At 70.2% G+C, this 115343-nt stretch carries 92 protein-coding genes, 2 pseudogenes and 2 riboswitches (1 of these 96 running past the window's edge); of the genes and pseudogenes, 54 read left to right on the top strand and 40 right to left on the bottom strand.

Annotated features, from left to right (window positions below; translation table 11 throughout):
• From ACFVKT_RS29455 to tsaE, 5 genes are all read left to right on the top strand, one after another.
• Nucleotides 1-335, top strand: the 3' portion of a protein-coding gene (locus tag ACFVKT_RS29455; RefSeq protein WP_385737111.1) for an NAD(P)H-hydrate dehydratase. Its footprint begins 1096 nt before the window's first position; the window shows 335 of its 1431 coding nt (coding positions 1097-1431); the start codon falls outside the window, past its left edge; it ends in the stop codon at nucleotides 333-335.
• A gap of 435 nt (nucleotides 336-770) precedes the next feature.
• Complete coding sequence (locus ACFVKT_RS29450) at nucleotides 771-1658, top strand: L,D-transpeptidase family protein (RefSeq protein WP_385737108.1); 888 nt, start codon at nucleotides 771-773, stop codon at nucleotides 1656-1658.
• Between the two features lie 52 nt (nucleotides 1659-1710).
• Nucleotides 1711-2868: an alanine racemase gene (alr, locus tag ACFVKT_RS29445; protein ID WP_385737105.1), complete on the top strand. Its 1158-nt coding sequence runs from the start codon at nucleotides 1711-1713 to the stop codon at nucleotides 2866-2868.
• An 87-nt stretch (nucleotides 2869-2955) separates the two neighbouring features.
• Nucleotides 2956-4194 (top strand): alpha/beta fold hydrolase, encoded by a 1239-nt coding sequence (locus ACFVKT_RS29440; protein ID WP_385737102.1) that lies wholly within the window; start codon nucleotides 2956-2958, stop codon nucleotides 4192-4194.
• Nucleotides 4160-4702 carry a tRNA (adenosine(37)-N6)-threonylcarbamoyltransferase complex ATPase subunit type 1 TsaE gene (gene tsaE, locus ACFVKT_RS29435; protein WP_385737099.1) on the top strand — a complete coding sequence of 181 codons (543 nt, stop codon included), beginning with the start codon at nucleotides 4160-4162 and terminating at the stop codon, nucleotides 4700-4702. Before ACFVKT_RS29440 ends, tsaE begins: the two co-directional genes overlap by 35 nt.
• A gap of 492 nt (nucleotides 4703-5194) precedes the next feature.
• On the opposite strand, the gene ACFVKT_RS29430 is transcribed toward tsaE, so the two are convergent.
• Entirely contained in the window at nucleotides 5195-5749 is a 555-nt protein-coding gene (locus ACFVKT_RS29430) for a hypothetical protein (RefSeq protein ID WP_385737096.1), read from the bottom strand.
• Between the two features lie 122 nt (nucleotides 5750-5871).
• Here ACFVKT_RS29430 and tsaB point away from each other — a divergent pair, with 122 nt between their 5' ends.
• From tsaB to ACFVKT_RS29395, 7 genes are all read left to right on the top strand, one after another.
• Nucleotides 5872-6519, top strand: a complete 648-nt coding sequence (tsaB, locus tag ACFVKT_RS29425; protein WP_385737093.1) for a tRNA (adenosine(37)-N6)-threonylcarbamoyltransferase complex dimerization subunit type 1 TsaB — start codon at nucleotides 5872-5874, stop codon at nucleotides 6517-6519.
• A gap of 17 nt (nucleotides 6520-6536) precedes the next feature.
• Complete coding sequence (gene rimI, locus ACFVKT_RS29420) at nucleotides 6537-7019, top strand: ribosomal protein S18-alanine N-acetyltransferase (protein ID WP_385737340.1); 483 nt, start codon at nucleotides 6537-6539, stop codon at nucleotides 7017-7019.
• A gap of 18 nt (nucleotides 7020-7037) precedes the next feature.
• Nucleotides 7038-8156, top strand: coding sequence for a tRNA (adenosine(37)-N6)-threonylcarbamoyltransferase complex transferase subunit TsaD (gene tsaD / locus ACFVKT_RS29415; protein ID WP_385737090.1), 1119 nt, complete (start codon nucleotides 7038-7040; stop codon nucleotides 8154-8156).
• Nucleotides 8153-8404, top strand: a complete 252-nt coding sequence (locus tag ACFVKT_RS29410) for a hypothetical protein (protein WP_385737087.1) — start codon at nucleotides 8153-8155, stop codon at nucleotides 8402-8404. Before tsaD ends, ACFVKT_RS29410 begins: the two co-directional genes overlap by 4 nt.
• A 104-nt stretch (nucleotides 8405-8508) precedes the next feature.
• Nucleotides 8509-9603 carry an LCP family protein gene (locus ACFVKT_RS29405; protein WP_385737084.1) on the top strand — a complete coding sequence of 365 codons (1095 nt, stop codon included), beginning with the start codon at nucleotides 8509-8511 and terminating at the stop codon, nucleotides 9601-9603.
• A gap of 152 nt (nucleotides 9604-9755) precedes the next feature.
• Nucleotides 9756-10112, top strand: a complete 357-nt coding sequence (locus ACFVKT_RS29400; RefSeq protein WP_385737081.1) for a YciI family protein — start codon at nucleotides 9756-9758, stop codon at nucleotides 10110-10112.
• 132 nt (nucleotides 10113-10244) lie between these two features.
• Complete coding sequence (locus ACFVKT_RS29395; RefSeq protein WP_385737078.1) at nucleotides 10245-11558, top strand: RNA polymerase sigma factor; 1314 nt, start codon at nucleotides 10245-10247, stop codon at nucleotides 11556-11558.
• A gap of 90 nt (nucleotides 11559-11648) precedes the next feature.
• Here the strand turns inward: ACFVKT_RS29395 and ACFVKT_RS29390 are convergent, their stop codons facing one another.
• A complete protein-coding gene (locus ACFVKT_RS29390; RefSeq protein WP_385737075.1) occupies nucleotides 11649-12848 on the bottom strand; it encodes an SAM-dependent methyltransferase in 1200 nt (399 codons plus the stop codon).
• A 123-nt stretch (nucleotides 12849-12971) separates the two neighbouring features.
• On the opposite strand from ACFVKT_RS29390, the gene ACFVKT_RS29385 reads away from it, so the two are divergent.
• From ACFVKT_RS29385 to groL, 4 genes are all read left to right on the top strand, one after another.
• Complete coding sequence (locus tag ACFVKT_RS29385; RefSeq protein WP_385737072.1) at nucleotides 12972-13835, top strand: polysaccharide deacetylase family protein; 864 nt, start codon at nucleotides 12972-12974, stop codon at nucleotides 13833-13835.
• Nucleotides 13832-14608 (top strand): polysaccharide deacetylase family protein, encoded by a 777-nt coding sequence (locus ACFVKT_RS29380; RefSeq protein WP_385737069.1) that lies wholly within the window; start codon nucleotides 13832-13834, stop codon nucleotides 14606-14608. Before ACFVKT_RS29385 ends, ACFVKT_RS29380 begins: the two co-directional genes overlap by 4 nt.
• Nucleotides 14609-14821: 213 nt before the next feature.
• Nucleotides 14822-15130, top strand: a complete 309-nt coding sequence (groES, locus tag ACFVKT_RS29375) for a co-chaperone GroES (protein WP_266455850.1) — start codon at nucleotides 14822-14824, stop codon at nucleotides 15128-15130.
• A gap of 133 nt (nucleotides 15131-15263) precedes the next feature.
• A complete protein-coding gene (gene groL / locus ACFVKT_RS29370) occupies nucleotides 15264-16892 on the top strand; it encodes a chaperonin GroEL (RefSeq protein ID WP_385737066.1) in 1629 nt (542 codons plus the stop codon).
• Nucleotides 16893-16990: 98 nt separating this feature from the next.
• Here groL and ACFVKT_RS29365 read toward each other — a convergent pair whose 3' ends face one another.
• The 3 genes from ACFVKT_RS29365 to ACFVKT_RS29355 all read right to left on the bottom strand — a co-directional run bounded on the left by ACFVKT_RS29365 (nucleotide 16991) and on the right by ACFVKT_RS29355 (nucleotide 19337).
• A complete protein-coding gene (locus ACFVKT_RS29365) occupies nucleotides 16991-17698 on the bottom strand; it encodes an ester cyclase (protein ID WP_385737063.1) in 708 nt (235 codons plus the stop codon).
• Nucleotides 17699-17776: 78 nt separating this feature from the next.
• On the bottom strand, nucleotides 17777-18550 hold the full coding sequence (locus ACFVKT_RS29360) for an SDR family NAD(P)-dependent oxidoreductase (RefSeq protein ID WP_385737060.1): 774 nt from the start codon (nucleotides 18548-18550) through the stop codon (nucleotides 17777-17779).
• A 118-nt stretch (nucleotides 18551-18668) separates the two neighbouring features.
• Nucleotides 18669-19337, bottom strand: coding sequence for an MOSC domain-containing protein (locus ACFVKT_RS29355; RefSeq protein WP_385737057.1), 669 nt, complete (start codon nucleotides 19335-19337; stop codon nucleotides 18669-18671).
• An 81-nt stretch (nucleotides 19338-19418) separates the two neighbouring features.
• Between ACFVKT_RS29355 and ACFVKT_RS29350 the strand changes: the two genes are divergently transcribed.
• The gene (locus ACFVKT_RS29350; RefSeq protein WP_385737054.1) at nucleotides 19419-20324 is read left to right on the top strand and encodes a LysR family transcriptional regulator; all 906 of its coding nucleotides are present in this window, start codon (nucleotides 19419-19421) and stop codon (nucleotides 20322-20324) included.
• A 164-nt stretch (nucleotides 20325-20488) separates the two neighbouring features.
• Here the strand turns inward: ACFVKT_RS29350 and ACFVKT_RS29345 are convergent, their stop codons facing one another.
• On the bottom strand, nucleotides 20489-20818 hold the full coding sequence (locus ACFVKT_RS29345; RefSeq protein ID WP_365436969.1) for a WhiB family transcriptional regulator: 330 nt from the start codon (nucleotides 20816-20818) through the stop codon (nucleotides 20489-20491).
• A 390-nt stretch (nucleotides 20819-21208) separates the two neighbouring features.
• Here ACFVKT_RS29345 and ACFVKT_RS29340 point away from each other — a divergent pair, with 390 nt between their 5' ends.
• The 4 genes from ACFVKT_RS29340 to ACFVKT_RS29325 all read left to right on the top strand — a co-directional run bounded on the left by ACFVKT_RS29340 (nucleotide 21209) and on the right by ACFVKT_RS29325 (nucleotide 26013).
• Entirely contained in the window at nucleotides 21209-21820 is a 612-nt protein-coding gene (locus tag ACFVKT_RS29340) for a response regulator transcription factor (protein WP_003948568.1), read from the top strand.
• Nucleotides 21821-22088: 268 nt separating this feature from the next.
• The gene (locus ACFVKT_RS29335) at nucleotides 22089-22664 is read left to right on the top strand and encodes a sigma-70 family RNA polymerase sigma factor (RefSeq protein ID WP_266455832.1); all 576 of its coding nucleotides are present in this window, start codon (nucleotides 22089-22091) and stop codon (nucleotides 22662-22664) included.
• Between the two features lie 604 nt (nucleotides 22665-23268).
• Complete coding sequence (gene guaB / locus ACFVKT_RS29330; RefSeq protein WP_385737050.1) at nucleotides 23269-24774, top strand: IMP dehydrogenase; 1506 nt, start codon at nucleotides 23269-23271, stop codon at nucleotides 24772-24774.
• Between the two features lie 114 nt (nucleotides 24775-24888).
• Complete coding sequence (locus ACFVKT_RS29325) at nucleotides 24889-26013, top strand: GuaB3 family IMP dehydrogenase-related protein (RefSeq protein WP_384380563.1); 1125 nt, start codon at nucleotides 24889-24891, stop codon at nucleotides 26011-26013.
• 91 nt (nucleotides 26014-26104) lie between these two features.
• Here ACFVKT_RS29325 and ACFVKT_RS29320 read toward each other — a convergent pair whose 3' ends face one another.
• Together ACFVKT_RS29320 and ACFVKT_RS29315 are read right to left on the bottom strand one after the other, a co-directional pair.
• Nucleotides 26105-26707, bottom strand: a complete 603-nt coding sequence (locus ACFVKT_RS29320) for a hypothetical protein (protein WP_385737047.1) — start codon at nucleotides 26705-26707, stop codon at nucleotides 26105-26107.
• A gap of 131 nt (nucleotides 26708-26838) precedes the next feature.
• Nucleotides 26839-28047 carry a nucleotide sugar dehydrogenase gene (locus ACFVKT_RS29315; RefSeq protein WP_385737044.1) on the bottom strand — a complete coding sequence of 403 codons (1209 nt, stop codon included), beginning with the start codon at nucleotides 28045-28047 and terminating at the stop codon, nucleotides 26839-26841.
• A gap of 261 nt (nucleotides 28048-28308) precedes the next feature.
• On the opposite strand from ACFVKT_RS29315, the gene ACFVKT_RS29310 reads away from it, so the two are divergent.
• On the top strand, nucleotides 28309-30015 hold the full coding sequence (locus tag ACFVKT_RS29310) for a glycerol-3-phosphate dehydrogenase/oxidase (protein WP_385737041.1): 1707 nt from the start codon (nucleotides 28309-28311) through the stop codon (nucleotides 30013-30015).
• 186 nt (nucleotides 30016-30201) lie between these two features.
• Here ACFVKT_RS29310 and ACFVKT_RS29305 read toward each other — a convergent pair whose 3' ends face one another.
• Nucleotides 30202-31464, bottom strand: coding sequence for a serine hydrolase domain-containing protein (locus tag ACFVKT_RS29305; protein WP_385737039.1), 1263 nt, complete (start codon nucleotides 31462-31464; stop codon nucleotides 30202-30204).
• A 149-nt stretch (nucleotides 31465-31613) separates the two neighbouring features.
• On the opposite strand from ACFVKT_RS29305, the gene ACFVKT_RS29300 reads away from it, so the two are divergent.
• The 5 genes from ACFVKT_RS29300 (at nucleotide 31614) to ACFVKT_RS29280 (ending at nucleotide 42983) form a co-directional block, all read left to right on the top strand.
• Entirely contained in the window at nucleotides 31614-33806 is a 2193-nt protein-coding gene (locus ACFVKT_RS29300; protein WP_385737036.1) for a protein kinase, read from the top strand.
• A 170-nt stretch (nucleotides 33807-33976) separates the two neighbouring features.
• The gene (locus ACFVKT_RS29295) at nucleotides 33977-37267 is read left to right on the top strand and encodes a protein kinase (protein ID WP_385737033.1); all 3291 of its coding nucleotides are present in this window, start codon (nucleotides 33977-33979) and stop codon (nucleotides 37265-37267) included.
• A 209-nt stretch (nucleotides 37268-37476) separates the two neighbouring features.
• Nucleotides 37477-39309: a serine/threonine-protein kinase gene (locus ACFVKT_RS29290; protein ID WP_385737338.1), complete on the top strand. Its 1833-nt coding sequence runs from the start codon at nucleotides 37477-37479 to the stop codon at nucleotides 39307-39309.
• A 113-nt stretch (nucleotides 39310-39422) separates the two neighbouring features.
• Nucleotides 39423-41090: a serine/threonine-protein kinase gene (locus tag ACFVKT_RS29285; RefSeq protein WP_385737030.1), complete on the top strand. Its 1668-nt coding sequence runs from the start codon at nucleotides 39423-39425 to the stop codon at nucleotides 41088-41090.
• Nucleotides 41091-41261: 171 nt separating this feature from the next.
• Nucleotides 41262-42983 (top strand): serine/threonine-protein kinase, encoded by a 1722-nt coding sequence (locus tag ACFVKT_RS29280; RefSeq protein ID WP_385737027.1) that lies wholly within the window; start codon nucleotides 41262-41264, stop codon nucleotides 42981-42983.
• A gap of 30 nt (nucleotides 42984-43013) precedes the next feature.
• On the opposite strand, the gene ACFVKT_RS29275 is transcribed toward ACFVKT_RS29280, so the two are convergent.
• The 3 genes from ACFVKT_RS29275 to ACFVKT_RS29265 all read right to left on the bottom strand — a co-directional run bounded on the left by ACFVKT_RS29275 (nucleotide 43014) and on the right by ACFVKT_RS29265 (nucleotide 44901).
• Nucleotides 43014-43850 carry a hypothetical protein gene (locus tag ACFVKT_RS29275; RefSeq protein WP_385737024.1) on the bottom strand — a complete coding sequence of 279 codons (837 nt, stop codon included), beginning with the start codon at nucleotides 43848-43850 and terminating at the stop codon, nucleotides 43014-43016.
• A gap of 196 nt (nucleotides 43851-44046) precedes the next feature.
• Complete coding sequence (locus tag ACFVKT_RS29270) at nucleotides 44047-44559, bottom strand: hypothetical protein (RefSeq protein WP_385737021.1); 513 nt, start codon at nucleotides 44557-44559, stop codon at nucleotides 44047-44049.
• A 108-nt stretch (nucleotides 44560-44667) separates the two neighbouring features.
• Nucleotides 44668-44901: a hypothetical protein gene (locus ACFVKT_RS29265; RefSeq protein WP_385737018.1), complete on the bottom strand. Its 234-nt coding sequence runs from the start codon at nucleotides 44899-44901 to the stop codon at nucleotides 44668-44670.
• A gap of 379 nt (nucleotides 44902-45280) precedes the next feature.
• Here ACFVKT_RS29265 and ACFVKT_RS29260 point away from each other — a divergent pair, with 379 nt between their 5' ends.
• Both ACFVKT_RS29260 and ACFVKT_RS29255 read left to right on the top strand, forming a co-directional pair.
• Entirely contained in the window at nucleotides 45281-46957 is a 1677-nt protein-coding gene (locus tag ACFVKT_RS29260; RefSeq protein WP_385737015.1) for a succinic semialdehyde dehydrogenase, read from the top strand.
• Between the two features lie 48 nt (nucleotides 46958-47005).
• Complete coding sequence (locus tag ACFVKT_RS29255) at nucleotides 47006-48847, top strand: GMC oxidoreductase (RefSeq protein ID WP_385737012.1); 1842 nt, start codon at nucleotides 47006-47008, stop codon at nucleotides 48845-48847.
• Between the two features lie 89 nt (nucleotides 48848-48936).
• Here ACFVKT_RS29255 and ACFVKT_RS29250 read toward each other — a convergent pair whose 3' ends face one another.
• Together ACFVKT_RS29250 and ACFVKT_RS29245 are read right to left on the bottom strand one after the other, a co-directional pair.
• On the bottom strand, nucleotides 48937-49971 hold the full coding sequence (locus ACFVKT_RS29250) for an LPXTG cell wall anchor domain-containing protein (RefSeq protein WP_385737009.1): 1035 nt from the start codon (nucleotides 49969-49971) through the stop codon (nucleotides 48937-48939).
• 981 nt (nucleotides 49972-50952) lie between these two features.
• Nucleotides 50953-51264: pseudogene (locus tag ACFVKT_RS29245) on the bottom strand (chorismate mutase); the annotation flags it as partial.
• Between the two features lie 411 nt (nucleotides 51265-51675).
• Here ACFVKT_RS29245 and guaA point away from each other — a divergent pair.
• Nucleotides 51676-53256 (top strand): glutamine-hydrolyzing GMP synthase, encoded by a 1581-nt coding sequence (gene guaA / locus ACFVKT_RS29240; protein ID WP_385737006.1) that lies wholly within the window; start codon nucleotides 51676-51678, stop codon nucleotides 53254-53256.
• A gap of 12 nt (nucleotides 53257-53268) precedes the next feature.
• Here the strand turns inward: guaA and ACFVKT_RS29235 are convergent, their stop codons facing one another.
• Nucleotides 53269-53769 carry a pyridoxamine 5'-phosphate oxidase family protein gene (locus ACFVKT_RS29235; RefSeq protein ID WP_385737003.1) on the bottom strand — a complete coding sequence of 167 codons (501 nt, stop codon included), beginning with the start codon at nucleotides 53767-53769 and terminating at the stop codon, nucleotides 53269-53271.
• Nucleotides 53770-53976: 207 nt separating this feature from the next.
• Here ACFVKT_RS29235 and ACFVKT_RS29230 point away from each other — a divergent pair, with 207 nt between their 5' ends.
• Complete coding sequence (locus ACFVKT_RS29230; protein WP_385737001.1) at nucleotides 53977-54771, top strand: class II aldolase/adducin family protein; 795 nt, start codon at nucleotides 53977-53979, stop codon at nucleotides 54769-54771.
• 61 nt (nucleotides 54772-54832) lie between these two features.
• Here the strand turns inward: ACFVKT_RS29230 and ACFVKT_RS29225 are convergent, their stop codons facing one another.
• Nucleotides 54833-55714 carry a DUF4429 domain-containing protein gene (locus tag ACFVKT_RS29225; RefSeq protein WP_385736998.1) on the bottom strand — a complete coding sequence of 294 codons (882 nt, stop codon included), beginning with the start codon at nucleotides 55712-55714 and terminating at the stop codon, nucleotides 54833-54835.
• Nucleotides 55715-55912: 198 nt separating this feature from the next.
• Between ACFVKT_RS29225 and ACFVKT_RS29220 the strand changes: the two genes are divergently transcribed.
• Together ACFVKT_RS29220 and ACFVKT_RS29215 are read left to right on the top strand one after the other, a co-directional pair.
• Entirely contained in the window at nucleotides 55913-57262 is a 1350-nt protein-coding gene (locus tag ACFVKT_RS29220) for a hypothetical protein (RefSeq protein WP_385736995.1), read from the top strand.
• 550 nt (nucleotides 57263-57812) lie between these two features.
• A complete protein-coding gene (locus ACFVKT_RS29215; protein ID WP_385736992.1) occupies nucleotides 57813-58349 on the top strand; it encodes a DoxX family protein in 537 nt (178 codons plus the stop codon).
• 1 nt (nucleotide 58350) lies between these two features.
• Here the strand turns inward: ACFVKT_RS29215 and ACFVKT_RS29210 are convergent, their stop codons facing one another.
• From ACFVKT_RS29210 to ACFVKT_RS29180, 7 genes are all read right to left on the bottom strand, one after another.
• Nucleotides 58351-58941, bottom strand: coding sequence for a recombinase family protein (locus ACFVKT_RS29210; protein WP_385736990.1), 591 nt, complete (start codon nucleotides 58939-58941; stop codon nucleotides 58351-58353).
• Nucleotides 58942-59633: 692 nt separating this feature from the next.
• Nucleotides 59634-60464, bottom strand: a complete 831-nt coding sequence (locus ACFVKT_RS29205; RefSeq protein ID WP_385736987.1) for a helix-turn-helix domain-containing protein — start codon at nucleotides 60462-60464, stop codon at nucleotides 59634-59636.
• Entirely contained in the window at nucleotides 60461-60988 is a 528-nt protein-coding gene (locus ACFVKT_RS29200; protein ID WP_385736984.1) for a DUF6879 family protein, read from the bottom strand. The genes ACFVKT_RS29205 and ACFVKT_RS29200 overlap by 4 nt, the downstream gene beginning before the upstream one ends.
• Nucleotides 60972-61181, bottom strand: coding sequence for a hypothetical protein (locus tag ACFVKT_RS29195; protein ID WP_385736981.1), 210 nt, complete (start codon nucleotides 61179-61181; stop codon nucleotides 60972-60974). The genes ACFVKT_RS29200 and ACFVKT_RS29195 overlap by 17 nt, the downstream gene beginning before the upstream one ends.
• A 329-nt stretch (nucleotides 61182-61510) precedes the next feature.
• The gene (locus ACFVKT_RS29190) at nucleotides 61511-63058 is read right to left on the bottom strand and encodes a recombinase family protein (protein ID WP_385736978.1); all 1548 of its coding nucleotides are present in this window, start codon (nucleotides 63056-63058) and stop codon (nucleotides 61511-61513) included.
• Nucleotides 63059-63238: 180 nt separating this feature from the next.
• Nucleotides 63239-63475, bottom strand: a complete 237-nt coding sequence (locus ACFVKT_RS29185; RefSeq protein ID WP_385736975.1) for a hypothetical protein — start codon at nucleotides 63473-63475, stop codon at nucleotides 63239-63241.
• Nucleotides 63462-64883 (bottom strand): PspC domain-containing protein, encoded by a 1422-nt coding sequence (locus ACFVKT_RS29180; protein ID WP_385736972.1) that lies wholly within the window; start codon nucleotides 64881-64883, stop codon nucleotides 63462-63464. Before ACFVKT_RS29180 ends, ACFVKT_RS29185 begins: the two co-directional genes overlap by 14 nt.
• A gap of 175 nt (nucleotides 64884-65058) precedes the next feature.
• Between ACFVKT_RS29180 and ACFVKT_RS29175 the strand changes: the two genes are divergently transcribed.
• Together ACFVKT_RS29175 and ACFVKT_RS29170 are read left to right on the top strand one after the other, a co-directional pair.
• Nucleotides 65059-66390: a PspC domain-containing protein gene (locus tag ACFVKT_RS29175; RefSeq protein WP_385736969.1), complete on the top strand. Its 1332-nt coding sequence runs from the start codon at nucleotides 65059-65061 to the stop codon at nucleotides 66388-66390.
• Nucleotides 66387-67169 carry a LuxR C-terminal-related transcriptional regulator gene (locus tag ACFVKT_RS29170; protein ID WP_385736966.1) on the top strand — a complete coding sequence of 261 codons (783 nt, stop codon included), beginning with the start codon at nucleotides 66387-66389 and terminating at the stop codon, nucleotides 67167-67169. The genes ACFVKT_RS29175 and ACFVKT_RS29170 overlap by 4 nt, the downstream gene beginning before the upstream one ends.
• A 33-nt stretch (nucleotides 67170-67202) precedes the next feature.
• Here the strand turns inward: ACFVKT_RS29170 and ACFVKT_RS29165 are convergent, their stop codons facing one another.
• The gene (locus ACFVKT_RS29165; protein WP_385736963.1) at nucleotides 67203-68270 is read right to left on the bottom strand and encodes an NlpC/P60 family protein; all 1068 of its coding nucleotides are present in this window, start codon (nucleotides 68268-68270) and stop codon (nucleotides 67203-67205) included.
• Between the two features lie 402 nt (nucleotides 68271-68672).
• Between ACFVKT_RS29165 and ACFVKT_RS29160 the strand changes: the two genes are divergently transcribed.
• A complete protein-coding gene (locus tag ACFVKT_RS29160; RefSeq protein ID WP_385736960.1) occupies nucleotides 68673-69026 on the top strand; it encodes a hypothetical protein in 354 nt (117 codons plus the stop codon).
• 225 nt (nucleotides 69027-69251) lie between these two features.
• On the opposite strand, the gene ACFVKT_RS29155 is transcribed toward ACFVKT_RS29160, so the two are convergent.
• A complete protein-coding gene (locus tag ACFVKT_RS29155; protein ID WP_385736957.1) occupies nucleotides 69252-70238 on the bottom strand; it encodes a tellurite resistance/C4-dicarboxylate transporter family protein in 987 nt (328 codons plus the stop codon).
• Between the two features lie 142 nt (nucleotides 70239-70380).
• Entirely contained in the window at nucleotides 70381-71538 is a 1158-nt protein-coding gene (locus ACFVKT_RS29150) for an NlpC/P60 family protein (protein ID WP_385736954.1), read from the bottom strand.
• A gap of 7 nt (nucleotides 71539-71545) precedes the next feature.
• Nucleotides 71546-71717, bottom strand: a riboswitch (cyclic di-AMP (ydaO/yuaA leader).
• Between the two features lie 480 nt (nucleotides 71718-72197).
• Between ACFVKT_RS29150 and pcrA the strand changes: the two genes are divergently transcribed.
• Nucleotides 72198-74693: a DNA helicase PcrA gene (gene pcrA / locus ACFVKT_RS29145; RefSeq protein WP_385736951.1), complete on the top strand. Its 2496-nt coding sequence runs from the start codon at nucleotides 72198-72200 to the stop codon at nucleotides 74691-74693.
• Between the two features lie 107 nt (nucleotides 74694-74800).
• On the opposite strand, the gene ACFVKT_RS29140 is transcribed toward pcrA, so the two are convergent.
• Together ACFVKT_RS29140 and ACFVKT_RS29135 are read right to left on the bottom strand one after the other, a co-directional pair.
• On the bottom strand, nucleotides 74801-76372 hold the full coding sequence (locus ACFVKT_RS29140) for a peptidoglycan DD-metalloendopeptidase family protein (RefSeq protein WP_385736948.1): 1572 nt from the start codon (nucleotides 76370-76372) through the stop codon (nucleotides 74801-74803).
• Between the two features lie 298 nt (nucleotides 76373-76670).
• Nucleotides 76671-77534: an esterase/lipase family protein gene (locus ACFVKT_RS29135; protein ID WP_385736946.1), complete on the bottom strand. Its 864-nt coding sequence runs from the start codon at nucleotides 77532-77534 to the stop codon at nucleotides 76671-76673.
• A gap of 799 nt (nucleotides 77535-78333) precedes the next feature.
• Here ACFVKT_RS29135 and ACFVKT_RS29130 point away from each other — a divergent pair.
• Nucleotides 78334-78750, top strand: a complete 417-nt coding sequence (locus ACFVKT_RS29130) for a cobalamin B12-binding domain-containing protein (RefSeq protein WP_385736943.1) — start codon at nucleotides 78334-78336, stop codon at nucleotides 78748-78750.
• A 430-nt stretch (nucleotides 78751-79180) separates the two neighbouring features.
• Here the strand turns inward: ACFVKT_RS29130 and ACFVKT_RS29125 are convergent, their stop codons facing one another.
• Entirely contained in the window at nucleotides 79181-80848 is a 1668-nt protein-coding gene (locus ACFVKT_RS29125; protein ID WP_385736940.1) for a DUF5691 domain-containing protein, read from the bottom strand.
• Nucleotides 80849-80879: 31 nt separating this feature from the next.
• Entirely contained in the window at nucleotides 80880-82256 is a 1377-nt protein-coding gene (locus tag ACFVKT_RS29120) for an SWIM zinc finger family protein (RefSeq protein WP_385736937.1), read from the bottom strand.
• A gap of 158 nt (nucleotides 82257-82414) precedes the next feature.
• On the opposite strand from ACFVKT_RS29120, the gene ACFVKT_RS29115 reads away from it, so the two are divergent.
• From ACFVKT_RS29115 to sucD, 5 genes are all read left to right on the top strand, one after another.
• Complete coding sequence (locus ACFVKT_RS29115) at nucleotides 82415-83566, top strand: AAA family ATPase (protein WP_385736934.1); 1152 nt, start codon at nucleotides 82415-82417, stop codon at nucleotides 83564-83566.
• A complete protein-coding gene (locus ACFVKT_RS29110) occupies nucleotides 83563-86400 on the top strand; it encodes a DUF5682 family protein (RefSeq protein ID WP_385736931.1) in 2838 nt (945 codons plus the stop codon). Before ACFVKT_RS29115 ends, ACFVKT_RS29110 begins: the two co-directional genes overlap by 4 nt.
• Nucleotides 86397-87602: a VWA domain-containing protein gene (locus tag ACFVKT_RS29105; protein WP_385736928.1), complete on the top strand. Its 1206-nt coding sequence runs from the start codon at nucleotides 86397-86399 to the stop codon at nucleotides 87600-87602. Before ACFVKT_RS29110 ends, ACFVKT_RS29105 begins: the two co-directional genes overlap by 4 nt.
• Nucleotides 87603-88009: 407 nt before the next feature.
• Entirely contained in the window at nucleotides 88010-89188 is a 1179-nt protein-coding gene (sucC, locus tag ACFVKT_RS29100; RefSeq protein WP_365437097.1) for an ADP-forming succinate--CoA ligase subunit beta, read from the top strand.
• A 21-nt stretch (nucleotides 89189-89209) separates the two neighbouring features.
• Entirely contained in the window at nucleotides 89210-90094 is an 885-nt protein-coding gene (gene sucD / locus ACFVKT_RS29095; protein WP_385736925.1) for a succinate--CoA ligase subunit alpha, read from the top strand.
• 110 nt (nucleotides 90095-90204) lie between these two features.
• Here the strand turns inward: sucD and ACFVKT_RS29090 are convergent, their stop codons facing one another.
• Nucleotides 90205-91377, bottom strand: coding sequence for a helix-turn-helix domain-containing protein (locus ACFVKT_RS29090; RefSeq protein ID WP_385737336.1), 1173 nt, complete (start codon nucleotides 91375-91377; stop codon nucleotides 90205-90207).
• A gap of 108 nt (nucleotides 91378-91485) precedes the next feature.
• Between ACFVKT_RS29090 and ACFVKT_RS29085 the strand changes: the two genes are divergently transcribed.
• Complete coding sequence (locus tag ACFVKT_RS29085) at nucleotides 91486-93141, top strand: DUF6350 family protein (RefSeq protein ID WP_385736923.1); 1656 nt, start codon at nucleotides 91486-91488, stop codon at nucleotides 93139-93141.
• Nucleotides 93142-93322: 181 nt separating this feature from the next.
• Here ACFVKT_RS29085 and ACFVKT_RS29080 read toward each other — a convergent pair whose 3' ends face one another.
• Nucleotides 93323-94351, bottom strand: coding sequence for a hypothetical protein (locus tag ACFVKT_RS29080; protein ID WP_385736920.1), 1029 nt, complete (start codon nucleotides 94349-94351; stop codon nucleotides 93323-93325).
• A 441-nt stretch (nucleotides 94352-94792) separates the two neighbouring features.
• Between ACFVKT_RS29080 and purN the strand changes: the two genes are divergently transcribed.
• The 3 genes from purN to ACFVKT_RS29065 all read left to right on the top strand — a co-directional run bounded on the left by purN (nucleotide 94793) and on the right by ACFVKT_RS29065 (nucleotide 97680).
• Nucleotides 94793-95422 (top strand): phosphoribosylglycinamide formyltransferase, encoded by a 630-nt coding sequence (gene purN / locus ACFVKT_RS29075; protein WP_385736917.1) that lies wholly within the window; start codon nucleotides 94793-94795, stop codon nucleotides 95420-95422.
• Nucleotides 95419-96987: a bifunctional phosphoribosylaminoimidazolecarboxamide formyltransferase/IMP cyclohydrolase gene (purH, locus tag ACFVKT_RS29070; protein WP_385736914.1), complete on the top strand. Its 1569-nt coding sequence runs from the start codon at nucleotides 95419-95421 to the stop codon at nucleotides 96985-96987. Before purN ends, purH begins: the two co-directional genes overlap by 4 nt.
• Nucleotides 96988-97317: 330 nt before the next feature.
• The gene (locus ACFVKT_RS29065) at nucleotides 97318-97680 is read left to right on the top strand and encodes a hypothetical protein (protein ID WP_385736911.1); all 363 of its coding nucleotides are present in this window, start codon (nucleotides 97318-97320) and stop codon (nucleotides 97678-97680) included.
• A gap of 224 nt (nucleotides 97681-97904) precedes the next feature.
• Here ACFVKT_RS29065 and ACFVKT_RS29060 read toward each other — a convergent pair whose 3' ends face one another.
• On the bottom strand, nucleotides 97905-98516 hold the full coding sequence (locus tag ACFVKT_RS29060; RefSeq protein WP_385736908.1) for an RDD family protein: 612 nt from the start codon (nucleotides 98514-98516) through the stop codon (nucleotides 97905-97907).
• 242 nt (nucleotides 98517-98758) lie between these two features.
• Between ACFVKT_RS29060 and ACFVKT_RS29055 the strand changes: the two genes are divergently transcribed.
• From ACFVKT_RS29055 to ACFVKT_RS29040, 4 genes are all read left to right on the top strand, one after another.
• Nucleotides 98759-99613: a bifunctional methylenetetrahydrofolate dehydrogenase/methenyltetrahydrofolate cyclohydrolase gene (locus tag ACFVKT_RS29055; RefSeq protein ID WP_385736905.1), complete on the top strand. Its 855-nt coding sequence runs from the start codon at nucleotides 98759-98761 to the stop codon at nucleotides 99611-99613.
• Nucleotides 99614-99791: 178 nt separating this feature from the next.
• Complete coding sequence (locus ACFVKT_RS29050; protein WP_385737334.1) at nucleotides 99792-100361, top strand: DUF3017 domain-containing protein; 570 nt, start codon at nucleotides 99792-99794, stop codon at nucleotides 100359-100361.
• Between the two features lie 664 nt (nucleotides 100362-101025).
• Nucleotides 101026-102327 carry an XRE family transcriptional regulator gene (locus tag ACFVKT_RS29045; RefSeq protein WP_385736902.1) on the top strand — a complete coding sequence of 434 codons (1302 nt, stop codon included), beginning with the start codon at nucleotides 101026-101028 and terminating at the stop codon, nucleotides 102325-102327.
• 580 nt (nucleotides 102328-102907) lie between these two features.
• Nucleotides 102908-103897 (top strand): malate dehydrogenase, encoded by a 990-nt coding sequence (locus tag ACFVKT_RS29040; protein WP_385736899.1) that lies wholly within the window; start codon nucleotides 102908-102910, stop codon nucleotides 103895-103897.
• Nucleotides 103898-104008: 111 nt separating this feature from the next.
• Here ACFVKT_RS29040 and ACFVKT_RS29035 read toward each other — a convergent pair whose 3' ends face one another.
• Nucleotides 104009-104698, bottom strand: a complete 690-nt coding sequence (locus ACFVKT_RS29035) for a siderophore-interacting protein (protein ID WP_385736896.1) — start codon at nucleotides 104696-104698, stop codon at nucleotides 104009-104011.
• Nucleotides 104699-104740: 42 nt separating this feature from the next.
• Nucleotides 104741-106144, bottom strand: a complete 1404-nt coding sequence (locus ACFVKT_RS29030) for an MFS transporter (protein WP_385736893.1) — start codon at nucleotides 106142-106144, stop codon at nucleotides 104741-104743.
• A 94-nt stretch (nucleotides 106145-106238) separates the two neighbouring features.
• On the opposite strand from ACFVKT_RS29030, the gene ACFVKT_RS29025 reads away from it, so the two are divergent.
• Entirely contained in the window at nucleotides 106239-107186 is a 948-nt protein-coding gene (locus ACFVKT_RS29025; RefSeq protein WP_385736890.1) for a LysR family transcriptional regulator, read from the top strand.
• Here ACFVKT_RS29025 and ACFVKT_RS29020 read toward each other — a convergent pair.
• Entirely contained in the window at nucleotides 107169-108080 is a 912-nt protein-coding gene (locus tag ACFVKT_RS29020; RefSeq protein ID WP_385736887.1) for a GNAT family N-acetyltransferase, read from the bottom strand. The genes ACFVKT_RS29025 and ACFVKT_RS29020 overlap by 18 nt on opposite strands.
• Nucleotides 108081-108217: 137 nt before the next feature.
• Nucleotides 108218-108706 (bottom strand): carboxymuconolactone decarboxylase family protein, encoded by a 489-nt coding sequence (locus tag ACFVKT_RS29015; protein ID WP_385737333.1) that lies wholly within the window; start codon nucleotides 108704-108706, stop codon nucleotides 108218-108220.
• A 95-nt stretch (nucleotides 108707-108801) separates the two neighbouring features.
• On the opposite strand from ACFVKT_RS29015, the gene ACFVKT_RS29010 reads away from it, so the two are divergent.
• A complete protein-coding gene (locus ACFVKT_RS29010) occupies nucleotides 108802-110220 on the top strand; it encodes a PLP-dependent aminotransferase family protein (protein WP_385736884.1) in 1419 nt (472 codons plus the stop codon).
• A 221-nt stretch (nucleotides 110221-110441) separates the two neighbouring features.
• Here the strand turns inward: ACFVKT_RS29010 and ACFVKT_RS29005 are convergent, their stop codons facing one another.
• The 3 genes and pseudogenes from ACFVKT_RS29005 to rocD form a co-directional block, all read right to left on the bottom strand.
• The gene (locus ACFVKT_RS29005; protein WP_385737331.1) at nucleotides 110442-111302 is read right to left on the bottom strand and encodes a hypothetical protein; all 861 of its coding nucleotides are present in this window, start codon (nucleotides 111300-111302) and stop codon (nucleotides 110442-110444) included.
• A gap of 47 nt (nucleotides 111303-111349) precedes the next feature.
• Nucleotides 111350-112162: pseudogene (locus ACFVKT_RS29000) on the bottom strand (alpha/beta hydrolase); the annotation flags it as partial.
• A gap of 96 nt (nucleotides 112163-112258) precedes the next feature.
• On the bottom strand, nucleotides 112259-113479 hold the full coding sequence (gene rocD, locus ACFVKT_RS28995) for an ornithine--oxo-acid transaminase (protein WP_385736881.1): 1221 nt from the start codon (nucleotides 113477-113479) through the stop codon (nucleotides 112259-112261).
• Between the two features lie 128 nt (nucleotides 113480-113607).
• A riboswitch (ZMP/ZTP riboswitch) is annotated at nucleotides 113608-113694 on the top strand.
• A gap of 41 nt (nucleotides 113695-113735) precedes the next feature.
• Here rocD and ACFVKT_RS28990 point away from each other — a divergent pair.
• The gene (locus ACFVKT_RS28990; RefSeq protein WP_385736878.1) at nucleotides 113736-115184 is read left to right on the top strand and encodes a glycine hydroxymethyltransferase; all 1449 of its coding nucleotides are present in this window, start codon (nucleotides 113736-113738) and stop codon (nucleotides 115182-115184) included.
• The last annotated feature ends 159 nt before the right edge of the window (nucleotides 115185-115343 follow it).

Here is a 115343-nt window from a genome sequence, read left to right as displayed (position 1 = left end):
AGGGGGGTCGGCTGGCTGCGGTGCGGGAGCTTGCGGGGTTGTACGGGGCGACTGTGCTGCTCAAGGGGTCGACGACGGTGGTGGCCTCTGCGGGGGGTGGGGTTGTGCGGGTGAATTCCACCGGGACGGGGTGGCTGGCCACGGCGGGGAGCGGTGACGTGTTGTCGGGGCTTTCCGGGTCGTTGTTGGCGGCTGGGTTGTCCGCGCTGGACGCGGGGAGTGTTGCTGCGTATTTGCATGGGCTTGCGGGGCGGGTTGCTGCGGATGGGGCGCCTGTGGGGGCGCATGACGTGGCCGCGGCGATTCCGGATGCCTGGCGGGATGTGTGTGGCTGAGGTGAGGGTTTTTCGCCCCCTCCGCCCCTTCCCGTCCCTTGTTCCTGGGGGCTGCCGCCCCCAGACCCCCGCTTCGGCCTGAACGGCCTCGTCCTCAAACGCCGGACGGGCTGAAACCTCGCCCCCGTGGGTGGGCGGGGGTTGGGGATGGCACCACCTCGGCCGCGAGCGCCGGACGGGCTGAAATACCTACCCGAGGCTGAAACCTCGCCCCCACGGGTGGGTGGGGGATGGGGATGGCACCACCTCGGCCGCGAGCGCCGGACGGGCTGAAAATACCTACCCGAGGCTGAAACCTCGCCCCCACGGGTGGGTGGGGGATGGGGACGGCACCGCTGAGACCCTCCCGGCCTGGGTTGAAAGCCCCCGCCTAACGGGCGACCCCCTCCGCGCGGCTCACCCGCCCCCGGCCCTCCATTGCGTATGGCTGATCGCATGATCAGCAGACGAATGGCGTGTCGTGGGATTGCGGTGGTGCTTGCCGCGGTGGTGGTGCTGCCTGGTGGGGTGGCGTATGGGGAGCCCGTTCCGCCGGCTTCTGGGCCGGAGGCGGAACTCGTGCCCGGCGTGGCGCCGGGGCCGTATCAGCCGTGGCAGATTGATACGCCCGACCAGGTTCTCGCGCCGAAGGTGTACGCGCCGACCGCCTCGGAGGACGCTGTCGAGCCGCGGGACGCGATGGAGGGGACGTACGCGCTCGTCGAGTACGTGCCGCTCGGGGACGCCGCCGCGAAGGTGGCGTGCAGCAAGCAGACCGGGCCCTACCAGCGCCAGGTCGAGCGGTGGCTGAAGCTGAAGGTGGACGGGAAGCAGTCCGGCGCCGACTGTCTCGCCATCCGTGGCTTCCAGACGAAGCACAAGATCAAGCCGAGCATCGGTTTCGCCGGGCCCGTCACCTGGGCCCAGATGCAGTTGCTGTCGGCTAAGAAGAACCCGAACGCGGCCAAGAAGTGTCCTGTGCGGTCGTACCGCGTCGCCTGTGTGGATCTCACCCGGCAGCTCACCTGGGTGCAGAAGGGGAAGAAGGTCGTGTACGGGCCGGTGCCGATGCGCAGCGGGCGGGCCGGGTACGGGACGCGGACCGGGTGGAAGAAGATCTACTGGAAGCACAAGAACCACTGGTCGACGCTCTACAACACCTCCATGCCGTACAGCCAGTTCTTCGACGGCGGACAGGCCTTCCATGCCGTCTACGGCAGCATCTACACCACCGTCGGCTCCTGGGGTTGTGTCAATTTGCGGCTCGCCGATGCCCGGAAGTTGTGGGGTGTGCTCAAGAAGGGCGACCGGGTTTACGTGTGGGGTCGCAGGGTCGGTTCCTGACAGCCACCGGTGACCGGGTGCTGTCAGACGCCTCTGAGACACTGGAGGCGCTATGAACGAGACAGCACCCCTGCGCGCCCGCGCCGAGATCGACCTGGCCGCCCTCCGGGCCAATGTGCGGACCCTGCGCGCCCATGCGCCGTCCGCGGCCGTGATGGCCGTGGTCAAGTCCGACGCGTACGGCCATGGGGCGGTCCCCTGCGCCCGCGCGGCGCGCGAGGCGGGTGCCACCTGGCTCGGCACGGCCACCCCCGAGGAGGCCCTCGCGCTGCGGGCGGCCGGACTGCCGGGGCGCATCATGTGCTGGCTCTGGACGCCCGGCGGCCCCTGGGCCGAGGCCATCGAGGCCGACCTCGATGTGGCGGTGAGCGGGCTGTGGGCGCTGGAAGAAGTCATCGGGGCGGCGAGGGACGTCGGCAGGGCCGCCCGCGTCCAGCTCAAGGCCGACACCGGGCTCGGGCGCAACGGCGCTCAGCCCGCCGACTGGCCCGAACTCGTCGCGCAGGCCCTGCGCGCCGAGGCCGACGGGCTGATCACCGTCACCGGCCTCTGGTCGCACTTCGCCTGCGCCGACGAACCCGGCCACCCCTCCATCCAGGCCCAACTCACCCGGTTCCGCGAACTGGTGACGTACGCCGAGGAGCGGGGCGTCCGCCCCGAGGTGCGGCACATCGCCAACTCGCCCGCCACGCTGACCCTTCCCGAGAGCCACTTCGACCTCGTACGCACGGGAATCGCGGTCTACGGCATCTCGCCCAGCCCCGAGATCGGCACACCGGCCGACTTCGGGCTGCGCCCCGTGATGACACTGAGTGCGTCGATCGCGCTGGTGAAGCAGGTGGAAGGGGGGCACGGCGTCAGTTATGGACATCACTACGTCACCCCCGGCGCCACGACCCTCGGCCTCGTGCCCGTCGGCTACGCGGACGGCATCCCGCGGCACGCCTCCGGCACCGGACCCGTGCTGGTCGGCGGCAAGCTGCGGACGGTCGCCGGACGGATCGCGATGGACCAGTTCGTCGTCGACCTCGGCGGGGACGAGCCGGAAGTCGGCGCGGAAGCGGTGCTGTTCGGGCCCGGCGACCGGGGCGAGCCGACCGCCGAGGACTGGGCTCGGGCCGCGGGAACCATCGCGTACGAAATCGTCACCCGGATCGGAACCCGCGTACCTCGTGTGTACGTGAAGGTGAATGACGAACAAAACGGGTAACAGCGAAGAGGTGTGCGGCGACGTGGTGTGCGGCGCGGGCATGCCAGGTCAGCGAAGAGTGCAGCAACCGGCGAAGAGGAGCGGGAAGTGAGCGAGAGCAGCGCGGAGGCCGTCGCGAGTGCGGCCTCGGCGGTCGCCGCCTCCGCCGGGAACTGGCGCAAGGCGACCGGCATCGCGGGTGTCGCCATAGGCGTGGTCGCGGCGGGTGCCGCCGCCGGGGTCGCCATAGAGCGGCTCACGGTCGGCCGCGGCATGCGGCAGAAGGCCCGGCTCGCCCTCGACTCGGCGGGACCCTACGGCGCGCTGCGCGGCACACCCGGCAAGGCGTACGCCTCCGACGGCACGGAGCTGTACTACGAGGTCGACGACGCCGAGCCCGAGGCACCGCTCAACGGCCGTCGGCGGCGGCTCTTCGGCCGTAAGGCCCCGGTCCCCGTCACCGTCGTCTTCAGTCACGGCTACTGCCTCAACCAGGACTCCTGGCACTTCCAGCGGGCCGCGCTGCGCGGAGTGGTGCGCATGGTGCACTGGGACCAGCGCAGCCACGGGCGGTCCGGCCGGGGCGTCGCCCAGGTCGAGGAGCACAAGCCGGTCACCATCGACCAGCTCGGCCAGGACCTCAAGGCCGTCATCGACGCGGCCGTGCCCGAGGGGCCGATCGTGCTGGTCGGGCACTCCATGGGCGGTATGACGGTGATGGCGCTGGCCGACCAGTACCCCGACCTCATCCGCGACCGGGTCGTCGCCGCCGCACTCGTCGGTACGTCGGCGGGGCGGCTCGGCGAGGTCAACTTCGGGTTGCCCGTCGCGGGCGTCAACGCGGTGCGCTGGGCGCTGCCGAGTGTGCTGAAGGCGCTCGGTCAGCAGGCCGCCCTGGTGGAGCGGGGGCGGCGGGTCACCGCCGATCTGTTCGCCGGGATCATCAAGCGGTACTCGTTCGCGGGCAAGGACGTCGACCCTGCGGTCGAGCGGTTCGCCGAGCGGATGATCGAGAGCACGCCGATCGACGTGGTCGCCGAGTTCTATCCGGCGTTCACCGAGCACGACAAGACCGCGGCGCTCGTGCACTTCGCGGACATGCCCGTGCTCGTCCTCGCCGGTGTCAAGGACCTGGTGACCCCGAGCGAGCACAGCGAGGCGATCGCGGACCTGCTGCCGGACGCCGAGCTGGTGCTCGTACCGGACGCCGGACACCTCGTGATGCTGGAGCACCCCGAGGTCGTCACCGACCGCTTCGCCGACCTCCTGATGCGCGCGGGAGCCGTCCCGGCAGGGGCTACGGTTGGTGGCTATGGAACGACCAGCAGCACCGCACAACCCGGCTGAGCCCACCGCGGGGGGCGTCGGCGTCCAGATCACCGTCAACTCCCCGGAACAGATGAGTGAGTTGGGTCTCCGCCTGGCCGGGCTGGTGCGCGCGGGCGACCTCGTGATGCTGAACGGCGAGCTCGGCGCGGGCAAGACGACCCTGACGCGCGGCCTCGGTGAGGGCCTCGGCGTACGCGGCGCGGTCACCTCGCCGACCTTCGTCATCGCACGCGTGCACCCCTCCCTCGGCGAGGGCCCGCCGCTCGTCCACGTGGACGCGTACCGCCTCGGTGGCGGGCTCGACGAGATGGAGGACCTCGATCTCGACGTCTCGCTGTCGGACTCGGTGATCGTCGTGGAGTGGGGCGAGGGCAAGGTCGAGGAGCTGACCGACGACCGGCTGCACGTCGTGATCCACCGGGCGGTCGGGGACACCACGGACGAGGTACGGCACGTCACGCTGACGGGGCTCGGCGGGCGCTGGGCCGCGGCCGATCTGAGCGGGCTCTCGGCGCTCTCGGCCTGAGCACCCGCGTGCGCTCCGCCTGGGAGCAGGGGGCGGGTCTGTTTCTTCGTACGGAGGGAGGCTTCTTCGTACGTTCGAATAACGTTCCGACAAGACGTCGGCAACATGTTGCGCTTCGCGTCCTGGGCGTGGTCACATGGACATCAGTTCGTGGTTAGGTCTACCTAACCACGGTGGCCCCCGAAGCTCCAGGAGGCGTCCATGTCCGCTTCAGAACGGTCGGCTTCAGAACAGTCGGCTTCGGAACGTGATGTGCCGGCGCAGCAGTCGCGGGTGGCTGCCGGGGTGTCTATGCGGGATCTGCTGGCGTCATGCGTTCTTGCGGAAGTGGTTTCGCGTGCGCCGGTGCCTGAGCCCGCGGATGCTGAACAGCCCCGTCGGGCCGCGTAGTCCTTGTGTGCGGGTCCGGTGGGGGGTGGTCGCGCCCACGCGGCGGAGCCGCATATGTCACAGCCCCGCGCCCCTGAGGGTGCTGCCCCCTGACGGGGCGCTCTACTGGACGACGACGACCTTCACGCCCACCGTCGCGAAGTTCCACATCGCGTCGCCGTCCGCGCGGGACTCGCGGATGCCGCCGAGCTTCTTGGCGGGGTCCGGGGCGGTGGTCGAGCCGTTGAGGGCGGCGCTGAAGCCGATCGCGATGCCGTCGACCGAGGTGAACCGGACGACGTGCTCGATCTGCACACCGTCCGAACCGGTGACCGCGTTGGCGCGGGTCGTGACGGCGTAGGTGCCGGCGGTCGGGTCCACCGTCCCGGGGGTGACCTCGAAGGTGCGCTGCACCTTGTTGCTAGCGGTGACCAGCCAGACGCGGTCGTCGCCGGTCGCGTAGACGACGCGCTCACCGGTGCCGGACGCGGTGGGCAGCGCGTTCGGGTTCGCCGTGCTCCCCGGGGTCTTCGAGGCGGAGGCCTTGGGCGTCGCACTCGTGTCCGCTTTGCCCAGGCCGTCCGGCACGCTCGCGGACGCCTGGTAGGCGAGGAAGCCGACTGCGGCGATCGCCGCCACCGTGAGCCCGGCCACGATTCCCGAGCTGCTCCTAGCCACCTTCTGCGCCCACCTCTCGAACCACGTTCTTACCCTGTACGTCGCTTGTGGTGACGGTAGCAGGAGGGGAACGTCAGACCGGGTCGGCCGTACGTCCGGCTCGGGCGCCGTACGCTGTTTGCGTGCTCTTGCTCGCTCTGGATACCGCCACCCCCGCCGTGACCGTCGCCCTGCACGACGGCACATCCGTCATCGCCGCGTCGAGCCAGGTGGACGCACGTCGGCACGGGGAGCTGCTGCTGCCGGCCGTCGACCGGGTGCTCGCCGAGGCCGGACTGCGCCTCGACGCCGTCACCGGCATCGTGGTCGGCGTCGGCCCCGGCCCCTACACCGGACTGCGCGTCGGCCTGATGACCGCCGACACCTTCGCTCTCGCGCTCGGCGTGCCCGCGTACGGCCTGTGCACCCTCGACGGGCTCGCCTACGCGGCCGACATCGAGGGCCCCTTCGTCGTGGCGACCGACGCGCGGCGCAAGGAGGTCTACTGGGCGCGGTACGCCGATCCCCGGACCCGCGTGTCGGAGCCCGCCGTGGACCGGCCCGCGGACCTGGACCTCGACGGTCTGCCCGCCGTCGGGGCGGGCGCGCTGCTCTACCCCGACACCTTCCCGGACGCCCGCGCGCCCGAGCACGTCTCGGCGGCCGCGCTGGCCTCCCTGGCCGCGGAGAAGCTCGCGGCGGGCGAGGAACTGGCGGCCCCCCGGCCGCTCTACCTGCGGCGCCCGGACGCCCAGGTGCCCAAGAACTACAAGGTGGTCACGCCCAAGTGACCGCCGTGCTGCGCGAGATGCGCTGGTGGGACATCGATCCCGTACTGGAGCTGGAGAAGGACCTCTTCCCCGAGGACGCCTGGTCCCGGGGGATGTTCTGGTCCGAGCTGGCCCATTCGCGCGGGCCCGAGGCGACGCGCCGCTATGTCGTGGCCGAGGAGGACGGGCGCCTCTTCGGGTACGCGGGACTCGCGGCCTCCGGCGATCTGGGCGACGTACAGACGATCGCCGTACGCCGCGAGCAGTGGGGCACCGGACTCGGCGCACAGCTGCTGGCCGAACTGCTGCGGGCCGCGACCGCGTTCGAGTGCGCCGAGGTGCTGCTCGAGTGCCGGGTGGACAACGTCCGCGCGCAGAAGCTGTACGAGCGCTTCGGCTTCGAGGCCATCGGGTTCCGCCGCGGCTACTACCAGCCGGGGAACATCGACGCCCTCGTGATGCGCCTCAACGACCCTTCCACCTCAGTAAACGGCGTACAAGGAACCGAGATCAATGGTTGAGAGCAATGGTTGAGATCAATGGCTGACGAACCGCTCGTCCTCGGCATCGAGACCTCCTGCGACGAGACCGGCGTCGGCATCGTCCGCGGCACCACGCTGCTCGCCGACGCCATCGCGTCGAGCGTCGACGAACACGCGCGTTTCGGCGGTGTGGTGCCCGAGGTCGCCTCGCGGGCGCACCTCGAAGCCATGGTGCCGACGATCGAGCGCGCGCTGAAGGAGGCGGGGATCGCCGCCTCGGACCTGGACGGGATCGCGGTGACCGCCGGACCCGGGCTCGCGGGTGCGCTGCTCGTCGGGGTCTCGGCGGCGAAGGCCTACGCCTACGCGCTGGGCAAGCCGCTGTACGGCGTGAACCATCTCGCCTCGCACATCTGCGTGGACCAGCTCGAACACGGCCCGCTGCCCGAGCCGACCATGGCGCTGCTCGTCTCCGGCGGCCACTCGTCGCTGCTCCTTTCGAGTGACATCACCTCCGACGTACGGCCGATGGGCGCGACCATCGACGACGCGGCCGGCGAGGCCTTCGACAAGATCGCGCGGGTGCTGAACCTCGGCTTCCCCGGCGGCCCGGTCATCGACCGGTACGCGAAGGAGGGCGACCCGAAGGCGATCGCGTTCCCGCGCGGGCTCACCGGGCCGCGCGACGCGGCGTACGACTTCTCCTTCTCCGGTCTGAAGACCTCCGTGGCCCGCTGGATCGAGGCCAAGCGGGCGGCGGGGGAGGAGGTGCCGGTGCGCGATGTGGCCGCGTCCTTCCAGGAGGCGGTCGTCGACGTGCTGACGCGCAAGGCCGTACGGGCCTGCAAGGACCAGGGCGTCGACCACCTCATGATCGGCGGCGGGGTGGCCGCCAACTCCCGGCTGCGGGTGCTCGCCCAGGAGCGGTGTGAGGCCGCCGGGATCCGGCTGCGGGTGCCGCGGCCGAAGCTGTGCACGGACAACGGAGCGATGGTGGCCGCGCTCGGCGCCGAGATGGTGGCGCGGAACCGGGCCCCCTCCGACTGGGATCTGTCGGCGGACTCGTCGTTGCCGGTGACCGACACGCATGTGCCCGGGCACGGGCATGCGGACGGCCATGGTTCGGCCTCGCATGACCATGTGCATGAGGTCAGCAAGGAGAACCTGTACTCGTGAGCGTCGCGCTGATGTGGGAGGCGCGGGCTGTCCCAGGGCGGGGCGAGGAGTTGCTCGACTGGGTGCGGCAGCAGGAGCTGACGGCCCCGCCGCTGCGTCAGGAGATCTTCCGGGCGCCTCAGGACCGGGTGCTGGTCATTACGTGGTGGGACGCGCCGTACGACGCCGAGCTGCCCGAACTGCCGGAGCCGGACGGGGAGTTGGTCGGACGGGCCGTCCATCGGTGGCGGTTCGAGTCGGTGTCCTGACACTGGGTCGATGTTGTGGCGTTCAGACCTTAGCCACGCCTGAGAAGTCTGAGATTTTCCGAAGGAAACCACAGAAGAGTTCCTGCTCGTAATAATTCGGACTTATGTTCCTGCGCGTGACTGCTGAATACGAGCGCGGGGACGACTACGTGGGCGTCGGGAGACGTGGGGGTCGGCGGCGGGGCCTGCTGAAAGCCGCCGGCATCGTGTTCGCCGGCGCTCTCGTGCTCTCCGTCGCGGGGGCGGGCTGGGCGTACTGGCACCTGAACCAGAACATCAAGAGCGTCGACATCAACAGCGCGCTCGGCGACGACCGCCCGCCGAAGGTCGTGTCGACCCCCTCGGCGGCCGCCTCCGCCTCGGCCTCGGCCTCCGCGACCCCGCTCCCCAGCGGGGCGCTCAACATCCTGGTCCTCGGCTCCGACTCCCGCAGCGGTGAGGCGAACGCGGACCTGGGCGGCGGAAGCACCACCTCGGGCGCCCGCTCGGACACGGCGATGGTCGTCCACATAGACGAGGGCCGTACGGCGGCCACGGTGGTCAGCATCCCGCGCGACACCCTGGTCACCCGCCCGTCGTGCCCCACCTCGTCCGGCGGGACGACCTCGGTGGCGTACAACTCGATGTTCAACAGCGCGTACTCGGTGGGCGGCCCGGTCTGCGCGGTGAAGACGGTCGAGTCCATCACCAACGTTCGCATGGACCACTTCATCGAGATCGACTTCTCCGGCTTCGCGGACCTCGTGGACGCGCTCGGCGGTGTCACCGTCACCACGGACGAGGACATCGACGACGACGACAGCCACCTGCACCTGAAGGCGGGTACCCACCATCTCGACGGCACCCAGGCGCTGGCGCTCGCGCGCACCCGGCATGGCATAGGCGACGGCAGCGACCTGGGCCGCATAGGCCTCCAGCAGACCTTGGTGAAGGCCCTGTTGGAGCAGATCCGGACGACCGATCTGCTCACCGACCCCGCGAAGCTCTACAAGGTCGCCGACGCGGTCACCGGCAGCCTCACGACCGACACCGGTCTCGATTCACTGACCGAACTGATGAGCCTCGGCCAGAGCCTGCAGTCACTGCCCGCGGACGCGCTCACCACGGTCACCATGCCCGTGGTGACGGCGCCCTCGGACCCGAACAGGGTGGTGGCGAACGAGCCGGAGGCGAGCGATCTGTGGGCGTCGCTCAGGTGACGACCTGGCCCTCTTCGGCGGTGACCTGCGGAAACGCTCCCTGGGGAAGAAATCTCGAAAGTTTCCGGAGACAGTGTCGAGACAGGCGTCTCCCGTTCGACGCATGAGTGAGAGGCAGGGACTGTCCCCGCCCCGCTGCTGAAGGAGTCACCATGCCGCGCTACCTGTCGATGGTCCGGATCGACGAGGCCAATGCCCCCGCCGAGGGCCCCAGCCCCGAGCTGATGCAGCGGATGGGCGAGCTGATCGAGGAGATGACCAAGGCGGGCGTGATGCTGGACACCGCCGGGCTCACGCCCACCTCGCAGGGCACCCGGGTCCGCTGGGAGAAGGGTGAACTGACCGTCACCGACGGCCCGTTCACCGAGTCCAAGGAGGTCGTCGGCGGCTACGCGATCATCCAGGCCAAGGACAAGGCCGAGGCGATCGAGTGGACCAAGCGCTTCCTCAAGATCCACGAGGAGCACTGGACGGTCACGTCCGAGGTGCGGGAGATCGCGGAGAGCTGAGTGATCGGGCGGGCGGTTCCTTGGCGTAGGGCTGCCTCGGGTGTCTGAGCGGTTCCGTGGCCTACATGGCCGCCGTGGGTGTCTGATGCGGTTCCTTGGCTCACGGCCGTCGTGGGTGTCTGATGGGGGGCTGTGGAACAGCAGCCCTCCAGCACCTCCGCCCAGGCAGCCGCCGCCCCCTCTGGCACCGCCTCCGACGCCGTGGCAACCGTGGAGACGATCTTCCGGATCGAGTCCCCGCGCGTCATCGCCGGCGTCACCCGCATCGTCCGCGACGTCGGCATCGCCGAGGAGCTGGCGCAGGACGCGCTGGTCGCGGCGCTGGAGCAGTGGCCGCGGGACGGGGTGCCGGACAACCCCGGTGCCTGGCTCACGGCCACGGCCAAGCACCGCGCGATCGATCTCGTACGCCGCCGGGAACGGTACGCCTCCAAGCTGGCGGAGATCGGGCGTGACCTGGACACGACCACGCCCTTCGAGGAGCCCGCCGACCCGGACGACATCGACGACGACCTGCTGAGGCTCGTCTTCACCACCTGCCACCCGGTCCTCTCCGCAGAGGCCCGTATCGCGCTCACCCTGCGGCTGCTCGGCGGTCTGACCACCCCCGAGATCGCCCGCGCCTTCCTCGTCCCGGAGCCGACGATCGCCCAGCGCATCGTGCGGGCCAAACGGAAACTGGCGACGAAGGGCGTCGCCTTCGAGGTGCCGTACGGCCCGGAGCGCGAGGCGCGCCTCGGGTCCGTCCTGGAGGTCATCTACCTGATCTTCAACGAGGGGTACGCGGCCACCGCGGGCGAGGACTGGCTGCGCCCCGCCCTGTGCGAGGATGCCCTGCGACTGGCCCGCGTACTGGCCGAGTTGATGCCCAAGGAACCCGAAGTGCACGGGCTGGCGGCGCTGTTGGAGCTTCAGACGTCCCGGGCGACCGCTCGCATCGGCCCGTCGGGCGAGCCTGTGCTGCTCAAGGACCAGAACCGCCGCCGCTGGAACCGCATGCTGATCCGCCGAGGCTTCGCCGCCCTGGGCCGCGCGAACGCCGTCACCACCACGGGCCCCGGCCCCTACGCCCTCCAGGCCGCCATCGCCGCGTCCCACGCCCAGGCGTACGCGTACGAGGACACGGACTGGGGGCAGATCGCCGCCCTGTACGGCCTCTTGACCGCCCGATCCCCGTCCCCCGTGGTGGAGTTGAACCGCGCGGTCGCCGTCTCGATGGTGGACGGCCCGGCGCCCGCGCTGGACATCATCGACGCCCTCACCGCCGAACCCGCCCTCCGCGACTACCACTTGCTGCCCAGCGTCCGCGGGGATCTGCTTGCCCGGCTCGGGCGTACGGCGGAGGCGCGAGCGGAGTTCGAACGGGCGATCACGCTGACCCGCAACGAACAGGAGAGGGAGCTGCTGCGGGCGCGGGTGCGTGAACTGGGCCTGCCGCGGTCCTGACGGCCCGGTCTCGCCATCTCGGGACCGGCGCAGTCCTGACGGTCCGGCCTCGCCGCCTTGGGGCCCGCCGCAACCCTGAGACGGCGACGGTCAGAGCCCCAGCGGCTGCCCCACCAGCATCGTCGGCGCCCCCGCCACCCGGGTCAGGAACACCGTCGCCGAATGCGGACCCTGCGCCTTCGGCAGCACCTTGCGCCGCAGCTCCTCCGGCTCGACGGCCGACCCGCGCTTCTTCACCGTCAGCACCCCCACCCCCCGCTCCCTCAGCAGCGCCTTCAACTTCTTCACGCCGAAGGGGAGTTGGTCGGTGATCTCGTACCCGGCGGCGTACGGGGTCGCCCGCGCCTCGTCCGCCGTGATGTACGCGATCGTCTCGTCGACCAGCCCGCCGTTCAGCTCCTCGGCCACCTCCGCGACCAGATGGGCGCGGATGACGGCGCCGTCGGGCTCGTACAGATACCGCCCGACCGGCCGCACCGCCGGATCCGGCAGCCCGCGCCCCCGCACCTCGCGCGGACCCGGCAGCAGCGTGGCCCGCACAAGCCCCGGCTCGGTGCCGAACCAGAGCACCGCCTCCTTCACGTCGCCGCCGTCCGAGATCCACTCGGCCTCCGCCTCGGCGGGAATCGCCTCGTGCGGGATACCGGGAGCGATCTTCAGAGCGGCGAGGGGTGCCTTCGAGGCGGTGCCGACCGCCCAGGACAGGGGCGGTGAGTAGGCCTCCGGGTCGAAGATCCGGCCGCGGCCGCCCCGGCGCCCGGGGTCCACGAAGACGGCCTCGTACGCCGACACGTCCACCTCCGTGACATCCGCCTCGCGCACCTCGATCAGGTCCGCAAGGCCGAGCGCGTCGGCGTTCGCGCGCGCCACCGCCACCGTCAGCGGGTCCCGGTCGACGGCGAGGACCCGGATCCCGGCGCGGGCGAGCGCGATCGCGTCACCGCCGATGCCGGAGCAGAGGTCGGCGACCGAGCGCACACCGAGGGCGCGCAGGCGCTGCGCGCGGTGCGTCGCGACGGTCGTACGGGTCGACTGCTCGACGCCGTTGGGGGTGAAGAACATCCGCTCGGCGTCCGCGGCCCCGAACTTCGCCGCCGCCCGCTGCCGCAGCCGTGCCTGCCCGAGGGCCGCCGAGACCAGCGCGGCGGGGTGTTCGCGGCGCAGCCGGGTGGCGACGGCCAGTTCCTGCGCCGGATCGGTGCCGCGCACCTCGTCGAGCAGGGCGCGGCCCTCGGGTGTGAGCAGGGTGGCGAAAGAGGCGAGGGGGGACGGCGGATCGAGGTCGTTCACCGGGCCATTGTGGGCCAGTCGGTGGACGGTGCGCGTCCGGCCGCGGTGTCGTGCCCTCGTGGCGGCTGTGGCCTGCGAGGATCCGGCGCCATGCGATCAGTAAGACAAAATTACAAAAACGGGATGAAATTGACGGCCGCCCGCACCGGCATCGCCGCTCTCGCCCTGGCTGCCCTCGTGTCCGGCTGCACCTCGGGCGCCGACCCCAAGTCCGTGAAACCGGCGCCGGCGCCGCCCGCCCTCGACGCCGCCGCCAAGCTCCGTGTCGCGCAGGCCGCAAGAGCTGCCGCGGCCAAGCGCTGGGGCCTGGCCAAGACGCCGCTGACCGCGCCCGCGCCCCCGGCCAAGAAGCCGGTCATCGAGTTCCGCGACGGCTTCGAGGTCGAGGACGGGGAGGATCTGCCGCCCGTCTTCACCACCATCCCCACCAAGCACAAGGTCGTCTTCCTCACCATCGACGACGGCGCCGAGAAGGACCCCGCCTTCCTGCGGATGATGAGCGACCTGAAGATCCCGTACACCGCCTTCCTCAGCGACTACCTGGTCAAGGAGGACTACGGGTACTTCCGCAAGATGCGCGACCGTGGCGTCGTACTCAACAACCACACCCTCCATCACCCCTACCTGCCCGGACTTTCCTACGCGCAGCAGAAGCGCGAGATCTGCGGCATGCAGGACGTGATGAAGAAGCAGTTCGGCAAGCGCCCGACGCTCTTCCGGCCGCCGTACGGCAACTACAACGAGGACACCCTGCGCGCCGCCAAGTCCTGCGGCATCAAGGCCGCCCCGCTGTGGAACGAGGAGATCTTCGTCGACCACTGGGACTACCGCGAGTGGGACCGCGATCTGCACCCCGGCGACATCGTCCTCACCCACTTCCGCGGCAAGGAGGACTGGAAGGGCACGATGCCCGACATGGTCCGCCGCTTCATGAAGATGGTGACCGACAAGGGGTACGCGGTGGCCCGCCTCGAGGACTACTTGTGAGACTCCGGCCCCGCGGGCTCGTCGCCGGGCTGCTCGCCTCCGTGCTGCTGTCCGGCTGCGCCCAGGCCGTCGACCCGATCGAACGGCTGGGAAAGAAGGCGGCGCACGAGGTGAGCAAGGCGCGCTCGCAGGGGCCCACCCTGGCGACGTACCGCCGCTGGGGCCTGTCCGCGCCGCTCGCCCCCGCGCCGAAACCGTCCGCCCGGGCCACCGCTCCCGCCGCGGGCCCGGGCCTCGCGCCGGTCGTGGACCGCGTGCCCACCCGCGACAAGGTGGTCTTCCTGACGTACGACGACGGTGCCGAGCGGGATCCGCGGTTCGTGGACATGGTCCGTGAACTGCGGCTGCCGGTCAGCATGTTCCTCACGGACAGCGTGGTCGGGCCGGGGTACGGGCACTTCGCGCGGCTGCGCGCGGTCGGCGCGACCGTGCAGAACCACACCCTCGACCACCCCTCCCTGCGCGGCCTGCCGTACGCCGGCCAGCGCGCCGAGATCTGCGGCCAGCAGGACAAGCTCAAGCAGCGCTTCGGCATCCGCCCCCGCTTCCTGCGGCCCCCGTACGGGACGTACGACACCACCACACTGCGCGCCGCCGCGGACTGCGGGATCGCGGCCGTCGTACGGGGGCGGGACACCGGCGACGGCCCGCTGCGGACCGGCGACATCCTGTCCGGCTTCGACTCCCCGAATCTCACGGAGGGGACGCTCGCCCTGCTGCGCCGGGTGCAGGCGGAGGGGTTCACGGCGGCCCGGCTTGAGGACTACCTCTGACACTTCGCACGCCCCCGATTTCACGGGCTCATGGGCGCCGCGTTGGCACTCCGCTTGACCGAGTGCTAATCGCGGTCATAGTCTCGGGTCTGGCACTCCCCCCTGGAGAGTGCCAATGACGACAGGTAGATCCGGCTCCCGCGACGACGGGTCCACCTGGTCGCCACCTCAGACAGTTAACCCCGTGAGATCTCCGAAGGGGGAGGTCGGATCGTGACGACCACCAGCTCCAAGGTTGCCATCAAGCCGCTCGAGGACCGCATTGTGGTCCAGCCGCTCGAAGCCGAGCAGACCACGGCCTCTGGCCTGGTCATCCCGGACACCGCGAAGGAGAAGCCCCAGGAGGGCGTCGTCCTTGCCGTGGGCCCGGGCCGTTTCGAGGACGGTAACCGTCTTCCGCTCGACGTCGCCGTCGGCGACATCGTGCTGTACAGCAAGTACGGCGGCACCGAGGTGAAGTACAACGGCGAGGAGTACCTCGTCCTCTCGGCTCGCGACGTGCTCGCGATCATCGAGAAGTAATTCACCCCGGTACCCAACCGGTTCTGCAGTGAACTGCGCCCCTGGCCCCCCGCGACCACAAGTAGCCGGGCGTCGGGGGCGCCGTTCGTTCTCCCCAGATTTTCCAGAGTTTCGAGAGGGCTGAATCGCTCCCATGGCGAAGATCCTGAAGTTCGACGAGGACGCCCGTCGCGCCCTCGAGCGCGGCGTCAACAAGCTTGCCGACACGGTCAAGGTGACGATCGGCCCCAAGGGCCGCAACGTCGTCATCGACAAGAAGTTCGGCGCTCCCACCATCACCAACGACGGCGTCACCATCGCGCGCGAGGTCGAGCTCGACGACCCGTACGAGAACCTCGGTGCCCAGCTGGTGAAGGAGGTGGCGACCAAGACCAACGACATCGCGGGTGACGGTACGACCACCGCCACCGTGCTCGCCCAGGCACTCGTCCGCGAGGGCCTCAAGAACGTCGCCGCCGGCGCGTCCCCCGCCCTCCTCAAGAAGGGCATCGACGCCGCCGTCAAGGCTGTGTCCGAGGAGCTCCTCGCGACCGCCCGTCCGATCGAGGACAAGGCCGACATCGCGGCCGTCGCCGGTCTGTCCGCCCAGGACAGCCAGGTCGGCGAGCTCATCGCCGAGGCGATGGACAAGGTCGGCAAGGACGGTGTCATCACCGTCGAGGAGTCCAACACCTTCGGTCTGGAGCTGGACTTCACCGAGGGCATGGCTTTCGACAAGGGCTACCTGTCGCCGTACTTCGTGACGGACCAGGAGCGCATGGAGGCCGTCCTCGAGGACCCGTACATCCTCATCCACCAGGGCAAGATCTCCTCCATCCAGGACCTCCTGCCGCTGCTGGAGAAGGTCATCCAGGCCAACGCCTCGAAGCCGCTGCTGATCATCGCCGAGGACGTCGAGGGCGAGGCCCTGTCGACCCTGGTCGTGAACAAGATCCGCGGCACCTTCAACGCCGTCGCGGTGAAGGCTCCGGGCTTCGGTGACCGCCGCAAGGCCATGCTGGGCGACCTCGCCACCCTCACCGGCGGTCAGGTCGTCGCCGAGGAGGTCGGCCTCAAGCTCGACCAGATCGGCCTGGACGTGCTGGGCACCGCCCGCCGTGTCACGGTCACCAAGGACGACACGACCGTCGTCGACGGTGGCGGCGACTCCTCCGAGGTCGTCGGCCGCGTCAACCAGATCAAGGCCGAGATCGAGAACACCGACTCCGACTGGGACCGCGAGAAGCTCCAGGAGCGCCTCGCGAAGCTGGCCGGCGGCGTGTGCGTGATCAAGGTCGGCGCCGCCACCGAGGTGGAGCTCAAGGAGAAGAAGCACCGTCTGGAGGACGCCATCTCCGCGACCCGCGCCGCGGTCGAGGAGGGCATCGTCTCCGGTGGCGGCTCCGCGCTCGTCCACGCCGTCAAGGTCCTTGAGGGCAACCTCGGCAAGACCGGCGACGAGGCCACGGGTGTCGCGGTCGTCCGCAAGGCCGCCGTCGAGCCGCTGCGCTGGATCGCCGAGAACGCCGGCCTGGAGGGTTACGTCATCACCTCCAAGGTCGCCGAGCTCGACAAGGGCCAGGGCTTCAACGCCGCCACCGGCGAGTACGGCGACCTGGTGAAGGCCGGCGTCATCGACCCGGTCAAGGTCACGCGCTCCGCCCTGGAGAACGCCGCCTCCATCGCCTCCCTGCTCCTCACGACCGAGACCCTGGTCGTCGAGAAGCCGGCCGAGGAAGAGGGCGACGCGGGCCACGGCCACGGTCACGGCCACTCGCACTGAGGCACCAGCCACTGAGGCACCAGCTTCCGAGAAAGCCCTCGTTCCCGCCGGGAACGGGGGCCTTTCCCGTGCACTGCCGGCTACGGCTACGGCTACGGCTACTGCTCCAGCGAATCCAGCGCCCCGAGCTGCGCCATCAGCCCCAGCCTGTCGTACTGCCACCAGCCCTCGGCGATCCTGCCGTCATCGGTGCACCGGTGGATGGTCGTGCCGGTCATGGTGACCTGCTTGCCGCTGGCCGGGATTCCCATGAAGTCGCCCGTGTGGGTGCCGTTCCAGGTCCAGCGCGTACAGACCCGGTCGCCGTCGGCGAGCTGGTCCTCGATGGTGAACGTGAAGTCGAAGCCGGACCGCCACATCTCCACCTCGCGGCGCACCGCGTCCAGGCCGATCACGTCCTGCTCGTTGGACGGATCGTGGTCGTGGTAGTTCTCCGCGATGACCTCGTCCCACGAGGGCAACCTGCCCTTGCCGGCGGCCAGCCCGTAGAAATTGCGGACGCTGGCCTTGTAGAGCCACTCGTCGCGCACCACATCGAGATCCGTGAACGTCGGCATCTCGTCGCAGAGCGCCACCATCTCCCGGAAGATCTTGTCCGTCTCGGGAAGATTCGAGTTCGCCATCGCTTCCTCGTACGACGGGAACTCCACGATCTCGATGAAGTGCCTGGCGTCGGACCGGTCCTTGCCGACGACGCTGTGCGTCGCGGTCCGCTTGCCCTTGGTCTGCTCGACCCATGTGTCCATGAGCCGGTTCATCTCGTCGAATCGACTGGTCTTGCAGTCGATGAGCTGCACAAATGTCATGACGCCGCCTCCCGGCCCCCCTGGGTCCGGTTGATACCTCCATCGTCCCACTGGGACGGCGGCGCCACCGCCTCTGGCCTACTGCGGCCCGTACTTCCGCCCGGTCTTGGACGTGACCCCGCCCAGCAACGCCTGCGGTGTCACCTTCACCAGGCCCATCAGCGCCTTGTAGCGCGGGTCGGGAATCGACAGGGTCTTGCCGCGGGACAGATCCGTGAGCGCCGCGGCGACCAGCTTGTCGGCGTCCAGCCACATCCAGTTGGGGATGTTGTCCGTGCTCACGCCGGCGCGCTGGTGGAACTCCGTGCGCACGAATCCGGGGCACAGCGCCATCAGCCGTACACCGCTGCCGGCCAGGTCGCTCGCCGCGCCCTGCGTGAACTGCACGACCCAGGCCTTGGACGCCCCGTACGTCCCCCGGGGCACGAAGGCGGCCACCGACGAGACGTTGACGACCCCGCCCCGGCCGCGCTCCCGCATCGCCTCGGTCGCCGCCGAGGTCAGCCGCAGCACCGCCTCGCAGTGCACCTTGAGCATCGTCAGCTCGTCGGCCATCGACACTTCGAGATAGCGGCCCTTGTTGCCGAAACCGGCGTTGTTGACCAGCAGATCGACCGGGTTCCTGCGGTCGCTCAGCCGCTTGGCGACCGCCTCGATGCCGTCGTCCGTCGCCAGATCCGCGGTCAGCACCTCCGCCTCGATGCCGTGCCGGTCGTGCAGCTCGGTCGCCTGCTCGCCCAGCCGCTTGGTGTCACGCGCCACCAGCACGAGGTTGTGCCCGTCAGCCGCCAGACGCCGCGCGAAGGCGGCGCCGATACCCGCGGTCGATCCAGTAATCAGAGCCGTTGTCATGGCGCAAGGTTAATGACCTGGACTGTGGTCCGGCGCCCGGCGCCCAACACCCGCGCGCGCCGCACGACTTGCCCGCAGGGTGTGTGACCGTCCGCGTATCCGCTGCCCGGACAGGTCCTCAGGCGCCGAGCGTCGCCACGTAGTTCTCGGCGATCTCGCGCGACTCCGGATGCAGCGAGTCGCCCGCGTCCAGCAGTCGCGGCAGCAGCTCCCGTGCGGTGGTGACCGCACGGAACTGGAGGGCGACCGTGACGTCGTGGTCCGGCCTGTGCACGATCTCGATCGGGTCACCGGAGCGGATCTCGCCGGGCTCGACGACCCGCAGGTACGCGCCGGGCGCCGCCTTCTGGGTGAAGCGCTTCATCCAGCCCTTCTCACCGAGGTGTTCCTGGAAGGTCCGGCAGGGGATGCGCCCGCAGGTGACCTCGAGGACCACCTCGGGCCCGATGCGCCAGCGCTCGCCGATCCGTGCCCCGGACACGTCGACTCCCAGCGTCGTGAGGTTCTCGCCGAAGGAGCCGGCGGCCAGCGTCCGGCCCAGCTCGCGCTCCCAGTCGTCGAGATCCTCGCGCGCGACCGCGTACACGGCCTGGTGCTCCCCGCCGTGGTGCCGCTTGTGGCACACCGCGTCGCCGACGAGGCCGCTCCCGCCGATCCCCTTGGGCCCGGGCGACGCGACCCGCACCGGCCCAGGCACCGGCTGTTTGTCGATGCCGGTCAGCCCCTCGGGCTGGCTCGTGTACGCGACGGCCTTCGCCCGGCCCACATTCAGCGACAGCAGCTTCATGGCGACCACGCTAGGCGATGGAGGGCCAAAGCTGCGACGCAATATTCGCTTCTGCACCCAAGAAACCCTTATGCTAAAAATGTGATCGAGGCCCGTCATCTCCGTGTCCTGCGCGCCGTCGCCGCCACCGGCTCCTTCTCGGCGGCAGGACGTGAACTGGGCTGCACCCAGCCCGCCGTCAGCCAGCAGATGAAGGCACTCGAAGCGTCCGTCGGCACACCGCTGCTCATCCGGACGGGGCGCGAGATGCGTCTGACGCAGGCGGGCGACGCGCTCGTCCGGCACGCGGCCGGCATCATCGCGGGTCTGACGGCCGCCGAGGAGGAGGTCGCCGCCATCGCGGGCCTGCGCGCGGGCCGCGTCCGGCTCGTCTCCTTTCCCAGCGGCAGTTCCACACTCGTCCCCACGGCCCTCGCCGCCCTGCGCGCCGCGCACCCCGGCACCCGGGTCTCGTTGGAGGAGGCCGAACCACCGCGCTCCGTCGAGATGCTCCGCGACGGCGACTGCGACATCGCACTCGCGTTCCGGTACGAGGGGGTGACGGGCGTCGAGGAGGTCGAGGAGTGGGACGACCTGGTCGTACGACCCCTGCTGCTCGACCGTCTCGTCGGGCTGGTTCCCGAGAACCACCCCCTCGCCGGATCCGGGTCGGTCGCGATCGGCGAACTCGCCGGGGACCCCTGGATCGCGGGCTGCCCGCGCTGCCGCCGACAGTTGGTCGAGGTCTGCCGCGGCGCGGGCTTCGAACCCCGTATCGACTTCGCCACCGACGACTACCCGGCCGTGGTCGGCCTGGTGGGCGCCGGTCTCGGGGTCGCGGTTCTTCCGGAGCTCGCCATCGAGTCCGTACGGCCCAAGGGCGCGCGCACGGTGACGGTCGAGCCCCCGTTGCGGCGGGAGATCGTCGCGCTCACGCTGCCGGATCTCGCCCAGGTGCCCGCGGTGGCGGCGACGCTGGACCGGCTGGCGCGAGCCGCGCGGCGGTAGCACCCCGGTAGCACCCGGCGCGGGGCACAGAGGGGTTCGGGCGGTCGGGCGCGGGCAAGTCGAGCGCCGGTAGTCGAGCGCCGGTAGTCGGGCGCCGGTAGTCGAGCGCGGGATCGGAAAAGTGGGGGCACGCGTGCGCGTGCCCGGTCGGCAGAAACGTTCCTTCAGTTGTTCGAAGGAGGACTGCTTCCAGTGGCCGACGCCGAGACCAGCCGGTTGCGTGCCCGTCCCATGAGCTCTTCGCGCTCGTCCTCGGTCAGCCCGCCCCACACGCCGTACGGTTCGCGCACCGCCAGCGCGTGTGCCGCGCACTCCGCGCGTACCGGGCATCGCATGCAGACCTCTTTGGCCGAGTTCTCGCGAGCGCTCCGTGCCGCACCGCGCTCGCCCTCCGGGTGGAAGAAGAGCGAGCTGTCGACCCCGCGGCAAGCCGCGAGGAGCTGCCAGTCCCAGAGGTCCGCGTTCGGACCGGGAAGGCGGGAGAAATCTGCCATTGCGTGTCCCCTTGTTGCCGTTCTGGGCTGCTATGTGCCCACCGACCGTACATCTACGATCTAAGGAGATGAAAATATGACTCATTGCGAATCTAGCCACAGACACCAGCAAAAGGGAAGAAATCGGGCTAAATGGGGCATGGGTTGTGATGAAAGGTTGTGGGTCCGCCGCGCATGTCTGCACCGTGTCCGCACCCTCACGTACAGTGCCGAAGACGAGCGGCTGCCCCGTAACTCTTTCGAGTGACCATCGTTGAGATTGCCGAGGCGGTCGAAGGAACAAGCGCTCGGGCAGACGGCAGTTTCCGTCGGCGAGTGTCGACCGCATCGGTGACGATTCGTACCAGCCTGGAGGCTCAAGGTGACGCGCATCAGCTGCGGAGGACGGCCATGACATCCGTCCTCGTCTGCGACGACTCCCCGCTTGCCCGAGAGGCGCTACGCCGTGCGGTGGCGACCGTGCCCGGCGTCGAGCGTGTCACGACGGCGGCCAACGGCGAGGAAGTACTCCGCCGCTGGGGTGCCGACCGTTCGGACCTGATTCTGATGGACGTACGCATGCCCGGTCTGGGCGGCGTCGAGACTGTTCGGCGGCTGTTGTCCGCCGACCCCGGTGCGCGCATCATCATGCTCACCGTTGCCGAGGACCTGGACGGCGTGGCGCTCGCCGTCGCCGCCGGTGCCCGCGGCTATCTGCACAAGGACGCCTCGCGTGCCGAACTGCGCGCGACGGTGACCCAGGCGCTCGCCGACCCCACCTGGCGGCTCGCCCCGCGCAGACTGCGGTCGGCCGAGATGGGCGCCGCGCCCACGCTCACCGCGCGGGAGATCCAGGTCCTGGAGGGCATGAGCCACGGCCGCTCCAACGCGGAGATCGGCCGTGAGCTGTTCCTCTCCGAGGACACGGTGAAGACGCACGCCAGGCGGCTCTTCAAGAAGCTCGGTGCCTCGGACCGTGCGCACGCCGTGGCGCTCGGCTTCCGGTGGGGCCTGGTTCGCTAAGTGAGCCGCCGTGGGGGTACAACGGCAGTAGTCCCTGCCCGTCTTGCGGCGGGCGGGGCCGGGCCCTCGGAGAGAGCCTCTTCGATGCCCGATCCCCGTTTCCCGGCGGATGCCGCATCCTTGAGGTGTGGAGTTCCTTGGGGACGATTCGGTCGAGCGGAAGGGGAGGGCGCAGGAGATGAGTTCCGGCGCACCTGCTCATAACGCTTCGGTGCACAACTATGGACGCGGTGCCACGGATCGAACGACACCGAGGCACCATGGACCGATGCGCGACGACGAGACGACGGTGATCGGTGCGCTCGTCCATCGCGCGGTCGACGGCGACGAGCAGGCAACGCACGATCTGCTGGCCCATGTTCACCCTCTCGCACTGCGCTACTGCCGTACGCGGCTGTCCCGGCTTCCCGGTGACGCGCGGCACTTCGTGGAGGACCTGGCGCAGGAAGTCTGCGTCGCGGTGCTTCTCGCGCTGCCGCGCTACAAGGACACGGGGCGCCCCTTCGAAGCGTTCGTCTTCGCCATCGCCGGGCACAAGGTCGCCGACCTGCAGCGTGCGGCGATGCGGCACCCCGGGTCCACCGCCGTCCCCTCGGACGAGATGCCCGAGCGGCCCGACGACTCCCTCGGCCCCGAAGAGCGCGCCCTGCTCAGCAGCGACGCCGAATGGGCCAAGAAACTCCTCGCCAACCTCCCCGACAACCAACGCGAGCTCCTCCTGTTGCGGATCGCGGTGGGCCTCACGGCCGAGGAGACCGGCCAGATGTTGGGAATGTCACCCGGAGCGGTGCGGGTGGCTCAACACCGGGCGTTGAGCCGGTTGCGGGCGTTGGCGGAGCAGTAGTTCGGGCCTTTGTTCGGGGGCCGGGTTCCTGGGGTTCTCCGCCGGGACGGCGATTCTTTCCGCCGTATGGCAGGGAGCAGGACGGCGGTGTCCGGCTGCGCCATGTGCGTCCTGGGCGGGGCGGTGGGTTTCCGGGTTTCCTGCGCCGGGCCGGCGATTCTTTTTCCGCCGCGGCGGCGAGGAGCTGGACGGTGGTGTCCGGCGGTGCCGGGCACAGCCCGGGCGGGGGCGCGGGATTCCGGGTTTCGTTCGCCGGGCCGGCGATTCTTTTTCCGCCGCGGCGGCGAGGAGCTGGGCGGCGGTGTCCGGCGGTGCCGGGCACAGCCCAGCGGGGATGGTGGGGTTCTTCTCCCACCGCGACAGCGGGGGACGGCCCTGCGTCGAGCGAGCCGGGGTCCGCCGAGGCCGGGCTTGGGGCTGGGACTGGGGCCGGGGTGGGTGCTCGGGGCCCAGGACCGGGCTTCCGGCGCCGGATGAACGGCGATGCCTCCAGTCCCGTACGAAAGTACGAAGCCCCCGGCCGACACAGGCCATGGAATGAGAGACCCTTGCTTCCCGTTAGCATGGACATCCGCACCGATCAAGGCCATTTGGGGAAGGTGTCATGACTGCCAACGTCGACGGAGTGCCCGCTAAATTCGCGACACTCGGGCTGACCTACGACGACGTGCTGTTGCTGCCGGGCGCTTCGGAAGTGCTGCCCAACGCGGTCGACACCTCGTCCCGTATCTCGCGCAACGTACGTGTGAACATCCCGCTGCTCTCGGCGGCGATGGACAAGGTGACCGAGTCGCGCATGGCGATCGCCATGGCACGGCAGGGCGGCGTGGGCGTGCTGCACCGGAACCTCTCCATCGAGGACCAGGTCAACCAGGTCGACCTCGTGAAGCGCTCCGAGTCCGGCATGGTCACCGACCCGATCACGGTGCACCCGGACGCGACGCTGGGTGAGGCCGACGCGCTGTGCGCCAAGTTCCGCATCAGCGGCGTCCCCGTCACCGACGGCAACGGCAAGCTGCTCGGCATCGTCACCAACCGCGACATGGCCTTCGAGACCGACCGCTCGCGCCAGGTGCGCGAGGTCATGACGCCGATGCCGCTCGTTACCGGCAAGGTCGGCATCTCGGGCAACGACGCTATGCAGCTGCTGCGCCGCCACAAGATCGAGAAGCTTCCGCTCGTCGACGACGCGGGTGTCCTCAAGGGCCTCATCACGGTCAAGGACTTCGTGAAGGCCGAGAAGTACCCGAACGCCGCGAAGGACGCCGAGGGCCGCCTGCTGGTCGGTGCGGCCGTCGGCGCCAGCCCCGAGGCGCTGGAGCGGGCCCAGGCGCTGGCCGAGGCCGGTGTGGACTTCCTGATCGTCGACACCTCGCACGGACACAACAGCAACGCCCTCAACTGGATGGCGAAGATCAAGTCGAGCGTCGGCGTCGACGTGATCGGCGGCAACGTAGCCACCCGTGACGGCGCCCAGGCCCTGATCGACGCCGGTGTCGACGGCGTCAAGGTGGGCGTGGGCCCCGGCTCGATCTGTACCACCCGGGTGGTCGCCGGCATCGGCGTCCCCCAGGTCACCGCCATCTACGAAGCCGCCCTCGCGGCGCGCGCCGCCGGTGTCCCGGTGATCGGCGACGGCGGCCTCCAGTACTCCGGCGACATCGGCAAGGCCCTCGCCGCCGGCGCCGACACCGTGATGCTCGGCAGCCTCCTCGCGGGCTGCGAGGAGTCGCCCGGCGAGCTGCTCTTCATCAACGGCAAGCAGTTCAAGTCGTACCGCGGAATGGGCTCCCTCGGCGCCATGCAGTCCCGGGGCCAGGGCCGGTCGTACTCGAAGGACCGCTACTTCCAGGCCGACGTCGCCTCCGACGACAAGCTCGTCCCCGAAGGCATCGAGGGCCAGGTGCCCTACCGCGGCCCGCTGGGCAACGTACTGCACCAGCTCGTCGGCGGTCTGCGCCAGACCATGGGGTACGTGGGCGCCGCCTCCATCGACGAGATGGAGACCAAGGGCCGCTTCGTCCGAATCACCTCGGCGGGCCTCAAGGAGAGCCACCCGCACGACATCCAGATGACGGTCGAGGCGCCGAACTACAGCCGCAACCAGTAGTCGTCAGCAGCAGCCGTACGGCTTGAGGGCGGTCCCGGGGGTTCCCGGGGCCGCCCTTGTCGTGGGCGTCGGCGATACTGGGAGACGCAGAAGCGAAGAGGGAAAGGCCACAACGTGACTGAGATCGAGATCGGGCGCGGCAAGCGCGGCCGCCGGGCGTACGCCTTCGACGACATCGCCGTCGTCCCGAGCCGCCGTACCCGGGACCCGAAGGAGGTCTCGATCGCCTGGCAGATCGACGCCTACCGCTTCGAGCTGCCCTTCCTGGCCGCCCCGATGGACTCGGTCGTCTCCCCGGCCACCGCGATCCGCATCGGTGAGCTGGGCGGTCTGGGCGTGCTCAACCTCGAAGGGCTGTGGACGCGGTACGAGGACCCGCAGCCGCTGCTCGACGAGATCGCGGAGCTGGACTCGGACACCGCGACCCGTCGCCTCCAGGAGATCTACGCCGCTCCCATCAAGGAGGAGCTGATCGGGCAGCGCATCAAGGAGGTGCGCGACTCCGGGGTCGTCACCGCCGCGGCCCTGTCCCCGCAGCGCACGGCGCAGTTCTCCAAGGCTGTCGTGGACGCGGGTGTGGACATCTTCGTCATCCGCGGTACGACGGTGTCGGCGGAGCACGTCTCCGGTGCGGCCGAGCCGCTGAACCTCAAGCAGTTCATCTACGAGCTCGACGTCCCCGTGATCGTCGGCGGCTGTGCCACGTACACCGCGGCCCTGCACCTGATGCGCACAGGCGCGGCCGGTGTCCTCGTCGGCTTCGGTGGCGGCGCCGCGCACACCACGCGCAACGTACTGGGCATCCAGGTCCCCATGGCCACCGCGGTTGCGGACGTCGCTGCGGCTCGTCGCGACTACATGGACGAGTCCGGCGGCCGGTACGTGCACGTCATCGCCGACGGTGGTGTCGGCTGGTCCGGCGACCTTTCCAAGGCCATCGCCTGCGGCGCCGACTCCGTGATGATGGGCTCCCCGCTGGCCCGCGCCACCGACGCGCCGGGCAAAGGCCATCACTGGGGCATGGAGGCCGTCAACGAGGAGCTGCCGCGCGGCAAGAAGGTCGACCTCGGCACCGTGGGCACCATCGAGGAGATCCTCGCCGGTCCCTCACACATTCCGGACGGCTCCATGAACTTCTTCGGCGCGCTGCGTCGGGCGATGGCCACCACCGGCTACAGCGAGCTCAAGGAGTTCCAGCGGGTCGAGGTCACGGTGGCGGATTCGCAGCACAAGCGGTAGGTCGTACGGGAGCTGGTACGGCGGTTCGTACGACGTGAAGGGGCCCGGTCACCTGGGGGTGATGCGGGCCCTTCGTCGTGCGTTAACCGGGTTACGCGGCCGCCTTCTTGGTTCCCGAGAAGGCCGCGAAGGCGCCGATCGCGAAGAACACGTAGGTCATGACGTCGGCCGTTTCCTTCCAGGCCGCGCTCACCAGGTCGAAGTGGTCGGTGAGGAGCGTGGTCGCGGAGATACCGGACTCATCGGCTCCGATCATCGCGAACCCGATGAGCTGGCCCATGTAGACGGCGCCCAGGGAGAGGACGGCGCTCACGACCGGCAGTACGGGGTTGCTGCCGCCGATCTTGCCCGCGGCGAGGCCTATGACGAAGCCGACGCCGACCGCGGCGTAGCCGATCTCGTACCCCGAGGCGCCGATGATTGCGCCGTAGATGCCCGCGGTGACCAGGGCCGCGACGACTGCCGCCACGATGCCCAGGGCGACGTTGCCCTGGCGCGGCGCGGGCGCTGCCGGCGGGACGAAGCCGGGCTGCTGGTCGGCGAACGGGTTGCCACCTGCGGGCTGCTGCTGGCCCGCGAACGGGTTGCCGTCCGTGGGCTGCTGGCCGGCGTACGGATTGCCGGCGACGGGCTGCTGGGCGGCGGCGTACGGGTTGCCCTCGGTCGGCTGGGAAGGCGGCGTGGGCTGGCTCATGATGGAGATCCCCCGAATTGGTGTGAATGGTGGGCGCACTGGTGTGCGTGGGACGTGGGCGCACTCGTGTGCGACAACGGCCCCGGACACTAGCAGTCACCACTGACATACGGGAGAGGTATTTGCGGGGGTCAGAGTCGGTGGGCCGCCCCGGTCGGGGTCGCTCCCCTTGTGTCCAGGAGGAGTTGGGCCTTCACGGACAGTCCTTGGAGGTCGTACGTGCGGTGCTGCTGGAGCAGGATCGTGAGGTCGGCGTCGGCAGCGGCCTCGTAGAGGGAGTCGGCGCGCGGGACGGGGCGGCCGAGGACGCGCCACGCCGGGACGAGCGGGTCGTGGTAGCTGACGGACGCGCCGAGTTCCATCAGGCGCAGCGCGATCTCGTGGGCGGGGGTGCCTTGTTGGTCGGCGAGGTCCGCCTTGTAGGTGACGCCGAGGAGGAGTACGCGTGCGGCGCGGGCCGATTTGCCGTGCTCGTTGAGGAGGGTGGCGGCGCGCTGGATGACGTACTGGGGCATGTGGTTGTTGACCTGCTGGGCGAGTTCGACCATCCGTAGGGTGCGTCCGGATTGGCCCGTCAGGTCCTGGGCGATTCCGTGGCCGCCGACTCCGGGGCCCGGCCGGAACGCCTGGAAGCCGAAGGGCTTGGTCTCGGCGCAGCGGATGACGTCCCACAGGTCGACGCCCAGGTCGTGGCAGAGCACGGCCATCTCGTTGACGAGGGCGATGTTGACGTGCCGGAAGTTCGTCTCGAGGAGCTGCACGGTTTCCGCTTCGCGTGGTCCACGCGCGCGTACCACCTTGTCGGTGAGGCGTCCGTAGAAGGCGGCGGCCGACTCGGTGCAGGCGGGTGTCAGGCCGCCGATGACCTTCGGGGTGTTGGCGGGGCCGAAGTCGCGGTTGCCGGGGTCGACCCGACTGGGCGAATAGGCGAGGTGGAAGTCGCGTCCCGCGCGCAGTCCGGAGCCTTCTTCGAGGAGCGGGCGGAGGAATTCCTCGGTGGTGCCGGGGCGCACGGGCGATTCGAGGATCACCGTGGTGTGCGGGCGGAGCTGTGCGGCCAGGGTGCGGGCGGCCGCCTCCAGCTGGCTCAGGTCCAGTGCGCCGTCCGCGCCGCGTGAGGTCGGGGCGCAGATGACGGCGGTGCGGACGCGGCCGAGCTCTGCGGGGTCGGTGGCCGGCCTGAAGCCCCCCGAGAGCATCCGGCGCAGCTCGGCGGGGCTGAGGGAGCCGCCTTCGGGGCCGGTTTTGTAGCCGAGTGTGGGGATGCCGGCCGCCACGGCCGCCTGGGCCAGGGGCAGGCCGAGATGACCGAGTCCGATGACGGCGAGATCTGCGGGCATGGAGTGGGCCGTCCTTCCCAGTAGCCGAAGCAGGACAGGTGCGCAAGCCCTGTGGACAGGACGGGCGAGCGCAATGTCAGACTAGGAGTAAATATGACCGTTATGCGGGATTGTGCGATCAAGATTCGCCGAGTGTTGTCCACAGGCTGCAGATGACTGGTGGCCGAAGGAGGGGAAGAAGGTCAGACTTTGGGCATGGGGGATGTGAGCACGGGCCCGCCTGTCGGGTGAGGCCGACGCCACCAAGAGCGGGAGGCAGCGGTGAGGACAGCGACACTGGGGCCGGCGGAGCGCGCCGAGTCACTGGCGGCAATGGCCGAGCGTGAGCTGGATGTGCTGGTCGTGGGCGCGGGAGTGGTCGGTGCGGGCACCGCGCTGGACGCCGTGACGCGCGGCCTGTCCACAGGTCTGGTCGAGGCGCGGGACTGGGCGTCGGGCACGTCGAGCAGGTCCAGCAAGCTCATCCACGGCGGGCTGCGCTATCTGGAGATGCTCGACTTCGCACTGGTGCGCGAGGCTCTGAAGGAACGCGGGCTGCTGCTCGAACGGCTCGCGCCGCACCTCGTGAAACCCGTTCCGTTCCTCTACCCGCTCCAGCACAAGGGCTGGGAGCGGCTGTACGCGGGCTCGGGTGTCGCCCTCTACGACGCCATGTCGATGGCCCGTGGACACGGCCGGGGGCTGCCCCGACACCGCCATCTGACCCGCCGCCACGCCCTGCGCGTCGCACCCGCCTTGAAGAAGGACGCGCTGGTCGGCGCCCTGCAGTACTACGACGCGCAGATGGACGACGCCCGCTATGTGGCGACCCTGGTGCGCACCGCTGCGGCGTACGGCGCGAAGGTCGCCAACCGCGCGCGCGTGACCGGCTTCCTGCGTGAGGGCGAACGCGTTGTCGGTGCCAAGGTGCAGGATGTCGAAGGGGGCGGGGAGTACGAGGTCCGCGCCAAGCAGGTGGTGAACGCCACGGGTGTGTGGACCGACGACACCCAGGCGATGGTGGGGGAGCGGGGGCAGTTCCATGTACGGGCGTCCAAGGGTATCCATCTGGTCGTACCGAAGGACCGGATCAACTCGACGTCGGGGCTGATCCTGCGCACCGAGAAGTCGGTGCTCTTCGTGATCCCGTGGGGGCGCCACTGGATCATCGGCACCACCGACACCGACTGGGACCTCGACAAGGCCCACCCGGCGGCGTCCAGCGCGGACATCGACTATCTGCTGGAGCATGTGAACTCGGTGCTCTCGGTGCCGCTCACCCGCGACGACGTCCAGGGCGTGTACGCGGGGCTGCGGCCGCTGCTCGCCGGTGAGTCGGATGCCACCAGCAAGCTGTCGCGCGAGCACACGGTGGCGCATCCGGTGCCGGGGCTCGTGGTCGTGGCGGGCGGCAAGTACACGACGTACCGGGTGATGGCCAAGGACGCGGTGGACGAGGCGGTGCACGGTCTCGACCAGCGGGTCGCCGAGTGCGTCACGGAGGACGTTCCGCTGCTCGGCGCCGAGGGCTACCGGGCGATGTGGAACGCGCGAGCGCGGATCGCGGCGCGCACGGGACTCCATGTGGTGCGCGTGGAGCACCTGTTGAACCGGTACGGCGTGCTCGCCGAGGAACTGCTCGACCTCATCGCCGGCAATGCCTCACTCGGTGAGCCCCTGGGGGCCGCTGAGGACTATCTGCGGGCCGAGATCGTCTACGCCGCCTCGCACGAGGGCGCCCGGCACCTGGACGACGTGCTCACCCGGCGCACCCGCATCTCGATCGAGACCTTCGACCGGGGAACGCGCAGTGCGCGGGAGGCCGCGGAGCTCATGGCGCCGGTGCTCGGCTGGGACAAGGACCAGATCGAACGGGAAGTGGAGCACTACGAGAAGCGGGTCGAGGCCGAGCGGGAGTCGCAGCGGCAGCCGGACGACCTGACGGCGGACGCGGCGCGGCTGGGGGCGCCGGACATCGTGCCGCTCTGACCGAGGGCTCCTGGCCGCGGGTGATTGTTCCCGGTGGACTTCCGCTCCTGGTGGGCTCCCGCTCCCGGTGGACCTCTGCTCCCGGTGGGCTTCCGCACCCGGTGTACTTCCGCTCCCGGTGGGCTCCCGTCGATGTCACTCGAACGAGTGTCGTGAGCTGGGATCTTTGCTCGGAACGTGTCCGTTCTACTCGGTGCGGGGGCAGAACTCGGCGGCGAGCAGGGCCGGTTCAAGGTCAGGGTCTGCGATCCCGTCCGTGTTCACCCGGAAGGTGAGGACATGACGACCGTCGACGGTGGCTGCGGTGCGCACGTAGCTGCCGGAGATACGGCCGTTGTGTCCCCACACCGTGGTGCCGCACGGCAGCTTCACCGGGTAGAGGCCCATGCCGTACGAGCCATGTGCGGCGCGGGTGTCGAGCATCTCCCGCAGTTGGCCGGGCGGGAGCAGCTCGCCGGCGAGGAGGGCTCCGTAGAAGCGGTCCAGGTCGGCGAGCGTGGTGACCAGCTCGCCCGCCGCGCCGGCCACGCGCGGGTCGAGTTCGGTGACGTCGGAGCCGTCGGCGGCGTACGCGCGGCCGTGCGGTGAGGGGAGAGAGGTTCGGGCACCCGGGAAGGAGGTGCCGGTCAGGCGGAGAGGGGTGAGGATGCGGCGCTCGGTCTCGGTGGCGTACGAGTTGCCGGTGACCTGCTCGATGACCATGCCGAGCAGGACGTAGTTGGTGTTCGAGTAGGCGTAGTGGCCGGGGGCGGCCGGGGGGTGGGTGAGCGCGATGCGTATGGCCTGACGTGGGGTGACGGGGACCGTGCCCAAGGTGTCGGCGGTGAAGTCGTACAGGCCGCTGGTGTGGGTGAGCAGGGCGCGCAGGGTCAGGCGGCTGCCGTCGTTGCCCGCGCCGCTCACCAGGCCAGGGAGGTGGGCGTCCACGGTGTCCGACAGAGACAGCCGGTGTTCGGCGGCGAGTTGCAGGACCACGGTCGCTATGAACGTCTTGGTGATGCTGCCCGCGCGGAAGTGGTCGGAGCGGTCGATTCCGTCACCGGCGTCGGCGAAGCGTGTGCCGGAATCGTCCTGAGCCAGCAGGGCTGCTGCGGGGGCCTTGCCCTGGGCGACGAGGAGGGTTAGCGCGGCGGCTGTGGCCGGGGTGACCGCGGCGACCGGGGCGACCGGGGCGGCGGGGGCTTGCGGTTTGGCTGGTGCTGGGGGCGTGAGGGGGCGGGAGCCGGTTGGGGGTGTGGACTTGGGGGTCTGCGGGCCGACTGGGGGCGTGGGGGTTTGGGGGGCGGTTGACGGTGCCGACTTGAGGGTTCGCGGGCCGGGCGAGGGCGCGGATGCCGGGGCTTGTGCGCTGGTTGGGGTCGGGGTGGGCAAGACGGTCGGGGCCAGGCCGAGGAACGCCAGTACCGCGGGTATCGCCAGGAGTGTCCGAGGTGTCCGGCGGGGCGGCATCGGCGGTCCTTCCTTGTTGGGGGCCATCATGCGGGACCGCGGAGCACGGGACGTCGGGCGGTCCCCTCTTGAGGGGCCCCACGGCGTCGGTCACTTGTCGGGTGAGGGACAATGAAGGCTCTGTCAGGGCGGGTTGCTTGAGGGGACGCATGTCGGAGGCGGAGCGGGCGGGAGCATCCCGTCAGGACAGGAGCGAACGTCTCCTCGCCGGGCGGTACCGGCTGGGGGATGTACTCGGCCGTGGTGGCATGGGCACGGTCTGGCGGGCCGAGGACGAGACCCTGGGCCGTACGGTCGCCGTCAAGGAGCTGCGGTTCCCGTCGAGCATCGACGAGGACGAGAAGCGGCGGCTGATCACGCGCACCCTGCGTGAGGCCAAGGCGATCGCGCGGATCCGTAACAACGGCGCGGTGACGGTCTTCGACGTGGTCGACGAGGACAACCGGCCGTGGATCGTGATGGAGCTCGTCGAGGGCAAGTCGCTCGCCGAGGTCATCCGCGAGGACGGCGTGCTCACGCCGACGCGGGCCGCCGAGGTCGGGCTGGCGATTCTCGATGTGCTGCGTTCGGCGCACCGGGAAGGCATCCTGCACCGGGACGTGAAGCCGTCGAACGTGCTGATCTCCGAGGACGGCCGGGTCGTCCTGACCGACTTCGGGATCGCGCAGGTCGAGGGTGACCCGTCCATCACCTCGACCGGCATGCTCGTCGGCGCGCCCTCGTACATCTCGCCGGAGCGGGCGCGTGGTCACAAGCCCGGGCCTGCCGCCGACCTGTGGTCGCTGGGCGGTCTGCTGTACGCGTCGGTGGAGGGCGCGCCGCCGTACGACAAGGGTTCCGCGATCGCGACGCTCACCGCGGTGATGACCGAGCCGGTGGAGCAGCCGAAGAACGCGGGCCCGCTGGAGAACGTGATTTACGGACTGCTCGCCAAGGACCCCGAGCAGCGGCTCGATGTCGAGGGCGCGCGGGCGATGCTCACCGAGGTGCTGCATGCGCCCGAGCCCAGGGCGGTTGTGCCGGAGCCGGTGGACGCGACGAAGGTCGTGGCGTTGCCGCCGGTGCCCGACGAAAGGCTGGGCAGGGGGAGTTCGGGTTCTTCGGGCTCGGGCGGGTCCGGGGCCAAGCGGGGTGAGGAGGCCGGGGAGCGCTTGCGCGGGGCGATGCGTTCCGTACGGCAGGTTGCCACGGCGGCCGGGGCAGCCACGGCTGCGGCCGGCGCGGCGGCGACGGCGCGGGCCAAGTCCGGGGGTGCGGGGGCTTCTGGTTCGACGGGCGGTTCGGCGGGCGGTGCGGGGGCAGCCGCGCGTGCTGGTGCTGGTGCTGGTGCTGGTGCTGGTGCTGGTGTAGTCAAGCCTGCGTCCGCGCCTTCGTCTGTGTCTCCTTCGGCTCCTTCCACTCCTTCCGCGCCTGCGCCGAGGAAGGCCGGTACTGCTGCCGTTACTTCGGTTTCCGCGTCGGTGTCGGCTGATACGCCCGCTGCTTCCACGCCCGCCGCGGGCAAGCCCTCTGGCTGGCCGGTGGCTCCCGAGAGGCCCCCGCGGCCGGTGCCTCGGGCGCCGTTGACCGATGTGGTGCCGCGTCGGACGCTGGTGATCATCGCGGTGGTCATTGCACTGGCGTTGATCGGGACCGTGCTGGCCCTCACGCTCAACGGGGGTGACGACAGCTCGAACGACTCCAAGAGCGGTGGCACCAAGTCCGCGTCCAGCGGGGCGACCGCCGGAAGTGGCAGCGAGGAGAGCAGCGGCACTCACACGGACAGCGGTGACGGGGCGGACGACCCGGCCACGGGTTCGGCCGGAGAGGCGACCTCCGGCAGCACGGCGAGTGCCGAGGCCGGTGCGTCGAGCGGGACGGGCAGTGACGACGAGGCGTCGGAGTCGGAGTCGGACTCGGGCTCGGACTCCGCGGGCGGAACGACGTACAAGGGCAGTCAAGGGTTCTCGATCGTCCTGCCGGAGGGGTGGAAGTACACCTCCACGGACGCGGCGGGGGCCCGGTTCACCGGTCCCGACGGGCAGAAGCTCCTGATCGGCTGGACGACCACGCCCAAGGACGACCCGGTGGCGGACTGGGAGAACCAAGAGCAGAGCATGACGCGGTCGCAGTACAAGCGGGTGCGAATAGAGGCGGTGGACTACCGCGGCTGGAACACGGCCGACTGGGAGTTCACCTACGAGGACGGCGGCACGAAGTACCGGTCGATCGACCGCGGGTTCGTCGTCAGCCCGCAACAGGGATACGCGTTGATGTATACGGCGAAGGCGGCCGACTGGGACAGCGATCTGCGTGAGGACACGTGGAAGAGTCTGACCGAGACGTTCCAGCCGAAGTCGTGACGTACCGCTCGGTGATGTGACGTTCGGCCATGGGCGGGCACCCTGAGATGTCGCATCCCCACTTTGCGAGTTGCCTCCGGCACGTATCGTGAGTGGTTGCGGACCGTACGAAGCCATAACGGGACGCAAGGCGAACGGAATTGACCAACCGGGCGGCTGGGGGAGGCATCGTGGACGAGTACGCGGGACGGGTTCTTGCTGACCGCTACCGCTTGCCGCTGCCGCCGTCCGACGAGTACGAACTCGCCGAGACCCGGGCGTTCGACACCTACAGCGGGCAGGAAGTCCTGGTCCGGCAGGTGCCGTTGCCGGAGGTCGTCGAGGCCGAGGTGCTCGACGCGGACGGGCTGCCCGAGGGGTTCGTGGCACGGGACGGCGGGGTGCGCCGGGCGTCCGCGCGGACCACGCGCCGGCCCACCGAACCGGCCGTGCGGCGAGCGATCGACGCCGCGCAGGCGGCCGCTCAGATACCCGACCATCCCCGGCTCGACCAGGTCTTCGACGTGTTCGCCGAGGGCGGGTCGCTGTGGATCGTCAGCGAGTTGGTGGCGGCGAGGCCGCTGGCCGCGTTGCTCGCCGACAAGCCGCTGAGTCCCTATCGCGCGGCCGAGGTCGCCGCCGACGTCCTCACCGCGCTGCGGGTGCTGCACGCGCACGGGTGGGTGCACCGGAACATCACCGTACGGACGGTGCTCGTCTGCGACGACGGCCGCGTGATGCTGACCGGGCTGGCGGCCGGAGCCGCGGAGGAGGCGCTGTGCGGGTATGACCCGGTGCCGGTGCGGGACTTCGAAGGTTTCGCGGGTATCGAGGGTGAAGTCGGCGGGGGTGCGGGGGCGACCCGTGGTGCGGGTCCGGGGCCAGGTGCGGGTGTTGGGTCGGGTGGTCCCGGAGGTGCGGGGGCTGGGCGGTCAGGCGCTGGGGCCGGTGGCGGTGCCTCGCGCGGGTTCGGTTCCGGTGGGCCGGGCGGAGCGCCGGGTGCCGGGGTCGGCGGTGTGTCCGGTGCCGCGGCTGGATCCGGCGCTTCGGCCGGAGGGGATCCCGAAGCCGCGCGGCGGGCCGCGATCGAGGCTCGGGCGGAGCGTGGTGGGCCTGCCGCGGAGACGTCAGGCCGTGGTGCGGGAGGCGTAGGTCCACGTGCGCTCGAAGCGCGGGGGGCCGGAGGAGTTGGTGGCGCGGGCGGCACGGGGGCCGCCGGAGGTACCGGGGGCGATATTCGTGCGGCGCGCGCCGGGGCCATTGCCGCGTATCGCGCCGGAGCGCGCGCCGCCGCCCGAGTGCACGAAGAGCAGCGGGTGCACGAAGAGCAGCGGGTGTACGAAGAGCAGCGGGGCGGTCAGGCGGCGCTGCCCGCGCCCCGGCCCGTGTCGCAAGCCGATGCGTCGGCGGCCCAGATCCAGGCCCAGGGTCAGGGTCGGGGTCAGTCTCCTGCCCAGACCCAGGCCCAGGCCCAGGCCCAGGTTCCAGGGCAGGGTGCGTCGTCGGCTTCCGGGCGTGAGGTCGCCGGGTACAGCGGGTATCCGCAGGCGTCCGGGGGGAGCGGGTTCCCGCAGGCTCCGGGGTACGGCGGGGCAGCCCAGTCTCAGGGGTCCGGTCCCGGGCCGGGCCAGGCTCAGGGGCTCGGTCCCGGGCAAGTCCCGGCTCAGGCCGCCGGCCACAGTCAGGCCCAGGCTCAGGCGCCGTACCAGGTCCCGGGTCACGGTATGGAACACCGGTCCAACACCCCGCCCCCCGGCCAGATTGCCGACCCGTACGGAGTGGGGCGCACCAATCCCTGGCATGGCGCGCAGCCGCGCCCCGGAACCGAGGCCGGGGCTGGAGCCGGAGCCGGGACCGGAACAGGCGTCGGGACCGGAACAGGCATCGGTAGCGGCGGTGAAGGTCGCCCCGCGCTTCCGGGACCGCCGAACCGCGGGTTGGCTCCGGGGAGCGGGACCTCGGCCGGTATGTACTCGGGGAGCGGTACGTCCGCCGGGGCGCCCCCGGCGACCAGTGTCCCCGCGCCCGTCTCTGGTGGGCACCCTGCCCCCGGTGGGCACCCCGTCCCCGGTGGGCACCCTGCTCCCGGAGCGGTGGCCGGCGCAACAGCCGGTAACGCCCAGGGGCAGGGGACCCGTTGGGACCAGATAGCTGTTGGTGCGCCGCCGCGCCGGGGACCTGCCACCGCGCTCGCCGCGGAGCGGGCCCGGCAGGCGCGGATGGCCGTGGTCGGGCCCGTGACCGAGCGGTGGGCGCCCGAGCAGGCCGGCCCGGTGCACGAGAACTGGCAGTTGGCGGCGCCGATCGGGCCCGCGACCGATCTGTGGGCGCTGGGGGCGCTGCTCTTCCGGGCTGTGCAGGGGCACGCGCCCTACCCGGAGGAGAACACCGCCGAACTGGTGCAGCTCGTGTGCGCGGAGCCGCCCGCGTTCGCGGAGGAGTGCGGGCCGCTGAGGCCCGTAGTGGAGTCGCTGCTGCGGCAGGACCCCACCGAGCGGCTGGACTTCGAGGAACTGCGCGGCTGGCTGAGGTCGTTGGTGCGCTCGGCACCGGAGGCCGAGGCGGGGGCCCATGTCGTCGCCGCGCCCCCGGTCAACCCCAGTCGGCTGCCGATCGTACGGCGGCGGGGCGAGCTCGTCCGCAGGCGCCGCGCCGGGCTCCCCGCGACCAGCCCGCACGCCCGCCACAAGCGGGCCAAGCAGAACAAGCAGGTCAAGCCCCGAAGGCTCGGGAGGAACCTGGTTCTGCTGGTACTGCTCCTGCTGGCCGCGGCGATCGCGTACGCCATGGTGTTCATGCCGAAGGCCGAGCCGGACAGTGGCACGGACGGCGAGCGGACCGGTTCCGCCGGAGACGTCAGCCCCGCACCCGATACCGGTGCGGGAGGGAGCGCGAGCAGTGAGCCGCGACCCGATCAGACCTCTCCGGGCGGGGACAAAAGCCCCTCGGCGTCGGCGAGTTCGACGGGGTCGGCGGGGGCGACCGGCTCGACAGGCTCGACGGGTTCACAGGGCAATGACCCCGAAGTCGCCCAGGGGTTCACGCTGCGTGATGACGCCGAGGGTTTCCGGGTCGCCGTGGCCAACGGTTGGGACCGCACGGCGAAGAACGGGAGTGGCCAGGTCGTGTACTCCCACGGCGACTTCGAGCTCATCCTCGTACCCGGCCGGGACAGCACGAGCACGTTCGGCAGTGATCCAATGGTGTATCAGCGGGAGCGGGAGAGCGAGTTGCAGCCGTTCCGCGACTCGACCTGGGCCACGTCCAGCGGGATGCGGCGGATCGACGTGGGCGAACTGGTGATGGCCGAGGGGCAGTTCACCTGGACCGACGGGGAAGGGCACGAGCTCTTCGTACGGAATCTGGCCATCATCATCGACGGGCACTACCACGTGGTGCAGGTGCGCGGCCCCGAGGCCGAACGGGACGAGGTGACGCGGCTGTACGAGCAGGCGTCAGGTACGTATCAGGCCACGGGATGACACCGGCCAGGGCATGGGTGACACTGACTCAGGGCACTGGCAGACGCCTCCGGGGGCTTCCGTAGACTCATGGTTCCCTTGGTTCCCGTCCGCGTGCGGAAGGGATAACCGTCACAGTGCGGTTTCCGTAGGGCCTCGGCGGTTCCCTGCGTGGGGGGCCGCTCCTTAGTCTGACCCTGTCAAGACCATTGCGGGGAAACGTGAATCAGATGCAGGGCCAGCTCCTCGCGGGCCGCTACCGGCTTGTTGAAACCATCGGCAGCGGTGGCATGGGCCGCGTATGGCGGGCACATGACGAGGTGCTGCACCGGGTGGTTGCGGTCAAGGAGTTGACGGCCGCGCTGTACGTCGCCGAGAGCGACCGGGCTCCGATGATCGCCCGGACGCGCGCCGAGGCGCGGGCCGCCGCGCGGATCAACCACCCGGCCGTCGTCACCGTCCATGACGTCCTGGAGCACGACAACCGGCCGTGGATCGTCATGGAACTCGTCGAGGGCAACTCCCTTGCCGACGAGGTCAAGGAACAGGGGCGCCTCGAACCGGCCGAGGCGGCGCGGATCGGGCTGTGGGTGCTGCGCGCGCTGCGGGCCGCGCATGCCGCCGGAGTGCTGCACCGTGACGTGAAGCCCGGGAACGTGCTCCTCGCCGCCGACCGGCGCGTCCTGCTCACCGACTTCGGGATCGCGCAGGTCGAGGGCGATACGACGATCACGCGCACCGGCGAGATCGTCGGCTCGGTCGACTATCTGGCTCCCGAGCGGGTGCGCGGCTACGAGTTCGGTCCGTCCTCCGACCTGTGGGCGCTGGGCGCGACGCTGTACACGGCGGTGGAGGGCAGATCGGCCTTCCGGCGCACCACGCCGCTGACCACCATGCGGGCCGTCGTGGAGGACGAGCCCGAACCCTCCGCGTACGCCGGTCCGCTGGGGCCCGTGATCACCGCGCTGCTGCACAAGGATCCCGCCCTACGGCCCAGCGCGGAGGAAGCCGAGCAGATGCTCGCCGAGGCGGCGGAGGGCCGCCGGCCGGGCGCGGCGCAGGCGTATGTGCCGACGCAGCATGTGGCAGCCGGGGTGGATGTGGATCGTCCCTACCGTGGAGGCACTGGGGACCACGGTGGTATTGGGGACCACGGTGGTATTGGGGACCACGGTGGTATTGGGGACCACGGTGGCATTGGGGATCACGGTGGTATTGGGGATCACGGTGCGTCCGTACATAGCGCGTCCGCACATGGCGCCAACGGACACGGAGCCAACGGACATAGTGCGACCGCGCACGTCTCGTCGTCTCATGTCCCGGGTGGGCCCCAGATGCAGGACTTTCTCCTGGCCGCGCCCGGTGCGGCCGCGCCTGCCGCCCCGGCCGGCGCCGGGAAACGGCGCCGGGTCCGCAACATCGCCCTCGTCCTCGTACTTGCGGTGCTGGTCGGCGCCGGCGCCGCTGCGGTGATCAAGTTCGCGGGCGACTGGCGTTCGGGCGCGGATGCGGTCACGCGTACCGAGGAACCGGGCGGCGGTACAGGGCAGTCGGGCGCCGCCACCAGCCCGCAGGCCAGTGAGAGCGCGCAGCAGCCGGCCGGTGCCGTGCCTGACAACTGGGTGCGCGTGGACGACGTCGAGGGCTTCAGCCTCGCCGTCCCCAAGGGCTGGGAGCGGCAGGCCAACGGCAGCCAGGTCGACTACACACCCGACGACGGCGATCACTTCGTACGCATCGCCGTGGACGACTCACCGGACTTCGAGAACCCGTACATGCATCTGCTCGACCTGGAGGAGCAGTTGACCAAGCTGGTCGACTACCGCCGGGTCAGTCTGGAGTCCAACACCTTCCGCGACTGCGACGGCGCACTCTGGGACTTCACCTGGACCGCGCTGGATGGGCAGACGGAGTTCCCAGGTCCGCGGCGCGCCATCGAGCAGACGTATCTGGCCCGTGACGGCGTCGAGTACGCGATCTACATGTCCGCGCCGGCCGCGGACTGGGACACGGCGCGTGAGCAGTTCGACGCGATGCTGAGGAGCTGGAGCCCCAACGCCTGACGCCGGCTTCGGCCTGTGACGCCTGGCAGCGACCGGGGACAGCACCGCCGGATACCGGCCACCGCAGTTCGCTGTCCCGGAGGGCCGGGCTCCGTTGCGGCATGATGGGACGCATGGGGACCGAGGGGGACAACGTCCGTGTGATCGCCGGCCGGTACCGGCTGGGGGCCAGAATCGGGCGGGGCGGCATGGGTGTCGTCTGGCGCGCGACCGACCAGCTGCTCGGCCGTGACGTCGCGGTCAAGGAAATCGCCCTCGACACCACGCTCTCCGCGGACGAGGCCCGCCGGCAGCGCGACCGCACCCTGCGCGAGGCCCGTGCCGTCGCGCAGTTGCAGCACCCGCACATCATCGTCGTGCACGACGTGGTCGAGGACGACGAACGCCCGTACATCGTCATGGAGTTGATCGAAGGCGGCTCGCTCGCCGAGCGCGTCTCGGCGGGTGGCCCCGTGGACGCGCGCGAGGCCGCCCGCATCGGCATCGGTCTCCTCGGCGCGCTGCGCCGCGCGCACGACGCCGGTGTCCTGCACCGGGATCTCAAGCCCGCGAACGTGCTGATCGCGGACGACGGCCGGGCCGTCCTCACCGACTTCGGGATCGCCCAGGTCGCGGGTGCGACGACGCTCACCGAGAGCGGGGCGTTCGTCGGTTCGCCGGAGTACACCGCGCCCGAGCGGATGTCCGGGGCCAGGACGGGACCCGAGTCGGACCTGTGGTCGCTCGGCGTGCTGCTGTGCACCGTCCTGAGCGGTGAATCGCCGTTCCACCGCGACTCGTTGGGCGGCATCCTGCACGCGGTCGTCGTCGACGAGATCCGGCCGCCGGCCCAGGCCGCGCCTCTGCTTCCCGTCGTACGGGGGCTGCTCGAGCGCGATCCCGAGCAGCGGCTCGACGCGGCGGAGGCGGAGCGGATGCTGCGCGCGTTCCGGGACACCGGGCGGACGCCGCCGGTCACGGCCGGATACACACCCACGCAGCGGAACATACCGGCGAGGACGCCCACCTCTGCCCCGCCGCCCTCGCCGTCTCCCGGGGCGCCGCGCTCCACCCGGAGCATCCTCGTCGCCGCCGCGCTGGTCGCCGCCATGGTCGGGGCGGGGGTGTCGGCGGCATCGTTGCTGATGAACGACGGCCGGAGCGGGGGCGGTGGTCCGCCGACGCCTTCGAGTACAGCGAGTACGGCGACTACGGCGAGCACGGCGAGTACGGATGCAACGGCGAGTGCCACGAGTACGGGCAGTACGGCTGGTACGTCGGCCACCGGGGCGCCGGGGGCGTCCGCGAGCGCGTCGGCCTCCAGCCCGTCCGCCGGTCCCGCCGCCGTCCGCAAGGTGCCCCCGGGGTACCGGGTCGTGCAGGATCCGAGCGGCTTTGCGCTCGCCGTGCCCGACGACTTCACCCGGGAGCCGCAGGGGGAGCGGGTCTTCTACGTGTCGCCGGGGCGCACCTTCCGCCTCGGCATCAAGGTGGCCGATCCCGAACCGGGCGGCCCGCTCGCGGTGATGCGGCGCGGGGATGCCAAGGGGCCCGCCACGAACCCGGGTTACCGTGATGCCGCCGTCGCCTCGGCCACGCACGGTGGACAGCCCGCCGCGTTCTGGGAGTTCACCTGGGACGGGTTCACCGAGACGGAGGGCGCGCGGCACACGTACGACCTGTGCTGGGAGGAGGGCGGCCGGATGTACGACGTGTGGGTGTCGGCGCCGGTCGGGAGGGCGACGGAGGCGAAGGAGTACCTCGACGTGGCGGTGGACTCGTTCGTAACCCGTAGCCCGTAGCCCGTAGCCCGTAGCCCGTAGCCCGTAGCCCGTAGCCCGTAGCCCCGTATTGCCTAGGGGCCGCCCTCGTACCGGATAAAGCGGAGATAAAGGGCGGCCCGCGTCACGGGTCTGTGACTGGAAAGCGGCGGGGCTGGATGCCGAAGCGCTTGCCGCGATATTGATGGACTCATGAGCAATAACGGGGGAGTTCCTTACGGGGCCGATGAGCCAACGAGTTTCGGCCTGCAACCGCCGCGACCGGGTGTGCCCTACCCCGGTAACCCTTACGCAGCGCCGACCCAGATCGTCCCGGAGCAGCAGACGCAGCAGACGCAGCAGGACCAGCGGGTCCACGAGACTCAGCCCGTGGAGCATCAGCACCAGGCGCAGCAGACGCAGCAGGTGAAGCCGGACCCAGGTGTGGGGCGTCTGGTCGCGGGCCGCTACCGTCTCCTCGCCAAGCTCGGCCACGGGGGCATGGGCACGGTCTGGCGGGCCAAGGACGAGACGGTGGACCGTGAGGTCGCCGTCAAGGAGCCTCGGGTTCCTGACCATCTTCCCGAGCGTGAACGCGGCAACGCCTTCGAGCGGATGCGCCGGGAGGCGCGCGCGGCGGCACGGCTCGACCACCCGTCGGTCGTGAACGTCCACGATGTCGCCGTGGTGGACGGACAGCCCTGGATCGTCATGGAGTTGGTGCAGGGGCGTTCGCTGGGCGACGCCCTTCAGGAGGGCACGCTGGGCGTCCGCGAAGCGGCGCGCGTCGGCCTCGAGGTTCTCGGCGCCCTGGAGGCCGCGCACGCGGCCGGCATCCTGCACCGCGACGTGAAGCCGGACAACGTCCTGCTCGGCCGGCACGGCCGCGTCGTGCTCACCGACTTCGGCATCGCCCAGATCGAGGGCGAGACCAGTCTGACGGACACGGGCGGCTTCGTCGGATCGCCCGAATACATCGCGCCGGAACGGGTGTTGGGGCAGCGCCCGGGCCCGGCGAGTGACCTCTGGTCACTCGGCGTCGTGCTCTACGCGGCCACCGAGGGCGTCTCGCCCTTCCGCCGCAGCAACACCCCGGCGACCCTTCAGTCCGTCCTCAACTCCACTCCCGCGGCGCCCGCTTCGGCCGGCGGTCCGCTCGCCGAGACGATCAACGGTCTGCTGGACAAGGAGCCCTCCCGCCGCCCGGACGCGACCCGGGTCCGCCATCTCCTGGAGGAGGCCGCCCGGCCGCCCGCTCCGGCGCCGACGCAGGTCGTGCAGATGGCGGCGGCCCCGGAGAGTGGCAAGGGGATCCGCGTCGGCCGCAAGACCCTGATCGGCCTGGGCGCGGTGATCGTCGCCGCGGCGGTGGCCGCGTACCTGGTGGTCGCGGACCCGTTCGCCGGGCCGTTGCCGGACGACTGGAAGCTGCGCGAACAGAAGGCGCTGGGCGCGACGTTGGCGATGCCGGCGGACTACCAGGTGGGCAAGCCGGCCGCCGACGACACGGACAAGAACTGGGTCACGTACTCCGACTACAGCGGCAGTATCTGGATCGGCCTGAACCTCACGAAGAAGTCCGAGGACACCGGCGGTCAGATCAGCGCGTCCGCCGCCGCCGAAATGTACGACGACGACGGTGAGTTCAAGGAGAGCGGCGCGTACGAGCTCGACATGCCCGAGAACCCGACGAAGACGGCGCCGAAAGAGACGACGTACCAAGGCAAGCAGTCCGCCGAGAACACGGTGATCTACACGACCACCGACAGCCAGAGCCCGCGCCCCCGCGAGCTCAAGATCTTCTACTACAAGTCGGCCAAGACGGGCGACATGTACAAGCTCACGATCAGCTACCCCGGCAAGGGCGACTTCACGGCGCGCGGCCGTGAAGTCGCCAGGACGGCGATCGCGAACCTGGACATCAACCAGCTGTGAGGCAGGGCGGGGGTGCGGCCGGCTCGGGGTTCAGCTGAGCTTGGCGGCCTGGGCCGTGATGATCTCGGCCGGGATGTCGTAGTCGGCGGCGGCTCCCGCCTCGCCCGAGAAGGCGGCCAGGTTCATCGAGTAGTACGTCGCGATCGTGCTGCCATGGCGTACGACCTCGACCTTCACCACGACCTCGTCGCCCTCCGCGTCACCGGTCACCGCGAACGCGACCGATTCGTCGCCGCTTCCGGAGGCCTTCTCGGTCGCGACCTTCGTGAACTTCTGGGTCTCGCCTTCCGCCGCGGCGGTGAACCCGCCCGCGCAGCCCTCGACCGCGTCGGACACCGAGGTGAAGGTCTCCTGGGCGCCCTCATCCTCGTACGAGGAGAGCGAGACGATCGTGATCGTGCTGCTGAGGGCATCGGTGAGGGCGTCCATCGAGTCCTGGAGCTCCTGGTCCGTCATGTCGTCCAGGCTCTTGTCGGCGGACGCGCTGGGCTCGACCTCCTCGGCGGCCGGAGTGACCTGGCGGTTGAGGTACGCGGTCGAGTCGCCCGGTGCGAACCCGGTGAGAACGTACGCGAGCGGCGCGCACTTCTCGTCGACGACCTTGACGTCCTCCTTGGAGGGGGCGAACGCCTCGGAGTCCGTGGCCGACGTGACCTCGTAGCCGTCGATGTCGGCCGTGGCGACTATCGCCTTCTCCAACTCGCCGCTGCTCAGAGCCTTCGCGGCAGCCGTGGTCTCCTTGGCGCCGGCGGCCTTGTCCCCGTCTCCGGAGCCGGATCCACTGTCGGAGCAGCCGGTGGCCAGGGCGAGCGACAACACCGACGCGGCCGCTGCGACGCCGGTACGGGGCAGGGCGAATCTCTTCATGTTCGAGGGGTCCCTTTGGTGTGAGCAGTGGGTGACGCGTGTGACGCATGTGACGTGCGTAACACGTGTGACGTGTGTGACGTGTGTGCTGATGGTGCGGATTGGACTATGCGGGCATGGTCAAAGGAACGTCAAGTAACAGGGTCTGTGGCGACGTGGGTTGGGGTGACGTGAGTGGGGTGATCCGATCCGCACGTCACGGCTTCAGTCGCCGGACGACCGCCTTCATGAGGTTGGTCCGCGCGACCAGCAGGGCGAACTGTTTGCGGCTGTCCGGGATCGGCTTGGCGTACCAAGGCCGGCCTTGGCGGCGCCACTTGGCCGGAGGCAGGTTCCGGGGGAGCGCCGGAAGAGGCACGGACCAGTCCGCGAGGCGGAGTTCACCGGTCCATGTGCCGCCGGACAGGGCCGCGACCGGCACTCGTGCCGTGATGGTGTCGCCGTCGGCGGCGGTCGGGCGGACGGGGAACGTGAGGGTCTCTCCCTGCCCGTTGGTCAGACTCACCACGAGTGCGCTGTCCGGGTAGGCGGCGAGCGTGCACCGTCCGCTGGACTCCAGCTCGGTGGGCGCATCGGCGGCCCAGCGGACGCCGCCGGGCAGGAGGTGCGGCGGCACGGCGTGGCCGTTCTCGCCGATGTCGAGCGTGAAGTTGCCGTGCGGCTTGGTGGTGTAGAGGGCGACCGCGCGTAGCCCCTGCTCGGTGTCCACGACGCGCGTGCTCGGCCGGCCGACACACTGTCGGCCCGCTTGCTTCCGATGCGCACCTCGCGGCCTCGCCCTTGGGCCCCGACAGCGAGGGAGATGTCCCAGAACCCCTCACCCAGCGGTTTGCCGTCGGCCGCCGTCGTGAATGTCGACGGCGCATTCGAACCCGGCCTTGTCGTACGTGTACCGCCCCTGATCTGGGCGTAGGCGCGGCCGGTGTCGACGACCACGGGGGTGGTCACCTCGATACACGCCGGTCAGTCGGTCGAGTTCGGCCGAGGTCCCGTCCGTCGAGCCGTCGTCGACGATGACTTCGAGCTGCTGCCGGCCGCTCGCCATGGTCACGCAATGCGGGCTGACTGTCCTGTGAACATAACGTGGCTCCCCTGTGTCCTCAAGGTGTATCCGGATCGGTCCGGTCGGGGGGAGGGCTGTTCCGGATGATGATGAGGAGGATCGTTCCGGCGGGGGTGGTGGCGGCGTAGAACGCAAGTGGGGTTCGAATTTCCCGGCGTTGTCGACGAGTTCGGCGCCCGTGCGGATACCTGTGCGGATGCCCGCGCGGACGGGCGACGTCCGGGAGTGATCCACCCGTGGTCGCCACACCCACAACGCGCTGATCAGCGCGTTCGTTGCCAGCGATCACTGGCGTCGTGTGAGCGCCCGGTGAAAGCCGATTACCGACGGGTACCCAAAGGGCTCCGCCGGGCATACTCTGCGGCTCATGACGGACTCGCAGGCCGCGGAGCAGGCCACGGACATCACCGGCACCGACGAGGCAGCCGGGACAGGCACCGCAGGCGCTGTCGCCGCGGTCGGTACCAACCCCCTCGCCCCCGCCCCCGCAGGCGCCCGCACCGCCGCCGATGTCGTCACGCCCGAGCTGGTCGCGCAGCTCACGAAGGGTGTCGTCGGATCCGGGCGGACCGCCAACCACACCCCGTTCACCGGCGAGAAGCTGGCCGATCTGCCCGAGTCCACCCCCGAGGACGTGGCGACCGCCTTCGAGCGGGCCCGCGCGGCTCAGGTCGCCTGGGGCGCCACCCCCGTACGTCAGCGCGCCGCCGTACTGCTCCGCTTCCACGACCTTGTGCTCGCGCGCCAGGCCGAGGTCCTCGACCTGATCCAGTTGGAGACCGGCAAGGCCCGGCTGCACGCGCACGAGGAAGTCCAGGCCGTCGTCGTGGCCGCCCGGCACTACGGACGCAAGGCACCCGCGTACCTCCGGCCCAAGGGGCACACCGGCGCCGTCCCGACCCTCACCAAGGTCACCGAACTGCGCCACCCGCGCGGTGTCGTCGGCCAGATCGCGCCGTGGAACTACCCGTTCGAGCTGTCGGTCGGCGACGCGCTTCCCGCCTTCGTCGCGGGCAACGCCGTCGTCATGAAGCCCGACACCGAGACCTGCCTCACCGCCCTCTGGGCCCGCGACCTGCTCATCGAGGCCGGGCTGCCCGCAGAGGTGTTCCAGGTCGTCCTCGGCGAGGGGCCCGTCGTCGGACCCGAGATCGTCAAGCACGCCGACTACGTCTCCTTCACCGGCTCCACCCGGACCGGCCGCGAGGTCGCGCAGGGCGCCGCCGCCCGTCTCGTCGGCGTCTCACTCGAACTCGGCGGCAAGAACGCCATGCTGGTGCTGGAGGACGCGGACATCGACAAGGCCGCCGCCGGCGCCGTCCGCGCCTGCTTCTCCTCCGCCGGTCAACTCTGCATCTCCATCGAGCGGTTGTACGTCCACGAAGACATCGCCGATGCGTTCGCGCAGCGGTTCACCGCCCGCACCAAGGCCATGCGGCTCGGTACGTCCCTCGCGTACGGGGCCGACATGGGCTCCCTGGTCGGCGAGCGGCAGCTCGAAACCGTGACCCGGCATGTGGACGAGGCCGTCGCCAAGGGCGCCAAGGTGCTGGCCGGCGGCGTCGCCCGCCCCGACGTCGGCCCCTACTTCTACGAGCCGACCATCCTCGACGGCGTCGAGGCACCCATGGCCGTCTGCGCCGAGGAGACCTTCGGGCCCGTCGTCTCCCTCTACCGTTTCAAGACCGAGGACGAGGTCGTCGAACTCGCCAACTCCACGGCGTACGGCCTCAATTCCTCCGTCTGGACCAAGGACGGCCGGCGCGGGCGAGCGGTCGCGGCCCGGCTGCGCACCGGAACCGTCAACGTCAACGAGGGCTACGCGCCCGCGTACGGCAGCGTCCAGTCGCCCATGGGAGGCATGAAGGACTCCGGCCTCGGCCGCCGACACGGCTCCGAGGGCATCCTCAAGTACACCGAGGCGCAGACCGTCGCCCACCAGCGGCTGCTGCCGATGGCGCCCTCGCTCGGCATGGACGACGAGAAGTACGCGGCGTTCATGAGCCGGAGCCTCAGGGTGATGAAGGCGCTGCGCCTTCGGTAGACGTCCTCAACCACTGGTTCTCAAGGTTCTCAACGAGGAGAGCGGCACGTGTCACAGGAGAACTCTGCCCAGCAGCCGGAGCAGCCGGAGCAACCGGAGCAACCGGAGCAACCGGACGACGGCGCGTACGACTACGACGTCATCGTCGTCGGCTCCGGTTTCGGTGGGTCGGTCACGGCCCTTCGGCTCACCGAAAAGGGCTACCGCGTAGGCGTGTTGGAGGCGGGCCGCCGTTTCACCCGTGGCTCGCTGCCCAAGAACTCCTGGGACCTGAAGAACTACCTCTGGGCACCCAGGCTCGGCCTGTACGGCATCCAGCGCATCCATCTCCTGGGCAACGTCATGGTGCTGGCCGGTGCCGGCGTCGGCGGCGGTTCCCTGAACTACGCCAACACCCTCTACGTACCGCCGAAGGCCTTCTTCGAGGACCCGCAGTGGAAGGACATCACCGACTGGGAAGGGGAGTTGAAGCCGTACTACGACCAGGCCCGGCGGATGCTCGGCGTGCGGCTCAACCCGACCATGACCCCCTCCGACGTCCATCTCAAGGCGGCCGCCCAGCGGATGGGCGTCGGCGACACCTTCCACATGGCGCCGGTCGGGGTCTTCTTCGGCGACGGGGAGGACGCCGACGGGACGGCGAAGGCCGGGCCTGGCGGCGAGGTGGCGGACCCCTACTTCGGGGGCACCGGACCCGCCCGCAAGGCCTGCATCGAGTGCGGCGAGTGCATGACCGGCTGCCGGCACGGCGCGAAGAACACCCTCAACGAGAACTACCTCCACCTGGCCGAGAAGGCGGGTGCCGTCGTCCATCCCATGACGACGGTCGTGTCCGTCACCGACGACTCGCAGGGCGGGTACGCCGTCAACACCCTGCCCACGGACGCGAAGCGCAAGGGGGAGGGCCGGATGTTCAAGGCCCGCCGGGTCGTCATCGCCGCCGGCACCTACGGCACCCAGACCCTGCTGCACCGCATGAAGGCGAGCGGTCAACTGCCGTACATCTCCGGCAGGCTGGGCGAGTTGACGCGTACCAACTCCGAGGCCCTGGTGGGCGCGCAGACCGACAACCGCCGGTACCGTAAGGCGCACGGCACACCCAAGGCCGACTTCACGCAGGGCGTCGCGATCACGTCCTCGATCCACCCCGACGAGAACACCCACATCGAGCCCGTCCGCTACGGCAAGGGCTCGAACTCGATGGGCGGCCTGTCCATCCTCCAAGTCCCTTACACGGAGGGCTCATCGCCGTTTCTGGGATGGCTGGGCCACGCCGCGAAACACCCCCTTCTCGTGCTCCGCTCGCTCTCCAACCGCCACTGGTCGGAGCGGACCATCATCGGTCTGGTGATGCAGTCGGTGGACAACTCCCTGACGACGTATCTGAAGCCGAAGGGCGCGGGGAAGGGCCTGCTGACGGCACGTCAGGGGCACGGCGCTCCCAACCCCCGGCAGATCAGGGCGGCTTCGGAGGGCGCCTCCGCGATCGCCGCCGAGATCAACGGCTTCGCGGGCAGCAACGTGGGCGAGCTGATGGGTACTCCGCTCACCGCGCACTTCCTCGGCGGCTGCCCGATCGGTGACTCGGCGTCCTCCGGGGTCATCGACCCGTACCACCGGCTGTACGGGCACCCGGGCATCTCCGTCGTCGACGGCGCCGCTGTCTCCGCCAACCTCGGCGTCAATCCGTCGCTCACCATCACCGCTCAGGCCGAGCGTGCGATGTCGTACTGGCCCAACAAGGGCGAGGCCGACCCGCGTCCGGCACAGGGAGCGGCGTACGAGCGTCTGCGGCCTGTCGAGCCCCGGAACCCCGCCGTTCCCGCTGACGCGTTCGGCGCGCTGAAGCTGCCGTTCCTGGGGATCCCGACGGTGCCGCCGAAGTCGTAACCCCGCCGGTGACAGAAGGAAGGACCTGCACCCCCCTCCGAGCGCAGGTCCTTCATTCAGCTGTGGCTACTTGGCCGGGCCGGGCCGCATCACGCGGCCGCGTCACCCGACTTGCGGCGACGGACCACGTACACCGCACCCGCACCGGCGACGACGGCGACACCGCCGGTGAGGCCGATCAGCGGCAGTGCGGACGAGGAACCGGTCTCGGCGAGCGAGCCGGAGGCGTCCACCGTCTTGGCGTCGCTGATCTCCTTCGCACCGCCGGTCTGCGGCTTGGCGTCCGGCGGGCTGCCCGCGTCCGAGCCGGCGGCGAGGATGTCGAAGAAGTAGATCCAGCCGTTCGGGTCGTCGGCGACCCAGCAGCCCTCGTCGTCCGAGTACTGGGCGAAGCCGCCGGTCACGCCGATGGCGTCCGGCACGTGGCCGCTGACGCTGAGGCGCAGTTCGTACGAGGTCGACTGGCCGGCGTCGAGCGAGAACGGGGTGAAGGTGCCCCCCTCGCCCGCGGCGCCCGCGACCTCCCGCCAGGTGCCGGAGTCCTTGTCGAGGACCTGCACGCTGATCTCGCCGGAGTAGTCCTCCTCGTCCCAGCCGATGGCCGCGACACCGATCAGCGGAGCGATGTTCGTGATGGTGTCGTCGCCGTGGTTGGAGACGTTGAACGAGAAGTTCGTCCAGCCGCTGCCCGCGACGATCGTGTCCGGCAGACCCGCCAGGCCGCTGGTCAGGTCGGTGCTGATCTCGGTGAGGTCGTTCCCGTCCTCGTCGACACAGAGGTCGGGCTCGTCGCCCTCCTCCGGGGTGCTCGGAGTGGGGGTCGCCGTGCCGGACGGGGTGCTGTCGCCGGTCGCCGGGGCGGCGTCCCCCGCGGCGGGCGTCGTGTCCTCGGCCGCAGGCGTGGTGTCCTCCGCCGCCGGAGTCGTGTCCTCGGCCGCCGGGGTGGTGTCCTCTGCCGCGGGCGTCGTGTCCTCGGCCGCGGGAGTGGTGTCCTGCGCCGCGGGGCTGCTCTCCGCCGCGGCCGGAGGGTCGGTGTCCGCGAACGCGGCCGGCGCCGACAGGAGTGCGAGCGGGGCCAGGGCGGCCGTCGCGGCCGCAACGGCCATGGCACGACGAAGCTTCATGAAGACCTCGGGAAGTCTGGTGCACCGCGAGGCCGCGGTACTCACATGGGGGCCTTCGCGGTGGGGCGCGGTTGTGGCCATTGGTTCAGCAGGTGTGACACGAGAAACCTATGAATGGTTGTGCCCACCCTCACAGGATCTTTATGTGGGGTGGGTCACATGAGTGGGTCACATGAGTGGGTCACATGAGTGGGTCACATGAGTGGGTCACATGAGTGGGTCGCATGAGTGGGACACATGAGTGGGTCATGTGAGTGGGTCACATGAGTGGGGCGCACGGGTGGGTTGCGCGGATGGTCGTGCGGGATGGTCGTGCGGGGTGGTCTACGGCCGGGCGTCCCATGGCGTGGGTCACGCGTGGGGTGGGTCGAGCTGGCCGGTAGTCACATGGGGGTGGGCATGCGAAAGGCCCCGCGGTGGGGGTGACCCCCCGCTCGGACGAATCCATGAGCTGGGGGCGGAGCCGCGGGGCCCTTCGGCGTCAGCACCGACGTCAGGGCAGCGCCGGTGCCGGGGAGCGGCGCCGGGGGGTGCGCCGCTGGTCTGGGGGGCCGCCGGTCGGCGCCCCGGCGCACTGGAGGCGCGCACATGGTGTCGACCATTGGCAGTGCTGGAGCAATTCGGTTGTTTTGCGGGGGACTTGGGCTGTTCTCGCATCGTGCGGGATGGGCGACGGACTCCGCAACCGTTACGACCGCATCTGAACAGATTCCGCCGGTCGGCCCCGGGCGTCCCCGGAGCCGGCCGTTCTCTTGGGTGACCGGGCTGCTGTCCCCTGCCGTCCGGTCCCAACCCTGAAGCGAGGTCCCACGACGCACGGCACGTTCCGTACGTCTCATCGCTCCAGTGAAGCCACGCGTGGTTTTTTCGGGCCCGCCCCTGGCTGACACGGACACCGGGACCAACGAAGCCCCCGCGGAAGCGGTCACGCGCCGTACGGGTGAGAGGACATGGGCACGTGCGTACGGCGCCGTACGGCACTCAGACGCGGCCCCGGCACAGCTCCAGCAGCGTCATCGCCAGCGAGGTGCCCGGCTTGCCGAGCGCGTCCCTGTAGTGGCCGAGGATCTCCATCTCGCGCGAGAGGTTCACGCGCCGGCCGCCGGAGGAGATCCGGGCCTCCTGGATCACCGCCGAGACGGCCATCCGTTCCTGGACGAGGCCGATGATCCGGTCGTCCAGGGCGTCGATGCGCTCACGGGCACCGGTGATCGTGTCGGCGGCCTCGTCGGTGCGGGCGCCGGTCTTGTCGAGTACGTCGGCCATGGTGGGGCTCCTCTTGTGTCTTGTTGTGTCTTCTGGTGACGGGGAGCCCCGGAGCGGCGAGGTCCGGAAACGGCAGACGCCCCGGGCCTTGTCGGCCCGGGGCGCCTGGGAAGTCGCTTGTCAGTTGCTCAAGCAGCACGACCATGGCAGCCGGTGGGCCGGTTGCCATAGGTAAAGACGAAGTTCGTCGCGTGCGTGAGCATGGGAGCAGTATGCAGGGTCCCTCCGTCCCGGCCAAGCCGGAGGCGAAGATCTTTCAGCCCGTCCGGCGTTTGAGGACGAGCGCGTTCAGCGCGATACGGGGGTCTGGGGGGCGGAGCCCCCAGGTACGGGACGGGAGGGGCGGAGAGGGCGAAAAAACCTCCCCAGCCACCCCCCACCCCCACCCCCGGTAGACTCGCCCCCACACACCCTTTGCTCACCGCCGGAAGGCAAACCGTGCCAGAAGTGTCCCCCGCCGCCCCCGACACCGTCCTGGTCGTCGACTTCGGTGCGCAGTACGCCCAGCTCATCGCCCGCCGCGTCCGCGAGGCCCGGGTCTACAGCGAGATCGTGCCGAGCACCATGCCGGTCGAGGAGATGCTCGCCAAGAACCCGGCGGCGATCATCCTCTCCGGCGGCCCCTCGTCGGTCTACGCGGAGGGCGCCCCCCGCCTCGACCGCGCGCTGTTCGAGGCGGGCATCCCTGTCTTCGGCATGTGCTACGGCTTCCAGCTCATGGCGACGACGCTCGGCGGCACGGTCGACAACACCGGCGCCCGCGAGTACGGCCGTACGCCACTCCACGTATCGAAGTCGGGTTCCACCCTCTTCGAGGGCACCCCCGACGAGCAGTCGGTGTGGATGTCGCACGGAGACGCCTGCTCCGCCGCCCCCGAGGGCTTCACCGTGACCGCCTCCACGGACGTCGTCCCGGTCGCCGCATTCGAGAACGACGAGAAGAAGCTGTACGGCGTCCAGTACCACCCCGAGGTGATGCACTCCACGTACGGCCAGCAGGTGCTCGAACACTTCCTGTACCGCGGCGCGGGCCTCACCCCGTCCTGGACCACGGGCAACGTCATCGACGAACAGGTCGCGCTGATCCGCGAGCAGGTCGGCAGCAAGCGGGCCATCTGCGGGCTGTCCGGCGGCGTGGACTCCGCCGTCGCCGCCGCCCTCGTACAGAAGGCCATCGGCTCGCAGCTGACCTGCGTGTACGTCGACCACGGCCTGATGCGCAAGGGCGAGACCGAGCAGGTCGAGAAGGACTTCGTGGCCGCGACCGGCGTACAGCTCAAGGTCGTGGACGCACAGGAGCGCTTCCTCGCCGCGCTCGCCGGGGTGTCCGACCCCGAGGAGAAGCGGAAGATCATCGGGCGCGAGTTCATCCGGGTCTTCGAGCAGGCGCAGGCCGACATCATCGCCGAGGCCGCAGCCGGCGAGGACGTCGCCTTCCTGGTGCAGGGCACGCTCTACCCGGACGTCGTCGAGTCCGGTGGCGGTACGGGCACGGCCAACATCAAGTCCCACCACAATGTCGGCGGCCTCCCCGAGGACCTCGAGTTCGAGCTCGTCGAGCCGCTGCGCAAGCTGTTCAAGGACGAGGTCCGGATGGTCGGCCAGCAGCTCGGCCTGCCCGACGAGATCGTCCAGCGCCAGCCGTTCCCCGGCCCCGGTCTCGGCATCCGCATCGTCGGCGAAGTGACCAAGGAGAGGCTCGACCTGCTCCGCGAGGCCGACGCGATCGCCCGCGAGGAGCTGACCGCCGCCGGACTCGACCGTGAGATCTGGCAGTGCCCGGTCGTGCTGCTCGCGGACGTCCGCTCCGTCGGCGTCCAGGGCGACGGCCGCACCTACGGCCACCCGATCGTGCTTCGCCCCGTATCGTCCGAGGACGCCATGACCGCCGACTGGTCGCGTCTCCCGTACGACGTCCTCGCGAAGATCTCGACCCGCATCACGAACGAGGTCGCGGACGTCAACCGAGTCGTCCTCGACGTGACCTCGAAGCCGCCGGGCACCATCGAGTGGGAGTAGCAGCCACGCGGGTCACGTCCGTTTGAGAGTGCGCACCGGCTCTCCGGGCTTCCAGATCTCGACGACCAGATACGTGTCGTCCTCGACGTAGGTCCGTACGACCTCCGTCAGCTCGGTGCGGAAGAGGTGGAACGGCTGCGGCGGTTCCACCTCTTTCACGTACGCGGCCTTCGCCTCGGAGTCCTCGACCTCGACCGCCCGTCCGCCGATCCGGACGTCCCCGCCCGCCATCTGCGCGTCCGCCCCCGGATTCACCTGGAGCGCGAAGCGCGGGTCGCGGCGCAGGTCCAGCGCCTTGAGCGAGCCCGGCATCATGCCGAGCCACAGCTCGCCGTGCAGGAAACGGACTTCGAGGCCGGAGGTGCGCGGGGAACCGTCCTTGCGGAGGGTCGCCAGGGTGTGGTGGGTGAAGGCCGTGAACCGGGCCTCGACCTTGGCGGCGAGGTCGGGTGCCGCGGCGCTGAATGCCGCCCAGTTCGTCGCCGTATGCGCTGTGGGAGTCGTGCGAGTCATAGGACGAGTCTTGCGCGGCTACCCGACACCTTCTGTCCGGTATTCGCGTGCTCGCGGCGACTTTCCGGATGCTCTCGGCGACCGAGGGCACCCGGAACTGAGCGAGACTCGTAACGGTTGCGCACTCTCTTCACGGAACGGCCCTGTTCTCCTGGGCTGACCGAGGGTAACTTCCGCTCCGTACCGGACACGCCCGCTGGAGGACATATGCACGGGCCCACCCCGCCCCTGCCCCTACCCACCGACCGGCTGCGGTTCGCCATGCCGCCGATGCACGAGTCGATGGACGACGAGCGGCGGCACCGCAAGGAGCGGCTGGCCGGGGCGCTGCGGCTCTTCGGACGGCTCGGGTTCGAGGACGGGGTCTCCGGTCACATCACCGCGCGCGACCCGGAGTACAGCAACTGCTTCTGGGTGAACCCCTTCGGAATGCCGTTCAAGCACGTCACCGTGAGCGACCTCGTCATGGCCAACCAGGACGGGCAGGTGATCGACGGCAGCTACCACGTGAACCAGGCGGCCTTCACCGTGCACGCCCAGGTCCATGCCGCACGCCCCGACGTCGTCGCCGTCGCCCACTGCCACTCCGTGCACGGGCGCGCCCTGTCCGCCCTCGGCGACCTGCTCGACCCGATCACCCAGGAGAGCTGCGCCTTCTACGAGGACCACGCGCTGTACGACTCCTACACCGGTGTCGTCGTCGATGCCGACGAGGGCCGCCGGATCGCCGCCGCGCTCGGCACCGGCAAGGCCCTCGTGCTGCGCAACCACGGGCTGCTGACGGTCGGCGACTCGGTGGACGCGGCGACCTGGTGGTTCATGTCCATGGAACGGTCGAGCCAGGTACAGCTCATCGCGCGGGCCGCGGGCCGGCCGGTCCTCATCGACCACAAGCAGGCGGTCGCCACGCGGGAACAGCTCGGCGGCGATCTGGTCGCGTGGATCAACTACCAGCCGTTGTGGCAGGACATCAGCCGGAGCGAGCCGGATCTTCTTTCGTAGGGATTCGTAGGGATTCGCGGGGTTCGCGGAGGGGGTTTTGCAGGGGGTTCCCGGAGGGGGCTCAGAATCCCCGGAGCACGGCCGCCTTCGTCGCCGCGAACTCCTCGTCCGTGAGCACGCCGTCGCGGTGCAGCTCGCCCAACTCCCGCAGCCGGCGCAGGAGTACGTCGTGGTGGTCGGCCGGTGGCGGGACGGAGGACGCCGGTCGCGGGCCGTCCACGTACTCGCCCGTGCGGGTGGAGGGATGCGGCAGGCGTGCCGTGACGGCGGTGGCGACGAGCGCCGTGAGCAGGTCGCGGCGGGTGCTGCCCCACAGATCGAGGGCGTACGGGTCCTTCTCGGTCGGCAGTTTGGAGAAGACGGTCTCGCCGGTCACGAAGCGCAGAAAGCCGTCCTCGTAGCCGGAGTTGGGCAGCCACTCGACCTGCACGAGGTCACTCACGGCGATGATCCGCGGACCCGTCGCCCGCTTGACCCGGTCGGAGGTGTCCGCCCAGTCGATCCGCACCTGCGTGCCGTCGAACGACACCGTGCCGTCGCTGGAGCGGACGGAGACCGGGACCGGCGGCCCTGGGAGGAGGTAGGTCTTCGCCGGCTCCTGGGGGACCTGGTCGAGCAGCAGCGCGCGGCGGATCTCCTCGGCCACGTACTCCGCGACCCCGGAACGGTCGATGTCCACCGCCAGCCGGTACGGGTCGGCCGCGTCGGGCAGCCTGCCACCGGTCGCCTGGAGGAGCGGATCGGCGCCCTCGCGCAGCCTCAGCCGCAGGCGCCCGCGCTTGCGTTCGGGTTCATGGACGATCCCTGAGATAGCCTCCAGGGGAACGGCGATCTCTCCGTACGTCTGCCGGAACAGCGGCACGGAGCGATGCAGTCCCGGCGTGATCCTGACCGTGTTGCCGTCGAAGGCCCAGGTCCCGTCGCGCTGGATGATCTCGGCCATACGCGAATTCTCGCAGCCGGGTCAACACGGGCGCTTGTGCTTCACCCGCGCTGACCAGACCTGCCGGATGCGGGCCGTGTTTCGTACGGCACAATGCGCTGTCATCGCGGCGCAGCAGTAAGGCAGTTGTACGGCAGTCAGGCGTACGGAAAGTCTGGCCGCAAGGGAGTTCTTGGCGCGGGGAAGGCGGCAGCGGACGTGGCGGTGCAGGAGGCGAGACACGGCGCGGAGCGAGGTGCGGGGCGTGGCGCGGGGTCCGGTGACGGGTTCGGCGCCGGGCCGGGTTCCGGGCTGGGGTCCGGGCAGGGCACACACGGCGGTGGGTGCACCTGCGGGGACTGTCCGCACGGCGCGCGCGAGGGGCACCGGCGTGCCGTCGCCGCATTCCTCGCCAAGCGCGACGAGTTGGCGTCCGGGCAAGGGCTGCCCGTCGCCGTCGCCCACTCGGCGTCCGCGTCCCGCCAGTGGGTCTCGGACGAACTGACCCAGGCCGCGGACATCGTCGCCGAGCGCGGGCGCGTCGACGGCCAGGCGTGGCTCGGGCGGCTGTGGCGGCGTACGGCCTTCGTCGTGTGGGGAGTTGTCGTCGCGCTGCTCCTGGTGCAGGCGCTCACCGCCATCGGCGCGGGGTGGACGGCCGCGCGGACGGCCGGGCTGCTCGCGGCTCTTGTGGTGGGCGGGGCGCTGACCGGTGCGGGGTATCTCCACCGCGCGCGGGGAGGCGCACTCGCTCCCTTCATCGGCGAGGACAACCGTCTCTCCACCTCGCGTGTGGTGGCCGGGGGTTGGGTTCTCTTCGTCGTGTACGCCGTCCTCGTGCTCGTCGGACAGCTGGCGGCGGCCTCCGCACACGGCACCCGCGACGAACTGATCGCCGGTCTCGAACTCGCCCGGGGCGCCGGTGTGGTGACCGTCGTCGCCGTGGTGTGCGGGATCGCCGTACTGGTGCGGCGGGTGGTGGGCCTGCGGGTGCTGGGCCAACGGCTGCAGAAGGTACGGGCGGATCGGCCGCGGGCGTCCGATCTTCTGACCGACGACTCCGGGCGGGGGTCCTTCGCGGACATCCAGTACGTGGTGATCGTCGCGGTCGCTCTGGTCTTCGCGGCGGTACGGCTGGCCCGGCGGCCCTCGCAGTTGCCGGATCTCCCGTGGGGACTGGCGTTGCTGGTCCTGGTGTCCGCCGCCACCTACCTCGCCGGCAAGTACGCCGAGGGCGGGAAGCCCGTGATCCTCTCCGTCGTCCGCTCCCGTGAGGCGGGCGACCTCGACGCGCCGATCCGCACCGGGGACGACATCGAGATCCGGGGGGCTGGATTCGTGCCGCCCGGCGCGCAGACCGCGGACCGGCTGTCACGGATGGTGGTCCGGATCGGGCCGGTCCACGTCCACGTGCCGTTGGTTCCCGTGCCCGGAGGGTTCAGCAATCCCACGGACGCGGTGCTCATCGTGCCCGTGCCGGTGGATGTGGAGCCCGGGCGGGTGGAGGTGCAGGTGGTTACGGCTGCGGGGGTCGAGACGAACCGGTGCGTGATCGATGTGACGGACTGAGGGGCCGTGTGCCGTGTGCCGTGGGGCGTCCGGGTGAGTGGGTCGGGGGCGTGCCGGTACGTCCCGCCCGTCGCCGCCGGATCAGACGTCGGGCAAGGGTGCGGGGGTCCGGTGACGCGAACGTACGCGACGGGCATTTGGACGTACCGGCACGCCCCCTTCCGTCGTCGTTCGGCTGCGGGTGGCGGGGGCGGCAGCATTGCTTTTCGGCTCCGGGCGGGGGAGGGATTTTCAGCCCGTCCGGCGTTTGCTGAGGGTGCATTGGCGTCCCGATCCCTCTGGCCCGGGGGAGATCTTTCAGCCCGTCCGGCGTTTGAGGACGAGCCCTTCGGGCGTTGGGGGGTCTGGGGGCGGAGCCCCCAGGTACGGGATGGGTAGGGGCGGAGGGGGCGAAGAAACCGCCTCCGACACACGCACCGGGTGGCTATCGCGCCCCGCCCGTTGGAGGGCGGAGGGAAACGGGCACCCCGAGCCTTGAGCGGGGGCCTGCTGTCGTACGTATGGTCTGTTGAGGGGTCAACGGAACGCGGGCGAGAGGCGGCGGAGAGCGATGACTCACAGTATGCGAACGGACACCCCCAGCCCCTATCTCGACGGGGGGCGGGACTGGCGGGACTCCGCCACCCGATACGCCCTGCTTCCCCTACGCGTCTTTCTCGGCGTCACCTTCATCTACGCCGGCCTGGACAAACTCACCGACAGCGCGTTCATGGCGGACTCAGGCGCCGGCTCGATCGGCGACATGATGCGCACCGTCCGGGACTCCTCGGCGATCCCGGCCCTCGTGGACCTGTCGCTGAAGAATCCCGTCGGCTTCGGCTATGCCATCGCCTTCGGTGAACTCGCCGTCGGTATCGGCACCTTGATCGGCCTGCTGGCCCGCCTCGCCGCCTTCGGCGGCGCCCTCATCTCCCTCAGCCTGTGGCTGACCGTGAGCTGGGCCGCCGATCCGTATTACTACGGCAACGACCTCCCGTACATGTTTTGCTGGGTACCTCTTGTGCTGACTGGGGCGTCCGTCTGGTCATTGGATGCCCTGATCAGGCGCCGACGGCGTGGACGGGGCCACGTGGGGGCCTGGCGGTAAGTCAGAGCTGCTCCTGGTCGGACAGGTGCCGGTACAGGGTCGCCCTGGACACTCCCAGAGCCTTCGCTATGGCGTTGACGCTCTCGCCCTTGACCTTCCTCGCCTTGGCCACGGTGAGGAGATCATCGGTGATGACCGTGGGGCGGCCTCCGGTGCGCCCCTGTGCCTTGGCTGCTTCGAGTCCGGCCTTCGTCCTGTCCTTGATGAGGGAGCGCTCGAACTCCGCCATGGCGGCAATGATCTGGAAGAAGAGACGGCCGTCGGCCGAGGTCGTGTCTACGGCGCTGAGAGCCCCCGTCAGTACCTTGAAACCGATGCCACGTTCCCTCAGGCCGTCCACGATGCTCACAAGGTCTATGAGGGACCTTCCGAGCCTGTCGAGCTTCCAGGCGACGAGAGTGTCTCCCTCCCTCAGGTAGTCGAGCACGGCAGTCAGTTCAGGGCGATCGATGTTCTTGCCGGATGCCTTGTCCTCGAAGATCCGAGAGCATCCCGCTGTGGTGAGTGCATCCCTCTGAAGCTGTGCTTCCTGGTCGTCGGTTGAGACTCGGGCGTAGCCGATGAGGTGACCGGTAGTGGTGTTCGTCGTCACACGCCGAGGGTCTCACAACTCGTCTCAAAACTTCAAGCCGCCTCAAGTGGTTGTGAGACGGGTTTTGAACACCTCTGGGGGTCTCTGTGGGTCTCGTCGTCCACCGTCTCGCAAACCAAGGTTTCTGAGACACCCTTCGCTGTGTCCTGAGACGTGCACCCGGGGGTAATGGTGGCGGGAATCCATCGCAGGGACCGCAGGGGCAGGTTCCTTCGATGCTGTACGGGTTTCAGGAGTTGCTGCGCTCTGTGCACCGTGTGCATTGGCAGGGAGGCCAAGCAAGTGTGATGAGGGGTTGAAGATCGTCCGTCGTGGACACCGTTCGTTCCGGCTCCCAGGTCTTTCCTGAGTCACGGGAGACGCGCATGGTCATCAAGGGCCGATCGTCGAAGAGCCCAACTGCCCTCTTCGGGCTCATGAGTTGTGGGCCTTGGTGTGATGCTGGCGCAGTTCGACGTTCGCATCGGAGACGGCGCTGTAGTCGCCTCTCGATCGGGAATTCTTTCGCCGTACGCAGATGCCGAGACAGATGCCGCATCCTGATACCGCTCTTGGCTCTGGCGGCAGTTCGGTGAGTCCGTATCCCTGAGGTTGCTGTGCGCTCGCCATTAGTCCTCCCCGGTTTCGTGACCCATTCATGGTCCACCGGTCGGCGAGCAACGCCGATCATTATTCCCGTTCCTGACTAAAGATCATCGGTAGTGTTCTGCGCACTGCTCAAGCAGTTCTCTTGCTTCACCTCCGAAGAGAGCGTGACGCCCGAACGAGGTAAAGACGGCAAGATACTCAGAGATGTCGCGGGGATCACGAAAGACCATGCGACCGGTGAAGTTCTCGACCGTGGCCAACCGATCGTCGTAGATGGTGAAGGTGTTCATCGGGCCGCGCGGCATCACCGTCCCCATCGGGATAACTCCCATGCGGATATTGGGAAGGTGGGAGACTGACGCAAGGCGGTCAATCTGAACGGCCAGGGCAGAGTGCGGAACGACCGCCCATCTGACTGCCTGTTCCGTGAGGAGAAACGTGAACGTCTTCGTTGTGTCGTAGAGAACGGCCTGACGCTCCAGCTTTCTCGCCACGGTCTTGGAAGGGTCGCCCGGTGTGTGGCTCAGGCTGGCACGGATGTATTCCGGTGTCGCCAGTAGACCTGTGATCATCGCTGGCAGAAAGTATCTCAGCTCCGCCGCTTCGGACTCCAGTGAGGCCAACTCCGCCTGACGCTTCTCCATCCCCCTACGCCAGGAAGACCGTTTGTCCTGCCATTCCGTGTTTGCGATTCGAGCAAGTGCAGTGATCTCGGTGACTAGTTCAGCAGGGGCGTCCAGAGCTCGAAGGATGCGTTCGACGTCCACGAGCTTCGGTGTCTTCTTGCCGGTCTCGAACTTGCTGATCTGGCTCTGGGACATGTTGCAACGCCTTGCGAGCCGATCCCCTGTGAGACCGGCTCGCTTGCGCAACTCGCAGAGAATTTCTGCCAGATCAGTCTTCGACTGTCCTAGCTGCTCAGGGTCGAACGTCACTCGTCACTCGGATCTTTCATGTAATCCAAGAACGGTACGGAGTGGGTCAGGGCTATGCGTCTCCACTCCAGATACGGGGTGATGTTGCCAGCGAACAACTCCCGGTTTATCTGTGTCCCGTCAGGTCGGAAGTTGAGGTGCACCACTCGTGTCTCGTCGAACATCCACCAGTCAGTTCCCGGGATTGGTAGTCCGTAGTCATCGTGTGTGACGTCCAGGACTCGGATGTCCTCCCCTGCTTGGATGTTTCCGGGGATCCCCCAGGCGAATTGATATCGCTGGTAGTCCGTCAATGGCTGGCGCACGATCCGTACTCGCCCGATGGTCCGCCCCGATGTCACGTAGCCGTGAACGCGTTCATGCCAGCGTGAGTTGTGGTCGGTGGGTTTGGGTTCATCTCGAAGGAATCGGGCAACGTTCTCGGTTTCCTTGGGCATGGTGTACGTGGGCTGGGCCTCGAACCGCCATGCGTCACGCTCGTAGGCGTCGAACGTCCTGCGCCACTCATCACCATCCAAGAGCACGTACGGCCTCCCTGAGCACTGCTTCGGGGATTTCCACCAGAGCCTCACCCTCGGGCGGCTGGAAGGCGCAGGACGTGTCCCCCTGGACCACGATGGAGCCGCTTGCCGTGCGGTAGACGTTCGGGCAGTCGTCGTCATCGCAGTTGGGTCCGTCGAACTTGCCGGTGAGACGGGTCAGTTCCTCACGCGCCATGGTGTCCCCTCGTCTGTGACCCCTGTTGGGGCTCTTGCTGATCGACGCTACGTAGGCTGTTGTTCCTCGTCCATGCCGGAACCGAACTATTCCCGATGCGGAATAAACGATCTTTGACCACGGTGCCCTCATCCTCTGCGGTCCACTGAGGGACGCTGTCGGCTGTGCGCGGTGTGACCCTGCTCTCAGATGCTCAGGTTGCTGTCCCGGAACTTAACAAAGGACGCGTACATTATTTATGTGGGGGGTTGTATATACCCCCCAAGAAAAGAGTCTCTAGGAGTCATTAGTACTAGTGAGCATCCCCCTCAAGAGGGATGCCCTCTGAGTCAGTGAACAGTGAATGGCTCACTTCGGTTTCCTAGGTCCACCTCTCCACCGAAGTCGGTGGTGTTGGAGATCCCCTTGGTGAGAGGGTGTAGCCGGATGCTGATTCCTGCCTTCAGCAGGTGACGTGTCCTCTCGGATTCATTGCCCTTGTTCGTCTCCCACATGTGACGGAAGGTCTCCCCGGTGTCCCGGTACTCGTACCTATCCGGCTTGTCTCCTTCGGCTGCGAGAGAGTCATGTTCTTCGTAGAGAGCCGCAATCTCTTCCTCTGTGGCCTTCTTTGCGAATCCCGATGAGTTCTTGCCTCCAGGGCGTATGGACCTCTGGAGTTCCGTTACGTACTCTTCGATCTCCCGGAGCCTCTCGGAGTTGTTGGAGCCCTTGACGTAGTGGCGCTCATGCATAGGGAAGTCCCCGATGGTTCCGAGGATCATCGCTTCGACGAGCTCCTCTACCTTCTCGGCCCGGAAGGCGTAACCCTTGCCGCACGACTCCCGATTTGCCGATTTATTGCATCGGTACACCGGCTTGCCCTGCTGTCGCTCCGGGTTGAAGAGGTACAGGTTCTTGCCGCACCCTCCGCAGAGTACAACTCCGCGGTAGGCAGTCGTGTTCTTTGTGGAGCGACGGGCGGCACCGGGGCGTCCGTTCATCTCATGCTGGAGTTTCTCCCATTCATCGTCTGTGAGAATTGGATCTGCCATCCGGATCTTCCCCTCGGAAGTGAGGATAGGCTGAGAGAGCCCGTACTTCTTTCCGGGAATCTTCACCTCCTCACACTTCCAGCCGAGGACGGTTTCAGACCTCAGAATGTTGGTGATGGTGCGGCTCCGCCATACAGGAATAGATGAGCCGTTCTTCTTTCGGCGATCCGACATTCTCTCACCCCCAGGGGAGGGGAGCCCTCTGGTGTTGAAGTCGTCGCAGATAGTCGAATAATGGTCTCCGTTCTCGACTACTCGCTTGTACATCTCCCGAATTACTTGCCTTTGATTCTCCCGGACTCGAAGTCTCATTGCTCCGTCGGTGTCACGGAAGGACTCGTACCCGTAGGGTGGTACTCCCTTGGCCCAGACGTTCTTGGACTTGGCGTAGCTCTGGAACGACCTGACCCGCATTGAGATGTTCTGGGCTTCAGTCTCGGCAATAGCCGCGAACAGATCGATGATGACGTGCCGGAATGGTCCGATCATGTCGAGCACAGGTTCTTTGACTGAAACCAAGGCCTTGCCGCCGTGTGCAGTCGCCCACTTGATCATGTCTTGCATGTCGACGACCTTGCGGACGAATCTGTCCATCTTCCAGAACAGCAGCAGATCGAATTCTGGAGCCCGGTTGTTCAGCCACTCCCCGAGTTCCGGTCTCTCGAAGGGATGGGACTTGGTGGCGGAGATGTGAGCGTCTTTGGCTACGCCTACCACCTGCCACCCAAGATGCTGCCGCTCGTTCACGTAGGCCGTGCAGTCCTGGAGCTGTCGTTTCAGCGAGGTGGATGCATCGGTCTCGTTGCTGATCCTGAGGGCGATCAGTACACGCACAGGCTTCATGAACGGTGACCCTACAACAGCAATAGGTAAGTGACCTGATCTATCTGATGGCCTGGCTGCCCCTGGTGCTGGCGGGCGCCTCGGTCTTCTCCCTGGACTCAGGGCTGAAGGCGAGGCGCAGGCAACGGTCCGGCGGTTATCGCTAGCGCCTCCGCGGGCGTGGGGGAGAAGTCCGACGGGCTAACCTCCCTTGCCCGGCGCCGCCCCCGGCTCCCCGCGTGACCTGCGGCGTCTGCGTACGGCGTGGGTCACCAGGGCGACCGTGCCCGCGAGGCAGAGGCCGAAGGCGACGACGGGGATGATCGCGAACCACGGCGTCTCCCACAGGCCGCCCGCGTCGCCGGCGTAGATGACGCCCGCGAGGGTGAGGAAGCAACCCGCGACCAGTTTTCCCGGCTGGAACTCATGACGTCGCACGGGTCACCTCCGCCTGGCCGATGCCGACCTGGAGGTCGAGGTCGAGCGTGCCGCCGTTCTTGTCGGCGGTCACGGGTGCGAGTGTCACGGTCTTGTGCCTGCCCGGCTCCACGTCCACGTCCTTCTTGTCGTCGCCCGGCAACTGGATGTCTCCGACGCCGACATCGACGGTCAGATTCACGGTCACGTCCTTCGGGACGATCACTTTGAGCTGGCCCGCCCCCACCTCCGCGTTCGTCGCCACCACCTGGCCCTTCGCGAGGTCGAGGCGCGTCAGATCCAGAGTGCCCACGCCCGTGCCGAGGTCGTACGAATCCTGTACGGCGGCCACGGTGGACGGCGTCCAGTTCGTGCGCACCCAGTGGGTGCTGATGTCCTTCGGCAGGGCGGCAGAGCAGGCGAGCAGGCCCGCGGTGATCAACGCGAGGAAGATCGAGCCCGCGCCTGTACGCCCCTTGAACGCGCTGATCGCGATACCCAGGCCGAACACGATCAGCGCGCAGGCCAGGCCGGTCTGCAGGCTGGTGCCGAGCGTGTGCTCCTCCCACGTCAGGCTCGTGCCGAGGATGCCCGCGATGAGCGCCAGCACGAAGACCCAGCCGCCGATCCAGCGCGGGCCGGCCGGCTTCGGCTGCTGTGCCGTGCGTATGTCCGGGCGGCTGGTGCCCCGGGCGATGTTGAGCGCCGCTGCCACGTCCCGGTCCCGTGCTTCCTGTGGTCCCCACAGATAGCCGGTACCGCCCACATGGGAGCCGTCCTTGACGATCGGGTCGCGCCACCAGGAGGGGTAGGAGGCGGGGACGGGCGGTGCCTGTGCCTCCGGCGGGGCGTCGGCGACGGCCTGGGCGGCGAGCGGGTCGGGGTCGGGGGCGCCGCGCTGTTGCGACCAGAAGCCCGCGCCCGCCAGGAGCAGGGCGAGGACCACGGCGAAGGTCAGCACCCCGCCGTTGTTCAGCATCGAGAGGAACACTCCGCAGCCCACCAGGGCGAACAGCACGGCCGTCAGTGCCTGGCCGTCCACGCGGCCGGTCAACAGCTTGCGGACCTCGTTCTCCTCGTCGTCGTCATACGGCACGAAGAGCCAGACGAAGCCGTAGAAGATGAGGCCGATGCCGCCGGTCGCGGCGAGCACCGCGAGCACGATCCGGAAGATCACCGGGTCCATGTCGCACTGCCGCCCCAGCCCGGCGCACACCCCGCCCAGCATCTTGTGCCGCCGGTCGCGGCGGAACTTGGCGGGCGTGCCGAGTGCGGTCGCCGCCGGCCCGGTCGTGACCTGGTCCTCGTGCGCGCGCGGCTCCTCATCCGTGGCGGGCGGCACGGCGGCCCGCCACCCGGGGCCCGGGGGCGGGGCGGCCGGGCCGCGGGCGGGGTCCGGCTCCGCCGCCGCGTGCTGGTGGTCTGTCATGCGTCCATGGTGACGGGCGGGGAGGCGCGACGGCAGTCGGGATGACCCTGGCCGGACCCTGATTTCGGCCCTGAGGGGGCGATCAGACGCCGGGTCCTCGAAGATCGGGCACCGGATTCTCGAAGATCAGACATCGGCTTCTCGAAGATCAGGGGAGTCTCGGGGGTCGACCCTGATGCCCGGGATCGCCGGGCGTGTGAACATCGATGGCATGCCGGAAGCCGCAGCGATTCCCCTGGACGCCCCGCGGCCCCCGCGCAAGCTCTACCGCAGCAGCGACGGACGCTGGCTCGGGGGCGTGGCGCGAGGGCTCGCCGGGCATCTCGGGCTGCCGGTGGTCTGGGTGCGGCTCACGTTCGTCGGCCTGTTCATGGCGGACGGGCTGGGAGCGCTGCTGTATGCCGCGTTCTGGTTCTTCGTGCCGCTCGGCGTCGGCGGGGTGGGAGGAGCCGGCGGGCGTACGCCGGGCCTCTCCACCGAGACCGCTCCCGACGGCCGCCGCAGACTCGTGGCCCGCAAGCCGGACAAGGGGCAGATCGTCGCGCTGCTCCTCATGGTCGTCGTGGCCATGGTCTTCGTCGGCAATGTGAACCTGGGCGGCGGAGCGAAGGCGTATCTCTGGCCGACCGTGCTCGTCGGCGCGGGCGTCGCGCTGGTCTGGCGCCAGGCGGACAACGCGCGGCGGGCCCGCTGGGTCGAGGTCGGCCGTCGCCGGCGCACGCTTACGCTGCTGCGTTCCGCGGCGGGCGTCCTGCTGGTCACCACCGGGGTGTCCGGAATATTCGTCCTCCAGGGCTCGGCCGCCCACCTCGGCTCCGTCCTCCAGGCGGCACTCGCGGTCCTGGTCGGCATAGCGCTGCTGGCCGGCCCCTATCTCGTGCGCATGACACAGGACCTCTCCGAGGAGCGCCTGATGCGTATCCGCGCCCAGGAGCGGGCCGAAGTCGCCGCCCATGTCCATGACTCGGTGCTGCACACCCTGACCCTGATCCAGCGCAACGCGGACAATGGGAACGAGGTGCGGCGCCTGGCCCGCGCCCAGGAGCGGGACCTGCGCACCTGGCTCTATAAACCGGAGGGCACGGGGAAGGACGAGGCGGAGGAGCCCGACACCCTCGCCGAGGCGGTCCGGCGCAATGCCGCGGAGGTCGAGGACAAGCACGGCGTCCCCATCGAGGTCGTGGTCGTCGGCGACTGCCCCCTGGACGACGGCATTTCCGCGCAGATGCAGGCCGCGCGGGAAGCGATGGTGAACGCGGCCAAGTACGGTGGCGAGGGTGGCGCGGTACAGGTCTTCGCCGAAGTCGAGGGCACGACGGTGTTCGTGTCCGTCCGCGACCGCGGCCCCGGCTTCGACCTCGACGCGATACCCGCCGACCGCATGGGCGTCAGAGAATCGATCATCGGCCGCATGGAGCGCAACGGCGGTACGGCGCGGCTGCGCGCGGTGCCGGACGGCGGCACGGAGGTCGAGCTGGAGATGGAGAGGGCGGAGAGGACGTCATGAGTGACACGAACGGGCCTGTGGAGTCCGGCAGTTCTGCCGGTGCGGAGGAGACCCCTTCGGCCGCCGTCGCGTCCGGAGAGGCCGAGACCGCGGCCGGACCGGCCGCTGCGGGGAGTGGGCGTCACGCGCGGGTGGTGCTCGTCGACGACCACCGCATGTTCCGTACGGGAGTCCAGGCCGAGATCGGGGAGACCGAGCGGACCGGAGTCGAGGTCGTCGGCGAGGCCGCGGACGTCGACCAGGCGGTCACGGTCATCACGGCCACGCGGCCCGAGGTCGTGCTGCTCGACGTGCATCTGCCGGGTGGCGGTGGTGTCGAAGTGCTGCGCCGTTGCGCTCCGTTGATGGCAGACGCCGAGCAGCCGGTCCGGTTCCTCGCGCTGTCAGTGTCGGACGCCGCGGAGGATGTCATCGGGGTGATCCGTGGCGGCGCCCGGGGCTATGTCACCAAGACGATCACCGGTACGGATCTCGTGGACTCCATCTTCCGTGTCCAGGACGGCGACGCAGTCTTCTCGCCACGCCTGGCAGGCTTCGTCCTCGACGCGTTCGCCTCGACCGACGCCCCGCCGGTCGACGAGGACCTCGACCGTCTCACCCAGCGCGAGCGCGAGGTCCTGCGCCTCATCGCCCGCGGCTACGCGTACAAGGAGATCGCCAAGCAGCTGTTCATCTCCGTCAAGACGGTCGAGTCCCATGTCTCGGCGGTACTCCGGAAGTTGCAGCTCTCCAACCGCCATGAGCTGACCCGGTGGGCCACAGCGCGACGCCTGGTGTGAGCCGAGGACGCGGACGACGGTTGGGGGCGGCCCTCACGCCACCCGGGCAGCCCCCGCGAACGGCATCTGGTCGACCGGAGCCAGCCGCACCGGCACGCTCGGGTTGGGGGCGTGGATCATCTGGCCGTTGCCCACGTAGATGCCCACATGGCTGATGCCCGAGTAGAAGAACACCAGGTCGCCCGGGAGGAGTTCGGAGCGTGCGACGCGGCGGCCGGCGTTGATCTGGGCGTAGGTCGTCCGGGGGAGCGCGATGCCCGCGGCGCGGTACGCGGCCTGGGAGAGGCCGGAGCAGTCGAAGGCGTCGGGCCCGGTGGCGCCCCACACGTAGGGGCTGCCGAGCTTCCCGTAGGCGTACGAGACGGCGGCTGCCGCGCGGGAGTTGGGGGCGGCGACGGAACCGGCCGGGGCCACCGGGTCGGTCAGGTCCCGCGTCGAGGAGCGTGAGGCGCGGTCGCCCGAGTCTCCCGTCTCTCCGAACCGGGCGCGTTCTTCGTCGCTCAGACGGCTCAACAGCTGCCGGGCCGCGGCGAGTTTCCCGTTGACCGTCTTCTTGTGCCGCTTCAGCTCCGCCTGCCGCGACTTGAGCGAGGCCAGCTCGATGTGCGCCGCTCCGCGCAACTGCGCGATCTCCCGGAGCTGCTGGCGGACCTGCTCCACGGCCGCCGCCTGCCTGCTGCCCGCCCGTTCGGCGAACGCGGCACCTTCCAGGTACTGACCGGGATCGTCGGAGAGCGCGAGCTGCAGTGCCGGGTCGAGGCCGCCGCTGCGGTACTGCGAGGCGGCGATCGCCCCCAGCGCGTCGCGGGCCGAGTTGAGGCGTTCCTCCTTGCGGGCCGCCTCGTCCTGGAGTATGCCCAGCCGGTCCGCCGCCTTGCCGGCCTTCTCCTTGGCCCCGTTGTACTTCTCGGTGGCGACCTCCGCCTCCTCGTACAACTTGTCGACCTTGGCCTTCACCTGCGCCGTCGACAACTGGGGTTCGGCGTATCCCGTCCCGTCGAAGGCGGTGGCCGTCGCCGCGCCCGCGAGGGCGATCGTCGCGGCTGTGCGGGCCTTGCTTCCGCCGAGCGAGCGCTGCTTGGGCTTGCGGTGCGCTGCCACGAGGGCCCACATCCTTCCGTACGGCCGCCGGAACGGAGCCCGGGCGGTCCAGCGGTTACGCGTCCGGCGGCGGCCCACACAGGGGGAGCGGGCCGCCGCCGGACCTTCTCGGCGGGGTGACCGGTTGCCGCCCCTGGCCCGGGCGGCGACGGGGATCCGGGCACCTGGTGGAGGACGCTAAACCTGAGCGTGATGTCTCGGTAACGCCATGTGCACAATTGGCGCCAGTGGATCACTCGATGACCGCAAATGACCATAATTCCAGTCCGGTGGCACCGACTTCACAGAGTGTGATGACCGATGCAGCGAATCCGGGACAACCAGACGTGTGCCGGTGCTATGGGTTACATGGGGTGGCCCGGTGACAAGAGGGACCAGGGTGCACGAATAGGCTCCGGCCTCATGGACGTACTCATCCATCTCTTCGTCGGCCTGCACATCATCGGCATCGCCTCGCTCCTCGGTGGATTCCTCACCCAGATGAAGGCGATGGGCCGGGGCACGGCCCGTTTCGTCCCCGCGATGCTGCACGGCGCGCTGACCATGCTGGTCACGGGTGTCGTGCTGGTCGGCCTCAACCAGGCGGACGATCAGCCGGTCAACAACATCAAGATCGGCGTGAAGCTGGCACTGCTGATCGTGATCCTGGGGCTCGTCTACGTGAAGCGCGACGACGAGAAGGTGGAGAAGGGGCTCTTCGGGCTCGTCGGGCTGCTGACCACGGCGAACATCTTCATCGCGGTGTTGTGGACGTGAGGGGCCGGTTCGTCGCGGTGCTGTGGACCTGAAGGCTGCTCCGGTTCGTCGCGGTGCTGTGGGCCTGAAGATTGCTCCGGTTCGTCGCGGTGCTGTGGACCTGAAGGCTGCTCCGGTTCGTCGCGGTGCTGTGGACCTGAAGGCTGCTCCGGTTCGTCGCGGTGCTGTGGGCCTGAAGATTGCTCCGGTTCGTCGCGGTGCTGTGGACCTGAAGGCTGCTCCGGTTCACTGCGGTGGCGTGGACCTGAGGCCTCCGGCTCGGCGCGGTGTCGTGGACCTGACGGCTCCTGCCGCCACCGTCAGCCAGGCGGCCACCGCGATCCACAGCAGCACCTCTCCCAGCCCGTCGAGCCACGAGACATCGAGGGCGCTCGAGACCGCCAGGGCCGCCACCGCCGTCATCCCCAGCGGGAACACGGTCGCCCAGCGCCGCACGTCGTAGCGCAGGCGCGGCCGGGCCAGTTCCGCGCCGGCCAGGACGCAGTACCAGGCGAGGGCCAGGACGAGCAGGGCGGTGGTGACGGCGCGCAGGACGCCGTTGTCGTCGTCGTTCCACAGATACGCGTCGACGTTGTGGGCCGCGACGAGCGTGGCCCCCGCCAGCGCCGAGAGGGCCAGCGCACCGCCCGCGATCCAGTGGTCCCCGGCGCCCGTCACCACCTCCCTGATGTCGAAGTGCGTGAACGCCACCCCGTAGAGCACGATCCCGAGCCAGAACAGCACCAGCGCGGCATGCGCGAGCCAGTCCGCGCCCACGGCAGCGGCGAGCGTGGCGCCCAGCACCGAGAGCCCCTGTGTGGCCACGCACACGAGGAACACCCCGCCCGGCATACGACGACTCCAGTGCCGTACGACGGAGAAGAGCAGCACCGGCCACAGCACGGCCGACAGCGCCAGCAGCGCCTCGGCGACCTCCTGCCAGCCCAGCGCGGACACCCGCGTGCCGAGGACCGTCGTCGCCGCGACGGCGGTGAGCCCGGGGAGCGTGCTCGCCTCCGTCGCCCAGCGCGGCCGGTCCCGTACCAGCCGTACGGCGAAGTCCGCGGCGAGCGCGAGCCATGCGACGGACGCCAGGGCCAGTGCGGCACGGGACAGCGTCTCGTAGCCGGTCAGCTGCAAGCCGACCGAGATGATGCCGGTCGCCAGGACGGCGGCACCGGCGGCGGGCGGCCGCTCGGCCCACCAGGCGCGGAGCTGGGAGAGGGCTGGCATGGGCCCGATGCTAAGGATCTTCGGGCGGGTTGCCCGCGGGGCACGCGCGTGGGGGGATGAAAACGCAGGGCACGCACGCGTGGAGCACGAAAACGTGCTCCACGCGTGCGTGCCCCGCGGAAGATGTCGTGCGGGCGATGCGTTACGCGGGCCGCACCACGCTGTGGATGGCCGACTCGCCGTCGTAGAAGATCGACTCCTCGCGGACGTACGCGCCCGGTTTCGGGGCGTGGATCATCATGCCGTTGCCTATGTAGAGGCCCACGTGGCTGACGTCGCCGTAGAAGAAGACCAGGTCACCGGGCTGGGCGTCGGCGAGGGAGACGGTCGTGCCGGCGGTCACCTGGTCGTAGGTGACGCGCGGGAGGGTGACTCCGGCGGCCTTCCAGGCGGCCTGGGTGAGGCCCGAGCAGTCGTACGAGCCGGGGCCCGTGGCGCCCCAGACGTACGGCTTGCCGACCTGGGCGCGGGCGAACGTGAGGGCCTTGGCCGCCTTCGTCGCGTACGCGGCGTCGGTGGTGGTGGTGGTGGCCGACCCGGAGATGCCGGTCGTCGCGCTCGACGACGACTCCTGGGCCGCCTGCGCCGCGGCGTCGGCGGCTGCCTGCTGCTGCGCCAGCTCCGCCGCCTTGCGCTCGGCCGCCTTGCGCTGCTCCTCCTCGATCGCGGCGAGCCGCGCCTTCTCCTCGACGGTGAGCTGCGAGAGCAACTCGCGCGCCTTGGCGAGCTTCTGCTGCACGTCGGTCTTGGACGCCTGAAGGGCGTTCTGCGACGTGGTCAGCGTCTCCAGGCTCTGGGACGCCTCCGTGCGCTTCTCGGTGGCAGCGGCCTGCTCAGTGACGTAGTCATCGACAGCCGCCTTCTGGCGGGTGGTCAGACGGCTCATCAGCTGGGTCTGGTCGAAGTAGTCCTGCGGATTGTCGGCCAGCAGGAGCGAGGCGGTGTCGGGTGCCGCGGCCCCGGTGCGGTACTGCGCCGCGGCGTACGAACCCAGCTCCTCACGCGCGGTGTTGAGCTTCTCCGCGCGCTGGGCGACGTCGTCGAGGAGGGTGTCGACCTTCTTGCGCTGCTTGGTGGTCTTCTCCTTGGCCGCGTTGTACTTGTCGGTGGCCGACTCAGCCTGCCGGTAGAGGGCGTCGACCTTCTTCTCGACCTCTTCGAGGCTCGGCTTGGGCTCTTCAGAGGGCGCGGCGTTCGCCGTCTGGGAGAGCAGGGCCACCGAAGTGAGGGCCGCCGTGGCTAGAGCGGGGGCCGTACCCGCCACGCGCGATCCCGAGAACCATTTGCGTTGCGACGCCAAGGGAGGCGACTCCTTCCATCATCCGCCTACCGGGTTAGCTGTCGGGTTCGGGCGGGTGGTTCGGAAGGGTTGCCCTACGGTCCATGCCCGACAAGGCAGTTGGACCGATTCACCCCAAGTTCGGTGGGTCCCCGGTTCCGGCTGCCACGAGGGCGCACCGAATTCGGCGGAGGCCACCGCGGCCCGGCGACGTTCGCCGGTGGGGGTCGGGCGGCCTGGTCAGCACGCTAGCCAACTCGTGCGGCTTCTGTGAAGGTTGATGTTCGAAATGCCCGATACGTTTTCGTGACCTTAGTCATGAGGTTCGTCGCCCGTCGTCAATTCGGATGGGTATCGGGTGAGTTGTGCGGAGGGGTGGTTTCCTCGGTCTCTTTCGGGCGGTCGCGGTGGGGGGCTGTTCCCGGTCGGGCGTCGCGGCGAACTCGTGCAGCGGGATCTTGTACGGCGGACAGGTGCCAGTCCTTTGTCGCGCTGGTCGCAGGCTGTGTCGGTGTGGTTCCGTAGGGTCGTCGGGTCCGGGAAGCCCCTCCGGTGCTGAGCGCCGTCTCGAGTTCCGGCTGGGCACCGTCACGAGTTCCGGCTGAACGCCGTCACGAGTTCCGGTCGAGTTTTCGGGGTGGCGGCGGGGTGTCAGTGGGGCCGCCTAGACTCGGAGAGCGATGAGCAGCCTCTTTGATGACAGCTTCCTGGCGGACCTCAAGCCCTCGGGGGCGCATGAGGAAGAGCCCCCGCCCCCGCCCGAGGACGGGGCGGCCGAGCAGCTTCCGGACGACTTGTTCGGCGGCCGCTTCGACGTGCCGCCGAGCCGGGACGCGTACTACCGCGACGGCGCCCCGCGCCCCGTCGTGGACGCGGCCGCGCTCCTGGACGGGCTGAACGAGAACCAGCGGGCGGCCGTGGTGCACTCCGGCTCGCCCCTGCTCATCGTGGCCGGCGCGGGTTCCGGCAAGACCCGCGTGCTCACGCACCGGATCGCGTATCTGCTGGGCGAGCGCAATGTCCACCCCGGGCAGATCCTCGCGATCACCTTCACCAACAAGGCCGCGGGCGAGATGAAGGAGCGCGTCGAGCACCTCGTCGGCCCGCGCGCCAACGCCATGTGGGTGATGACCTTCCACAGCGCGTGCGTCCGGATCCTGCGCCGCGAGAGCAAGCGGCTCGGCTTCACCTCGTCGTTCTCGATCTACGACGCCGCCGACAGCAAGCGGCTCATGGCCCTGGTCTGCCGTGACCTGGACCTCGACCCCAAGCGCTTCCCGCCGAAGTCCTTCAGCGCCAAGATCTCCAACCTGAAGAACGAGCTGATCGACGAGGAGGACTTCGCCGCCCAGGCCACCGACGGCTTCGAGAAGACCCTCGCCCAGGCCTACGCGATGTACCAGTCGCGGCTGCGCGAGGCCAATGCGCTCGACTTCGACGACCTGATCATGACGACGGTCAACCTGCTCCGCGCCTTCCCCGACGTCGCCGAGCACTACCACCGCCGCTTCCGGCACGTCCTCGTCGACGAGTACCAGGACACCAACCACGCGCAGTACGCCCTGGTGCGCGAACTCGTCGGCACCTCCGAGCACCCCGTGGACGTCCCGCCCAGCGAGCACGACCTGCCGCCCGCCGAGCTGTGCGTCGTGGGCGACGCCGACCAGTCGATCTACGCCTTCCGCGGCGCCACCATCCGCAACATCCTCCAGTTCGAGGAGGACTACCCGAACGCGGTGACGATCCTCCTGGAGCAGAACTACCGCTCCACCCAGACGATCCTCAGCGCGGCCAACGCGGTCATCGAGCGCAACGAATCCCGCCGCCCCAAGAACCTGTGGACGAACGCGGGCGCGGGTTCGAACATCACCGGCTACGTCGCCGACACCGAGCACGACGAGGCCCAGTTCGTCGCCGACGAGATAGACCGTCTCACCGACGCGGGCGACGCCAAGGCGGGCGATGTCGCGGTCTTCTACCGTACGAACGCCCAGTCCCGTGTCTTCGAAGAGGTCTTCATCCGCGTAGGCCTGCCTTACAAGGTCGTCGGCGGCGTCCGCTTCTACGAGCGCAAGGAGGTCCGGGACGTCCTCGCGTATCTGCGGGTGCTGTCCAACCCGGAGGACTCCGTTCCGATGCGCCGGATTCTCAACGTTCCCAAGCGCGGCATCGGCGACCGCGCCGAGGCGATGATCGACGCCCTCTCACAGCGCGAGAAGATCAGCTTCCCGCAGGCACTGCGGCGGGTCGACGAGGCGTACGGCATGGCGGCCCGCTCCACGAACGCGGTCAAGCGGTTCAACACGCTGATGGAGGACCTGCGGACGATCGTCGAGTCGGGCGCGGGTCCGGCCACCGTCCTTGAAGCCGTACTCGAACGCACCGGCTACCTCGCGGAGTTGCAGGCCTCCACCGACCCGCAGGACGAGACCCGGATCGAGAACCTCCAGGAACTCGCCGCCGTCGCCCTGGAGTTCGAGCAGGAGACCGGCGAGGGCGAGACCCCGGCCGGGCTCTCCGCCTTCCTGGAGCGGGTCGCGCTCGTCGCCGACTCCGACCAGATCCCCGACGAGGAGGACGGCAACGGCGTCATCACCCTCATGACCCTGCACACCGCCAAGGGCCTTGAGTTCCCCGTGGTGTTCCTGACGGGCATGGAGGACGGCGTCTTCCCGCACATGCGCGCGCTGGGCCAGGTCAAGGAGCTGGAGGAGGAGCGGCGCCTCGCGTACGTCGGTATCACGCGCGCGCGGGAGCGGCTGTATCTGACGCGGTCGTCCCTGCGCAGTGCGTGGGGGCAGCCCTCGTACAACCCGCCGTCCCGCTTCCTGGAGGAGATCCCGGACGCCCACCTGGAGTGGAAGCGCACGGGTGCGATGGGTCCCGCCTCGACGAGCCCCGTGTCGGGCGTCGCCGCCTCACTGTCGTCGTCGCTGTCGGCCTCCCGCTCGCGTTCCGCCGCCTCGGGTGCCTCCGGGTTCGCGACGCGACGCGGTATCGCGGAGAAGCCGGTGGTGTCCCTGGCGGTCGGCGACCGGGTCACACACGACCAGTTCGGCCTGGGCACGGTCGTCGAGGTGAAGGGCACGGGCGCGAACGCCGAGGCGACGGTCGACTTCGGAGAACCGAAGCCGAAGCGATTGCTGCTGCGGTACGCGCCGGTGGAGAAGCTGTAGGTACGTAGGCGGGGGTGAGGGGCGGGGCCCGGTGGTTACGTCGGGCTCAGGCTAGGAATGGGGCCCGGTGGCTACGTCGGGTCCAGGCTAGGAGTGGGGCCCGGTGGTTACGTCGGGTCCAGGCCGTGGCTGCGCAGCCATGACAGCGGGTCGATCGCCGAGCCGCCTGCCGGGCGGACCTCGAAGTGCAGGTGCGGGCCGGTGGAGTTGCCGGAGTTCCCGGAGTTCGCGATCGGGTCGCCGGCCTTCACGGTCGTGCCGGACGCGACCTGGTAGCTGGAGAGGTGGCAGTACCACGTCTCCGTGCCGTCCATCGCGGTCACGATCATCATGTTGCCGTACGCGCTGTTCCACTGCGTCCGGACGGTCCCGTCGGTCGCGGCCATCACCGTCGTGCCGTACGAAACCGGGAAGTCGACGCCGGTGTGGATCGACATCCAGTTGACGCCCGCCTGACCGAAGTAGGCGCTGAGTCCGTGCTGCGCGACCGGCAGCGCGAACTTCGGGCGCAGCCGCTCCTTGGTCGCAGCAGCCTCCGCCGCCTTCTTCCGCTGGCTTTCCTGCTCGGCTTCGAGGTCGATACGTTCCTGCGTGCGGCTCGCCCGGTCGGCGAAGTCGTCGGCGCCCGCGGAGAGACTCTCGAGCTGGGTGTCCAGCTTGCTGTTCGCGGCGGACGGCTGCACCTCGGTCGCCGCGGAGGCGCTGAGCGTCTTGTCCTTGTTCTCGTCCCCGTCGACGCTGACCACCGAGGCGGCGGCGATCCCCGCGACCCCCATCACACAGGCCGAGGGAACGGCCACGGTCAGCAGCGCGGAACGCTTCGCGGGGCTGCGCCGACGGGAGCGGGCGGCGGACCGCGACACGGGTCGCGGGGCCGGGATCACTTCTTCCATGTCGTCGAGCAGCAGCGGTGTCTCGGGTTCGTCGCCGGTGTCGCCACTGTCGGCCTGACTCTCGAACTCGTCCTCCGCGGCGGCGGGTTGCTCGTACTGGACCTGCTCGAAGGTCGCGGTCGCCTGCTGGTCGAGGGGTTCGGGCTCGGGCTGGTGCTGATGGTCGTAGGACTCGGGCTGCGGCTGTTCGTGTTCGTATGCGTCGTGGCCACCGGCGCTGTTCCACTGCGTGGCGTCGTACGCGCCCGTGTCCTGGGTGGGTGCGCTCCACTGCTGGGTCTGGTCGGCCGGCTGCTCGGGGTGTAGCCAGGCGTTCGCGTCCCACTGGCCCGAGGCGTCCGCATTGGGGTGCTGCGCGGGTACGTCGGCGAGCTGCTGGTAACCGGCCGCCCACGTCGTCGTTTCGTAGCTGCCCGTGTCGTAGGCGGCCTGGTGCTGCGCCGCGTACGGGTCGTAGTTCAGCGTCTGATGGCTGCCGGTGCCCTGTGTCTGGTGGCCGCCGGTGTTCCACTGCGTGGCGTCGTACGAGCCCGTGCCGTCGCCCGGCATGTCGCCGAAGAGGGGGTCGGTCGCGAAGCTCGCCGTTTCGAAGGCCGGGGTTTCGAAGTGCCCGGTCGCATAGGTGGCGTTGGCGCCCGTTTCAAAACCGGTGGCGGGGTAACTGTCGTACGTGGTGAAGTCGCCGTACTGGGCATCCTGCCCGCCGTACGACGCGTAAGGCGTCGAGGCGGCATCGGAAGCCGGGGCCGGGGGAGTGGCAATCCCCGACAGAGGACGGTCGTTCACCAACTTCTCTTTCGCCGACAACAGGGGCTGGCAGAGCAGTGCGGTGACTGTACCCGGCAGTACGCGGGCGCGACAATCTTCCGCAGGTTTCCCCCTCGCAGGAAACGGGCATTCGGCGGTGTTTCGGGGGACGGCGGGCACGGCTTTGGCCTGGCGTTCGACCGGCGTTCGATTCTGGAGGGCTGTCCGGCCGCTGTCAGCCCGCTCTCGGTCGGCTGTCGGGCGACTTTTGGCCCTGCTGTCGGGCGGCTCTTGGCTCGCTGTGGGCCCGAACTCCACTTGCTCTACGCGGTGAGAGTCAGGCGACCGTGAGGCTGCCCCCGGCGGGGACGGCGGCCAGGGCTGGCTGTTCCTCGCTGTCCAACGCCTGCCGTATGCCGGTCGCGACGGCCGGATGCACGGGCAGGGCGAGATGCCCGACACCGCTCACCCGTACGTTCTGCGCGAGCAGGTCGGGGTGATCGACACAGGCCGTCTCCAGCGGGTCCATGAGCTGGTCGAGGTCGCTCCAGAAGCTCACGAAACGCGTACGGCAGCCCGGCGCGGGCCCGCGCAGTTCCTCGATCACCTCGGAGCCCGGGCGCATCTGACGGACGATCGGGTGCGCGTTCATCAACGGGGCCACGCGCGTTCCCGAGTGCGGTGTGCCGAGCGTGACGAGGGTGCGGACGTGGGCGTCGCCGCTGAGGCACTGCACGTAGTAACGCGCGATCAGTCCGCCGAGGCTGTGCCCGACGATGTCCACGCGGTCCTGCCCCGTGCGCTCGCAGATCTCCTCTATGTGCCGGCCGAGCAGCTCCGCGGCCGGGCGGATGTCGCAGGTCAGCGGCGAGTAGTTGAGGGACTCGATGTGCTGCCTGCCGTGCTGGGCGAGGTTGCGGCGCAGCAGGACGAAGACCGAGCGGTTGTCTATGAAGCCGTGCAGCAGGACGACCGGGGGTTTGGCCTCCGTGGGCAGCCGGGTGGCGTCCGGTGAGGCGGGCGTGGGGGTGGCGCGGCGCTCCTGGGCCATGCCCGTCGGGTAGAGGAGGAGGTGCCCGGCGAGGATCGCGATCTCCAGCGCCGTCGCCTTGAGGAGGACCATCGAGAGTCCTGCCAGCTTGCTCGGAAACAGACGCTGGCAGAGGGGAAGAAAAGGCAACGCTGCCCTGGTGACCTTCATGGCCGACCTCCTGTCGGCACACGGAGGGCAGCTCTGTCCCCCGTGTGCACTCATGGAGAGTCGCGTATGCCGGTGGTGGCACGGTCGACGTCGGCTCGAGCCCGGCCGGGTGCCGGGTCGAGGCCGGGCCGGTCCTGGCTCGACGCCGGGGTTGATCCCGGCTTGGCGCCGAGGTCGATCCCGACTTGACGCCGGGCCGGGTTCGGCTCGGCGGTCGTTCGGCCGGTGTCGGTGGTGTCGCGACGGTGCGTCTGTGGCGCGTGGGGCGCCGGTGACGCTACGGGGGTCCGTTCCGTCGGGGTGACGTGAATTCCTGCCGTCGCCGGCTGTGCGACGGTGGGCTCCTCCGGTGTGCGGCGGGGTCCTCGGTCCTCGTCGTCCTCGTACGGGTCTGGCTCCCCGCTGTCGTGCCATCGCCGATGTGCCCCACCACCGCGGTGTCCCGCTGACGACGCCGTGGTGCGGCCACCTGATAGCGGCTCTCCTTGCGCAGGCTCCGGCTGTGGTCCATGCGCCGCGGGTCCATGCGGTGCGTGTGCCGCAGGAACCCGGAGCGGTGCGCGGCTAACTTGTCCCACCGTGTGATTTCCCCCTCGGTATGCACCGCGAAACTGCCGGTTGCGGGATGCTGGGGATAACGTTCGTTCACTTCCTCGGCCGGGGCGGGGTGGGGCGCCTGTGCGGTGGGCGATCGTGTGGTGTGCGGCCGGTGTGTGCATGGTGTGCTGGGCTTTGGAATGTGCAATAGCTGTCGGTGTGTGTTGGTGCAGGTTGGCGTAGTCGGTTCATGGAGGCAGTGATGGGTGTGGCAGCCGGTCCGATCCGCGTGGTGGTGGCCAAGCCGGGGCTCGACGGCCACGATCGCGGGGCCAAGGTGATCGCGCGGGCACTGCGGGATGCCGGTATGGAGGTCATCTATACCGGGCTCCATCAGACTCCCGAGCAGATCGTCGACACCGCGATCCAGGAGGACGCCGACGCGATCGGTCTCTCGATCCTGTCCGGCGCCCACAACACGCTGTTCTCCGCCGTCATCGCCCTCCTCAAGGAGCGCGACGCGGCCGACATCAAGGTCTTCGGCGGCGGGATCATTCCCGAGGCGGACATTGCTCCCCTCAAGGAGAAGGGGGTCGCGGAGATCTTCACTCCGGGGGCGACCACCGGGTCGATCGTGGACTGGGTACGGGCGAATGTTCGGCAGCCGGCTGGGGCGTAGGGCTGGCGGGGGCGCCTTTTGCGTGTGCGTGCCGGCTGGCGCCGGTGTGTGTGCCGTCCGGGTGCGTGGGTGGGTCGGGGGCGTGCCGGTACGTCCCGCCCGTCGCCGCCGGATCAGGCGTCGGGCAGTGGGGTGGGGGTCCGGTGACGCGGACGTACGCGACGGGCATGTGGACGTACCGGCACGCCCCCTTCCGCCGTCGGTCGGCTGCGGGTGGCGGGGGCAGCAGCATTGCTTTTCGGCTCCGGGCGGGCGATGCCGTCCCGATCCTCCGCCCGCCGGTGGGGGTTGAGCTGTTCACTCCGGCCGGGGGAGGGACTTTCAGCCCGTCCGGCGTTTGAGGACGAGCGCGTTCAGCGCGATGCGGGGGTCTGGGGGCGGAGCCCCCAGATACGGGATGGGTAGGGGCGGAGGGGGCGAGGGGACTCCTTTACGCCGAGGTGGGCGGGGTGAGTTCCTTGGTTATCGTGGCGCGTAGGCGGAGGGTGGTGACGAGGCGTTGGAAGGCCTCGGACCAGTAGCTGCCGGCGCCGGGGGCGGCGTGTTCCGGCTCGTCGGGAACGCCCGTGAGCGCTTCGAGTCGTACGGCCTCCGCAGGGTCGAGGCAACGCTCGGCCAGCCCCATGACACCGCTGAAGCTCCAGGGGTAACTCCCCGCGTCCCGCGCGATATCGAGCGCGTCGACCACCGCCCGCCCCAACGGCCCCGCCCAGGGCACCGCACAAGCCCCGAGCAACTGAAACGCCTCGGACAACCCGTGCGTGCCGATGAACCCGGCCACCCACTCGGCCCGCTCGGCGGAGCCCAGCGTGGCGAGGAGTTTCGACCGCTCCGCCAGGGACACCGCTCCCGGCCCCCCGGCCTCGGGGGCGGAGGGCGCCCCGAGGAGGGCCCTGGACCACCCCGGATCCCGCTGCCGCACCGCGGCCCGGCACCACGCGGCATGCAGCTCTCCCTGCCAGTCGTCCGCCACGGGCAGGGCGACGATGTCCTCCGGCGTACGTCCGCCCAGTCGTCGCGGCCAGGTCGCGAGCGGCGCCGCCTCGACCAACTGGCCCAGCCACCAGGACCGTTCACCCCGCCCCGCGGGAGCCTTCGGCACCACACCGTCCCGCTCCATGCCCGGGTCGCACTCGTGCGGTGCCTCGACCACGATCGTGGGGGTGCCCCGGGTTCGGTCGACGGCCACGCAGGAACCCGCTCGGGCCGCCATCCGTGCGGCGAGCGCCGATTCCGGCAGTGCGGACAGCAACTCCGCCGCCGTCGCACGTACGTTGCGGCTCCGGTCGCTGAGTGCCTGTTCCAGGAAAGGCTCGTCGGCCGCGCTCAGCTTTGACCGCAGTGAGTCGAGGAACATCAGCCGGTCCTCGGCCCGCTCGGTCGCCCATGTCGTAGCGAGCAGCTCGCGTGCGGACGCCGGCTGCCGGGTCCGTATCGCCGTGAGCAGCGCGACCCGCTCGGCGAACAGGCCTTCCTGCCAGAGCTGTTGTATGCTCCCCCACTCTCGGCTCCGCTCGAGCGGGGGGACCCCCATGGGTTCAGCGGGGTCCGGGAGCGCCGTACCCCCGCCCGGCATGGAGCGCAGGGCGAAGCGCCAGTCCGGGTTCAGCCGTGCCAGCCACAGGGCGCGCGGCCCGGCGAAGGTCAGCGCGGCGGGGCGTAGATCCGTACGGCCCCGGGCTGCGTCCAGGAGCGCGGGCAGGACTTGCGGGGGTGCCGCGAAGCCGCGCGCGTTGGCCAGGGCGAGCCACTGCGGCAGCAGTTCCATGAGGTCCGGTGCCGTTCCTCTGCGGCCACCGCCTCCGGTGCCAGGCCGGTCCGCCAGCAGCAGCGTGAGTCTGTGGGCCGCGGCGGGAGGCAGGGGCGGGCGTGGATCCGGCGCCGCCGGCTCGGGCCGGGGTGCCGCCCGCGCAGGCCGCACCCCGGCCCGCCGCCGCAAGGTCTCCACGGCGGCCGCGTCCAGCAGGGCCATCGGTGCGTCCTGTCCCGGCCCGCACCCTGGAGGTGTACGCCGCTCGGTCCCGAGCAGCGCCACGGTGACGAGGTCCTCCCAGGAGCCCCCAACGGGCGCGCCCGCGGGAGCAGAGGTCGTGTTCATGAGCGTCGGCATCCTTTCCGTACGGAGCTGGTCAGCACAGCGGCACCGCCTCTCCCGGGCCTTCCGGCCAGGCCGTCAGCGGAGTGAAGCCGTGGTGACCGCACTCGCCGAAAACGGTGACGGGAGCGCCGCCGGAGAGGGCGGCGAGGCGCCACAGGCCGGGGAGGGAGTGGCGCGACGGGGTGATGGGCAGGGCCAAGTCGCCGTCGGCATCGGCCAGTTGCCAGCGTGGCGGGCCCGCGGTGGTGTCCCCGTCCGGGGTCGGTATGACCCGGTCGAGCGTTATGGGGTAGGAGTCGAGCCAGGGATCGGCCCGCAGGGCCTCTCCGTAGCGGGCCGCCGCCTGGGGTGTGGTGACTCCCGGTGGCCGTGTCGTGGTGGGGGCCGGTGGTGTGAACTGTTCGCCGAGTGCTGCTCGTAGTTGCCCGGCGCCGGCGTACGCGGACAGCTCCGCGTCGAAGGCCAGCCCGAGGGGCAGGGCCAGTTCCGGTGCGCGGCCGGCCGCTCCGTAGGAGAGGAGCAGGGCCGTGCGGCCGGACTCCGATCCGTGCAGCCAGATCCTGCGGGTGGTGAGCCGGCTGTCCACCGTGTCGTACTGGGCCAGGACCAGCCAGCGGTCGCGCACCGGTGGACCGTCCGCCGAGCCGGGCAGTCCGATCCGGGAACGGACTGTCGTGGCAAGGCCGTCCGGCAGCCGCTCGCGCCGCAGCCAGCCCTGGTCGAGGAGGTGCAGCAGCGCGCACTCCTCCAGGAGCCGCACCGGCCAGCCCGGCCCGGACGACGGGATCGCCCCCAACTCCCGCACCCGAGCGGCCAGTCCGGGTGCCTGCGCGTCGACCATCCGGGCCGCCGTCTCCTCCCACAGCCCGTACCCCGCCTGCTCGGCTCCGGCCAGGCCGCCCCGCAGCAGATCCGCCAGCCGCTGCTCCAACTCCGCCGCGCCCGCGGTGATCCGCTCGGCCCGCCGCTCCGCCCGGCGCCGCGCTCCCTCCGGATCACCCGGCGAGGCCGTCCCAGATGCCCCGCCCGTCGTCGTCGCCTTCTCCGCCGCGCGCTGTCGTCTCCCCTCTATCCACTGCTCCGCCCAGTCCGGCGCAGGCCCCCGCGACACCGTGCCCTCCTCGCCCGCCCAGAGCAGCAGCAGCCCGAGAGCGTGCTTGCACGGGAACTTGCGGCTGGGGCAACTGCACTTGTACGCGGGCCCGGTGGAGTCCGCGATATCGATGACCGTCTGATACGGCTTGCTGCCACTTCCCGCGCACAGTCCCCATACCGTCCCCTCGTCAGAACTGCCTGCCTCCGACCACGGCCCGGTCGCGCCGAGCTTGCTTCCCGCTTTGCGTGACGCTGCGTCAGGCGCCAGTGCCAGCACCTGATCTGCAGTCCAGCGCACCCCCTGCTGAGTCATGTCATCGAAGGTAGGTCCCACCACTGACAATCGACTCTCGCGAGTGCGTTTGCGCAGGTCAGATCGCATTGTCAGTGGTGTGGTGCACGGTGGAACCAGTCCGAACCGGCCGATCGAACCAAGCGATCGAACCGGCCGAGCTGGAGGGGGACCTAGCCATGTCTGTTTCCGTTGAGCCGAGTGAATCGACGTCCGTCAATCCGCCCGCGGGCGCGGCCCCGCACAACGCGGGAGAGGTGTTGCGGCCGCACGCCGAGGACGCCTTCGCCGCCGAACTCGCCGCGCTGGCAGCGCAGGACGACCGGCCTCGCCCGGCCCGCTGGAGGCTTTCGCCGTGGGCCGTGGCGACCTATCTGCAAGGCGGCACGCTGCCGGACGGCACGGTGATCACACCCAAGTACGTGGGACCGCGCCGCATCGTCGAGGTCGCTGTCACCACCCTCGCCACCGACCGGGCGCTGCTCCTGCTCGGTGTGCCCGGCACCGCGAAGACCTGGGTGTCCGAGCACCTCGCCGCGGCGGTCAGCGGCGATTCCACGCTGCTCGTGCAGGGCACGGCCGGCACGCCCGAGGAGGCGATCCGGTACGGCTGGAACTACGCGGAGCTGCTCGCGCACGGGCCGAGCCGGGCCGCCCTGGTGCCGAGCCCGGTCATGCGCGCCATGGCGGAAGGGATGACCGCGCGGATCGAGGAGCTGACCCGTATCCCCGCCGATGTCCAGGACACACTCATCACGATCCTGTCGGAAAAGACGCTGCCGATACCGGAGTTGGGCTCCGAGGTGCAGGCCGTCCGCGGCTTCAACGTGATCGCCACGGCCAACGACCGCGACCGCGGGGTCAACGAGCTGTCGAGCGCGCTGCGCCGCCGTTTCAACACGGTGGTGCTGCCGCTCCCAGAGAGCGCCGACGCCGAGGTGGACATCGTCTCGCGCCGCGTCGACCAGCTCGGCCGCTCCCTCGACCTGCCCTCAGCGCCGGACGGCATCGACGAGATCCGCCGCGTCGTGACCGTCTTCCGCGAGCTGCGCGACGGAGTCACGGCCGACGGGCGTACGAAGCTGAAGTCGCCCAGCGGCACGCTCTCCACCGCCGAGGCGATCTCCGTCGTCACCAACGGGCTTGCCCTGGCAGCCCACTTCGGCGATGGCGTGCTGCGGGCGAGTGACGTCGCCGCCGGCATCCTCGGCGCCGTCGTCCGTGACCCGGCGGCCGACCGCGTCATCTGGCAGGAGTACCTGGAGGCGGTCGTCCGCGAGCGGGACGGCTGGAAGGACTTCTACCGAGCCTGCCGGGAGGTGAGCGTATGAGCGGAGTCCGGGAGGAGAGCGCCGAGCACGTCGAGACTGAGGGGACACGTGTGACGGACGTCGAGAGGCCACCGCCTGGGGGAGGGGATCATGGTCGCGGGCCACTGCTGCTCGGCGTGCGGCACCACGGGCCGGGGTCCGCGCGGGCCGTACGTGCCGCACTGGAGGCGGCGGCTCCCCGGGTCGTACTGATCGAGGGGCCGCCGGAGGCGGACGATCTCATCCCGCTCGCGGCCGACCAGGACATGCGGCCCCCGGTCGCCCTCCTTGCCCACGTCGTGGACGAGCCCGGCCGCTCGGCCTTCTGGCCGCTGGCCGAGTTCTCCCCGGAGTGGGTGGCCATCCGTTGGGCGCTCGATCACGGAGTCCCTGCCCGGTTCATCGACCTTCCGGCGACCCACACGCTGGCCTGGGGGCAGGAGCAGGCCTCATCGGAGGACGGGGAGGACGTCGCCTCGGAAGCCGTCCGTGTCGACCCCCTTGCCGTGCTGGCCGAGACCGCCGGTTACGACGATCCCGAGCGGTGGTGGGAGGACGTGGTCGAGCACCGGAGCGGGGCGGGAGGTGATCCGTTCGCGCCGTTCACCGTGCTCGAGGAGGCGATGGGGGCGCTGCGCGAGGCGTACGGAGTCGGCGGGCACGAGCGGGATCTCCTGCGCGAGGCGTACATGCGGCTCCAGATGCGCTCGGCACAGCGGGAGTTCGGGGACGAGGTGGCCGTGGTGTGCGGGGCCTGGCATGTCCCCGCACTGCGGCAGAAGACCACCGTCGGCGCCGACCGGGCGCTGCTCAAGGGGCTGCCCAAGGCCAAGGCCGACATGACCTGGGTGCCGTGGACGCACCGCCGGCTCTCCCGGGTCAGCGGGTACGGGGCGGGCATCGACTCGCCGGGTTGGTACGGGCATCTGTTCGGCGCCCCCGACCGTCCGGTCGAGCGCTGGATGACGAAGGTCGCCCGGCTGCTGCGCGACGAGGACCGGATGGTCTCGTCCGCGCACGTCATCGAGGCGGTGCGGCTGGCCGACACGCTCGCCGCGATGCGCGGCCGCCCGCTGCCCGGGCTGACCGAGACCACCGATGCCGTACGAGCCGTGATGTGCGAGGGCTCGGACGTGCCGCTGGCGCTCGTGCGGGACCGGCTCGTGGTCGGTGACGTGATGGGGGAGGTGCCGGAGGCCGCACCCGCGGTGCCGTTGCAGCGCGACCTCGCGCGGCTTCAGCGGAGTCTGCGCCTCAAACCGGAGGCGGCGGAGCGGGAGTTGGAGCTCGACCTGCGCAAGGAGACCGACGCCGGACGGAGCAGACTCCTGCACCGCCTGCGGCTGCTGGCCATCGGCTGGGGCGAGCCCGTCGCGTCGCGCGGCAGCACCGGAACCTTCCGGGAGACCTGGCGATTGCGCTGGGAGCCCGAGCTGTCCGTGCGGGTCGCCGAAGCCGGGGTGTGGGGCACCACCGTCCTCTCCGCCGCGACCGCCAAGGCCGACGCGGACGCCATCGGCGCGGGCTCCCTGGCCGATGTCACGGCACTCGCCGAGCGCTGCCTCCTCGCCGACCTCCCCGACGCGCTTCCCGTGGTCATGCGGGTCCTCGCCGACCGGGCGGCCCTCGACGCCGACGTCGGACACCTCGCCCAGGTCCTGCCCGCACTGGTCCGTTCCCTGCGCTACGGCGATGTGCGCGGCACCGACACACAGGCCCTCAGCGAGGTCGCGGCGGGCCTCGCCGAGCGGATCTTCGTAGGACTTCCGCCGGCCTGCACGGCTCTCGACGCCGAGGCCGCCGAGGAGATGCGGCGCCATGTGGACGCGGTGCAGGGGGCGGTGGGGCTGCTGGCGGGGTCGGGAACGGGGGACGTGGCGGGGACGGGGGCGGCGACGGGCGGCATCGGATCACCTGTCGCCACCACGTCACTCGGCCGCGTTGTGCCACTCGCCGCCGACGCGTCACCCGACCCCGCTGTTCCATCCGATTCCGGCGCGTCACCCGATTCCGGCGCGTCACTCGACCCCGGCGGGTCGACTGACCCCGGCGCGTCACTCGACCCCGGCGGGTCGACTGACCCCGGCGCGTCACCCGACCCCGGCGGGTCGACTGACCCCGGCGCGTCACCCGACCCCGGCGGATCGACTGACCCCGGCGGGTCGAATGACCCCCGCGGGTCGACTGACCCCCGCGGGCCGTCTGACCCCGCCGTGCCGTCTGACGCCCCCGTGTCATCCGACTCCAGACCGTCGTCCGACGGCAGGGCGCCCTCCGGGGGCATACGTCGCCGTTGGCAGTCCGTGCTTCGGGTGCTGGCCGGGCGGGACACCGTGCCCGGGGTGATTCGCGGGCGGGCCGTACGACTGCTGCTGGACGAGGGCGAGTTGGCGCAGGACGACGCTGCCCGGCTCATGGGTCTCGTGCTCTCGCCCGGGACGGCGCCGGGGGACGCCGCCGCGTGGATCGAAGGGTTCGTCGGGGGTGGCTCCGGGGGCGGAATGCTGCTCCTGCACGACGAGCGGCTGCTCGGGCTGGTGGACGCGTGGCTGACCGGGGTGCCGGCGGAGGCGTTCACGGATGTGCTGCCGTTGCTGCGGCGGACGTTCTCGGCGTACGAGGCCGGGGTGCGCCGGACGTTGGGTGAGCTGATCAGGCGCGGTCCAGGGACGAGGGGCAGCGCGGTGGCCGCGGCCTCCGGGATACCAGGGTTCGCCCCTGAGCTCGACCCCGAGCGCGCGGACGCCGTACTGCCGGTGCTGCGGCTGCTGCTAGGCCTGGACGAATCCGATGGCGGCGCAGCCTCTGCCGGCGACCGGCTGAGTGACGACAACCTTGTGGAGGTGGCCCGATGACCGCACCGGTGGACGCGACCGACGTAGTCGCTGCGACCCACGCAAGCGACACGACCGGCGCTGCGGGTGAGCGGCTGCGGCGCTGGCGGCTCGTGCTCGGGGGCGACGAGGCGGACGGCACCGGGTGCGCTCTCACCGGGCAGGATGCCGCGATGGACGGGGCGCTCGGCGCGTTGTACGGGAAAGGGGGCAAGGGGCAGACGGGGCGGGACCGTTCGGCGGGGCTCGGGGCGTCCGCGCCGTCCGTCGCGCGCTGGCTCGGGGACATCCGGACGTACTTCCCGTCGTCGGTCGTCCAGATCATGCAGCGGGACGCCATAGACAGGCTCGGGCTGTCCGCCCTTCTGCTGGAGCCCGAGATGCTGGAGGCGGTGGAGGCCGACGTACACCTGGTGGGCACCCTCCTCTCCCTCAACAAGGCGATGCCGGAGACGACCAAGGAGACCGCTCGGGCCGTCGTACGGAAGGTCGTCGAGGACCTGGAGAAGCGGCTCGCCACCCGTACCCGGGCCACGCTCACCGGGGCCCTCGACCGCAGCGCCCGGATCAGCAGGCCTCGCCACCAAGACATCGACTGGAACCGCACCATCGCGGCGAACCTGAAGCACTACCTGCCCGAGTACCGCACGATCGTGCCCGAGCGGCTGATCGGCTACGGGCGTGCGTCGCAGTCCGTGAAGAAGGAGGTCATCCTCTGCATCGACCAGTCGGGGTCGATGGCGGCCTCCGTCGTCTATGCCTCCGTCTTCGGCGCCGTCCTCGCGTCCATGCGGTCCATCACCACCCGGCTCGTCGTCTTCGACACGGCCGTCGTCGACCTGACCGACCAGCTCGACGACCCGGTCGACGTCCTCTTCGGCACGCAGCTCGGCGGGGGTACGGACATCAACAGAGCCCTCGCGTACTGCCAGTCGCAGATCACCCGGCCCGCCGACACGGTCGTCGTGCTCATCAGCGACCTCTACGAAGGGGGGATACGGAACGAGATGCTCAAGCGGGTCGCGGCGATGAAGGCGTCGGGGGTGCAGTTCGTGACACTGCTCGCGCTGTCCGACGAGGGGGCGCCGGCGTACGACCGTGAGCACGCGGCGGCTCTCGCGGCGCTGGACGCGCCGGCGTTCGCCTGCACACCCGATCTGTTTCCCGAGGTGATGGCGGCGGCCATCGAGAAGCGACCGTTGCCGGTACCGGACACCAGGTGAGGGACAGGTTCCAGGACGTTCCCGTTTTCCCCGGCTGATGAACCCGGACGGCCGAAGGCCTTCGGCCCGTCCGAACCGGAAGTCCGCGGAAGGGCCGGTTGGTCCCATTGGGGTGGGGAACAACCGCCCTGGGCCCCCTCCGGGGCTGTTCAAAGGGCCTCACCGGACAAACCCCAGCCCGGTGAGGCCCTGCCTCGGGACGCTCTGTGACCGGTATCACCGCTCAGGTGCGACCTGCGATTTAGGGACCCGCGTCCGGCGGCGATAACCTGCGAGACGGACATGCCGCGCGCTCGGACACCGTGTGCGCCACCCTTGTGACAGCGGACGTCACGTTGCCCTTCGCGGCACGCCCACGGAGACAGCAGACCGCAGAGCGGCGAGATCACTGATAGGGACGGACGCGCGTGGACCTGTTCGAGTACCAGGCGAGGGACCTCTTCGCCAAGCACGGTGTACCGGTGCTGGCCGGTGAAGTCATCGACACGCCTGAGGCAGCCCGCGAGGCGACGGAGCGTCTTGGCGGCAAGTCCGTCATCAAGGCGCAGGTGAAGGTCGGTGGCCGAGGCAAGGCCGGCGGCGTCAAGCTCGCCGCCACCCCGGACGAGGCCGTCGCTCGCGCGACGGACATCCTCGGCATGGACATCAAGGGCCACACGGTCCACAAGGTGATGATCGCCGAGACCGCGCCCGAGATCGTCGAGGAGTACTACGTCTCGTACCTCCTCGACCGCACCAACCGCACCTTCCTCGCCATGGCGTCCGTCCAGGGCGGCGTGGAGATCGAGGTCGTCGCGGAGGAGAACCCCGAGGCCCTCGCGAAGGTCCCGGTCGACGCCAACGAAGGCGTGAGCATCGAGAAGGCCCGCGAGATCGTCGCCCAGGCGAAGTTCCCGGCCGAGGTCGCGGAGCAGGTCGCCGAGATCCTCGTGACCCTGTGGGACACCTTCATCAAGGAGGACGCCCTCCTGGTCGAGGTCAACCCGCTGGCGAAGGTCGCCTCCGGCAAGGTCATCGCCCTCGACGGCAAGGTGTCCCTGGACGAGAACGCGGAGTTCCGCCAGCCGGACCACGCCGCGCTCGAGGACAAGGACGCGGCCAACCCGCTCGAGGCCGCCGCCAAGGCGAAGAACCTCAACTACGTCAAGCTCGACGGCGAGGTCGGCATCATCGGCAACGGCGCGGGTCTGGTCATGTCGACCCTCGACGTCGTCGCGTACGCCGGTGAGAACCACGGTGGGGTCAAGCCCGCCAACTTCCTCGACATCGGCGGCGGCGCCTCCGCCGCGGTCATGGCGAACGGCCTGGAGATCATCCTCGGCGACCCGGACGTCAAGTCCGTCTTCGTCAACGTCTTCGGTGGCATCACCGCCTGTGACGAGGTCGCCAACGGCATCGTCCAGGCCCTCCAGCTACTCAAGGACAAGGGCGAGGAAGTCACCAAGCCCCTCGTCGTGCGCCTCGACGGCAACAACGCCGAGCTGGGTCGCAAGATCCTGTCGGACGCCAACCACCCGCTCGTGCAGCGCGTGGACACCATGGACGGCGCGGCCGACAAGGCCGCCGAGCTCGCGGCTGCGAAGTAAGGGACGAGGGAAACAACCGCCATGGCTATCTTCCTCAACAAGGACAGCAAGGTCATCGTCCAGGGCATGACCGGCTCCACGGGCCTGAAGCACACCAAGCTCATGCTCGCGGACGGCACGAACATCGTCGGCGGCGTGAACCCGCGCAAGGCGGGCACGTCGGTCGACATCGACGGCACCGAGATCCCGGTCTTTGGCACGGTCGCCGAGGCGATCGAGAAGACGGGCGCGAACGTATCCGTCCTCTTCGTACCGCCGGCCTTCGCCAAGGCCGCCGTCGTCGAGGCCATCGACGCCGAGATCCCCCTCGCGGTCGTCATCACCGAGGGCATCGCCGTCCACGACTCCGCCGCCTTCTGGGCGTACGCGAAGGCCAAGGGCAACAAGACCCGCATCATCGGCCCGAACTGCCCCGGTCTCATCACCCCGGGCCAGTCGAACGCCGGCATCATCCCGGGCGACATCACGAAGCCGGGCCGCATCGGCCTGGTCTCGAAGTCCGGCACGCTGACGTACCAGATGATGTACGAGCTCCGTGACATCGGCTTCTCCTCCGCCGTCGGCATCGGTGGCGACCCGGTCATCGGCACCACGCACATCGACGCGCTCGCCGCGTTCGAGGCCGACCCCGACACCGACCTGATCGTGATGATCGGTGAGATCGGTGGCGACGCCGAGGAGCGTGCGGCGGACTACATCGCGAAGAACGTGACGAAGCCGGTCGTCGGTTACGTCGCGGGCTTCACCGCGCCCGAGGGCAAGACCATGGGCCACGCCGGCGCCATCGTCTCCGGCTCCTCCGGCACGGCCGCCGCGAAGAAGGAGGCCCTTGAGGCCGCCGGCGTCAAGGTCGGCAAGACGCCGACCGAGACGGCGAAGCTGGCCCGCGCCATTCTGGGCAATTAGGCACAGCCTCAGCGGCTGAGTTTTCCTGGCCGAACGCACGGACGGGCCCGCACCCCCTCACCGGGGTGCGGGCCCGTCCGTTCGTTCGGCGGACCCCCGCTGACCCGCACTCAGCGGGTCTCCGGCACCAGCCTCTCCGGGCCGCTCACCGTCTGGGACTTGAGGAAGGCGTGCAGTTCCAGCTGTTCGTCGGAGAGCGGACCCGAGGCGGCGCGGGGCGGCAGACCGCGGACCGTCGCGCCGGGGGCCATGGGGGGTTCGTAGTGGTCCGGAGCCGTACGCAGGGTCAGCGAGGTGGCCCCGATGAGCAGGACCGTGAAGGCGATGGCGGCGCGGGTCCAGGTGCGGGCACGGTGTTCGCTGCCGTAACGGACGGAGCGTGGTTTCGCCGCGCGCAGCCGCTCCGTGGCGGCCAGCCCGCTCAGCCGCCGGTGCAGTTCGTCGGGCGCGGCCAGCTCCGGCAGCCGCGCGGCGACGGCCTCACGCGCGTACATCACCCGGTTGGCCGTCGCGGGCGTGCTCGCCTCCGTCTCGGCCGCGGTGTCCGGCAGGTCGAGGCCGATCCCGTCGTACAGCAGCAGTGTGCGCCGGTACACCGGCGGCAGCTTCAGGAATACGTCGAGCAGCGCGCGGTCCGCCGGATCGGCGGGCGGTGCCTCCGGATGCCGGTGCCCGGGACGCAGCCGGTGCCAGGGGGAGAGCGCGTACTCGTACGCCGTCGCCCGCACCCATCCGGCCGGATCCCGGTCCACGGCCACCTCGGGCCAGCGGTGCCAGGCCAGTTGGAAGGCCCGCTCCACGGACTCGCGCGCCAGCTCGCGCCGGCCGGTGAGGAGGTACGCCTGCCGTACGAGGGCGGGGGTGCAGAACGCGTAGAGGGCGTCGAAGGCCTGAGGGGGCGTCAGGGGAGGGGGTGGGGGTGAAGGAGCCGGCGGGTCGGATTCACCCTCGGGCCCAGCTGTGGCTGTGGCTGTGACTGCGGCGTCGGGTTCGGGTTCGGCTTCGGTGACCGGTTCCTGACGGGCGGTCACCTCGGTCTCCGCCGCTGTCTCGGCCTCGTCTTCGACGTCGGCGGACGTTGCCGGCTCCGGTGTGGTCAGCAGTTTCACGTACGCTCCCCGTTTGCGGCCCCGCGGCGTCGTGCGGCCGTTCTCCCACGAGCGCACCGTCTCGCGGGTGACGCCCAATCTGGCCGCAACCTCGGCCTGGCTCAGCGACTTGGCCTCGCGCAGGCGGCGGCGTTCCTTGGGGGATGGCAGCGGGGGCGCAGGGCTCTGTGTCAGCTCGGACTCCACAGCGCGCCCCTTCGTACGAAAAAGTACATAACTGTATATTGAGCGACACATCCGGGGTTCGCCTGTTACGACGAGAAAGCGCGTGTCGTTGGGAGCATGACGGGCGTGACCCAAATGACCGACCGCAGGCTGTCGTTGTCGCCCTTGCTCACCCGGATGCGCGACCGATCCCCCGGACTGGCTGCCAGCCTCCTGGGTGGTGCCCTTGCCGCAGGGCTCGGACTCGGCTCGTTCGCCGTCCTCGTCATGGTGCTGTGGATCAGTTCCCCGTACCCCGACAGCGGACCGGGCGGCGCGCTGCACATGGCCGCCGCCCTCTGGCTGCTGGCCCACGGCGTCGAACTCGTCCGCACCGACACCCTCTCCGGAGCGCCCATGCCGGTGGGTGTCACACCGCTGCTCCTCGTCATGCTGCCGGTGTGGTTGCTGCACCGGGCGGGGCGCGACGCGGCTGATGATGAGTCAGAAGCGGCTCCCCGTACGGCGTGGGCGGGTGTCGTCGGCGGCTATCTGTCCGTCGGCGGGGCCGCCGCCCTGTACGCCTCGGGCGGGGAGCTGCGGCCCTCGTGGCTGTGGACCGTCGTATGCCTGCCGTTGCTTGCCGCGGGTGCGGCCGGGGCGGGGGTGTGGACGGCGTACGGGCATCCGCGCGAGCCCATCCCCGCGTGGGCGCGCCGGGCTCTCGATGCCCTGCCTGATGGCGTACGTCGCCACGTCGACGTTCATGTCTTCGCGCCGGACGCTCGTCGCTTCCTCGGGGGTGCGGCGCGGGCCGCCGGAGCCGGGGTGGCGGTGCTGGTCGGGGGAGGGGCGTTGCTCGTGGCCGTGTCGTTGGTGTGGCACGGGGGTGCGGCCCGCGGTTCCTTCCTTCAGCTCACCGAGGTGTGGTCGGGGCGGTTCGCCGTACTGCTGCTGTGCGTGGCGCTCGTGCCGAACGCCGCGGTGTGGGGGGCGTCGTACGGGCTCGGTCCCGGCGTTGTCCTGGGGGCGGGGCAGGTGGCGGGGCCGTTGTCCTCGGCGGCGCCCGGTCCGCTGCTGCCGGCCTTTCCGCTGTTGGCCGCGGTGCCGGGGGCGGGGACACCGTTGAGCTGGGTGAGCGGGGTGGTGCCGGTGGCCGCGGGGGTGACTGTGGCGTGGTTTGTGGTGGCTTCGGCGGTGCCGAGGGGCGGGGCCGGTGCGGGTACCGGTACCGGTGCCGGTTCCGCCGCCGGTGCGGGTGCCGGTACCGGCACCGGTTCCGAGGGTGCGGTGGTGTGGTCTCGGGGGCGGGCCGTTGGTGGGGTGCTGGTCGCGGGTGGGTTGTGCGGGGGTGTGTTCGCGGTGCTGGCCGGGATGGCCGGGGGGGCGCTCGGGGTGGCGGGGCTGGCCCAGTTCGGGCCGGTGTGGTGGCAGGTGGGGGGTGCGGTGGTGCTGTGGGTGATTGGGGTGGGGGTTCCTGTGGTGGTGGGGGTGCGGGGGTGGCGGGTTCGGGTGTGGCGGGTGCCTCGAGTGCGGGTTCGGGTGCCGAGGTTGAGGTTGCCGGCGTGGGTCTCTCGGGGGGAGAAGGCGGCGGTGGAGTCACCGGGGCAGGTGCCGGATCAGGCCGAGGGCCCGGCGCAGGCTCAGGGGGAGGGTTCCGGCTTTGACCAGCCGTATGACCTCCTGCCGTCCGACAGTGTGGGGTCTCCGTGGCACGAGGATGTTGCCCGGGAGGCCCGGTGGGCGGCGCTCAAGGAGGCGTCTGCTCCTGTGGAGCCGGGGGAGTTGGGTTGAGGGTGGGCTTTTTCGCCCCCTCTGCCCCGGCCCGTCCTGTATCCGGGGGCTCCGCCCCCAGACCCGCCGTATCGCGCTGGACGCGCTCGTCCTCAAACGCCGGACGGGCTGGAGGCGCGTTTGAGGAGCGGGGTCTGGGGCGGAGGGGCGGAAAAAGCGCACCTCGGCCGGTGCGCCTGACCTACCCCTGCGTCCCCAGAATCCCCCGCAGGTTCTTCGGCAGAAGGTCGTTGCAGGACTGCTTTGCGACGTTGGTGAGGGCGTCGTTGGTGCAGGTGTAGTAGTCGCTGTAGACGAGCTGGGCGGCGAAGCCGGCGGCGACCATCGCGATGGCCAGGGACGCGGTGACCAGGCCGCTCACCGCGGCGGACTTCTGGGGGCGGGCGTTCGCCGGCTCGGGCGCCGGGCTGTCCGGGTCCGGGGTGCGGGGCTTGGCGCGCAGGGCGCTGATGCCCCAGTAGAGGGCGAGGGCTCCGAGCAGCAGGGCGACGGGCGGCCAGTTGAAGAGGGCGAAGAAGAACGCCCACATACCGGCGAGCAGCGCGAACCGTGCGCGGCGCTGGGCCGGGTCCGTCGGGTCCCAGCGCGAACCGGCGCCGGGCCCTTCCGGACCGCCCTGACCCTGACCCTGGCCTTGTCCCTGCCCTGGCGGCGTACCGGGGCGGTCGCCGAAACCGCCGCCGCTGGACGGTCCTGGCTGCCGGTCGCTCCACTGGCTGCCCCACGGGGACCGCCCGGCGGGCCTCCCGGACTCACCGTGCTCGCCCGAACCCTCGGAACCGTCGGAACCCTCGGATCCCTCCGAGCGCTGCCCGTGCGCGGGCCGCCGTGGCTGCCACGGCCGGTCGGGCGTCCCCTCCGGTGGCGGAGCGAACGGATTATCGTCCGAGCCGGAGGAGCTTGAGCCCGCGGAGTTCGAGCCCGAAGAGCCCGAAGAGCCCGAAGAGGTCGAAGGGGCCGAAGAGCCCGATGAGGTCGAAGAGCCCGAAGGGGCCGAAGAGTTCGAGTCCGAAGATGTCGAGCCCACCGACGGTGAGCCCGCGGGAGGCGTGTCCGGGCCCTGTCCGCCCGAGGCTCCGTTCCCGTCGGCCGAGCCCCGCTCACCCGTAGGGCCGGAGTCGGGGGTGCCCTCGCCTTCCCGTGGCGGCACAGGCGAAGGGCGCCGCTCGCGCAGCAGGAGCGGAGGGAGTCGGAGACTGCGGTCCGGCATCAGGTGTGCGTCTTCCCCTTGGTGGTTCTGGCGGGCTCGTGCCCCGTGCGCAAGTGCCCGGGACCAGGGCCCCGGGACTTCGTAAAAGCAGGGCCGGCGCCCCAAGAACGCGTGCCCGGGACAACCGTCCCGGACCCACACGTACCCATCCCAGATCAACGCCCCACGTGCGCAAGGCGTTCCCCGCGCCGGACGGTGGTCCCAGGTGGATCCTCCCCAGACGCTACCTTCCGGCCACGCCCCCGTCCCGTGGGGGCCGCCCGGTGTGCCGGTATCGTTGCTGACGGTCGGCCGCTTCGTAGACTTCCCCGTATCCCGGGGCACGATGCATTCGTACGAATGTACATACGCATGTGCAAGCGTGGATGTGTGCGTGTGAACGCATGGAACGAGCCTGGACGAGCCGGCCGCGCAAACGCTCCCCCGAGAAAGGGCCCCACCGTGGCCGCCAAGCCCGTGGCCAAGCGCCTTGTCGTGCTGGTCTCCGGATCAGGTACGAATCTGCAGGCACTGCTCGACGCCATCGCGGAGGCGGGGTCGGAGGCGTACGGCGCCGAGATCGTGGCCGTCGGCGCCGACCGGGACGGTATCGAGGGGCTCGCGCGGGCCGAGCGGGCCGGGCTGCCGACCTTCGTGAGCCGCGTCAAGGACTACGGCACCCGGGACGAGTGGGACGCGGCGCTCGCCGAGGCGACCGCCGCCCACGAGCCCGACCTCGTCGTCTCCGCCGGGTTCATGAAGATCGTGGGGAAGGAGTTCCTCGCCCGGTTCGGCGGCCGGTTCGTCAACACGCACCCGGCCCTGCTGCCCAGTTTTCCCGGTGCCCATGGCGTGCGCGACGCGCTCGCGTACGGCGCGAGGGTCACCGGATGCACCGTCCACCTCGTCGACGACGGCGTCGACACCGGCCCGATCATCGCTCAGGGCGTGGTCGAGATCCGGGACGAGGACGACGAGAGCGCTCTGCACGAGCGCATCAAGGAAGTCGAGCGAAGGCTGCTCGTCGATGTCGTGGGGCGGCTCGCCCGCAACGGCTATCGCATTGAGGGACGAAAGGTAGTTATCCAGTGACCGCCACCGCCGAGAGCAACAAGCGGGCCATCCGACGCGCGCTTGTCAGCGTGTACGACAAGACCGGCCTCGAAGACCTGGCGCGCGGGCTGCACGAGGCCGGTGTCGAGCTCGTCTCCACCGGCTCGACCGCGTCGAAGATCGCCGCCGCGGGCGTTCCCGTCACCAAGGTCGAGGAGCTGACCGGCTTCCCCGAGTGCCTGGACGGCCGCGTCAAGACCCTGCACCCCAAGGTCCACGCGGGCATCCTCGCCGACCTGCGCCTCCCCGACCACCGGCGCCAGCTCGAAGAGCTCGGCGTCGAGCCGTTCGACCTCGTCGTCGTCAACCTCTACCCGTTCCGCGAGACCGTCGCCTCGGGCGCGACGCCCGACGAGTGCGTCGAGCAGATCGACATCGGCGGTCCTTCGATGGTCCGCGCCGCCGCCAAGAACCACCCGTCCGTGGCCGTCGTCACCAGCCCCGCCCGGTACGGCGACGTCCTCGGCGCGGTGAAGAACGGCGGCTTCGACCTCACCACCCGCAAGCGGCTCGCCGCCGAGGCCTTCCAGCACACGGCCGCGTACGACGTGGCGGTGGCGAGCTGGTTCGCCGCCGACTACGCGGCCGCCGACGACAGCGGCTTCCCCGACTTCCTCGGTCACACCTACGAGCGCAAGAACACCCTGCGCTACGGCGAGAACCCGCACCAGGGCGCGGCCCTCTACGTCGACGGCACGGGCGGTCTCGCCGAGGCCGAGCAGCTGCACGGCAAGGAGATGTCGTACAACAACTTCACCGACACGGACGCCGCGCGCCGTGCCGCGTACGACCACACCGAGCCCTGCGTCGCGATCATCAAGCACGCCAATCCCTGTGGGATCGCGGTCGGTTCGGATGTCGCCGAGGCGCACCGCAAGGCGCACGCGTGTGACCCGCTGTCCGCGTTCGGCGGCGTGATCGCCGTCAACCGGCCGGTCAGCAAGGAGTTGGCGGAACAGGTCGCCGAGATCTTCACCGAGGTCATCGTCGCGCCCGGTTACGAGGACGGCGCACTTGAGGCGCTGGCCAGGAAGAAGAACATCCGGGTGCTCAAGGCCCTCGGCGGCCCGTCCAACCCCGTCGAGGTCAAGCCCATCGACGGCGGCGCGCTGCTCCAGGTCACCGACCGTCTCCAGGCCGACGGCGACGATCCGGCGAACTGGACCCTGGCGACCGGCGAGGCGCTCAGCGAGGCCGAACTCGCCGAACTGGCCTTCGCCTGGAAGGCCTGCCGGGCGGTCAAGTCCAACGCCATCCTGCTCGCCAAGGACGGCGCCTCGGTCGGCGTCGGCATGGGTCAGGTCAACCGCGTCGACTCCGCGAAGCTGGCCGTGGAGCGGGCGGGCGAGGAGCGTGCGCAGGGTTCGTACGCGGCGTCCGACGCGTTCTTCCCGTTCCCCGACGGTCTGGAGATCCTGACCGCGGCCGGCGTCAAGGCCGTGGTCCAGCCCGGCGGTTCGGTCCGCGACGAGCTGGTGGTCGAGGCGGCGAAGAAGGCGGGCGTGACGATGTACTTCACGGGGACGCGGCACTTCTTCCACTGAGGGCCGGGGTGTAGGCCCGTGGCCCGCCGGTCGGCGACCGGCGGGCCACGGAGAGAGCGTCCGGGTGGATTCCCGCCCAGGCGGGGCGTCAGTCCATGAACTTGGAGCAGGTGTCCTGCGGCACGGCACCCACTTGTGGGAGCTGATGCGGTTGTCCGCGGTGTAGCCGGCGCTGCCGCTGAACACGTCGTCCGACTTGAGCGAGGAGGCCCGCTTCTGGCTCTGCCAATACTCAGGTGCGCGGAATGGCGCATACCTGGGTACAGAGTCCGTCCCTCCGCTGGAAGGGTCAGATGTCAACCATCTCGCCCGGCCACTGGAGGACCAGTCATGCGGAGCAGCTACAGCGGGACCCGTCGCATTGCCGCCGTCGGTGCGGCGCTTGCCTTCGCGCTCGGTACGGGGGCACTCGGAACCGCCGCCGCCTCCGAGGGCGCGGCGGCGGTGGAGTGCGCGAAGGGCTATCTGTGTCTCCTGCCCCTGTTCGGGAACGGGGATCCAGTGCTCGTACCGGAAGGGGAGAAGGCCGGGTTCAACCCCGCTCTGGCGGTCACGGAGGTCACCAACAGCACGGGCGTCACGTACTGCGTGAGCGGCAACCTGAGTTACGGGCTCGGACCCGGCCAGACGCAGAGCGGGATCTATCAGGTGACGGTCGTGGAGCCTTCTACCAGCGGCTTCTGTCCGACGTGATCGCTCAGGTACTTCACGGGGACGCGGCACTTCCACCGAACCGTCTTCCGGCGAACCACCGTGAGCGCGCCGCTAAGTGAGCGTGCCCGCCGCTGTTGTCGGCGACACACCAGGGCCGTGTCTCCCCTTGTGCACGGTGAGACACGGCCCTTGGAGCGAATGGCGCGAACTGGTCAGCGCTGCCGGAGGGTTCCGGATCGCTGTCGCTCACGCGGACGCGTTGGTTACTGCGTGCGGATCACGATCGACGAGCAGACCTTGTCGGCGAACGTCTGCTTCTTGGCGTCCCATGCCGGCCACAGCCAGCCCAGGTAGCACGCCAGGCTGTCGAGGAAGTGGGCGAGCCGGCGGACGAACGCCATGCCGACACCCAGCGGCTGGCCGTCGATCTCGCGCACCAGACGGATGCCGAGCGCCTTCTTGCCGACGGTCTGGCCGGTGCGGCCCTCCTGGATGAGCTGCCAGATCACGAGGCCGAGGAGGGCGAGGGCGCCGACCAGAACCAGCGCCGGGGTGTCCTTGCCGACGATCACCAGGATGTAGGGGACGGCGAACACGAGCATGTCGACGAGGGTGCCGAGGAAGCGCTGGCCCCAGTTCGCGTACGGCGGCTGGGCGCCGTAGCCGGGCTGCTGCGGGTAGCCGTAACCGGGCTGTCCGCCCTGCGGGTAACCCGGCTGCTGCGGGTAGCCGTAACCCTGCTGCGGGGGGACGCCGGGAGGCGTCTGCGGGGCGCCGTAGCCGGCGGGCTGGCCCTGCTGGGGGTAGCCGTAACCGGGCTGTCCCTGCTGCGGGTCCTGCGGCTGTCCGTACGGGTTGGGTGAGCCGTAACTCATGGCGATTTTCCTCCAGGCAAAAGGCGGGGACGGCGCGGATGGCATGGAGGAACGTCACGATATGAGCGGTATGCCCCCCAACACGGACCGCGATGGTGCACCGCACATCGTTCTGTGACAGGCCAGTTCTTGTCCAGCCGATAAGCACATACGTTGTGCAGCTGCAATCTTCGTGATCTTCCGGGCCCGGTCGCGCTCCGCCCGATTGGAACCAGGACACGGTCATCCGGGAGGATGGGGTCATGACCGCCCAGATTCTCGATGGCAAGGCCACCGCAGCCGCGATCAAGTCCGACCTGACCGTCCGCGTGGCGGCCCTGAAGGAGAAGGGCGTCACGCCCGGCCTGGGGACCGTCCTGGTCGGGGACGACCCCGGAAGCCAGAAGTACGTCGCAGGCAAGCACCGCGACTGCGCGCAGGTGGGCATCGCCTCCATCCAGCGCGAACTGCCCGCCACCGCCACGCAGGAGGAGATCGAGGCGGTGGTGCGGGAGTTGAACGAGGACCCCGCCTGCACGGGGTACATCGTCCAGCTCCCGCTCCCCAAGGGCATCGACGAGAACCGCATCCTGGAGCTGATGGACCCGGACAAGGACGCGGACGGCCTGCACCCGATGAACCTCGGCCGCCTCGTGCTGAACGAACCGGCCCCGCTGCCCTGCACCCCGAACGGCGTGCTCACCCTCCTGCGCCGGTACGGCGTCGAGATCAAGGGCGCCGAGGTCGTGGTCGTCGGCCGTGGCGTGACCATCGGGCGCCCGATGCCGCTGCTGCTCACCCGGCGCACCGAGAACGCGACGGTGACGCAGTGCCACACCGGCACGCGTGACCTCTCCTCGCACCTCAAGCGCGCCGACATCATCGTCGCCGCGGCGGGCTCCGCTCATCTCGTCCGCGCCGAGGACGTGAAGCCGGGCGCCGCCGTCCTCGACGTCGGTGTCTCCCGCGGCTCCGACGGCAAGATCGTCGGCGATGTCCACCCGGATGTCGCCGAGGTCGCCGCCTGGATCTCCCCGAACCCCGGCGGTGTCGGCCCGATGACCCGCGCCCAGCTCCTCGTCAACGTGGTGGAAGCGGCGGAGCGCAGTGTCGGCTGACGGCGCCAACTCCGGGAAGAAGGACGAGCAGGCCGGCGGGAAGTCCGGCGTGCGGTCCGGTGAGAAGACCGGTGAGAAGACCGATGACGGGACCGGGGAGAGGGCTGGCGAGGGGCCCGGCGGGTCCGCCGCTGTGCCGCAGGGGCTGAGCAACGGCGCGGCACCGGTCGTACGGGATGTGTCGAGCAACGGCGCGGCACCGGTCGTACGGGACACGCCTGGTGTCAACGGCCGGTCGGCGGCGGATGCTGCGAGCGCGGAGCCCGGAGAGCCGGACGCGCAGAGCGACGGCGACGGGGACTTCGCCGACCTGGTCGCGGTCGACCCGGTGAGCGCGCCCGACGCCGAGGGGAATCCCCGGCGCACCACACGGCGCTTTCCGCTGTTCACCCGGGACACCGCGCGGCCCGAGGGCGGCGGCCGGGCGGCGCCCAGGGACGCCCCGGCGCCCGCGCGACAGTGGCCGATCCTCCTGGTGCTCTCGCTGGTCGCGCTCGGCCTGCTGCTGACGGCCTTCGACGTGTTCCGGTACGGCACGATCCTGATCGGAGTCGCGCTGCTCGGGGGCGCCGCGCTGCGCTGGATCCTGCCCGACGTGGGCATGCTCGCGGTCCGCTCCCGCTTCACGGACCTGGTGACGTACGGAGTGCTCGGCGTGGCCATCGTGCTGCTCGCGCTGATGGCGCAGCCCGATCCGTGGCTGGAGATCCCGTTCCTGGACGACACCCTGCACTTCACGGTCCGCTGAGGGCCCCCGGGTGCGCCCGCGTCGGCGGACACGGTCGCGGCCCGTCCTCTCCCCCGAGTAAGGACGGGCCGCGAGCGGGCGAGTGTTCCGCCCGGGGACAACACTTGTGCACGGGAACAGACTGTTCAACAGCTGTCAGCCCGCTGTGGCACGGAAGTGACCGTTCCGCTACGGTGTCCGCGCCATGCAACGGAAGCCGCGCCCGGGCGGCCACGGATGCGACAACTCCCCTTGTGTACACGGTGGTTCGTGACCCTCGGGTGAGGTGATCGCTCTCGGGGCACCTGAGGTGGCAACTGTGTTCCCGTTGTGTCGATGTCTTGACAAGTTCAAGGATTTGCCCCGATCCGGCCCAACGGCCGGGATAACGTGGGCAATCGGGACGGTCCAGGACGTCCTGTGCGGAAGTCAGGGGTTCGACCGGTCGTACAACAATGCCGATGGGACACTGGACCGCAGACCAACGGGCGTGCAACGGTGCATGCCTCCGCCCGAACGCTCCCGTGCGCCCCCATCCCGGGAACTGAGATCCTTACCGAACACATCCCTGTGGGTAGTCAGAACAGGGACTCGGCGGAGGGGCGCCGTGCACGGGGGAACAGCGATTTGACGTACGGGGAACAACCAGCCACGTACGGGGGGAAAGACGTAGGGGGGAGAAGCAATGCCTCGTTGGAGGGCCTTGCCGGATGAACTCGATCCGCAGGTCAGAGAATTCGCCAGCCAGTTGCGCCGACTCGTCGACCGGAGCGGTCTGAGCATCGCCGCCGTGGCCGACCGCACCGGATACAGCAAGACGTCCTGGGAGCGTTACCTCAACGGCCGGCTTCTCGCGCCCAAGGGCGCGATCGTCGCCCTGGCCGAGGTGACCGGTACCAATCCCATGCATCTGACCACCATGTGGGAGCTTGCCGAGCGTGCCTGGAGCCGTTCGGAGATGCGCCACGACATGACGATGGAAGCGATCCGGATCTCCCAGGCGCGCGCCGCGCTCGGGGAGTTCGGCGCACCCCCGGCGAACGGGAGCAACGCCAGGCAGGCCCGCAAGGGCGGCAGTGCCACCGCGACACCTGGGATCGCCGGGCCCGCGGGGGTGTCGCCCACGGTGCCACCGCAGCCGTCGGCCGCGGATGTGGAGGACTCGTCCCGCGGGGGCGGCCTGGGCTCCGCGCGCGGGTCCTCGTCGTACGGAGCACCGCCGCAGGGGGCTTCTTCGAAGGGGACATCCTCGCAGGGGACTTCCTCGCACGGGTCCTCTTCCTACGGGGGTGGCTCGTCCGGTGGTTCCGGGCGGGGCGGCGGGTGGGGGGTCGTCGCCACGCCGCCGTCCGGTGGCAGCGGACAGTTCGGGCCCGCGGGTCCGGCCGGTCCGGCCAGTTCTGTGGGGTCCGCCGGTCCCGGTGGTTCTGCCGGCGGTCCGCCTCGGGATGCCCGGCCTTCCGGGGCCGGCCAGGGTTCGCCCGACGGGGCGCGGCGCAAGCGGCGGCTCACCATGTTCCTCGCCGGGGTCGTCGGCGCGCTCGTCGTGGTGGCAGCGGCCGTCTTCCTCACCAGCAACGGTGACAAGAAGGACGAGAGCGCGCCCGAGGCACCCACGAGCTCCGCCGCTCCCGCTCCCGACCTGCCGGCCGGCGTGAAATGCAGTGGCGCGGACTGCGCGGGCGCGGACCCGGAGAACATGGGCTGCGGCGGTGAACTGGCGACAACCGCCACCAGCATCACCGTAGGCACGACCCTCGTCGAGGTCCGCTACAGCAAGACCTGCTCCGCCGCCTGGGCCCGTATCACCCAGGCGGTCGTGGGCGACACGGTCGAGGTGTCCGCCGGCGCGGGCGCCGAGGCCAAGCAGACCGGCTCGGTCGAAGCGGACACCGACGCCTACACGCCGATGGTGGCCGTAAAGGACGCCGGCGACGCAAAGGCGTGCGCGACGCTGGCGTCGGGGGAGACGGGCTGCACGCAGTAGTTCAGGATGCTGATTCACCGCCTGTCCGGCGTTCGGGGACGAAGGCATTGCCATCCCGATCCCCCACCCACCCGTGGGGGCGGTGGTTTCAGCCCGTCCGGCGTTTGAGGACGAGCGCGTTCAGCGCGATGCGGGGGTCTGGGGGCGGCAGCCCCCAGGAGCAAGGGACGGGCAGGGGCGGAGGGGGGCGAAAAAACCTCCCCCCACCCGGAATGCCGCCCCCCATCCCGGGCAGACGCACCGGTACCCCCACGGGATCCGGTGCCGCCCGGGAGGAAACACCCCCTCCCGGAGGCCCCCCGGTACCCCATCGGCGGTCGCCGAGCCCACTCTCCCGGGCCCGGCGACCGCCACCCCCACAGCGTTCTGTGGGCTGGGCCACACCGACCCGGATACTCGGGCTCCCGGATGCGCGATAGCCTGACGGCGGATCTCTCTTGACGCCAAGAGATCGATCATCGGTGCCGACGCCAAGAGGCCGATCACCGGTACCCCTGATCGATCAAAGCGGCGGACGCAGGGGAGCTCCTGCACCCCGGGGCAGGGACGCCCCACCGCCAGCTGTCATACGGAGAACGCCATGACCCGCACCCCCGTGAACGTCACCGTCACCGGCGCGGCCGGCCAGATCGGTTACGCCCTGCTCTTCCGCATCGCCTCCGGCCAGCTGCTCGGCGCGGACGTGCCGGTCAAGCTGCGCCTCCTGGAGATCACCCCGGCGCTCAAGGCCGCCGAGGGCACCGCGATGGAACTCGACGACTCGGCCTTCCCGCTGCTCGCCGGTATCGACATCACGGACGACCCGAACGTCGCCTTCGCCGGCGCCAATGTCGGGCTCCTCGTCGGCGCCCGCCCCCGCACCAAGGGCATGGAGCGCGCCGACCTCCTCGAGGCCAACGGCGGCATCTTCAAGCCCCAGGGCAAGGCGATCAACGACAACGCCGCCGACGACATCAAGATCCTCGTGGTGGGCAACCCGGCGAACACCAACGCGCTCATCGCGCAGGCCGCCGCCCCGGACGTACCGGCCGAGCGCTTCACCGCGATGACCCGCCTGGACCACAACCGCGCGCTCACGCAGCTCGCGAAGAAGACGGGCTCCACGGTCAACGACATCAAGCGCCTGACCATCTGGGGCAACCACTCGGCCACCCAGTACCCCGACATCTTCCACGCCACGGTCGGTGGCAAGAACGCCGCCGAGGTCGTCAGCGACGAGAAGTGGCTCGCCGAGGACTTCATCCCGACGGTCGCCAAGCGCGGCGCCGCCATCATCGAGGCCCGCGGTTCCTCGTCGGCCGCCTCCGCCGCCAACGCCGCCATCGACCACGTCCACACCTGGGTCAACGGCACGGCGGACGGCGACTGGACCTCCATGGGCATCCCGTCGGACGGTTCCTACGGCGTCCCCGAGGGCCTCATCTCCTCCTTCCCGGTCACCACGAAGGACGGCGTGTACGAGATCGTCCAGGGCCTGGACATCAACGAGTTCTCCCGCGCCCGCATCGACGCGTCGGTCCAGGAACTGGCGGAGGAGCGCGAGGCTGTCCGCGCCCTCGGCCTCATCTGAGCCACCCCGGCGGGCCGTTCAGCACGGCACTGTCACGGGCTTGCACGGGCCCCGTTCCGGTCACGGCCGGAACGGGGCCCGTGGTGCGTCACGCACGGCGGCCCCCGGGGCCTACTCCAGCCCCCGCTTCCCCGGCGCCCAGAACGGCTTGGTGACGACAGAGCGCCGGTCCCAGCCCAACTCCCGTACGAGCACCTGCCGTACCTGCTGCACGGTACGGGCCTCGCCGGCGACGTAGGCGATCCCGCCCGGCTCGGGGGCGAGCTCCCGGACCGCGGCCGGGAGCGGAGTCCCGCCCCTGGTCAGCCAGTTGAGGCGGTCGGAGTGCGGCAACGGCAGCCGGTCCTCGGCCGTCTCCGTCTCCACACAACCGGACACGCGCGTTCCCTCGGGCAGCGCGGCCAGCATCGCGCCGAAGGCGACGGAGGCGGTCTCCTCGCCGGCGAAGACGTGATGGGCGGCGTCGGGGCGCAGAGTGAACGACCCCTCGGGCTTGCCCAGTCGGACCTGCGCGCCGACCTCGACGTCATGTCCCCAGCGTGCTCCGGGCCCCGCCTCGGAGTGGTCCAGCACGCACAACTCGACGGCACCGGAGGGGTCGTAGCGCCATACGGAGTACGTGCGGCGGGTCAGCCCGGAGCCGACCAGGACGCGTACCTGCCGTCCGGGGCGCACGTCGAGTCCGGTGAGGGCGTCGCCCTCGATGCGGAGCCGGCGCATGCGGGCGGTGATCGGTCCGGCCTCGGTGATGGTTCCGCGGAGCATCAGCAGGTCGAGGACGGGGTTCAGGAGGGCGGGCACGGGTGACTCCTCAACGGGGCGGTCAGTAAGGGGAGTTGATCGTCAGGGGCGAGATGAACGCGATAGTACGCGTTCCTGGCCGGACGCGATGGTACGTGTCCCGGGCCGGTGCCGGTATCCGGCGACCACGAGTGCCGTCGCCGCCAGCACGACCAGGGCCACCGTGCGCAGCGCCGGGCCCATGCCGTGAGCGAGGTCGGGGTGGGCGGCCAGGACCGTGCCGGTGACCGCGACGCCGAGGGCCGCGCCGAGTTCGCGAGCCGAGGTGCCGAGGCCGGAGCCGAGGCCCGTCTGGTGCGGCGGCAACGAGGTGACGACGCCGACCGTGAGCGCGGGCATGGACAGACCGGTGCCTGCGGAGATGACGAGCAGCCAGCAGGCGTACGTCCAGTAGGGCGTGGCCGCGTCCGCGGTGGACGCGCCGAGCAGGCCCAGGCCGATGAGCGCGAGACCGGTGCCGATGACCGGGCGCGGGCGGTGCGACCAACGGACGGCGAACTTCGGGACGAGGGCCATGCCGACCGTCAGCGGCACGATCGCGACGCCGGTGACGGCGGCGCCGTAACCCTTGATGCCTTGCAGGTACTGGGAGTTGACGTAGAAGAGGGAGAACAGGCCGAAGAAGCCGGTCGCCGTGCCGAGAGTGGCCGCGCGCAGGGTGGGGGAGGCGAAGACGCGCGGGTCGAAGAGGGGGGCGCGGGAGCGCAGGGCGTGGCGGGTGAACGCGGCGATCAGTACGGCGCCTGCCGCGAAGGCCGTGACGATGCGCGGGGAGGTCCAGCCGTACGTCGGGCCCTCGATGATGCCGAAGAGGACCGCGACCAGGCCCGCGGTCAGGAGCAGGGTGCCGGTGGGGTCGAGGTTGCTGTGTGCGGCGCGGTCCGTGCGGGGTGTGGTGAGGGCGACCGCGAGGGCCAGCAGGGCGGCCAGCGGAACCATCGCCCCGAACAGGGCACGCCAGGACAGGAACTGGCCGACCAGACCGCCGCCGAGGTTGCCGGCGAGACCGCCGAGGCCGAGCGCGAGCGTCCAGGACGCCATCGCCCGCGAGCGGTGTTCCGGGGCGGAGAGGTGCACCAGGATCGACATCGTCGCCGGGGTGATCAGCGCCGCGCCCGCGCCGGACAGGCCGCGGCCCGCGATCAGCGTCACCGGGCTCTGGGCGAGCGCGCTGGTGGCGGCGCCCGCCGCGAACAGGGTGAGCCCGGCGAGCAGAGCGCCCTTGCGGCCGTGCCGGTCGCCGAGCGCACCGGCCGGGACGAGCAGTGCGGCGAATGCGATGACATAGGCGTCGACCATCCACAGCAGTTCGGTGTGCGAGGGATGCAGGGACGACGAACTGAGCTGCGGGATCAGGAGGTTGATGGCGGCGACCATGCTCTGGGCGACCAGGACGCAGGCGCAGAGGGTGAGCAGGGTGGACCGTTTCAGGGCAGGCCGGGGCATGGCTCCTCCGGGGAGCTTCGGTGTGGTGTGGGATGCCCTGTCACCGTAAGCTCGGCAGTGACCTGCTTTCCAGTGCAGCCTTTGCAAGGGGCGAATGCGTGTGACGCAATCCGCGAGTTCCGGCGGCCTCGGGAGCCTGGACCTCAATCTGCTGGTCGCCCTGGACGTGCTCCTTGAGGAGCAGAGCGTGCAGGGCGCCGCGCACCGAATGCATCTCTCCGAACCGGCGATGAGCCGCACCCTGGGTCGCATCCGCAAGGCGCTCGGGGATCCCGTGCTCGTCCGTGCCGGGCGCCAGATGGTGCCCACCCCGCACGCACTGGCTGTACGGGCGGAGGTGAGCGCGGTGGTGGAGCGGGCGCGGGCTCTGTTCTCGCCGGGCCGGGGCACCGACCTCAGGACCGTCAGTCGTACGCTCACGATCATCGGTCACGACGCCCTCGCTGCCCTCCACGGCGCCCGCCTGCTCGCCCGCGCCGCCGAGGAGGCGCCGGGTATCCGGATCCGCTTCCTCGCCGAGAGCCATGTCGACGCGCCGTTCCTGCGTCAGGGGACCGCCGACCTGGAGGTGGGGGTCATCGACTTGACGGCGCCCGAGGTGCATCACGAAATCCTCCACGAGGACCGGATGGTCGGTGTCGTCAGGGCCGGACACCCGCTGCTGGAAGGTGAGTTGACGCCCGAGCGGTTCGCCGGTGAGGCGGACCACCTGATCGTCTCGCGGCGCGGCAAGCTGCACGGTCCCGTCGATGCCCGGCTCGCCGAACTCGGTCTGAAACGCCGGGTGGTGGGCACCGTCGGTACCTTCCCCGCCTCACTGTTCGTGGTGCGCGACACCGACCTGGTCGGCCTGATCAGCCTCTGGAGCGTGCCCCTGGCCAGCTCCCTGGGCCTTGTCACCTTCGACGTACCGCTCCAACTTCCGGCACTCAAGCTGGGGCTGGCCTGGCATCCGCGCCATGACGCCGACCCGGCACATGCCTGGCTGCGCGCCTGTGTACGGGAGTTGATGGCGGCGGAGGGATCAGCCCGTTCCGGCTAGCCGCTTCTCGAACCAGTGGTCGGCGTAGACGTGGTCGACATAGGCCGGGATCTCCGCGTAGCCGCACGCCCGGTACATCGCCTGCGCCTCCGTGAGTACCGCGTGCGTGTCCAGCCGTACGACGGTGAACTCGTGCTCCATGGCGGCCCGTTCCAGCTCCGTCAGGATGCGGCGGGCCAGGCCCAGGCGGCGGGCGTCCGGGTGGACCCAGACGTGCCGGATCTCGCCCGTGCCCGGTTCCAGGGTCCGCAGCGCCCCGCAGCCCACCGGCCGCCCCTCCTCGTACGCGACGAAGAACGCGCCCGCGTCCCCGGTGACCTCCTCCGGCCGTACGAGATCGGTCCTGTCGAATCCCTCCGGGAAGCGGGCGTCGAGGTCGGCCGCGTAGGCGTCGAGGCAGAACCGGGCGTCCTCGGTGGCGCCGTCGACCAGGGTGACCGTGATACCGGCCAGTCGGAGGAGGCGTTGCGTGGCCGCCAACGCCCCAGCCAGTTCGGTGCGTTGGGGTGCGGTGAGGGTGGTGAGGAGGCTGGCGGCGAGCGCGTCGGCGCGGCGGTTCTGCTCGCCGACCTCGACGCGCCCCGCCGGGGTCAACTCGATAAGGCGCAGGCGGCTGTCGTGCGCGGGAGCGGTCAGCCGGACCAGCCCCTGCGCTTCCAGCGACTTCGCCATGCGGCTCAGGTACCCCGCGTCCAGGGCGAGCCGGCCGCGCAGTTCCCGCAGCGAGACACCGTCGCCGATCTCGAAGAGGAGGCGTGCCTCGCCGAGGGGGCGGTCCTGGCCGAGGTAGTGGTCGTCCAGTGCGCCGATGCGGCGGGTGAAGTAACGGTTGAAGCGGCGAAAGGCGGCGACCTCGTCCGGCGACACCGGCTCCGTGTTCCTCACTGGCTCCATAGTTCTTTGACTTTAGTCAAAGAAATCGGAGGAGTCCATGGAAGTCCATGGGTGCCTGCGACGCTGCCGCCATGGACTGACGCGGCTGCCTCCGTGGAGTGCTGCGGGAGCGCCTCCGCGGATTGACTCGATGCGCCCTAAGCCTTGTGCTGCCCGGCCTTGTAGTGGCCCGGCACGAGTCGGCACGTCACCCCGAACCGGTTCCATGCGTTGATCACCGTGATCGCGGCGATCAGTTGAGCCAGCGCCTTCTCCTCGAAGTGCTCGGCGGCACGCTCATACACCGCGTCCGGCACGAAGCCGTCGGTGAGGACGGTCACCGCCTCGGTCAGTTCGATCGCCGCGAGTTCCTTCTCCGTGTAGAAGTGCGGCGACTCCTCCCATGCGCTGAGCTGCACGATCCGCTCGACGCTCTCACCGGCCGCGAGCGCGTCCTTGGTGTGCATGTCGAGACAGAACGCGCAGTGGTTGAGCTGCGAGGCGCGGATCTTCACAAGCTCCAGGAGTACGGGATCCACGCCCTGCCGGGCCGCGGCGTCGAGCCTGACCATGGCCTTGTAGACGTCGGGGGCGAGCTTGGCCCAGGCGAGACGGGCGGCGGGCTCGGGGGCGTACGCCGTGGTCATGTCCTCGTCCGTCGCTACGGTTCGCTGTGTCGTGCTGTGCGTCGTCATGATCTGGACCCTACGAGTGGAGTAGCCCAGCGGTATGGTCCATTCCCATGGCAAAAGCATGGGCCACTTTGGGGGTCGACCTGCATGTCGAGCCGACCGGGCCCGGTATCCGCAGAGGTCTGACGGACGCCCTGCGCGAGGCCGTCCGCAGCGCCAGGCTCGCGCCCGGAACCCGCCTCCCCTCCTCCCGTTCGCTCGCCGCCGACCTGGGCATCGCCCGCAACACGGTCGCCGACGCGTACGCCGGCCTCGTCGCCGAGGGCTGGCTCACCGCACGGCAGGGCTCGGGCACCCGGGTGGCGGAGCGAGCGGTTCCGCGAGCGGCTCCGGACTCGGCGCCCCACACCCGCGAGCCGGGGCGCCCCACGTACGACCTGGTCCCCGGCAGCCCCGACCTCGCCTCCTTCCCGCGCGCCGAGTGGCTCAAGGCCGCCCGCCGCGCCCTGACCGCCGCACCGCACGAGGCCTTCGGCTACGGCGACGCGCGGGGCCGCCCGGAACTGCGCACCGCCCTCGCGGGCTACCTCGCGCGCGCCCGAGGCGTACGGGCGGACGCCGACCACATCGTCATCTGCTCCGGTTTCGCGGACGCCCTGACGCTGCTCGGCATGATCCTGCGCCGACGGGGCCTGCGCTCGCTCGCCGTGGAGTCGTACGGCCTCGACGTCCACTGGAACCTGCTGCACCGCTCGGGCCTGCGCACCATCCCCCTGCCGCTCGACGAACTCGGCACCCGCACGGACGAGTTGACGGGCGTACGGGCCCTGCTGCTGACCCCGTCGCACCAGTTCCCCATGGGCGTCCCGCTCCACCCCGACCGCCGGGCCGAGGCCGTGGGCTGGGCCCGCCGCACCGGAGGGCTGATCCTGGAGGACGACTACGACGGCGAGTTTCGCTACGACCGCCAGCCGGTCGGCGCCCTGCAAGGCCTCGACCCCGACCACGTGGTGTACCTGGGCACCGCCAGCAAATCCCTGGCCCCCGGCCTGCGCCTGGGCTGGCTGGTCCTGCCGCCGTCCCTCGTGGGCGAGGTCACGGCCCTGAAGGGCGGCGGCGGTTGGTCCACCGGCGTCCTCGACCAACTGACCCTCGCCCAGTTCATCAACTCCGGCGCCTACGACCGCCACGTCCGCGCCGCCCGCCTCCGCTACCGCCATCGCCGCGACGCCCTGGTCTCCGCCCTGGCCACCCGCGCCCCCGCCGTCCACGCCACCGGCATCGCGGCCGGCCTCCACGCGGTCCTCCAACTCCCGCCCGGCACCGAGCAGTCGGTCGTGCGAGCGGCGACCTGGCAGGGCCTCGCCGTCCACGGCCTGTCCCGCTACCGCCACCCGGACGCCGCCACCGATCCACTCGACGCGCTGGTGGTGGGTTACGGCACGCCGCCGGACCATGCGTGGTCGGGGGCGCTGGACGCACTGTGCGCTGCGCTGGAGGGCGCCGCTCCTAGCCCGTCCGGCGTTTGAGGACGAGCGCGCGTTCAGCGCGATTCGGGGGCCCGGGGGCGGAGGCTCCCGGATGTGGGAGGGGTGGGGGTGGAGGGAGTTTCCGGATGCGGGAGGGGCAGGCGCGGAGGGAGTTCCCGGATACGGGAGGGCCAGGGGCGGAGGGGGAGAGAAGTCTCTACGCCCTCTGTTCGACCGGCGCCTCCCCGAACCGCGCCAGCGGGCGGAGGGGGCGAAAACCCCTACGTCCCCCCATTCGCCGGTGCTTCCCCGAACCGTGCCAGCGCCAACGCCCCCACCACGGCGACCGCGAACCCCAGCACGGCCAGCGACCCCAACCCCTCCCGCGTACGGTCCCCCAGCCACACCACCCCCACCACCGCGGGCCCGACGGTCTCCCCCACCACCATCCCGGCGGTGGCCACGGTCACCGACCCCCGCTGCAAGGCGGAGGTGAGAAGCAGAACCGCCGCACCCCCGCCGACGAGAAGCGCGTACGTCGCCGGGTTGCGCAGCAGGTATCCGATGGAGAATCCGTCGATCAGCCGCACCGACACCTCGACCACCCCGAACCCGAAACCGGCCCCAAGCCCCAGGACAAGCGCCCGCCCCCGCCCGGGCAACCGCCCGCCCGCGGCCCCCAACAGCAGCACACCCACCGCGGTCCCCGACATCGCGTACCTCAACGCGTCGGAACCCGCGCGGTCCCCCTCGGCCCCCGACGCCAGTCCCAGCATCGCGAGCCCCGCGCACACCACTCCCACCGCACCCCACTCGACCCGGCTGAGCCGCACCCGCAGCAGCCGCGCCGCGACCACCGCCGTCACCGCCAGGCTCGCGGCGAGGGCCGCCCCCACCGTGTAGATGGGCAGGGACCGCAGCGCCACGATCTGGAGCAGAAACCCGGCGCCGTCGAGCGCGAGCCCCAGGAGATACCGCCACTGCCGCAACGCCCGCAGCAGCAGCGCGGCATCCACCCCGGACCCGCTGCCTGAGCCACTGCTGCCCAAGCCGCTACCGCTGGGCGCCGCCGCCCGCGCGGCCATCGCCTGCAACACCGTCGCCGTACCGAAGCAGACGGCCGCACCAAGGGCGCAGATCATTCCAAAGAGCACGAATTGACTGTAGTGACGCGCGCGCGGCCTTCGTCCTACTTGGCCTCCGCCAGGTGGGCCCGGAAGAAGTCGGTCAGCTCTGCGACCGCGGGGCGCACGTACTGCTCCTTGTCGTACAGGTCGATATGACTGGCGCCGTCGATCCAGTGAAGTTCCTTGGACCCACGGGCTTTCTGGAACGCCTCGACGCTCATCCAGGAGGTCACCGCCTCGCGTCCGACGATCATCAGCAGCGGGCGTGGCGCGATCAGGTCGACGAAGCGGAAGGCGTCGAAGGAGACCATGTGGTCCACGCTGGACCAGGTGAGGAACTTCGCCGAGCGCGGGTGCTGAGCGCGGTCGGTGCAGTAGTACTCGAAGCCATCGAAGCCGTGGGTGCCGCCCAGCGCGCGGGCCTGCTCGGCGGTGTCGGGGAACAGCTGGAAACTCTGGACGCCCTCGCCGCGCGCTTCGGCGGTACGCGCGCCCGCGGCCGAGTCGAGCATGCCCTGGATGACGGAGGGGTCCTGAGCGCCGTCCGCGCCCAGGCGGAACTGGCGGGCGATGTCGACGGCGCTGACCGTGCCGACTGCCTTGACGCGGTGGTCGGTCGCGGCGGCGGAAAGCACATACCCGCCGGAGGCGCAGATCCCCAGCGCCCCGATGCGCTCGGGGTCCACCTCGTCGCGGGTGGTGAGGAACGAGACCGCGGCCTTGATGCCCTCCACCCGGTGGGCCGGGTCCTCCAGACCGCGCGGGGTGCCCTCGCTCTCGCCCTGGAAGGCGGCGTCGTACGCGAGGGCGACGAAGCCCCGCTCGGCCAGCCGCCGCGCATACAGTCCGGCGGTCTGTTCCTTCACACCCCCACCACGGAGCGCCCCCGCAGCCACTAGCCCTGTGTCTCGGCCCCTGTATCTCGACCCCTGTGTCGCCGCCCGTCTATCTCGGCCTCTACGTCTCGGCCTCTATGTCCCGACCGTGAGCACCGCGCGGAGCTGGGCGAGCCCCCAGTCCAGGTCCTCCTTGCTGATGACCAGCGGCGGGGCGATCCGGATGGTGACGCCGTGGGTGTCCTTGACCAGGACACCCCGGTCCATCAGCTTCTCGGAGATCTCCCGGCCCGTTCCGTACGCCGGGGCGATGTCGACCCCCGCCCACAGCCCGCGTCCGCGCACCTGCGATACCTGGCCCGTGCCCGTCAACAGCCCCAGCTCGTGGTGCAGATGATCGCCCAGCTCGGCGGTCCGCCGCTGGTACTCGCCCGACCGCAGCATTGCGATCACCTCAAGGGCCACCGCACAGGCCAGCGGATTCCCCCCGAACGTCGACCCGTGCTCACCCGGCCGGAACACCCCGAGCACCTCGGCCGAGGACACCACCGCCGACACCGGCACGACCCCGCCCCCGAGCGCCTTGCCCAGCACATACACATCGGGCACGACCCCCTCGTGCTCACAGGCGAAGGTCCGGCCCGTCCGCCCCAGCCCCGACTGGATCTCGTCCGCGATGAACAGGACGTTCCGCTCACGCGTCACCTTGCGCACCCCCTGGAGGTATCCCTCCGGCGGCACCAGCACCCCCGCCTCCCCCTGGATCGGCTCCAGGAGCACGGCGACCGTCTCCTCGGTGACCGCCGCCCGCAACGCCGCCAGATCCCCGTACGGCACGACATCGAAGCCCGGCGTGTACGGCCCGAAGTCCGCCCGTGCCTCCACGTCCGTGGAGAAGCTGATGATCGTCGTCGTACGGCCGTGGAAGTTGTCGCTCGCCACCACGATCCTCGCCCTGCCGTCCGGGACGCCCTTGACCCGGTACCCCCACTTCCGGGCCGTCTTCACGGCCGTCTCCACCGCCTCCGCTCCCGTGTTCATCGGCAGCACCATCTCCATGCCGCACAGCTCCGCCAGCCGCGCGCAGAACTCGGCGAACCGTTCGTGGTGGAACGCCCGCGACGTCAGCGTCACCCGCTCCAGCTGCTCTCTCGCCGCGTCGAGCAGCCGCCGGTTGCCGTGCCCGAAATTCAGCGCCGAGTACCCGGCGAGCATGTCGAGATAGCGGCGCCCCTCGACATCCGTCATCCACGCCCCGTCCGCCGTCGCCACGACGACCGGCAGGGGGTGGTAGTTGTGCGCACTGTGCGCGTCGGCCGAGGCGATATACGCCCGCGTGGTCTCCGTAACGCTCACGGGATCCTCCGTTTCCTACCGCACAGGGAAGGGGAGTGAGGGTCGGTTCCGGCCCGCTTCTATCGTCCCTCTCGTCGCTCGCATGGTGGACTCGCAAGCCTCGCGATCCGGCGCTCCCGGTAGGGTGACCGGCGGGCCGTGACTGGCGCGCTGGGATGGGAACGACCATCGGGGAGCGGCTCGCAGACCGAGTGCCGTGCGCCTGGGCCGAACCGCGAATCGTGCATGCCCTACGCCACGCCGTCCGGAGGCCGCCATGTCTGAACAGCCCCTTTCCACCGAGTCCACCGCCTTCCGCAGCGCCCTCGAAGTGATCCGGGCCGTGGAGCCCCGTGTCGCCGACGCCATCAGCCAGGAAGTCGCCGACCAGCGCGACATGCTCAAGCTGATCGCCTCCGAGAACTACGCCTCCCCGGCCACCCTCCTGGCCATGGGCAACTGGTTCAGCGACAAGTACGCCGAGGGCACCGTCGGCCGCCGCTTCTACGCCGGCTGCCGCAATGTCGACACCGTCGAGGCCCTCGCCGCCGAGCACGCCCGCGAACTCTTCGGCGCCGAGCACGCCTACGCCCAGCCGCACTCCGGCATCGACGCCAACCTCGTCGCGTTCTGGGCCGTCCTCGCCCAGCGCGTCGAGGCACCCGCGCTCGCCAAGGCCGGCGTCCGCAACGTCAACGACCTCACCGAGGCCGACTGGGCCCAGCTCCGCCGCGACCTCGGCAACCAGCGCATGCTCGGCATGTCCCTGGACGCCGGCGGCCACCTCACCCACGGCTTCCGCCCGAACATCTCCGGCAAGATGTTCGACCAGCGCTCCTACGGCACCGACCCCGCCACCGGCCTCATCGACTACGAGGCCCTGCGCACCTCCGCCCGTGAGTTCAAGCCCCTGATCATCGTCGCCGGCTACTCCGCCTACCCCCGCCTGGTGGACTTCCGCGTCATGCGGGAGATCGCGGACGAGGTCGGCGCCACGCTGATGGTCGACATGGCCCACTTCGCCGGCCTCGTCGCCGGCAAGGTGCTCACCGGTGACTTCGACCCCGTCCCGCACGCCCAGATCGTCACCACCACCACGCACAAGTCGCTGCGTGGCCCGCGCGGCGGCATGGTGCTGTGCGACGAAACCCTCGCCGAGCAGGTCGACCGCGGCTGCCCGATGGTCCTCGGCGGCCCCCTCCCGCACGTCATGGCCGCCAAGGCCGTCGCGCTCGCCGAGGCCCGCCGCCCCGACTTCCGCGACTACGCCCAGGCCGTCGTCGACAACGCCCGCGCCCTCGCCGAAGGCCTGATGCGTCGCGGCGCCACCCTGGTCACCGGCGGCACCGACAACCACCTCAACCTGATCGACGTCGCCTCCTCCTACGGCCTCACCGGCCGCCAGGCCGAGACCGCCCTGCTCGACTCGGGCATCGTCACCAACCGCAACGCCATCCCCGCCGACCCCAACGGCGCCTGGTACACCTCCGGTATCCGCATCGGCACGCCCGCGCTGACCACGCGTGGCCTGGGCGCGGTGGAAATGGACGAGATCGCAGGGCTGATCGACCGCGTCCTCTCCGCCGCCGAGCCCGGCACCACCGCCAAGGGCAAGCCGTCCAAGGCCCAGCATGTCCTGGACCCGAAGATCTCCGACGAGATCTCGCACCGCGCCACCGACCTGCTCACCGGCTTCCCCCTCTACCCGGAGATCGACCTCGGCTGACTTCACGGCGGGGGCGGGGACACCGGCGGGGACGCGGGCCGGTTCTCACCCGTCCCCGCCGGTCTTCGCGGGTCTTCGCCGGTTCCGGCGGCTTGTCGAGCTTGGGCCGGCCTCGCGGCGTTCACGAGAGTCGTGACCTTCGGGAAGGTCATTACCTTC

It is taken from the genome of Streptomyces sp. NPDC127595, from assembly GCF_042671685.1.
Lineage (GTDB): Bacteria > Actinomycetota > Actinomycetes > Streptomycetales > Streptomycetaceae > Streptomyces.
This window is presented reverse-complemented; position numbering and strand designations above follow the sequence as displayed.

What these genes read in the sequence shown, in the direction of transcription:
- ACFVKT_RS29450 (WP_385737108.1), top strand. Translation starts at nt 771, where the DNA reads ATGATCAGCAGACGAATGGCGTGTCGTGGGATTGCGGTGGTGCTTGCC.
- alr (WP_385737105.1), top strand. Translation starts at nt 1,711, where the DNA reads ATGAACGAGACAGCACCCCTGCGCGCCCGCGCCGAGATCGACCTGGCC.
- tsaE (WP_385737099.1), top strand. Translation starts at nt 4,160, where the DNA reads ATGGAACGACCAGCAGCACCGCACAACCCGGCTGAGCCCACCGCGGGG.
- rimI (WP_385737340.1), top strand. Translation starts at nt 6,537, where the DNA reads ATGCGCTGGTGGGACATCGATCCCGTACTGGAGCTGGAGAAGGACCTC.
- tsaD (WP_385737090.1), top strand. Translation starts at nt 7,038, where the DNA reads ATGGCTGACGAACCGCTCGTCCTCGGCATCGAGACCTCCTGCGACGAG.
- ACFVKT_RS29405 (WP_385737084.1), top strand. Translation starts at nt 8,509, where the DNA reads ATGTTCCTGCGCGTGACTGCTGAATACGAGCGCGGGGACGACTACGTG.
- ACFVKT_RS29400 (WP_385737081.1), top strand. Translation starts at nt 9,756, where the DNA reads ATGCCGCGCTACCTGTCGATGGTCCGGATCGACGAGGCCAATGCCCCC.
- ACFVKT_RS29385 (WP_385737072.1), top strand. Translation starts at nt 12,972, where the DNA reads ATGAAATTGACGGCCGCCCGCACCGGCATCGCCGCTCTCGCCCTGGCT.
- groL (WP_385737066.1), top strand. Translation starts at nt 15,264, where the DNA reads ATGGCGAAGATCCTGAAGTTCGACGAGGACGCCCGTCGCGCCCTCGAG.
- ACFVKT_RS29365 (WP_385737063.1), bottom strand. Translation starts at nt 17,698, where the DNA reads ATGACATTTGTGCAGCTCATCGACTGCAAGACCAGTCGATTCGACGAG.
- ACFVKT_RS29360 (WP_385737060.1), bottom strand. Translation starts at nt 18,550, where the DNA reads ATGACAACGGCTCTGATTACTGGATCGACCGCGGGTATCGGCGCCGCC.
- ACFVKT_RS29355 (WP_385737057.1), bottom strand. Translation starts at nt 19,337, where the DNA reads ATGAAGCTGCTGTCGCTGAATGTGGGCCGGGCGAAGGCCGTCGCGTAC.
- ACFVKT_RS29345 (WP_365436969.1), bottom strand. Translation starts at nt 20,818, where the DNA reads ATGGCAGATTTCTCCCGCCTTCCCGGTCCGAACGCGGACCTCTGGGAC.
- ACFVKT_RS29340 (WP_003948568.1), top strand. Translation starts at nt 21,209, where the DNA reads ATGACATCCGTCCTCGTCTGCGACGACTCCCCGCTTGCCCGAGAGGCG.
- ACFVKT_RS29335 (WP_266455832.1), top strand. Translation starts at nt 22,089, where the DNA reads ATGCGCGACGACGAGACGACGGTGATCGGTGCGCTCGTCCATCGCGCG.
- guaB (WP_385737050.1), top strand. Translation starts at nt 23,269, where the DNA reads ATGACTGCCAACGTCGACGGAGTGCCCGCTAAATTCGCGACACTCGGG.
- ACFVKT_RS29320 (WP_385737047.1), bottom strand. Translation starts at nt 26,707, where the DNA reads ATGAGCCAGCCCACGCCGCCTTCCCAGCCGACCGAGGGCAACCCGTAC.
- ACFVKT_RS29315 (WP_385737044.1), bottom strand. Translation starts at nt 28,047, where the DNA reads ATGCCCGCAGATCTCGCCGTCATCGGACTCGGTCATCTCGGCCTGCCC.
- ACFVKT_RS29305 (WP_385737039.1), bottom strand. Translation starts at nt 31,464, where the DNA reads ATGCCGCCCCGCCGGACACCTCGGACACTCCTGGCGATACCCGCGGTA.
- ACFVKT_RS29300 (WP_385737036.1), top strand. Translation starts at nt 31,614, where the DNA reads ATGTCGGAGGCGGAGCGGGCGGGAGCATCCCGTCAGGACAGGAGCGAA.
- ACFVKT_RS29290 (WP_385737338.1), top strand. Translation starts at nt 37,477, where the DNA reads ATGCAGGGCCAGCTCCTCGCGGGCCGCTACCGGCTTGTTGAAACCATC.
- ACFVKT_RS29285 (WP_385737030.1), top strand. Translation starts at nt 39,423, where the DNA reads ATGGGGACCGAGGGGGACAACGTCCGTGTGATCGCCGGCCGGTACCGG.
- ACFVKT_RS29280 (WP_385737027.1), top strand. Translation starts at nt 41,262, where the DNA reads ATGAGCAATAACGGGGGAGTTCCTTACGGGGCCGATGAGCCAACGAGT.
- ACFVKT_RS29275 (WP_385737024.1), bottom strand. Translation starts at nt 43,850, where the DNA reads ATGAAGAGATTCGCCCTGCCCCGTACCGGCGTCGCAGCGGCCGCGTCG.
- ACFVKT_RS29260 (WP_385737015.1), top strand. Translation starts at nt 45,281, where the DNA reads ATGACGGACTCGCAGGCCGCGGAGCAGGCCACGGACATCACCGGCACC.
- ACFVKT_RS29250 (WP_385737009.1), bottom strand. Translation starts at nt 49,971, where the DNA reads ATGAAGCTTCGTCGTGCCATGGCCGTTGCGGCCGCGACGGCCGCCCTG.
- ACFVKT_RS29235 (WP_385737003.1), bottom strand. Translation starts at nt 53,769, where the DNA reads ATGACTCGCACGACTCCCACAGCGCATACGGCGACGAACTGGGCGGCA.
- ACFVKT_RS29230 (WP_385737001.1), top strand. Translation starts at nt 53,977, where the DNA reads ATGCACGGGCCCACCCCGCCCCTGCCCCTACCCACCGACCGGCTGCGG.
- ACFVKT_RS29225 (WP_385736998.1), bottom strand. Translation starts at nt 55,714, where the DNA reads ATGGCCGAGATCATCCAGCGCGACGGGACCTGGGCCTTCGACGGCAAC.
- ACFVKT_RS29215 (WP_385736992.1), top strand. Translation starts at nt 57,813, where the DNA reads ATGACTCACAGTATGCGAACGGACACCCCCAGCCCCTATCTCGACGGG.
- ACFVKT_RS29195 (WP_385736981.1), bottom strand. Translation starts at nt 61,181, where the DNA reads ATGGCGCGTGAGGAACTGACCCGTCTCACCGGCAAGTTCGACGGACCC.
- ACFVKT_RS29190 (WP_385736978.1), bottom strand. Translation starts at nt 63,058, where the DNA reads ATGAAGCCTGTGCGTGTACTGATCGCCCTCAGGATCAGCAACGAGACC.
- ACFVKT_RS29180 (WP_385736972.1), bottom strand. Translation starts at nt 64,883, where the DNA reads ATGACAGACCACCAGCACGCGGCGGCGGAGCCGGACCCCGCCCGCGGC.
- ACFVKT_RS29175 (WP_385736969.1), top strand. Translation starts at nt 65,059, where the DNA reads ATGCCCGGGATCGCCGGGCGTGTGAACATCGATGGCATGCCGGAAGCC.
- ACFVKT_RS29170 (WP_385736966.1), top strand. Translation starts at nt 66,387, where the DNA reads ATGAGTGACACGAACGGGCCTGTGGAGTCCGGCAGTTCTGCCGGTGCG.
- ACFVKT_RS29160 (WP_385736960.1), top strand. Translation starts at nt 68,673, where the DNA reads ATGGACGTACTCATCCATCTCTTCGTCGGCCTGCACATCATCGGCATC.
- ACFVKT_RS29155 (WP_385736957.1), bottom strand. Translation starts at nt 70,238, where the DNA reads ATGCCAGCCCTCTCCCAGCTCCGCGCCTGGTGGGCCGAGCGGCCGCCC.
- pcrA (WP_385736951.1), top strand. Translation starts at nt 72,198, where the DNA reads ATGAGCAGCCTCTTTGATGACAGCTTCCTGGCGGACCTCAAGCCCTCG.
- ACFVKT_RS29135 (WP_385736946.1), bottom strand. Translation starts at nt 77,534, where the DNA reads ATGAAGGTCACCAGGGCAGCGTTGCCTTTTCTTCCCCTCTGCCAGCGT.
- ACFVKT_RS29130 (WP_385736943.1), top strand. Translation starts at nt 78,334, where the DNA reads ATGGGTGTGGCAGCCGGTCCGATCCGCGTGGTGGTGGCCAAGCCGGGG.
- ACFVKT_RS29125 (WP_385736940.1), bottom strand. Translation starts at nt 80,848, where the DNA reads ATGAACACGACCTCTGCTCCCGCGGGCGCGCCCGTTGGGGGCTCCTGG.
- ACFVKT_RS29120 (WP_385736937.1), bottom strand. Translation starts at nt 82,256, where the DNA reads ATGACTCAGCAGGGGGTGCGCTGGACTGCAGATCAGGTGCTGGCACTG.
- ACFVKT_RS29115 (WP_385736934.1), top strand. Translation starts at nt 82,415, where the DNA reads ATGTCTGTTTCCGTTGAGCCGAGTGAATCGACGTCCGTCAATCCGCCC.
- ACFVKT_RS29110 (WP_385736931.1), top strand. Translation starts at nt 83,563, where the DNA reads ATGAGCGGAGTCCGGGAGGAGAGCGCCGAGCACGTCGAGACTGAGGGG.
- ACFVKT_RS29105 (WP_385736928.1), top strand. Translation starts at nt 86,397, where the DNA reads ATGACCGCACCGGTGGACGCGACCGACGTAGTCGCTGCGACCCACGCA.
- sucD (WP_385736925.1), top strand. Translation starts at nt 89,210, where the DNA reads ATGGCTATCTTCCTCAACAAGGACAGCAAGGTCATCGTCCAGGGCATG.
- ACFVKT_RS29085 (WP_385736923.1), top strand. Translation starts at nt 91,486, where the DNA reads ATGACGGGCGTGACCCAAATGACCGACCGCAGGCTGTCGTTGTCGCCC.
- ACFVKT_RS29080 (WP_385736920.1), bottom strand. Translation starts at nt 94,351, where the DNA reads ATGCCGGACCGCAGTCTCCGACTCCCTCCGCTCCTGCTGCGCGAGCGG.
- ACFVKT_RS29065 (WP_385736911.1), top strand. Translation starts at nt 97,318, where the DNA reads ATGCGGAGCAGCTACAGCGGGACCCGTCGCATTGCCGCCGTCGGTGCG.
- ACFVKT_RS29060 (WP_385736908.1), bottom strand. Translation starts at nt 98,516, where the DNA reads ATGAGTTACGGCTCACCCAACCCGTACGGACAGCCGCAGGACCCGCAG.
- ACFVKT_RS29055 (WP_385736905.1), top strand. Translation starts at nt 98,759, where the DNA reads ATGACCGCCCAGATTCTCGATGGCAAGGCCACCGCAGCCGCGATCAAG.
- ACFVKT_RS29045 (WP_385736902.1), top strand. Translation starts at nt 101,026, where the DNA reads ATGCCTCGTTGGAGGGCCTTGCCGGATGAACTCGATCCGCAGGTCAGA.
- ACFVKT_RS29040 (WP_385736899.1), top strand. Translation starts at nt 102,908, where the DNA reads ATGACCCGCACCCCCGTGAACGTCACCGTCACCGGCGCGGCCGGCCAG.
- ACFVKT_RS29030 (WP_385736893.1), bottom strand. Translation starts at nt 106,144, where the DNA reads ATGCCCCGGCCTGCCCTGAAACGGTCCACCCTGCTCACCCTCTGCGCC.
- ACFVKT_RS29025 (WP_385736890.1), top strand. Translation starts at nt 106,239, where the DNA reads ATGCGTGTGACGCAATCCGCGAGTTCCGGCGGCCTCGGGAGCCTGGAC.
- ACFVKT_RS29020 (WP_385736887.1), bottom strand. Translation starts at nt 108,080, where the DNA reads ATGGAGCCAGTGAGGAACACGGAGCCGGTGTCGCCGGACGAGGTCGCC.
- ACFVKT_RS29015 (WP_385737333.1), bottom strand. Translation starts at nt 108,706, where the DNA reads ATGACCACGGCGTACGCCCCCGAGCCCGCCGCCCGTCTCGCCTGGGCC.
- ACFVKT_RS29010 (WP_385736884.1), top strand. Translation starts at nt 108,802, where the DNA reads ATGGCAAAAGCATGGGCCACTTTGGGGGTCGACCTGCATGTCGAGCCG.
- ACFVKT_RS29005 (WP_385737331.1), bottom strand. Translation starts at nt 111,302, where the DNA reads ATGATCTGCGCCCTTGGTGCGGCCGTCTGCTTCGGTACGGCGACGGTG.
- ACFVKT_RS28990 (WP_385736878.1), top strand. Translation starts at nt 113,736, where the DNA reads ATGTCTGAACAGCCCCTTTCCACCGAGTCCACCGCCTTCCGCAGCGCC.